An 86,488-nucleotide genomic window follows, 5' to 3' on the forward strand; every position below is an offset into this window, starting at 1 on the left:
TCGACGATCGACGGGACGCTCAGCGCGAAGATGGTGGCCGCGGCGCCGACCACCACACTGGTGGTGCGCTCGATGGTCAGCCTGCGCTTCGGTGCCACCGAGGAGGCCCGGAGTGGCTGGTACAGATCTTTGGTGAGCACCACCGCGGTGGAGTTGAGATACGAACTGGCGGTGGACATCACGACCGCCAGCAGGGCTGCGACGACCAGTCCGAGGATACCGATGGGCATTAGGTTCATCACCACGGTGGGCAGGGCCTCGTCGGTCTTGATGTCGGGGTAGAGGACCAGGGCGACCAGCCCGATGGTGGCGGCGGTGAAGTAGAAGCAGAACGAGAAGATCCCGGCCATGGTGTACCCGATCCGGGCGTGGCGGGAGTCGGGTGTGGCGAAGGTGCGTTGGGCGTACGGCGGCACCAGGGTCTCGCCGAGTAGCAGCGCCACGAACAGGGTGAGGAACTTCATCGCCGTGTAGTCGCCGAGCAGGGTCAGATGCGAGGCGGGCACCTGGTCGATCAGGGCGGCCGGTCCGCCGACCGCGTGCAGGCCGATGAGCAGCGCCACGGGTAGGAACACGCCGAGGAAGACGAACTGCAGCATGTCGGTCTGGATCACCGCCCAGGCGCCGCCGAACGAGGAATAGAGCACCACCACGCTCATGCCGATGATCACCGAGGGGACGGTCGGCACGTCCAGCGTGGCGTTGACCACGGTCCCGATCGCCAGGGCCTGGGCGCCCAGGATGCCTGAGCACAGTGCCAGCGACAGGGCGCCGGTGACCACCCGCGCGGGCTTGCCGTAGTGCTCGGCCATGACGTCACCCAAGGTGTGCGCGCCGCGATAATTTTTGAGTCTGGGGGCGATGAAGAGTCCGACCAACACCGTCTGCACCCCGAATGCGCAGAAGGCGAACATGTAGACGTAGCCGTCGCGCATGGTGGCCCCGGCCACCCCGATGGACGCGCCGCCGCCGAGAAATGCGGCGGCGAGGCTGCCGAAGAACACCGGCCAAACGATCCGGTTGCCCGCGACGGCGAAGTCGTCGGGATTCTTGACGCGTTTCATGGTCTGCACGCCGATGAGGACCAGCAGAGCGAAATAGCCGGCCAGCAGCGCCCAGTCGAGAGCGGTCATATGCACTCCTTGTCGAGGATCACCACATCGTAGGAACGGAACGTGATCGCCGTCACTAGGCATAAGGACTAGTATCTGCGCCTATTAGCGCTCCAAAATGGGCATCTTGCCTAACGCGATGGAGGTAAGGAAATGCTTGGACAGGCGCTGGCGCAGCAGATTGCCGACGAGATCACCGAGGTGATCGGGCACAACGTGTTGATCACCGACGCGGCAGGCGTGGTGATGGGAAGCGGCGACGCGTCCCGGGTCGGGCAGTTTCACGAGGCATCGGTGGAGGTGATCCGCCGCCGGCGCACCATCGTGCACACCGAGGAGGACGCACGTGAGCTGGTCGGCACGCTGCCCGGCGTCACGGTGCCGCTGACCATCGACGACGCAGTGGTCGGGACGGTGGGTCTGTCCGGGTCACCGGGGGAGGTGGAGCAGTTCGGGCTGGTCGTCAAACGCCAGACCGAGATCCTGTTGCAGGAGGCGGCCAAGATCGGATCCCGCATGACCCGCGAACGCAGCGTCACCGAACTTCTGCGCGAAATCTGCGAATGGCATCACGCCCGGGTGTCCGAGGCCCAGCTGATCCGCCGCGGCGCTGCACTGGGCTATGACTTGGCCACGCCGCGGCGAATCCTGTTGATCCACTGGGACAACTCGGACGCCGGGCGCGACGAGCCCGACCCGGTGCGGCTGCTCCGCCACGTCGAGTCGGTGTTCGGGGGCGCGGGCGATCTCGTCGCACCGCTGTCGCAAACCGTGATCGCGGTGGCCACCCCCCGAAGATGCGGACGGGCCGGGCGGTTTGGCGTTCGCGCGCGGCGCAGAATGCCTCGACGGTGCCCGCAAGCACCGTTTCGATGTCAGCATCGCGATCGGCTCCGGGGGGTCGGGCATCGCCGAACTCAACATGTCCGCCCGCGACGCCTTCGACGCCATGAAGTTGGGGCCGGTGGCGAACCCAGGGGAGCGGATCCACCAGATCGACCAGGTCAGGTTGCAGCAAGCGCTGTCGGTGGTGCCGATCGATTCCCGGACACGTCTCACCGAAGGACTGTTGGGACCCCTGCTGCACGACCGCGAATGGGCGACGCTGCGCCAGACGTTGATCGCGTGGGGAGACTGTGCGTTCAACACCACCCGGGCGGCCACCCACCTGCATGTGCATCGCAATACGTTGATCTACCGGCTGGATAAGATCGCTCGGATCATCGGTCGACCGCTCGACGAAACGGGGCTGGCAGTAGCGCTCTACGTCACCTGCGTGATGGACGAGCTGGGCAGGCATTCGGCCCACCGCTGACACCACTCACTCCTGGACGTCGGGGCCCATGGTCGGGGTGGGGAAGTGCGCGTAGGTGGCGCGGTTGCCGCCTTGGGCCTTCGACTGGTTCATCGCGGTGTCGGCCAGTGCCACCAGGGCATCGACGATCTGCGGGGTGGGCAGTTCGGTCAGCGGACGCAACTGGCTGCAGGCCGTGCCGATGCTGGCTGTGAGACGCATGGGCGTGGTGGTGAGGGCCATCCGGATCCGGTCGACCAGCGGTGAGGGATCGTTGGTCTTGAACACGTCGGCGATCAGGAATTGGCTGTCGGATACGTGGGCCAGCGGAACCTTGTGGCGCACGGTCTCGCGGATGGCCTGTGCCACCGCGACTCGGGCGTGCAACGTGCTGTGGCTCCCGTCCATGTCACTGAGCAGCGCCATGTCGTCGATCCCGACCGCCACCACCACCAGGTACTGGTCATCGTGACGGCTGTGCGACCCCAGCATCGTGGCGGTGTGCATGTCGAATGCCTCGCGGTTGAGCAGACCGGTCAGCGGGTCGATCTCGCTCGGATGCTGGACGCGATCGGGCTCGATCAACTCGACGGCCATCCGGCACAGCGCGGAGGTGCCAAGGATCACCAGGACCGCGACCAACGCGCCGGCGATCCCGAGCCAGGCGTCGATCAGCGCCACCCGATAGGCGAGGAAGCCCACCACGGCACCGGAGGCCAGCCAGGTCAGGTGTAGCACTCGGCGACTGTGCAGGAAGGCGGTGTAGGCCGTGATCAGGCTCAACGCGCTGGATCCCATGAGGCCGATGACCGGGTCCACCAGCAGGATGCAGGTCGCCGCGATACAGGCCGTACCGATGCACACGACGATCCAGGACTGGGTGCGGCTGGGCCACTGCCGCCGCCACCACCACTGCGCCAGGATCAGCCCGCCGATACTTACGCCCACGGCCACGTACTGGAGGCTGCCGTGAGGGCCTTTCGGACTGGTCAACACCAGCAGCGGGATGAGGCTCAACCCGACGATCGTGGCCCCGATCGTGCGTTGCATCCGGGTGCGCTTGCCCTGCGCAGCGAGCAGTGCCGTACGCGCATAGTAATTATCGAATGGACTCAACCAGCACCCCGGAGTAATCGACTTCGCCTACACCTTACGTAATCATGGTGGGCAGCGTTTTGCCGCCGGTTTGAGGCGCTGCCACGGACTTCGTCAATATTTGCTCGCGTACCGCACCTGTTAGCGTGAACCCCAGGTGTGCCGGGAAGTCTGGTCGGCGTTCGATGCACGCTGACCACAGGAGCCCGATGAGTAATCGCCGCCAACCCGCCAGCCGACGTCTGCTCGCGCGCGGGTCATGGCCGGAGTGGCAGCGGGTCTCCGATCTGCTGCGCACCGAGACGGTCGGCGGGGCGTTGCTGCTGGCGGCCGCGGGCGCCGCCCTGGTCTGGGCCAACTCCCCGTGGTCGAGCGGCTACCACCGGCTCTCGGAATTCGTCGTCGGCCCGCAGTCGCTGCATCTGAACCTGAGCCTGTCGGCCTGGGCCGCCGACGGACTGCTGGCGGTCTTCTTCTTCGTCGTGGGCGTTGAGCTCAAGCGGGAATTCGTCGCGGGGGATCTGCGTGATCCGGCCCGTGCCGCGCTGCCCATCGCGGCGGCCGTGGGTGGCATGGTGGTGCCTGCGGCGATCTTCGTCGGGATCAACTTCTTCTCGGGACATCCGGAGAACATCGGCGGGTGGGCGGTGCCGATCGCCACCGACATCGCTTTCGCGTTGGCGGTTCTGGCCGTGGTCTCCACCCACCTGCCTGCGGCGCTGCGCATTTTCCTGCTGACGCTGGCAGTGGTCGACGATCTGCTGGCAATCACGGTGATCGCCATCTTCTTCACCGATGACGTGGCGCTCGGGCCGTTGGCCGCCGCCCTGATCCCGATCGCGCTGTATGCGTTCGCTGTGCAGCGGGGCGTGCGCCAGTGGTGGATCCTGATGCCGCCGGCCGTCGTGGCCTGGGCGCTCGTACACGCCAGCGGGGTGCACGCCACCGTGGCCGGGGTGGTGCTCGGGTTCACCGTTCCGGTGCTGGGCCGCCACGCGTCGGCCAAGCACTTCGAACACCTTGTACGCCCGCTCTCGGCAGGATTTGCCGTGCCGGTGTTCGCGTTCTTCGCTGCGGGGGTGACGGTCGGCGGTTGGTCGGGCTTCGCCGACGCCCTGTCACACCCGGTGACGATCGGAGTGATCGCCGGCCTGGTGCTCGGCAAGCCCATCGGCGTGCTGGGGACGACGTATCTGTTGGCCCGCTTCACCCACGCGAGCCTCGACGAGGACCTGGCCTGGCGGGACGTGCTCGGCGTCGCGTTGCTGGCCGGGATCGGTTTCACGGTGTCGCTGCTCATCGGCGAGCTGGCCTTCGGGCACGCCACCGTCGCCGATGACGACGTGAAGATCGCGGTGGTCACCGGGTCGGTGGTGGCGGGCCTGCTGGCGTCGGTGGTTCTGGTGTCTCGTAATGCCGCATATCGCCGCATCAACCAGCTGGAAACCGTCGACGCCGACCATGACGGTGTGCCGGATGTCTATCAGCCTCGGCAGGACTGACCTCGGGTGCGTGCGTACACTGGCGGAATGCTTGAACAGGTCCGCGGTCCCGCTGATCTGCAGCACCTGTCACAGTCTCAGTTGACTGATTTGGCACAGGAAATCCGTCAGTTCCTGATCCACAAGGTCGCTGCAACCGGCGGACATCTTGGCCCCAATCTGGGTGTCGTCGAACTCACCTTGGCGCTGCATCGCGTGTTCGATTCGCCGCACGATCCGATCGTCTTCGACACCGGGCATCAGTCCTATGTCCACAAGATGCTGACCGGGCGTGCACAGGATTTCGACACCCTGCGGATGAAGGACGGTCTGTCGGGTTATCCGTCGCGCAGCGAGAGCGAGCATGACTGGGTGGAATCCAGCCACGCCAGCACGGCGCTGTCCTATGCCGACGGTCTGGCCAAGGCCTTCGAGTTGACCGGTCACCGGAACCGCCATGTGGTGGCGGTCGTCGGTGACGGCGCTCTCACCGGTGGCATGTGCTGGGAGGCGCTGAACAACATCGCCACGGGTGGTCGCCCGGTGGTCATCGTCGTCAACGACAACGGCCGCAGCTACGCGCCCACCATCGGCGGGTTCGCCGACCACCTCGCCGGCCTGCGGCTGCAGCCGGCTTATGAACGACTCCTGGAAGAGGGCCGCAAGGCCGTCCGCGGGCTGCCCGTCGTCGGCGAGTTCTGCTATCAGTGCATGCACAGCATCAAGGCCGGCATCAAGGATGCGGTCGCCCCGCAGGTGATGTTCACCGATCTGGGGATCAAGTACGTCGGTCCGATCGACGGCCATGACGAGCACGCCGTGGAGAATGCGCTGCGCCACGCCCGTGGCTTCAAGGCCCCGGTGATCGTGCACGTGGTGACCCGCAAGGGGATGGGCTACGCGCACGCTGAGAACGACGAAGCCGAGCTGATGCATCAATGCGGTGTCATCGATCCGGAGACGGGGCTGCCGACGAAGACCTCGGGTCCCGGTTGGACTTCGGTGTTCTCCGACGAACTGATCAAGATCGGCGCCAAACGACGTGATGTCGTGGCGATCACCGCGGCCATGCCCGGCTCCACGGGGCTGAGCGCTTTCCGGGATCGGTTCCCCGACAGGTTCTTTGACGTCGGCATCGCTGAGCAGCATGCGATGACCTCGGCGGCCGGGCTGGCCATGGGTGGCCTGCACCCGGTGGTCGCGATCTACTCCACGTTCCTCAACCGGGCGTTCGACCAGCTGATGATGGACGTCGCGCTGCACAAGTTGCCGGTCACGCTGGTGCTGGACCGGGCGGGTGTCACCGGCCCGGACGGGGCCAGCCACAACGGGGTCTGGGATCTGTCGGTCCTGGGTGTCGTCCCGGGCATCCGGGTCGCCGCCCCCCGTGACGGGGCGCGACTGCGCGAGGAACTCGGCGAGGCGCTGGCGGTCAACGACGGTCCGACGGCGCTCCGGTTCCCCAGAGGGGATGTGGGTGAAGACATTCCGGCGCTTCGGCGGCGCGGCGGTATCGATGTTCTGGCCGTCCCGGCCGAGGGGTTGACCGACGACGTGCTGTTGGTCGCGGTGGGCTCGTTCGCGTCGATGGCATTGGCGGTCGCCGAGCGACTGCGCAATCAGGGCATCGGTGTGACGGTGGTGGATCCACGCTGGGTGCTACCGGTTCCCGAAGCCCTCGGTGAGCTGGCCCGCGGGCACAAGCTGGTGGTCACTGTCGAGGACAACGGTGTGCACGGCGGCATCGGCTCATCGGTGTCGGCGGCGCTGCGCCATGCCGAGATCGACGTGCCATGCCGGGATCTCGGAGTGCCGCAGGTGTTCCAGGACCATGCCTCACGTGCCGAGGTGCTCGCCGCGGTCGGTCTGACCGACCAGCACATCGCCCGCCAGATCACCGGGTGGATCGCCGCGATCGGTGCGCCGGTGGGCGAGCGGGAAGTCAGCCACCAGGTCGACTAGCTCCTAGGCTGCGGACATGGACGCCGAACTGCAGAACTGGAAGGACGCCGGGCAGTTCTTCGACTACCTGGGCTTCGACATCTTCTACCGGGTCGAGGGAAGTGGACCGAATCTCCTTCTCATCCATGGGTATCCGTTCAACTCGTGGGACTGGTCGCTGATCTGGCCCACGTTGACGGAACGGTTCACCGTCATCGCGCCGGACATGATCGGGATGGGGTTCTCCGACAAGCCGGTCGCCTACGGGTACACGGTGCCCGACCACGCCGACATGCACGAGGCGCTGCTGGACCACCTCGGCGTCGGCAATACCCACATTCTGGCTCACGACCTGGGTGATTCGGTCGGCCAGGAACTGCTGGCCCGGCACGAGTTCGGCGACCGGTCCTACGGGGCACTGGACATCGAGTCCATCACCTGGCTCAACGGCGGGCTGTTCAACGAGGCCTACACGCCTCGGCTGCTTCAGAAGGCGATGTCGCGAACCCCGTTGGGGGACATCATGAGTCCGCTGCAGGGCAGCCGGTTCTCGCGCCGGATCGTGGAGCCCACCATCAGGGAAATGTTCGGGGTGAACACGAAGCCGTCGCAGGATCTGATGGAGAAGTTCCACCAGATCCTTGAGTACAACGACGGTAAGCGGGTCATCCACAAAGTCGGCCGGTTCGTCAACGACCGCTACACGTACCGCAATCGGTGGGTGCGGGCCATGCGGACGACCGATGTGTCGATGCGGCTGATCGACGGGCCGTCGGACCCGAACTCGGGGCGGCACATGGCCAAGCGCTACCTCGAGGTCATTCCCGACCCCGACGTGGTGATGCTCGCCGATGACATCGCGCACTGGCCGCAGATCGAGGATCCGCAGGGAGTCCTGACGCATTTCCTGGCCCACATCGACCGGGTGGGCGGATGAATCGTCGGAGGTTTAGTCGGTACTGAGTGCGACGGTCAGCACCGGTACCGTCAGTTCCCGTTGCCATAGTCGGACGTTGGCCTTGACGAGAAATTCCTCCACGGCGGTGGCCACATCGCCGACCGGATGCCAGTCCCAGCAGAGTCGGCGCACCACTTCCGGGGTGATGAGGTTCTCGGCGGGCACCGAGACCCGCTGCGACAGTTCGGCCAGACCGGCCCGGGCGGCTTCGAGGCGGGCCGCGGCTTCCGGTTTGCGCCGGGCCCACCGCGCCGCCGGGGGCGGGCCGTTCTGGGCCTCGTTGGCCTCGGGCAGGTCGGTGTTGTCCCGGGCCCGGGCCAGCGCGTCCAGCCAGACCTTCGCGCTCTTGCGCTGTTTGGAGCCGCCGAAGACCGGTAGTGCGATCAGTTCGTCGACCGTCTTGGGGTCGGTCGTGGCGGCGTTGATGATCGCGGCGTCGGGCAGGATCCGTCCGGGCGCGATGTCGCGGCCGCGGGCGATGGTGTCGCGGGTGGTCCACAACTCGCGGACGGCCGACAGTGCTTGCGGGTTGCGCACCTTGTGGATACCGGAGGTGCGCCGCCAGCGGTCACGACGGGTAGGTTGTGCGACATAGGTGCGCAGGAACTCGAATTCCTGTGCCGCCCAATCGGTTTTACCCTGCTCTTCGAGTACAGCGGCGATCGCGTCGCGCAGTTCCACCAGCACCTCGACGTCCAGGGCGGCGTAGTTGAGCCATTCTGGTGGCAGCGGACGCTTGGACCAGTCGGCTGCGCCGTGGCCCTTCATCAACTGCAGGCCGAGCAACCGCTGCACCATCGCGGCCAGGTTGACCCGTTCGAAACCGGCCAGCCGGCCGGCCAATTCGGTGTCGTACAGCTTGCCGGGGCGCAGGCCGATCTCGGCAAGGCACGGCAGGTCCTGGTCGGCGGCGTGCAACACCCATTCGTCCTGGGACAGGGCATCGGCCACTGGCGCCATGGCGTCGATGGGCGAGCCGCCGTGATTGACCGGGTCGATCAGTGCAGTGCCGGAGCCGGAGCGGCGGATCTGCACCAGGTACGCGCGGTTGGAGTAGCGGAAGCCCGATGCGCGTTCCGCATCGATCGCGAACGGACCGCTGCCTTTCGCCAGAGATGTTGCTGCAGATGATATTTCACCGGCGGTGATGCAGACCTCGGGCACCCCGTCGGCGGGGGAGAGCAGCGGGGTCGATTCGGCCTCTTCGGGCTCGGCAGCGTCTGGGTCTTCAGAGACTTGAGGGTCCTCGTCCATCATCTTATGCGCGCGTACGGGAACTCAGGTCGGTGACGCCGCTGGGCGGTAACCCGGCGGCGTGCTCGAGAACTTCGCAAAATGCCTCCACGTGCGGCCCCAACTCCAGATCGGTGGCGGTCCAGGAGGCCCGCAGCTCGAGCTGGTGTGCCCGTGGCGGGCCGGAGATGTCGCCGTAGCGCACCGAGGTGGTGGCGGTGACGGTGCCGCCCAGAGCGGTGACGTGCTCGGCACGCGACTCCAGGGCATCCACCAGCCAGCTCCAGGCCACCTCGGGCAGCAGCGGGTCGACGGCTTCGGTGGAGTCCAGGTCGGCCTGGATGTAGGCGACCAGCCGCATGGTGCCATCCCACGCCTCGGCTCCTTCGGGGTCGTGCAGCAGGATCAACCGCCCGAAGGCGTCACCCTCGGAACGCTCCGGCACAACCGTTGTCTCAGGGTGCCGAACCTCGGCGCCCAGCGCGTAGCTGTAGGGCGCCAGCCGCTGGGGCGGTCGTATCGGACCCAGCTCGATTTCCGGCCGTACGGTGGTGGCGCTCATCGCCGCCACCGCCGTCCGGAACTGGGCCGGTTCGGCAGAGGTCACGGCATTTGACGCTAGCTGATGGGGCCAGGACGGTACGCAGGCGCGCCGGAGTGAGGCAGTCACGAACCAGCAACGGCCCGCGTCAGGGGGCTCGTGGCACCATAGGAGCCGATGAGTACCCGCCGGGAGCTGCCCGAATCCCCCTATCTTGCCGCCGCCAGCGGCCGCACCCCGCACCGTGTGCCGGTGTGGTTCATGCGGCAGGCCGGCCGGTCGTTGCCGGAATATCGCGCGCTGCGCGCCCAGCACCGCATGCTGGAGGCCTGCTTCGACCCCGAACTGGTCTGCGAGATCACGCTGCAGCCGGTGCGCAGGCACGGCGTGGACGCCGCGATCCTGTTCTCAGACATCGTGGTGCCTTTGAAGGCCGCCGGGATCGGCCTGGACATCGTCCCCGACGTGGGCCCGGTGATCGAACAGCCGATCCGGACGCTGGCCGATGTCGACGGCATGAAACCGCTTGATCCGGTGCAGGTCGCGCCCGTCACCGAAGCGATATCGATGCTGGTGCGTGAGCTGGGCGAAGTGCCGCTGATCGGCTTCGCGGGCGCCCCGTTCACGCTGGCCTCTTACCTGGTCGAGGGCGGTCCGAGCCGTCACCACGAACGCACCAAGGCGATGATGCTGGGCGAGTCGGCCACCTGGCACGCCCTGATGACCGCGCTGACGGATCTGACCATCACGTTCCTGCAGGCCCAGGTCGACGCCGGGGTGGATGCCCTCCAGGTGTTCGACTCCTGGGCCGGGACGCTGTCGCTGGCCGACTACCGCACCTACGTGCTTCCGCACACCACCCGGGTGTTCGCCACGATGGCCGCGGCAGGCGTGCCGATGACGCACTTCGGCGTCGGCACCGCAGAACTGCTGGGTGCGATGTCGGAGGCGTTGGGTTCCGCGCCGGCCACCATGGTCGGAGTGGACTGGCGCACCTCGCTGGTGGATGCCGCGGCCCGGGTCAAGCCGGGCAGCGCCCTGCAGGGCAACCTGGATCCGGTGGTCTTGCTGGCCGGCTGGCCGGTGACCGAGGCAGCGGTACGCCGGGTGGTCGACGACGGCCGGGCCGCAGTGGCCGCGGGAGCTGCCGGTCACGTCTTCAACCTGGGCCACGGTGTGCTGCCGGCGACCGACCCCGGCATCATCACCGAGGCGGTGACCCTGGTGCACTCCCTGTGAGTGCTTCCTATTGTGTTGTCGGCGGCGGCATTTCAGGGCTCGTCGCAGCATATCGGTTGAGGCTCGCGGCCGGACCCCGAGCGCAGATCACGCTGCTCGATCCGGCTGACCGGCTCGGCGGCGTGCTGCGGACCGAACGGGTCGGCGGGCAGCCGTTCGATGTCGGTGCCGAGGCGTTCATCGTGCGCAGGCCCGAGATGCTCGACCTGCTCGACGAGCTGGGCCTGGCCGGCCGCCGGCTCAGCCCCACCGGCACCCGCCCGTTGATCTACAGCGGCGCGCGGCTGCATCAGTTGCCGCAGGGCACCGTGCAGGGCATTCCGGCGCAGGCGTCGTCGCTGCTCGGTCTCGTCGACGACGAGACCGTGGCTCGCATCCTCGACGAGCGCGCCCGGCCACTGAAGTGGACCCCCGGAGCCGATCCGTCGGTCGCCGAGCTGGTGGGCGACCGGTTCGGCCCGCAGGTGGTGACGCGGTCCGTCGACCCTCTGCTCACCGGCGTGTACGCCGGATCGTCGACCACGATCGGGGTGCGTTCGGCGGTGCCGTCGGTGGCCGCCGCGCTGGACCGCGGGGCCCGCAGCCTCACCGAGGCGGTGCGTGAGGCGCTGCCGCCGCCATCCAACGCGCCGGTGTTCGGTGCGGTCGACGGCGGTTACACCGTGCTGCTCGAGGAGCTGCGCCACCGGGCTGATGTGCGGTGGGCCCAGGTCGCCGCGGTGCGGGTGGATCGGCACGGGCGCGGCTGGTCGGTGCTCGACGACGAGGGCGTGAGCTGGTACGCCGACGGGGTGCTGCTGGCGGTTCCGGCGCCGCACCTGCCGTCGCTGATCGCGCACATCGCACCGCAGACGGCTGCCGCGGCCCGGCGCATCCGGGTGGCGTCGGCGGCGGTGGTGGCCCTGGCGCTGCCGGGCGGGACACCGCTGCCGCAGCAATCGGGTGTGCTCGTGGCCGCGGGGGAGCGTCTCAACGCCAAGGCGGTCACGATGTCGTCGCGCAAGTGGGGCCGGCGCGGGAACGTCGAGATGGTGCGGCTGTCCTTCGGCCGTTACGGCGATGAGATGGCCGTCAACACCGGCGATGACGACCTGCTGGCCTGGTCGGCACGCGATCTGAACATGCTGTTCGGTGTCACCGTGGATCCGGTGGACAGCCATGTGCACCGCTGGATCGACGCGATGCCGCAGTACGGTCCGGGCCACGGCGAGCTGGTCGCCGAATTGCGCGCCGGGTTGCCGCCGACCCTGGCGGTGGCCGGCGCGTACCTCGACGGGATCGGGGTGCCTGCATGTGTGGGGACCGCCACCCGGGCGGTCGCGGAACTGGTGCGCAGCGGCGTGGCACGATAGGCGCATGGCCAAGCTCGACTACGACGAACTCAACTCCACCCTCCGCTACCTGATGTTCTCGGTGTTCGCGGTGAGCCCCGGGGAGCTGGGTGAAGAACGCACCCAGGTGACCGACGAGGCGGCGGCGTTCTTCAAGACCCAGGAGGAGCGCGGAGTCGTCGTACGCGGCCTGTATGACGTGGCCGGCCTGCGGGCCGATGCCGACTTCATGGTCTGGACCCACGCCGAAACCATCGAGGCGCTGCAGGCGACCTATTCGGACTTCCGGCGCACCACCGCACTGGGCCGCATCAGCGACCCGGTGTGGAGCAGCGTGGCGCTGCACCGGCCGGCCGAGTTCAACAAGAGCCACGTCCCGGCATTCATCGCCGGTGAGGATCCGGGCGATTACATCTGCGTGTACCCGTTCGTACGGTCCTACGAGTGGTACCTGCTGCCCGAGGAGGAGCGTCGCCGCATGCTGTCCGAGCACGGTATGGCTGCCCGCGGCTACAAGGATGTGCGGGCCAACACGGTGCCGGCGTTCGCCCTCGGCGACTACGAGTGGATCCTCGCCTTCGAGGCTCCTGAACTCGATCGCATCGTCGATCTGATGCGCGATCTGCGGGCCACCGACGCCCGCCGCCACACCCGCGAGGAGACACCGTTCTTCACCGGCCCGCGGGTCAGCGTCGAGGATCTGGTCGCCAAGCTGCCGTAGTTCGCCGGTGCTGGTTCGTCGGCGTGATGTCGGCATGCGGGTTGACCTGGGCTTTCAGTCAGCGGGTCTACCCTCGCGGAGATGACTGCTCCGCAAGAATCTGATCACTTCGAAGAGATGTACCGCGACGAGCGGACGGCGCACGGACTGCCTGCCGCCACACCGTGGGACATCGGTGGACCACAGCCAGTCGTGCAGCAGCTCGTCGCGCTGGGCGCCGTCAAGGGTGAGGTGCTCGATCCCGGCACCGGGCCCGGACATCACGCCATCCACTACGCGTCAAAAGGTTTGTCGGCCACGGGTGTTGACGCGTCACCAGCCGCGATCGAGAGGGCGAAGCAGAACGCGCGCAAGGCCGGCGTGACGGTGGACTTCAAGGTGGCCGATGCGACCAAACTGGAGGGTCTGGAAGGCAGGTTCGACACCGTCGTCGACACCGCCTTCTACCACGTCTTCACCGGCGAACCCGAGCTGCAGAACTCGTACGTGCGGGCGTTGCACCGGGCCACCAAACCTGGTGCGCGGCTGTACATGTACGAATTCGGCGAGCACACCGTCAACGGCTTCAGGATGCCGCGTTCGATGTCTGCAGACGATTTCCGCGGGGTGCTTCCCGACGCCGGCTGGGAGATCACGTACCTCGGGACGACCACCTACCAGGGCAACGTCAGCCTCGAGGTCTTCGAGACGATGGCCGCTCGTAATCCTGACATGGCCGACGAGATGACCCCGCTGCTCGAGCGGTTGCGGGTGATCGAACCGTGGCTGGTCGACGGCCGGGTGCACATGCCGTTCTGGGAGGTGCACGCCACCCGGGTCGATTGAGGCCCGGCCTCACTCCGTCTTGGGCACCAGCTTCAGTGAGATGGAATTGATGCAGTACCGCTGATCGGTCGGGGTGGGGTAGCCCTCACCCTCGAAAACGTGTCCCAGGTGGCTGTGGCAGTTGGCGCACAGCACCTCGACGCGGCGCATGCCCAGCGAATCGTCCGACCGCAGGATCACCGCGGCCGAATCAGCCGGATCGAAGAATGACGGCCAGCCGCAATGGGATTCGAACTTCTCGGTGCTGCGGAACAACTCGGCGCCGCAGGCCCGGCATTCGTACACGCCCTCAGTCTTGGTGTCGGTGTATTCACCGACGAAAGGGCGCTCGGTACCCGCCCGGCGCAGCACCGCGAACTCCTCGGAGCTGAGCTTGGCGCGCCACTCGTCGTCGGTCAGTTGCACTTTGGGACCCTCGGTCGTCATATCCCCAAGTTACGTGCTGATCAGCGGCGCGCGCCAGGTACGGCGGATCTGTACAAGCGCCGATCGCTCAACCACGCCAGGCTGTTTTCAGACGGCCACTGAAGTGAGGGGCGAAAAATGACCAATCGGATACGCGTCGTGTGTGCGGGCGACAGCATCACCAGGGGACGGCTCAGCACCGACTATGTCGCGATGTTGAGGCGAAGCAAAGTGGGTGAGAGAGCGGAATTCGTCCGTCACGGGGTTAACGGGGATCTCGCGTACAACCTTTTGCAGCGTCTCGACAGGGTGGTCGCGGCTCAGCCGGATGTGGTGACGGTTCTCATCGGAACCAACGACGTGCGGGCCGCGATCTCGGCCGAAGCGGCTCGCCGGGCGGTACGGCGCAAGAACCTGCCGGTGCATCCCACCCTCGACACTTACCGCGACGACCTCGACATGATCGTGAGCCGCCTACGGGCGGAGACCCGCGCTGACATCGCGTTGCTGTCGTTGCCCGTGCTGGGCCAGGACCTGCGGGGTGCCCCGGCACGGGCCGCTGCCGAGTACAGCGTCGTGATCCGGACGACGGCCGCGGCGCACGGTGTCGGGTATCTGCCGGTGAACGAACGGCAGACCGAATACCTGGCGTGCCGCGAGTCCGATCCCAAGGTCGACTTCGATTCCGGTATGGGACTGGTGTACCGGTCTCTGGTGCGGCACTTCCTGCTCGGCGCATCCTATCGCCGGATCGGGGCGTCGCGCGGCTTGATCCTGACCACCGATCATGTCCATCAGAATCCGCGTGGGGTCTCGCTGATCGCCGATGCAATCGAGGAGCACGTGGACATGGTGGCCCCACTGCGACCGCGGTAGCCTGCGGTATGCGCGGCAGTTGGATCGCCAGACCGGGCGTGATGGCCGTGGCGGGGTCGTTCGACAAGATCGAGCACCATCACCATCCCGCGGTTCAGGTGGCAGTCGGGATCGACGGCCCATTGGGCTTGCTGTCCGGCGATGGCACCGGTGAGCGGTGCATGATCGCTGCGGTGGCCGGAGGCACCCGTCACGCACTGCGCCCCGAAGGGGCCAGCTCGGCATTCTCGGTCTACCTCAGCCCCGAAACTCCCACCGCGACAACGCTGAACACGTTGATTCGGGCGTGCGGAGCGCGCCCCGGACTGTGGGCCGTGGTCGATGCCGACATGCTGGCCGCGGCGGTGACGGCCGCGGTGCGCACCGAGGATCTGACTGGTGCGGCAGACATGCTGATCGAAGGACTGCTCAGCCGAGCCGGCTCTGCTACGGAGGTAGCTGTGCACCCGCAGGTGCGTCAGGCGATCGAACTCCTCAACGCCCGGATGCCGAGTCGCGCCGACCTCGGTTCGGTGGCCGGCGAGGTGGCCATTTCGCCGGACTATCTGGGCCGGTTGTTCCGTGAGCAGACCGGGACGTCGTTCGGCGCTACGGTGCGGTGGACACGGCTGTTGGCCGCGTTGGAGCACCTCGGCGCGGGTGCATCGATCACCGATGCGGCGCACATGGCGGGATTTGCCGACGGTGCGCACGCGACCCGGGTATGTCGCGAGTTGACCGGTATCGCGCCCAGGGACGTGGCTCGCGCGTTGAACTGACCGGACGGATCTGTCCAGAACACCGACGACAGGAGCTCCCATGCCGGCAATGTCACGGATCGAGCGCGCATTCTGCAAGACCGCGTTGTGGCGCGGAGGAACCGGGCAGGCCGTGCTCGGCAGCCTCCCGGTCGATCGGCTGGGTCATGACGTGCTCGAAATCGGCTCGGGCAGTGGTGATATCGCGGCCCGGCTCCGTCAATCGAACCCGGAGCTGGCAATCACCGCGACCGACTTCGACCCGGCCATGGTGCGCACCGCAGCCCGTCGGTTGGGGGTATTCAAAAACGTGACGGTGCGCGGGGCCGATGCCACGGACCTGCCGTTCGACGACGACTCGTTCGATTCGGTACTGAGCTGCCTGATGCTGCATCACATCGTGGACTGGGAGAAGGCGATCGCCGAGATCGCCCGGGTGCTGCGCCCCGGCGGTGTGTTCACCGGCTATGACCTGACCCGCACCCCGTTGGCGACCGCGATCCACCGGCTCGACCGGTCACCGTTCCGGCTGGTGAACCCCGATGAGCTCGACGAGGTCTGTGCGCGGCACGGCCTGGCCATGCAGACCCGGACCCGGCTGGCGGGTCAGGTCATGCAGTTCACGTCAGACTGATTCGGCTTCCTTGGGACGGCTCAGCCACGGCGGGTCGATGCCCTCGTCGAGCCTGCCGTCCTGCTTGGCGTCCAGGTAGCGGAAGTACAGCACGCAGAACACCACGATCAACATCAGCGACCAGCCGTAGGTGATCTTCATGTACTCCAGGAACCGACCGGTGGTCGGCCAGCGCCACAACAGCCAGCGGTCCATCGTCATGAACCCGTAGACCCCCAGCCATGCCGGCCAGTTGCGGATCACCGAGTTCGGCAGTACCACCGTCATCAGGAACGGGAACAGCATCATCGAGTAGTAGCCCTGGGCCAGTCCGAGCACCAGCCACGAGCTGATCAGCAGCACGCCTGACGAGGTCAGCATCCAGAACAGCTGGTCGCGTTCGCGGTAGTAGCGGTACAGCAGCCACAGGCTGACCACTGTCAGCACGACCGCGACCACGCGCAGCGCGATGATCAACCACATCGGCAGCCCGTAGTAGATGCCGTTGCCCAGGATCGAGGAGTTGAAGTAGTCGCGGGTCTCAAGGATGTAGGGCGCGGTGTTGCGTACGAAGCCCATCGGGTCCGCCGACAGCGGCCAGGCCACGGCGTTGAACACCAGGGGCACACCGACGGCGGTGATCATGGTTCGCCACTGACGGTTGAGCAACGGCAACAAGAGCAGAGGCGCCAGTGACGGTTTTACCACCAGCGTCAGGCCGATCGCCGCCCCGGCCAGCAGTTCGTTGCGGGTGCCGCCCTTGAGGAGGAACCAGAAGAACAATGCCTCGGCCAGCAGTAGGCAGCCGTTGATGTTGGTGAAGACCAGTGTGTTGGTGACTGATTCGGTGCAGAACATGGCCAGCAGCAGGGCTGGTAGTGCCACTGAGGTCAGTGAGAAATTGAACAGCCGTACCAATACACATGCGGCGATGATGACTGCCGCGGAATTGATCCCCACAAACCAGAAGCGCGAAGCGAACTCCGGCAGGAACCCGAACGGAGCCAGCAGCAGAGTGCCGCCCGGTGGGTACAGGTAGTGCGGGTCGACGAAGTTGAAATGTTCGTTGTAGATGGCCCAGTGCCGACGGAAATTCGACACCGCCCGGTACACCGGGCCGAAGTCGTCGGTGATGTAACCGTTGGTGGCCAGCACGTAGCTGCGATGGATGATCGACAGGATCGCGATCGGCCACAGCACCGAGCGCAGCACCGTGGCGGTGCTTGGCGCTGAGGTGCGGGGACGGAAGGAATTCAGAAGACCGACTATGACTGGATTCTTGGTCGGGAATTCTGCTTCGGCCACCAGCGAACCTTATACCGACGCCGATCGGGCCCCGCGTCAGGCGGGACAGTACGTGTCGGTCTCGGGCAGTTTGCCGCTCTCGAGGTAGCCCGTCAGCGGGGGGAGTGCGCACGGTGTGTAGATGCTGGCCCCGTGGCCGATGCCCTGCCACATCACCCGCCGGTTGTTGGCGCCGGCGTTGATGATGGTCGCGGCGACGGCGGCGACGCCCTCACTGCCGGTGATCGGGTCATTGCGCACTCCGAGCAGCAGCACCGGAATCTTGAGGTCCTGCGGGTCTTTTGGTGCGGTGCCGCTGGGCCAGTTGAGGCATTTGACGAGGTTCAGGGCCCCGACTGCGCCGAACTGCGGGTAGAGCTTGCCCCAGGCGACCACCAGTTCGCGGACCCGGTCCGGGGTGGGCCGGTTGAGTGCGTCGCTGCACGAGTTGACGAACTGACCGTCGGATTGGCGCAGATTGTCGGCTTGAGTGATGAGGCCCGAGATCGGGCCGGCGTCACCGGCGCGAGCCGCAGCCAGGGCGCCCGCCAGGTTGTTGGTGGCGGCCACCCGGTCACCTTGCGGGAAACCCATTCCAGTGGTGATCGCGTCGGCCAGAGTGGCCACCGAGGCCCCGCCGGGGCCGCGGCCGTCCCGGGCTTCGGTCAGCAGCGCGTCGACGGCCCCCTTGGGATCCGGCGCCAGCGGGCAGTTGGTGGCCACGCACTGCGCGGCGAACGCGTCCAGTGCGGCCTGCTGGCCCTTGACGCGTTGCTCGGCCGCGGACTCGGCACCGATTGCCAGCGGCAGCGGGGAGTCCAGGATCAACCGGGACACCTTGTTGGGGTGCGAGCCGGCGTAGGCCAATGCCACCTGGGCGCCGTTGCCTATGCCCAGCAGCGCAAGTGCGGGCACATCCCAGGTGCTGCGCAGCCGCTCCAGATCTTCGGCGGTGTGCGCGTTGTCGTAGGCCGAGTCGCCCGGGGCGATCGTGTCGGTGCAACTGGTGGTGGCGGTCATGGTGACCGCACCCAGGTTGGCCACCGGATCGTCGCCGGCCTGAAACTGTGTCTGGTCGAGCATTTCCTGACGGTCGTAGACGTCGCGGCAGTCCACCGCGCCGGACATTCCGATGCCGCGCCGGTCCACTGCGACGATGGGATGCGATTTGAGGATGTCGGTTCCCGAGCGCGCCAGCCACGTGGGCAGCTGCACCGAGGTGGGGATGTCGGATCCGGTGGTCATCACCAGCGGACCGGCATCGGGCGGGGTCTGCGTGGACCGGGCCCGCACCACGCCGATGCTGAGCGTGCCGGTGGCCCCGTTGATCGAGTCGAGGTCTGAGTCGTAGGTCGCGCAGTCCAGCGTGACGTCGGGTATCGGCTGGATGCCGGCGCCGTTGAACAACCGCGGGGTGCAGTCCCGCCACGACAGGTCGTTCTTGGGTGCTTCGATGCCCGGGGGACCTGGCGGCGCCGCCAAGGTGGTTTCGGGCTGTCCCTGCGGGTGGGCGCCGGAGTTGGTGGCATAGCGCGGATCTGCGGCCAGCAGGGGTGAGCATGCGGTGAGCAGTAAGGACAGAACGGGCGCGGCGACCGCCGACCTCCTCAGGGCTTTCACCAGCTGATGACGCATGCTGACCACAGTAGCGACACGTGCGGTGCCGATGCTCCTCGCGCAAGCGCTCGTCGGTGCCGATGCTCCTCGCGCAAGCGCTCGTCGGTGCCGATGCTCCTCGCGCAAGCGCTCGTCGGTGCCGATGCTCCTCGCGCAAGCGCTCGTCGGAACTACCCGCGGACGTAGCGGGTGTACAGGTAGCCCTCGTCGTCGGTGAGCAGGTGTGCAGGTCGCATCCGGGTGAGCGCCTGGCCCGGGCCCGTCGCGATGCGTCGCGCTACCCCGCCGACCAGGATCGGCGCCACGGTCAGGCACAACTCGTCGAGTAGCTCGTTTTCGATCAGCAGGCTCAGCAGCGACGGGCCGCCCTCGGTCAGCACCCGGAAGAGCTTGCGTTCGGCGAGGATTCGCAAGGCCACGGCCGGGTCGACGCGGGTGGGGTCCGCGCCGGAGGCGTCGAGCACCTCGGCGACCGCGCCCAGCCGGTGGCGCGCGTCGGCGACGGTCTTGGTGGCGGTGAGGATCAGCGGTGGCACCTCGGTGCGGGTGAAGAACTTTGCGTCGTGGTCGATCGCGGCCGAGGCGGTGACGACGGCGATCGGCGGCACTTCGGCCTGTCCGCGTCGTTGGCGTTCCTGCCGTTGTGCCACCGTCAACTGCACACCGGAGTAGTTCTCGATCCGCACGGTCGCGGCACCCATCAGGATGACGTCGGCGGCCTGGCGCATGAGATTGAACACAGCCCGATCGCCCGGACCGCCCAGCCCACCGGACTTGCCGTCCTCGGTGGCGCCGCCGTCGAGGCTGCTGATCATGTTGCCGCGTACCCAACATCGCTGCAGGTCATCCGGGTACGCGTAGTAGTTGACGAGCTGACCGTCGGCGATCTTGTCGACGTTTCCCAGCACGGTCAGGTTTGTCCCGGCGGTGTCATCGGACATGAACTGAATTGGAGCACGTCGTTACGCTGCCTGAATGCACGGGTCCAGCGGCGTCGCTCATCTCGCCGATCGTCATCCCACCGTCACGCCGGAGCGGTTGGTCGCACAGTTGATTCCGCCGCCGACGTTTGCCGACGTCAGCTACGACAGCTACCGCCCGGACCCGGCCGAACCATCTCAAGCTGCCGCGGTGGAATCCTGCCGTAGTTTCTGTGAGCAGGCCGCGGTTCGGCGGGCGGGAAAGAAGAAGCTGTTCGGCAAGCGCGAGGTGCTGCCCGGGGTCGGTCTGTATCTGGACGGCGGGTTCGGCGTCGGTAAGACCCACCTGCTGGCCTCCACGTATTACGCGCTGTCGGAGGGCGATGCCCCGACCGCGTTCGCCACCTTCGGCGAGCTGACTCAGCTGGCCGGGGTGTTCGGCTACAACGAGTGCATCGACCTGCTCTCCGGGTACTCGGTGGTGTGCATCGACGAGTTCGAGCTCGACGACCCGGGCAACACGACGCTGATCTCACGGTTGCTTTCAGCGTTGGTGGAGCGCGGTGTGTCGATCGCGGCCACCTCGAACACCCTGCCCGAGCAGCTGGGCGAGGGCCGGTTCGCCGCCCAGGACTTCCTGCGCGAGATCAACACGCTGGCCCAGATCTTCACCACGGTGCGGATCGAGGGTCCCGACTACCGGCATCGTGATCTGCCGCCGGCCCCTGAGCCGTTGTCCGACGAGGAGGTGGCGCAGCGGGCCGAGGGCGTCATCGGCGCGACCCTCGACGACTTCGACGTGCTGTGTGCGCATCTGGCGACCATGCATCCATCGCGCTATCACGCGTTGATCGACGGTGTCACCGAGGTTTTCATCACCGGGGTGCACCCGATCGAGGATCAGAGCGTGGCGCTGCGGTTGGTGGCGCTGACCGACCGGCTCTACGACGCGGGTGTCCCGGTGCTGGCGTCGGGGACCAAGTTGGACACCATTTTCAGCCCGGAGATGGTGGCCGGTGGTTTCCGGAAGAAGTACCTGCGGGCCACCTCGCGACTGCTGGCGTTGACCGCCGCCGCGCAGAAGACCGCGTAGACCGTCTAGGCCGGCGGGCTGACGGGACGCACCATCACGTAGTCGTTTTCCACCCCGGCGCCCAGCCGGAAGGTCTTGGTGCCGGCGATGACGAAACCGCTTTTGGCGTAGAACCGCTGGGCCCGTTGGTTGTCCTGGTTGACCCCGAGCCACACGCAGCGCGCGCCGGACTCGACCGCGGCGCCCAGGGCCGCGGTCATCAGTGCCCCGGCCGCACCACCGCCGTGGCGATGGGGCAACACGTAGATCTTGGACAGCTCGAGCGCGGGTCGTCGAGTCACCGCCCGCTGCACATCGGCGTCGTCGGGAACACCGTGAATCAGCATGGCGTAGCCGGTGATCGAGGTATCACGGGCCACCAGCACGATCCGGTTCGGATCGGTGAGGTACTCGCCGAGGCGTTCCTCGGAGAGCGTCTCGGCGATGAAGGCGGCGATGTTGTCCGGCGTCACCGACGGGGGGCAGGCCAGGGGAAAGGTGGCGGCAGCGACCGCCGCGAGTTCCGGAAGGTCAGCCGCCGCGGCACGGGCTATCTCCATGGCTCCTCGCGCGAGCGCTCGTCGGCCATCATGGCTCCTCGCGCGAGCGCTCGTCGGCCATTAGGGCTCCTCGCGCGAGCGCTCGTCGGCGATCAAGGCAGCGGCGAGCCCGGCTGCCAGATGTTCCACTGCCCCAGGTGCTCGCCGGTCTTGGTGTCGACCAGCACCACGTTGGTGACCAGTGCCCGGTAGACGTCCCAGTAGACGTCGCCGTTGACGGTGGCTCCCGGCGGTGCGTTGCGCAGCGCGGCTTCGAGTCGGTTGGGCGCATCGGTGTGCTTGGGCGCGTAGGCGTCGGCGTACGGGGTGACGCCGTTGAACGTGAACGCCAGCGCCATCGCGTACGGGTTGGGTGCCTGGATGGTGGTCACCGTGATCGGGACCCGCCACGGGCCGCCCTGGGCACGCCAGCGCGGCGAGCCGTTCCAGCCCCAGCCGGGCGGAACGTCACTGGCGAGCACGTCGTGCACGGTGACATCGGCGACGATGCCGTTGGCCGTCTCGACGCGCAGCGTCTGGCCGAGGTTGCCGATCGGCGTGCCTTCGGCCGAGGCTGCCGGGGGGGCCACCAGGGCGGCGACCGCCGTCAGCACGGCCGTGAACATGAGCGCAAACCAGCGAGGCATGCCAGGAATACTCGCACAAAGTGAAACGTGTTACAGCCGGATGGGGTCAGGACACCCAGGGACCGACGCCGCCGACTTTGTCGATCCGGATACGGGTGAGCCAACCGGGCGGTGCGTCCTTGGGCGGGAACGGAACGTCCGGGGCGGCCAGGGTCTGCGCCAGTTCTTTGAGGAGTTCCGGTGCGCCACCCTCGACGATGCGGGCGGTGCCGGCGATCGACAGGTAGGGGCGCATCGCTTCTCCCACCCGACCGGGATCGACGATCGTCAGGGCGACACGTGGATCCCGGCGGACATTGCGGATCTTTTTGTGCTCGGCCAGGTGCGCGGTGACGAGCTCGTCGCCGTCCGGGGTGGATTGCAGCGCCACCCAGACCAGGGTGACCTGAGGGCTTCCGTCCGGATTCAGGGTCACGAGCGTGGCGTCGGCACCTGCGCCGATGAGGTCGCGTGCGGCGTCGTTGAGTAACACGTCAGGTTCTACGGTTGTGTGGGCGGTTTCATTCCCGCTCAGTCCTCGGTGTTGTCCTGATTTGCGGGGGTGAACTGTGCCAAAGCGGCGGTCAGCTCGGACTCGAACCGGTCGGAGTCGGCGCCGAGCCGGTGTAGCGGGCCGTCTTCGCCTTCGGCCTCGGCCAGGGCGAGCAGGATGTGCTCGGTGCCGATGTAGTTGTGTCCCAGCCGCAGTGCTTGGCGGAAGGTCAGTTCCAGCGCCTTCTTGGCCCCCGCATTGAACGGGATCAGAGCCGGGACGGTCCCCGCGGGCGGGGGCAGTGTGATGGTGGCCTGGGCGGTTTCGGCGGTGATGCCCTGGTTCGCAAGGAGTTTGGCGGCCAGCCCGTCGGGTTCGGCGAACAATGCCAGCAGCAGGTGCTCGGGGGTGATCTCGGCGTTGCCGGCTCCGTGCGCGGTGTTCTGGGAGACCACGACGACGTTGCGCGCCCGTGGGGTGAACCGGCCGAATCCGGCGTTGGGGTCGAGGGTGGACGGGTCGAAACTGGGAACCTTTGGCACAAAGCGTTTCTGGGCGGCCTGCTTGGTGACGCCCATGGCCGTGCCGATGTCGGTCCAGGATGCGCCTGAGCGGCGGGCCTGGTCGACGAAATGTCCGATGAGGTGGTCGGCGATCTCGCCGAGGGCGTCGGCGGCGATCACGGCGTCGATCAACTGCTCGAGCGGTTCGGTATGAGCCTTCTTGATCGCACCGATGAGGTCGTCGAGGCGGACGGGGTTGGTGATGGTGACGGGTTTGCTCATGCGTCAACTGTAGGTTGACGATAGGTGATCGTCAACCGTGAGTTGACGCCGATTTCTCGGCGTCGCGGTGCTGAGGACGCCGGCCCGCGCGGATCGGGCAAGATAACGCCAGTGAATCTCGAAGATCGCGTACTCCAACTGCTGCGGCCCGTGCTGCGGCCGGTGATGCGCGTGTTGTCGTTGCGCACGATCGTCATCGTGGGTGCGTTGTCGGTGGTGGTCACCGTCATCACGCTCGGGACCTGGGTGTGGATCGGCGTCACCAACGATCAGTACAGCCAGCTGGACCGGCGCCTGGATTCACTGAGCAGCCTCGGTGATGTCAGCACGCTGCTCACCGCCACCAAACAGGGATCGGCGGACAAGGCCATGCCCGACGACGGCGGTCTGGTCCGTACCGCGCACATCGGCGGCGTCAGTGTCTCGGTTCCCAGCGACATCGTCCTGCCTCGGCTGGAGAACGGGTACACGAACACCACCATCGACGGGGTCGAGTACCGCGTGCGCACGTTCACGGCGGGCCCGGCGACCATCGCGCTCGGGGCGCCGCTGGCGGAGACACAGCGCCGGATCGATGAACTGCACCTGCGGGTGTTGTTGATCTGCGGCGGCGTCATCGGCAGCACCATCGTGGTGGGTTGGATGATCTCGCTGGTGATGATCACGCCGTTCCGCCTGCTGGCCCAGCAGGCCCGTGCCATCAACGCCCAGTCCAAACCCGATGAGGTGCAGGTGCGCGGTGTGCGTGAGGCCGTGGAGATCGCCGAGGCGGTCGAGGGCATGCTGGCGCGCATCGGCAACGAGCAGGAGCGCACCAAGGCCGCGCTCGAATCGGCTCGCGATTTCGCCGCGGTGGCTTCCCATGAACTACGGACCCCGCTCACTGCGATGCGCACCAATCTGGAAGTGCTGTCGACCCTGGACATGACTGACGACCAGCGCAAGGAGGTGATCGGGGACGTCATGCGCACACAGAGCCGCATCGAAGGCACCCTGACCGCCCTGGAGCGGTTGGCTCAGGGGGAGTTGACCACTGTCGAGGATTTCGTGCCGATGGATGTCACCGAGTTGCTCGACCGTGCGGCACACGACGCTCTGCGGACCTATCCGGGCTTGCGCGCCACGCTGATGCCGTCGCCGACGGTGTTGATGCTGGGCATGCCAGCGGGTCTGCGGCTGGTGATCGACAACGCCATCGCCAACGCCGTCAAGCATGGTGGTGCCACCGAAATCCGGCTCAGCGCAGTCAGTTCGGCCGATGACGTGCAGATCGTGGTCGACGACAACGGTTCCGGGGTGCCCGAGGCCGAGCGAGCCGAGGTGTTCGAGCGGTTCGCCCGCGGATCGACGGCGTCGCGGTCGGGATCCGGGCTGGGTCTGGCTCTGGTGGCGCAGCAAGCCGAATTGCACGGTGGCACAGCTGCTTTGACGGAGAGCCCGCTGGGGGGTGCGCGGCTGCTGCTGCAGCTGCCGTTGACCCGGCGGGTGGAGGACGCCCCCTTCTGAGTTCAGCGCTGTGCGCCGGCGACGTAGTCGGCACCGCCGATGTAGACGGTGTCGCCCGAGGTGACCGGTTCGAGCGCAGCGACGACGATCGCGCGGGCGAACTCCTCGACCGAGGGCAGCGCTCCGTGAAGCGTCCGGGCCGCCACCGCATCCGGGTCGCGACGGGCCAGCAGTCGCACGATGATCGTGCCGTCGATCATGTCGCCGGACACCACGACGAACGACACCCCGGCGTCGTCGAAACGGGACTGCTTCGCGCGCAGTGCGTCCTCGCCGGCGCGCTTGCTCGCGGCGATGGGCAGGTAGTCGGCGGGAACCGGCTGTTGTCCGTGGAAGTGGGCCTGGTGGCTGGTGACGAACACGATGCGGCCGCCCGGGCGCAGGAGTGGCAGCGCAAGCTCGGCCAGGCGTACCTGGGCATCGCGATTGATCCGCATCGGATAGCCCGCGTCGGCGCCGATTTCGAGACCGCCGGAAGCGTTGAGTACCAACATGTCCAGCCGGCCGAACGTATCCGCGACGTGTCGGATCAGCTCGGCCGTCGCCTCCGGATCGCTGAGGTCGGCACCCGCAACTGATCCCTGGCCGCCCGCTGCCGCGATGGCATCGACGATCGCGCTGGCCCGCTTGATTTTCTCGCGGTAGTTGACGATCACGTGCACGCCGGCCGCGCCGAGTTGGTGGGCCACCTCGGCGCCGATCCCACGTGCTGCGCCGGTGACGAGCGCGACCTTCATGACTGCCCTCCGTGCTTCTGATTTAGAACCAATATGATGGTTCTAAATGAGAAGCGCAAGTGGGCCCGAGTTTGTTCGCCGTGGTGATGATCCGGCGAATGCGCCGATGCTGGCGGTCATGGAGCTGCTGGGGCAGCGCTGGGTGCTCCGGGTGATCTGGGAGCTGGAGCCGGGGTCGCTGGGCTTCCTTGAACTGCGCCGACACATGGGCAATTGCTCGTCGAGCATGTTGTCGGAACGGCTGCAACAACTCGTGGCGGCCGGACTGGTCGTCAAGAACGAAACCGGGGCATGGGAACTCACAGTCGCCGGTGCCGGGTTGGGGGCGGCGCTGTCGGGTCTGTGGGACTGGGCGGAGTCCTGGAAGGCGGGGGAGGCTCAGCAGTCCTGAGCCGGGGACCTTTCCAGTAGTTCGTCGAGGAAGCCCGCCGCCTCCTGCCCGGCACGTTCCACATCGCCGGCCGCGATCGCGTCGACCAGATCGTCGTGGGGGAACATGCCGCCGGGGCCCGCGCTTGTCGTCGCGACGCTCGCGGTGATCGCCTCAAGGAGCCCGCGGTAGATCTCGACGAGCACCGGATTGTGCGACGCCCGCACGACGGCCAGGTGGAATTCGGTGTCGGACTGGGTGAACTGTGCGTGGTCGGTGGTGTCCGCATGCGCCAGGTGAGTGCGGAGTTCGGCGAGGTCCGCCTCGGTGCGCGCGACGGCGGCCAGGCGGGCTCCTTCCACCTCGAGGCAGCGCCGGACCTGCAGCACATCGCGCAGTTCGGACCCGCACAGTCGGCGCAGGGCTGCCGATACCTCGCTGGTGGCGCGCACGTAGGTGCCGTCGCCCTGGCGTACTTCGAAGATGCCGTTGTGTGCCAGGGCGCGGATCGCCTCGCGCACAGTGTTGCGCCCCACGCCGAGGGCTTCGACCAGCGCAGGCTCGGTGGGAATCCGGCTGTCGACCGGCCATTCGCCCGAGGTGACCAGCGTGCGCAGTTGCTCGATCACCTGGTCGACCAGGCCCGTGCGTCGCGTTGTGGCGAGCGGCACTCTAAAGTCCTTTCATCCAATCATGGGATGTATGGCATCATAGCCGGGTGAGTAGGACCCTGCGCAATAAAACCCTGAACAGCTACGAGCACGATCTGGAGCTCGAGCTCGATGGTGCCGTAGAGGTCCGCCCCGCACAGATGGCGGCGGGCGGCGCCCTGCTGGTCGTGGCGGTGATCCTGACCGCGCTGAACCTGCGCCCGGCGATCACCAGCATCGGACCGGTCCTCGGGGAGATGCGCGAGTCGCTCGGTGCCTCCGCTGTCTGGGCCGGGCTGCTGACCACCCTGCCCGGGCTGTGCTTCGCGGCAGCGGGGCTGACCGCGCCGTGGCTGGCCCGCCGGATCGGGTTGGGGCGGGCGATCTCGGTCGCCCTGGTGATTCTGAGCATCGGCCTGGTCGTCCGAGTGCTGGACGGGCCGTACGTGGTGGTCGGCGGAACGCTGGTGGCCACCGGCGGTATTGCGCTGGTCAACGTGCTCATCCCGGTCGTGATCAAGGGTTCATTCCCCGCTCAGGTAGGTCTGATGACCGGTGTCTACACCGCGGCCCTGCAGGGCGGCGGGGCCCTGGGATCTGCGGTCACCCCGCCGCTGGAACCCCTGCTCGGTGGCTGGCGGGGGGCATTGGGCTCCTGGGCCTTGGTGGCCATCGTCGCGCTGCTGTTCTGGCTGGTGGGCGCGAGGGGAATCAGCACGGCCCGCACTGAAGCAGCTTCGTCGGGAACGGCCGGCCGGTCGCTGCTGCGGAGCCCGTTGGCCTGGACGATCACGTTGTTCTTCGGCTGCCAGTCGTTCCTGGCCTATATCGTCATGGGCTGGCTGCCCGAGGTGTTCATCGACAGCGGGGTCAGCAAGACCGACGCCGGCCTGCTGCTCGGGTTGGTGTCCATCCTGGCCGTCCCGATCAGCCTGATCGTTCCGCCGCTGGCGGCCAAGCAGAAGAACCAGAGTGGCTGGATCGTGGGACTCGGCGTGGTCGGGATGATCGGCATGATCGGACTGCTTGTCAATCCTGGTGCGGCGCCGCTGCTGTGGAGCTTCTTCGTGGGCATCGGGATGAGCGTGTTCTCGTTGGCGCTCACGGTGATTGCGTTGCGCGCGCGCAACGCCGAGGACACCGCGCGGCTCTCCGGGATGGCGCAGGGCTTCGGCTACCTGCTGGCCGGTGTGGGTCCGTTCTCGTTCGGGCTGCTTCACGACATGACCGCGGGCTGGACGGCGCCGTTTGCCATGGTGCTCATCATCTATCTGGTGCAGATGGTGGCGGGTGCGCTGGCCGGCCGGAACCGATACGTCTGAGCCACAAGCTCGGTTTGTGATGCCACAACATTGGGGTGCCTACCGGTGATCGGCGGCAGCCACCAGCATTGGTGAGGTGACCACCTACGCAGCCGCCTACACAGCGGAGAGGCCGTTCCACACCGCCTTGCTGGCCGAATTGGACAGTGCGGGTTCGCTCTTCCGCCACATCACGCCGAACTGGTTCGCCTCGGTGATGGGGACCGGAATCGTCGCGACGGCCGCGGCCACCCTGCCGCTGCACCTGCCGGGACTACACGAATTCGCCACTGCGGTATGGATGCTCGCCGCCACTGTGCTGGTAATCCTGACCGCAGCGTTCGCCACGCACTGGATCCGGCATCGGGAACAGGCGAAAGCCTATGCCGCACATCAGGTGGTGGGACAGTTCTACGGCGCGCCGGCGATGGCGCTGCTCACGGTCGGAGCGGGCGCGTTGCTGCTCGGGCCCGGGGTCATCGGCCCGTCCGCGGCGCTGGCCCTCGACGTGGCGCTGTGGATCGTCGGCACGGCGCTGGGATTGGTTGTCAGCCTGTGGCTTCCGTTCGCGATGATCACCCGCGAGGATCACACCGATGTGGAGGCGGTGCCGGCCTGGATGATGCCGGTGGTTTCGCCCATGGTCTCGGCCTCCACTGGCGCCCTGCTGCTGTCGCACCTCGGGCCGGGGCAGGCGGGGATGACCTTGCTGGTGGCCTGTTACGCGATGTTCGGCTTGAGCCTGCTGGCCGGCCTGATCACCACCACCATGGTGTACTCGCGGCTCATGCACGGCGGCTTCAGCCAGGTGCAGGCGATTCCCACGGTGTGGATCGTGCTCGGCGTTGTCGGACAGTCGATCACCGCGGCCAATCTGCTGGCCTCCCATGCCGGGTCGGTACTGACCGATGCGGCCACAGTGTCGGCGCTGCATGCCTTCGGCATCGTGTACGGCCTGGTGATGGGCGGTTTCGGAGCGTTCGTGTTCTGCCTTGCGACGGCGCTCACGGTGCACGCCGCGCGGCGCGGATTGTCGTTCAGCCTGACCTGGTGGAGCTTCACCTTCCCGGTGGGCACCTGCGTGACGGGTGCGACCGCGCTGGGTGCCGCCACCGGTGCGGCGGCCATTTCCTGGCTGGCTGTCGCGCTGTACATGTTGCTGCTGGGTGCGTGGGCAACGGTGGGTGCCAACACCGCTCGTGGGTTGCGGTCCGGCCGGTTACTGGGCCGCTGACGTCAACGCGTCGAGGCGATGTGGCTGAGCAGGTCGCGCACCGCGCCGGCCGGCGGGGTGCGGCCTCCCGACCAGATGGCACGCAACTCGCGACGCAGATCCAGCCCGGCGATGGGCACCTCGCGCAGCCGGCCGAGCGTGAGGTCGTCATCGACGGCCAACCGGCTCATCACGGCCGGTCCGGCACCGGCCAGCACCGCGGCGCGCATCGCTGCCGCCGAGGACAATTCGATCGCGGGATCGGCCTGCCGGCTCGACGGGCCCAATGCGGAGCGCAGCGCGGAACTGAGCGCTTCCCTTGTGCCCGAACCGGTTTCTCGTGACACCAGCGCCGTGTCGTTGAGTTCGGCGGGACTGACCGGGGCCGATCGGCGGGCCCACTTGTGATCCGGGGGCACCACGGCGACCAGCTCGTCATGGGCGATCACCCGGCTGCGCAAACCGGCAGGCGTACCCGGGGATTCGATGAAGCCGAGGTCGGCCGAACCGTCGTGCACCGCGGCGATCACCTGGTCGCTGTTGGCGGCGGTGAGGATGACCTGTGGTGCCGTGGCGTTACGGCGCGCGGCATCGGCCTGTAGCGACACCAACCACCGCGGCATGAGTTGCTCGGCGATGGTCAGGCTGGCCGCGACGGTGATTCGGCTGTGGCTTTCGCTGCGCATCGCGGCCAACCCGGCGTCCACCCGCCCGGCGACGTCGAGCAATTGGTCGGCCCACTCGGCGACGACCGCACCGGCCGCGGTCAGCTGCGACCCACGGGGGCTGCGCTGCACCAGCCGCACTCCGGTCTGCGATTCGATCGAGGCCAGCCGCGCGGACACCGCCTGCTGAGTGAGACCCAGCTCACGCCCCGCGGCTCCGAGGCTGCCGGTACGTGCGATCGCCAGCAGCACTTCGAACGCTGCGAGCTCGGGCATCCGGGGGCTGAGCGGCATGCCCAGGATCGTAGGGCGTGGTCACAAATCGCGGTTGTGATTGCAGCGGTTGTGGCGCTGAACGGGACGTGGTGTAGCCTGACCGACGTGACTATCGGTGTGTGTGCCAGCTATTGGCGCTTTATCGAGGCTCCGGGCGGAGCCGATAAAGCGCAGCACTAAGCACGCATCCACCCGGAGCCCAGGCAGTGACCATCGGTCGCTGCCTTTCGTCATTACAGGGCGCCGGAACCTTTGCCAGGTGCCCACCACCAGGAAGGCATCTGAAGATGAACTTGGCGCAGATCGCCAACGCCCCCGCCACATCGGACCGTCGGGTCCGCAGTTTCAGCGCGATTCCCAGCCCGCACGATGTGCTGACCGAATTCCCGCTGGGGGAGCGCCGTGCGGAGCGGGTGGCCCGCGACCGAGATGAGATCGCCGACATCCTGGCCGGTCGTGACGACCGCCTGCTGGTCGTCGTCGGCCCGTGTTCGGTGCACGATCCCGCGGCCGCGCTGGAGTACGCCAGCCGTCTGGTCAAGGTGGCCGATGACCTGAAAGATCAGCTCAAGATCGTGATGCGGGTGTACTTCGAGAAGCCGCGCACCACCACCGGTTGGAAGGGTTTGATCAACGACCCCGGCATGGACGGCACTTACGATGTCGCGCGTGGCCTCCGGGTGGCCCGTCAGCTTCTGCTCGACATCATCGACATCGGCCTACCCGTCGGGTGTGAGTTCCTGGAACCGACCAGCCCGCAGTACATCGCCGATGCCGTGGCGTGGGGCGCGATCGGCGCCAGGACCACCGAGTCGCAGGTGCACCGCCAGCTGGCATCGGGGCTGTCGATGCCGGTCGGGTTCAAGAACGGCACCGACGGCAACATCCAGGTCGCGGTCGACGGTGTGAAAGCCGCTGCCGCCGAGCATGTCTTCTTCGGTATGGACGATATGGGCCGCGGCGCCGTGGTGAGCACCGCAGGCAATGAGGACTGCCACGTGATCCTGCGCGGCGGGACCGACGGACCGAACTACGGAGCCGACGCGGTGGCCGACGCCGCAGCCAAGCTGACCGGTGCCGGACTGCCCGCTCGTGTCGTGATCGATTGCAGCCACGCCAATTCCGGCAAGGACCATGTTCGCCAGGCGTCGGTGGCCGCGGAGGTGGCCCAGCTGGTTCGGGACGGGCTGCCGATCAGCGGTGTGATGCTGGAGAGCTTCCTGGTCGCCGGTGCGCAGGCGCCCGAGGCGCGCCCGCTCACCTACGGACAGTCGGTCACCGACAAGTGCATGGATTGGGAAGTAACCGATCTGGTGCTCCGGGAGCTCGCCCGCCCGAGCTAGGATCTCTCACGCTTACCCGGCCTCGCCGCCTCCAGCGGGAACCTTGCGCCACACCGAGATGTGCTTGGGTGACTGCGAACTGAACGGCGTCCCGTCCCAATCTGCGACTCGACGTTCGAGTACGAGGCCGGCAATGTGTGCCATCAGGTCGAGCTCCTACGTCGACGCTCAGGCGCGCAGCGCGGTGTATATCGAGATGGAGCCACTGATGGTCCGCACCACTTCCGCCTCGCGGACGTGTTCGAACCCAGCCTCGGTGATCAGTTGGGGCAGCACGCCATCGGCGTTGGGCTGGGTGTCGGCGAACCCATCGGCAAGTTGCACGCCCCGGAAGGCCAGTCGCATGAGGGTACTTCGCTGCCAGCCGTAGTCCGCCAGCACCAACCGCCCGCCAGGCCGCAACACGGTGAACATGGAAGCCAGTATCGCCCTCTTCATGGACATCGGGCACTGATGCAGTACCAGGCTGGACACTGCCGCCGTTGCCGAGCCGCGATCTACAACCTGGGTTAAGTTGTCGCCCACGGCGACTCGCCAGTCCAAATCGGCACCCGCAGCCTCGGCCTTGCGTCGCGCCTGCTCCAGCATCTGGAGATCCGGGTCCGTTCCGATGATGTGGGCCTGCGGCTGCACGCGGTGCAGCAACAGCGCCAGCGATCCGGTACCACAACCCACATCGACGATCACGTCGTCGGTCCGCGGTGCGATATGCATACCGACCAGACTGCGCCACAGGCGTTCTCGCATCAGTGCTGCCACTGAATCGTAGAAGCGGTTGGGTGCGAACCGTCCCATGGCGGGCGTGAAGGATTTTTGTGTCATATCGTCACCTGGGAACACCGCACCGGCTCGAAGGCCTTGGTGATTCCGAGTCCTTTCAGATCGATCGGCGGCACCGGGGTGAGCCTTGTCCTGTCGGGATCCACCCGAAGTGCCAGTGATTCGTCAACCAGGATCTGGTTGGGCTCGGCTGCCCCGGCCAGGCGGTTCGCGAGATTCACTGCGGGACCGAAATAGTCGCCGGCGTGGGTCACAGCCGGCCCGAAGGCGAGCCCCGTTCTCATGGGCGGCCGCGACCATTCGGTGTGGGCGCTGATCGCCTGTGCAGCGTCCAACAGTGCCGACGGGGAATCGGCAACATACATGACCGCGTCACCGATCAGTTTGACTGCCCGGGCGCCCGATTCGGTGATGGTGTCAAATGTGTGAGATTGGAAATCGGTGATGAGATCGACCAGTTGGTCTTGGCCGACCGTGGTGGTGAAATCTGTGAACCCGACCAGATCGGTGAATCCTACTGCCAGGTCAGGATTGTCGGCGCAGGCGCGGGATGGGCGTCGACGGAAGGTATCCAGGTGCCGCCGCAGTATGTAGGCGACCAGCCAGTCGAGGTTGGAATCGAGCGTCCCGCGCTGCGGTCCTATGCCGTGTCCGATGAGCTCGAACTCCCGGTGGAAGCCGATCTCCGCCTCGGCGATCTCCGCGAGAAGAAGACTGAAGGTACGTGCCTGTTGCACGATGAGCTTGACCGCCTTGGCTTGATCAGGTGGCGACAGGGCGGCCAGGCCCTGCGTCGCGAGCTTGAGCGCACACACATCGTCATCGGAGAATGCCGCGTCGGAGTCATCCACGTTGACGTGGCCGAGTGCGCGCCATAACTGGTCGGCGATGTGGTGTGGAACTCTGGCCAAATCGGCGACCGCGTGCCCGTTGTGCCGCGGAGTGTTGAGTGTCATGACATCGCTGCTCGCTGATCGGGGGCCTCATCGGTGCTGTCTTGATCGAAATGGCAAGCACCACTGGCGTGGAAGGGTTCGGCCAGCTGCTGCAGATAAGGAGCGGGGTAGTTCGGCTTGGCCGCCATTCCGAGATCGTCGGAGGTGAATTGGCGGTCACGGTCGAAGGAGTAGGTGCGGTACAGGTGATCCCAGATCAACGTGAACAGGCCGAAGTTCACGTCACCGATGCCAGCCCATTTCAGGTGGTGGAATCGATGCCCCTCATTAAGGGCGAGGACCGAGCGCAGCGGACCGACCCGGTAGTCGACATTGGCGTGCTGGAGCATCAACTGAACGGCGACGCAGACGGCCAGCGCAGAACCGACCTGCACGGTCATACCCATGATGACCAGTGGCAACACGCTGCCGATCATCTCGACTGTCTGGTGCAGGGGGTGCTTCATCAACCCGTTGAGCCCGTAGAACCGCTTGACGCTGTGGTGGACTGCGTGCAGGCGCCACAACCAACCGATCCGGTGGCTGGCCAGGTGGATGGTCGTGGTCCCGAAGTCGGCGATCACGATCGCGATGAGCAACTGGACGACGAACGGCAGCGAACTGGGCCACCACTGGTGAAACGGCGTGATAGCAGCGAGGATCGGGATAACTGCGACGCTGGAAAGAATGAGGGTTTCGTTGACGACTGCGTGGGCGGTATCGCGGTGGGCGTCGTCGTGGGAGGTGTTCCAGTCGGCGCGGTAGGGCAATATGCGTTCGGCGGCAAACGAACTGGCGACGCCGATGGCGATGATGCCCACCAGCCACAACTCTGACGCGCTACGGGAGGCGAGATATGCGGCGGCACCGTTGAGCCCGAGAAGCATGAACGGCACATAGCCGTAACGGATTAACTTGGTCATGGTTCCAGCATCGCCGGTGATGGCCATCGGGTACTTGTACGAATCCGTCGTGCTCGGCGGCGGTCTCGAGGGTCTACTTGCTGTCTGTTGCGGGATAGGCGGTGCGCACAGCATCACGATCCACCGGCTGCGCATGCTCGATCAGGTCACGGACGATAGTTCTGAACTTGTTGCACTACAGACGCTGCGGGGCAAGATCGCCACCATCTAATTGCCGCTTGGCTTGCGGTAGCGGCCGCTGGGATCGCGATCCAACTTGGGCGGGTCGGTGGGGTCGAGTTCGATGAGGACGTCGTCGCCCGTGTCGTGTGGCGCACTGAAGACGACTACGCGTGCCCCCGCCAGCGGAACCCGGGAGTGATGGGCGACCATGTTGGCCCTCACCACCCGGCGCCCGGTTGGGGCCTCGAAGGCGACGGTCACGGTGAACTGGGGATCGTCTGCGGTCCAGCGCTTCCGGAACTCCACGTTGCGCAGCTCGCCCGGTGAGCGCACACCGTGCCGGCGCAAGGCCGTGAACCGGTCTTGGCGTCGACGGGTGTAGCGCACGCCGCGCCACGCCGCAACGGTGGCCAGCGCCGCGCTGGTCGAGCACAGCACACTGACCAGCGCCAGCACCCCACCGGTGAAATCTCTGAACCAGACGGCGGCGCCGAGCAATCCGACTGCGACACCAGACAGTGCAGGTATCAGCGCGATCCAGTTGCCGGTCCTGCGTTGCCCGAACGTGTCGCGGGCCTCGTCGGCGACGATGCTCGCGAGGAAGGCGGGCAGGTAGGAACCCATGATCGCCGCAATGCCCAGCCAGGTCGACGGTTCGTGGGACGGCATGCTGTGAATCCAGAATGCTGCTCCGGCGGCGATCGGTATCGACAGCAGGAAGGTGAGCACGGCGAAGAATCGCAGTGTTTCCGATGGTTGGGTGACCGGCACGGTGATGCGGCCGTGCTTCTCGACGGTGGAGAAGCACGGGAGCGTGCTCTCCCACGTGGAGGACTCGGTGGTGTCACTGGCCACGCGGTGCTCCCTAACTTCCCGGAATCACCAGTATTGTCATGAGTTCGCGGGTGGCGCCACCTACGGCCGGCCGATCCCTTGGGTTCTCACGAATTACTCACCGCCTCAACACGGATCGGTTAGGTATCGCCCTGGCGGTCTGCGCCGAGCGGGGTGTCGGTGTCGACCCGCCAGCTTCCCGGCATCAACGGGACCGTCGCGCCGTTTCCGAAGGTGTCGTCAACCAACGAGGTCATGCCGGCCGGTCCGGCGACGGTGGCATCCGTTGCAGTGCCGGTGAATCCGAGGTTTCCGGCGCCGCTGTCGGAGGTGCTCGTGGTGACGGCTTGCTCGGGCGGCGGTGCGGCGACACCGTCGGCCGTCATGAACTCATAGCGGTAACCGCGGTCCTTGGCGGTTCCGCCGCGTCGCTTGCGGGCCTGCGACCGTCGTTTGTTGATCGCGGCGGCCGTCGCAGCGGCCGCGGCAGACGCCCCGACGGAGTCGGAAGCCTTCGCTGTGGCGCTGTATTTCGACGTCGAGCCGAATCCGAATCCTGAACCCCCGCCCGGCACCGCATAGAGGGCGTTCTCGGCCCCGGCCGGCATCGGAGCGGGAGTTGAGGGTGCAGGGGCCGCGGGCGCGGAGGCGGGTGCCGTCGTAGGGGCGGCGCCGGCAGCGACCGAGGCCGGTGCCGGGGAGCCGGGCAACGCGGCAGCCGCGGGCTGCTCGGCGCGCGGGGTGATCTCCTCGGCCGGCGCCTCGATCGGAATGTCGTAGGCATTCGCCATCCCGACGATCCCGAGCAGTCCGAGCATGGCAGGGGAGGCCGCCGCGACCGCAGCCGCGTACAGCGGGGTGCCCAGCACCGCGAAAGTTGCCGCGTACGCACCCAGGAAGAAGACATTGATATAGGTGCTGAACAACAAGGACGGATCGGCAATGATCTCACCGAGGACCTGCGGAATCTTCCAGGGCTCGAGAATGAATTCCCTGAGCTGGTCGTACATCCCGTAGAAGTGCTCAGATTGACCGGCCAGCCAGTTCCCGATCGGGTCGTTTGCCTTGATCCACTCGATGAACTCCTCGTACGAACTGATCACGTCGCTCAAGCTGAGGGAAGAGCCCGATTCGCCGGCCCGGGCCACAGCGGCAGACTGCATCATCGTGGCCGACCCGGCACCTGCTTCCCCAACCCCCGGCGTCAGCAGTACCGGTGCCGCCGTGGACGGCGGTGCGGTCGCCACCGCAACCTCGGTGGATGCCTGGTAGACCGTCATGGTGGTCGCCGCCTGGATCCACATCCGGACGTAGTCGGCCTCATTGACCGCGATGGGGACGGTGTTGATCCCGAAGAAGTTGGTGGCCACCAGCACACCGAGGGTCGTGCGGTTGGCCGCCAGTTCGGCCAGCGTCGGCATGGCCGCCAGGGCGGCGGTGTACGAGGCCGCCGCGGTCTCGATCTGGGCGGCCACCCGTGCGCTACTCGCGCTCGTGGCGCCCAGCCAGGCCAGGTAGGACAGGTGTGCCGCCGCGTACCGCTCGGCGCTGGGCCCCTCCCACGCCCCGGCCTGCACCGTGCCCATCAGAGTGGTCAGTTCGGTTGCAGCCGAGGAGTATTCGGTACTCAGCGAGGTCCATGCTCCCGCCGCCGCCAGCAGTGGCCCGGCGCCCGGACCACTGCTGAGCAGAGCTGAATGCACCTCGGGCGGCAGCGCCATCCACACCGGGGCGGTCATCGCTGACCACCGAAGACGGGCGAAGTGGCGTCGTTTGCCGACGCGAGGCTGGGGGTGCAGATGGTCATCGCGTTGTCCGGGATGCAGCGCGTGCAGGCGGCCCGGTTCTCCTCTCGATCGCTTTGCTCCCCCAGTGGCTAAGTATGGTTAGCATAAGCTAACTTTTGCCGATTTGGGGTATGAACTTCCTATGTATTTGGCGCAAACGTCAATTTGGGCGGGTGGGATCAGCGGCGGTAGTCGGCCAGGTTGGCAGTGAGTTCGTCGAACAGCGCCTGGTTCAGTGCGAAGGCCACCTTGACCTCGTCGACGACGCGGTCGATGTCGTCCTGATCGAGGTCGAGGCCGTCGAGTCGGGCCCGGTAAGCGTCCTTGTACGGCTTGGGACGCATCGGGAATTCGTAGAACGACAGGCCGGCGCCGTCCAGGTCGAAGGACCGGTCGAGCACCCGACCGATGGCCTGGCCGCCGGACAGGTCACCGAGGTAGCGGGTGTAGTGGTGAGCCAGAAGGGCTCCACCCCAGGCGGATTCGGCGATCCGGGTGCAATAGGCCCGGGCGGCAGGGGAGTCGACCTCGCGTGTGGAGTTCGGGGCCCAATGGTCGAGGTCGGCCTCGATGGTGGCCAACCGTTCGAGCATCGGGTCGTGGAACGCGCCGACGACCGGGTCGGTCCGTCGGGCCCTGACCGTGTCTTCCAACGTGCGATAGACCGCGCGTAGTCGCAGCAGGTAATCGACGTAGCCCTGGTCATTGACCCGTCCGCTGAGCAACTCCGACATGAACGACGACTGCTCGGCGGCCTCGTGCTCGCTTCGTGAGTCCTCGCGCATGGCGACGGACAGCGATCGGACGGTCTCGGGGGCAATGGCGCTCGGCATACTCTGACTCCAGGTGTTTTAACGACAGGTTGTCAACATCATGCCGACAATCTGTCAGGAAACCTAGCACCGGGTCGCGTGCCGTGGGGATCTACGTTTTTGCGGACAGTCCGCGCAGGACAAACTGCTCGATGGCTGCCACCGGAAGATGGCGTGGCGCCAGGCACGCATGGATCAGCGACATCGTGGCGGCCTCGTCGTCGACGTTGAACTGCCCGTCGGCCACACCCTGCGCGAGGATCTCGCGCAGCACGTTCTCCACCGCCACCACGTGATCGCGGATGGCCAGCATGGTCTCGTTCGACAAGGCGCCATAGAGCTGCATGCCCATGCCCATGTGGAATTCCTGCCCGGCTTCGAGCTGGTGCCGGATGTAAACCCTCAGTCGCCCAACGGGATCGTCCACCTCGGACAGGGCGTCGCGCAGCCCGTCGAGGTAGCGACTCGTCTCATGGGACGCGAATGCGATCACCACCGACTCTTTGTCCGGGAAGTGGTGATAGATCGCGGTCCGCCCGATGCCGGCCTCGGCCGCGAGCTTGGCCATCGTGATCGCGTCGAAGCTGTGCTCGGTCATCAGGGCGGCGAATGCCTCGAAGATGCGCTGCTGGATCTGCTCGCGGTGTTCTTCGACCGATGAGGCGCTGATCCTGGGCACGCTCGAGTCTAACGCCCGCCCTGCCTGCGAATTCTGTTAGTCCAGCCTTAGCCGGCAGGTGGAGAACCCGCCGTCCACTACAGTCTCGATACCCAACTGACTGAAGGGCGGTACTTCGTGGTGCGAGCCTTGCGGGACTTACCCATCCCGGCGCGCGTGACGTCCGCGGCACGCACCCTGCATCCGGTCGGATTGGCCGTCGCGCTGCTGTTCTTCGCCTGGTCGATGAGCCCGTCTCTGTTACCGCGCGCGTGGTATCTGCAGGGGGTCGCAACGGGTATCAGTGTCGGGATCGGATACGGGCTGGGGTGCGCGACGGCGTGGGTCGTGCGGCGTTGCGGCCTCCGTCCGCAATGGTCCTCGCGCACCCGGCGGATCGGGTGGTGGACGCTGGCCGGTGCTGCCGCCGTGGTTGTCCCGACGTTCCTGATGCTCGGGTCATGGTGGCAGCAGATCCTGCGCGACCTGATCGGCATGCCACGTGCCGAGCGGTCCTTCTACCTCCTGGTCTTCTTGATCGCGGTGGCCATCGCATTGGCGCTTGTCGCAATCGGGCGTGGATTACGCTGGGCCACCGCTCGTTTGACCGATATCGGCGGCCGGGTCGTGCCCGGCCCGGTGGCGCGGCTGGCCGCGGTGGTGATCGTGGTGGCCCTTGTGGTGATGGGGCTCGATGGTGCCTTGCACCGCGGCCTGCTGAGCATGGCCGAACGTTCGGCGAAGGTGGCCGACAAGAGCACGGCCGAGGGCGTGACCCAGCCGAGCGCACCCGAACGCTCCGGTTCGTCGGCGTCGGCGCAGGCGTGGGACACCCTCGGCGCCGAAGGTCGGAGTTTCGTGGCCGGTGGCCCGAGCGCCGAACAGATCTCGAAGATCACCGGCGCCGCGGCGCTCACCCCGATCCGGGTGTACGCCGGACGCACCTCCGCCGACAGTATCGAAGGCATCGCCGAGCAGGTGGTCGCCGAGCTGCGTCGCACCCACGCCTTCGAGCGCAAGGTGCTGGCCGTGGTGACCACCACCGGGCGGGGTTGGGTGAACCCGAACGTGGCGGCCGCCCTCGAATACGTCAACGGCGGGAACACTGCGATCGCATCGATGCAGTATTCGTTCCTGCCCAGCGCACTGTCCTTCATCGCCGACCGGGAGACTCCGCCATTGGCGGGGCAGGCATTGTTCGAAGCGGTGCACCGGGTTTGGGCAGAATTGCCGGAGGCCACGCGACCGAAGCTGGTGGTGTTCGGGGAGAGCCTGGGTTCCTTCGGCGGACAGTCGGCGTTTGCCTCCGGCGCGGATATCGTCGCCCGTACCGACGGCGCGCTGTTGGTCGGAACGCCGAACTTCGCCCAACCCTGGGGGAGGCTCACCGCCAATCGGGATCCCGGCTCGCTGGAACGTCTACCCGTGATCGAGGGAGGGCGCCACATCCGCTTCGCCTCCCGGACCTCCGATTTGAATCTCGCTGGGCCCTGGGGGTTTCCGCGCGTGGTGTTCTGGCAGCATGCCAGCGATCCGATCACGTGGTGGTCGTTCGATCTGCTGCTGCACCGTCCGGACTGGTTGCGGGAACCGCTGGGGCCCGATGTGGACCCGGGGATGCGCTGGCTGCCGTTGGTCACCTTCTGGCAGGTGACGCTCGACATGATCTTCTCCGCCGACGTGCCCTACGGTTACGGGCATGCGTTCGGCCCGGATGCCGCTGACCTGTGGGTCGACATCCTGGCGCCGCGGGGATGGGATCCCGCTTTGACCCAGCGGATCCAGGACGCGATTGCCGCGGGCTGAGCTGCCCGAGTCACCGAATACACGGCGGCCTTCGCATAGGCTGCGCGTTTGTGGGCGGACTGTTCGGGTGGGTCATCGGTGTGCTGTTGTTGTTCGGGCCGGTCTTGCTCGCGATCGGTGCCGTCGCGTGGCGCAACGAAGTGCTCGCCAAGCGGATCGGTGCGCATCAGGCTGAGCTCAAGTTCCTCTTGGGACAGGCTATGGAGGAGGCGGCGCGCGGACGCGCACTGGGTGCGGAGAAATCCTTCGTCGCGTGGCGCGTCGAATGGGCCCGAGACGGTGTCATGCGAGTGGAGAACACTGGGAGTGACAAGGCTCGCTCGGTCACCGCCAAGGCGTGGAACGCGTCTGGATCGGCCGAAAAGACCGTGAGTTCGGTCGAACCGGGCGCCTCGGTAAACCTGGGTGTTGTGCTGGCCGCCGCGGACGACACCGAGGTCGAGCTCACCTGGCGCACAGAGTTGGGCCGCTGGACGACCGAACGGTACGTGGCCAAACGCTGATCGGCTCAATCGCACCTTCGAGCGGATGACGGGATTCGAACCCGCGACCCTCACCTTGGCAAGGTGATGCGCTACCAACTGCGCTACATCCGCGCGCCACGAGCGAGATCGTCGCCCGTCGCGAAGCTGAACAGTAGTCGACCGAAGCGCACAGACACAAATCCATCGTTCTGATTTGCATTGTGGGGCAACATATACGGCGAGGCGGTCAGCTCGTAGGATTCCTGGATGCCGCTCAACGTCGATGAGACGTTCTCCGTGTTCAGGATCATTCGACCGCTGGGGTCGGGCGCGACGGGGGAGGTCTACCTCGCTCAGCATCCCCGGCGTCGTGGCCGAGATGCGCTGACGGTGCTGCCCGACGATTGGTCCACTGAGCCCGAGTACCGGGAGCGGTTTTGCCGTGAAGCTGATTTGGCTGCCACGTTGTGGCATCCCAGCATTGCCAGGGTCCATGGTCGCGGGGAACGCGACGGTCGGCTCTGGATGTCGACGGACTTCGTCGAGGGCACGGATCTCGCTGGTCTCCTGGAACAGCGGTACCCCAACGGACTACCGCGCGAACAGGTTTTCCGCATCATCATCGCGGTTGCCGGTGCGCTCGACTACGCACACAAGCACGGTTCGCTACATCGCGACGTCAGACCGGCCAACATCATCCTCACCGACGTCGGCGGTGATGCGGAGCCGCACGCCGTTCTGGTCGACCTGGGTATCGCCCGCAACATCGGCGCCGTGGACAGGCCCGGCTATGGCGCACCCGAACAACTGATGGGGGAGGACGTCGACGGCCGCGCAGACCAGTACGCCCTGGCCTGCACCGCCTACCACCTCTTGACCGGGATGCAGCTGTTCGCGCACGCCAATCCCGCTGTCGTGGTCAGTCGTCACGTCAACTCCAAACCGCCGGCGTTGGCCGAAATGCGGCCCGAGCTGGCCGACCTCGACCCGGTGCTGGCGAAAGCCCTCGCCAAGAACCCGGCAGACCGATTCATCAGCTGCGGTACTTTCGCGCACGCCCTGGCCGATGAAACCCCGTTACCCGCGCTGACTTTGGCGCAGGCACCGGCCGCGCCGGTGCACACGACCGGGTTTCGGTTACCCGACAAGCCAGGTTGGGTGCCCATAGCGGCGACCGCCGCCGTCTGCGTCATTGCCGGCGTCGGCATGTGGCAGCTGTGGCCATCCGCTGACGCCGCAGCGGGTGAGCAGCCGAGTCCACCGCCGAGCACAGCCGTTGCGAGCGCCACCAACGCCGCGGCCATCCCAGCGCCCAGCGGCCCGACCTTCGACGGCCTCTACCGCCTCGACTACGACAACCCCCACGCCACCCTCAACGGCAACCCCTGGCCCGCGGCCGGCAACCAAATCGCAAGCTACTGGTGGGCATTCCGATCGACCTGTAAGCCCTCGGGATGTGTTTCGACGTCTACGCGCATGGACAGCATCAACCATGCCGTGCCCTACCTCGAGGGTGGCGGCATGACGGCCGTGTTCCGCTTCCTCAACAATGCTTGGCAGGGTGATCCCGGGAAAGGCTCACTTCCGTGCGAGGCGCCGAACGCCGGGCAAGCACAGGCAACGGACACGGCATTGGCTTTGACGCCGCAGCCGGACGGCGGGCTGGCCGGCGCTCAAACCACCACCATCCAATCCAACGAGTGCGGGCTGCAAGGTGCGGTGATCACCGTGCCAGTTCTCGCCACGCGGCTCGAAGACGTCCCACCGGGTAACCCGGTCGCCGACCCTGCCGCGGTCGCTGAGCCGCTGACACCCGCTCCGCAATTGCCCCCGCCGGTACCGGTTGGCCCGCCGCCACTCGCGCCGCCTCCGCCACCGGTGTCGCCCGCCCCTCCAGTGGCGCCACCGCCGGCGATCGGCGCCATCATCCCCAACCCCGTTCCGCCCGCCGCTCCGCCCCTCCCACCGGCATAGTTGCCGACTCCGGTCGGCAACCGTATCTCAGCAGCTTCATTGAGAAGTGCCGCCCGGTAGCCACTTGCGCGACCTTCGACATCTGGACGGCGCAATGGCCGCGCAGACGCGAGACCGCGATCTTTCGTGCTCGTGCTCGTGATCGTCTTCCTGCGATGCGACTGTCACGTCATCAGCGCCGAGCGTCGAGGTGGGTTCGCGAGACGTGGAGTCTTTGTCGGTGATATGCGTCCACGCCCACCACGCTCCGAGGGCGGCGATGAGGGGAATGGAGACGAACCAGAACGACAACATGAATACCGGAGCCAGGTCCCACATCAGAAGGCCGACGTATTTGTTCGAGGACTGCGTCTCGACACCGCTACCGGGTGAGAGCGCCACGGCATAAACAACGATCACGGTCGCTACATAGATCACGAATGCTGTCCCGACAGTTGACCAGAACCATCGCCACGCTGACGGCTTATTGAATCGCATCGTCTTGTACCTACAGTGGGGATACCGCTCCGAAACGCATCGGTGTGCACCCGCCAGTCCTAGGGCGCGCGGTTGCGGCTTGTCGGCGGCGATTAGTCGATAGCTTCACATTCAGGCCCCGGGAGTGGGCTACTGCTCGGGATTGTCTTCTGGCAAGGTGACTTTCGGGTCAACGGGCAGTGCGACTTCGTCGACGCCTACGTGGGTATAGGCGACCAGGGCTGTGATGCCGGCGACGAGTGGAACGCTCAGCGGCCAGGCGATGACGAGGTACATCGGTCCCCATAGCGTCAGACTAAGCAGCGCCAGGCGCACATATTCACCGCCCGATACCGGTTCGCCCTCGTGGTTGACAATAAACCCGATGCAGACCGCGATACCAGTCAGTACGCAGCTCGCTAGCACCACAGCCACCAGTGACCGAAAAACGCGCCGCTTGGTCGGCTTGGAGAATGTGATCATCGTCCCTCACTTACATTGGGAATCAGGCCTTCTGAGGGATCAGTGAGCTTCGTGGTGTGCTGGTTGAACGGGTCCGGCGCGAACGGAATCGCGTTCTCTAGCTGCCACCGCCAGTCCGGGATATCGGGGCGCACGGGCGGGAGTGTGGCGTCGCCGATCCAGTGATGGCGCATCAGGCTGGTTGCCGGGCCAAGGTCACTGCCCGAGTTCGCTGGAGTCCATTGCAGCACCTCTGGCGGTATCCCTTCGCGATACTGGTACGTCTCCATGCTCGGGTAGATCGTTGTGTTACCGCCCAGGTTGACTGTGCCATTGTCTTGCGGGTCCAGAGTGATCCGACCGTTGACCGTCAAATCTAGCGCCACGCCTCCGGAAAATTCGTAGGCATCCCAGGTGTTGTAGTCGATCGTCATTCGTCCGTCAGGGGCTTCGACCACGTGGATCTGTGGTGGTGCGGTGTCGGCGCCGCCGCGTGCCCCGTCGACAGTGGTGGTGGGATTCTGCCGGATGGCGACAACACCGTTCTCGTAATCCACGAAAAGTGATACACGAGAGTGTTCGGGATCGATGGTGGCACTTGGGCCACGATTGTCCCCGAAATTCTTCGGAAGCAGCCTCAAGTCGACTAGGTCCTGCAAGTCCTTTGGCATATTTTGTACCTCGGCCGCGGGGATGAACCAGTTGCTGCGGACCACGCCTTTGCCCGGCTGTGGGGTGAATCGGCCCGCGACGATCTCGGCAGGTTTTCCATGGTTCTTCGGGTTGTAGCTGTGGGGGTCCAGGCCGGCGGCCATCCGCCAATCGTTGGCAGTGACCGGATCGCGACCGTAGATTTTCTTGAACGCTTCGATCTGATAGCGCGACCGCTCGTCGTTCTGGTTGATCGGGATGGTGGGCGGATTGCCCGGTTCATCGGTGCCGTCGAGCAGGTTGAGGCCGTGCGCCAGTTCGCGGTCGATCATTTCGGCAGAGGCTAAAAGCTGCTTGAGCGTCGTGGTGATGTAGTCGAGGTCGTCCTGGTTGACGTCATCAGTCAGCGGCGTCACCGTTCCGGTTTCGAGGTTGATATCGAACTTGCCGCGCGCCATTTCCTGCACGTTCTGCAGGAACGATTTGAGGCCGTCGATCTCATCGGCGGCCTTGGAGATGACCTTCGATGCCTCCTGGCGGGCAGCGACGTGGTTCGACAGATAGGTGCCGAGTTTGTCGAGGCTGTCGTTTGCAGCGTCTGCGGCCTGGCCGCTCCAGGTGCCGAGGATCGGGAGACCCCGGAGACCGTCCTTGACTCCGTCCATCGAACTGGAGCTGGTGTCTAGCGCTGTCGACACTTCCCGGACCTGTCCCGCATTCCACCGTTCGACGTCGGCGAGCGTCAGAGACATCAGAGGTTCTGGCGGATGCGGAGCAAGTCGACCGCTGCGTCCTGGTCGATGGTCTCGTACTTGTTGCCGATATGGCGGAACGCGTCACGATGATGGGTCAGTTCGCTGCTGATGTGATCGGCGACGGTCTGAAGATGGCTCAATTTGCCCTTGAGCACGTCACCCGATGATCCGACCCATCCCGAGCCGGCAGCTGCGATGTCGGCGTTTGCCGACTGCTGCGCCTGGGCGTGGTCGGCCTCGTGCATATCGAGGTGATCAGCGGACATGAACAGGTGCGTCGGATCGACTTTCAGCGACTGCGACATTGCTTCCCCCTCAGTAAGCAGTGTTAGCTAAGTGCTTAGGCTACCTGGCTGCGGGTACCACGCTTCCCGCGGATTCCCGATCAAACGCAAAAGACGCCCCAGAGGGCTCAAGCCGACGGATAGTCACGCACCGCAGACGGTTCGCGCAGGAGTGACTGTGAAGTTTCACGAACGAGCCGAAGCCACGGCAGCTTAGTGATTCAGGGGTTACGTACTCCTGCACGACGGAACCCGATGGCATCCTGGTCGTGACCGCGAAGATCCACGCTGGCGAATGGCGCGAGCGGTACAGCCCGACCGCACGGGAGTGGTACGAAGTGTTCACACCGAGTGCTGACGCCGAGCACTCCAGGCCCTGGCTGGCGTTCGGTCTCCACTCCTTTAGTCCGCCAAGGGACTAGCACCGCCGCGTGTCCCGGATGCGTGTGAGAAACGTGCGGTGCGTTGATGTTCGGCCGGGGAGAATTAGGGTCGGTTCACTTCGGTTCGCGATCTCGCTACGCGCTCGCCGCATCATCGCGACCGTTCGGTGGATGATCCCGGGTTGATTCCGCATCGTGCTCTGAAAGCTGTCGAGCAACCCACGTTCGATACCGAGCGACCTCTTCATCGAACTCCGTGTGGCGCTGGTTGAGCGGGCTTGAAGGCCCTGGCAATCCGGCTAGCTCACGCAGTATTGGCTGGAAGTCCGGGACGAGTCCCTTGTGGCAGGTGCCGCAGAGAGTAACGAGATTTTCTTCTGCTGTCGGACCGTCCATTCGCCGTGGAATGAGGTGATGGACATGCAATTCCAGATCGATGTGATCCTTTGCCCTGCGGCCGCATATCACGCACCGGTAGTTGTCGCGTTTGAGCACCCGCATGCGCAGGGTGCGGTTGGGGGCACGACGCTCGATCGCTTGGTCCGAGAAATGATCAGTCCCAAGGAAGCCAAATCCACCGACCTCTACGGCACCGTCGTGCATGCACTCGTAGGGACCGATCACGTCTGGCAGGTGAGCCTCGGCGTATCCCTTTTCGACCAGTGCGTGTCCGCCCTGTCGGAGGAAGAGGGCAAAGGCTAGATCGTCATGTATGACGATCCAGTCCTGCTTCTGGTCCGTCCATAACCATATGAACCAGCTTGCATCGACGAGGCTGGCTTCCCGAATTTCCCAGCGAGGGTTTCGCTTGGACCAACCGACAAAGTGCGTGTGTTTTCCCCAGAAGGGGTTTCCCCGACGATCCGCTCCCAGCCTGAGAGCAAAGTACTTCTCGTCAGGACGATTGGTTTTCAGATCTCGAACCCACACAACATCATCAGCTTCTCCAAGCGACCCGTCCTTCATATGGGCCAGTGTTCCACTGAGCGCCGACACAGTTGATCAGCTACGTGCACTGCTGCTGCTAATTCGACACGCAGAAACCGACCAAAGCGGAGCTACTTCGACTGAGGTAGTTCGACAAACTGGGGTTGCGGAAGTACTGCATCTGATCGCCCCCTTCCGTTGTTCTCCAAATACCTCAGGTTTGTCCCTCGGAGAATGCAGGTCAGCTGCCGCGTTCCGCGATTCAGGTTGTCGACGCACTGCCCGGGAAAGCGAAGTCGCTTAGGTCCGGTTTTCGGTTGGGTTGGATCGCGTAGCGGAACTCGACGATATCCTCGCGATTGAGGGGTCCCTGGCGCTGGTAGAGCTTGTCGATGTAGACGAGCGCCCAGAACCCTTTGTGGTTGTGAAGCACAAAGGCATCTCCGACGTTGGCGTAGACGACCCGGTTACTGGTCTCGAACTGAGACACGTCCGCCAGCAGTTCGGTATGTTCCCGCATTTTGTTGAAGGCGGCTACGTGGGCGATGTCGGCAGGATCGCGATATATGCGGAGACCGCTGAGGCCGAGCCAGTCGATGTCCAGGGTGAATTGCGAATCGCCTGACCCGATCTTGTAGTGCCCGCTGTTTTGTGAACACACAAATTCGACGTCGCCGTGAAACGCAGGGTTGTGCCAGCGGCTCGGCGAGTTCCTGATGGCAAGCGTCGCTTCGACGGAGGTGCGTCCCTCAAATGGATTGGTACCGAGTGGCGGTACGGCGTCGACGGGCACACCGTGGATATTGCGCAGGAGGCGTTCGTACGCGGACTCCTCGATGCTGTCGTTGCGGAAGTCTTCCCAGAGCTGGCCGCTGAGGAATGCTGGCAGTTCGGCCTGTGGGTTGTTTCTGAGTATGGGGATGATCGCGTTGGACGCGTTGGTACCCATTTGGCTGTACAACCGGGATGAGAGCATTTGCGCCTCGACGCCGGCGCCGCCGCTGCGGTCGTCACATTTGCGGGTGTAGTTTTCGGATACCACGGCGATTACGCGGTAGTCGTCGCTGGCAGCGCGTTCCATGAAGAGCGAAAGGTTGCCGCCCAGGGTGACGTCCCATCTGTCGAGGCAGACGTCAACCCCGTTCCCGCGCAGTCTGGTGGCGAGCTTCAAAACCCAGTCCGCATGCTCCTCGTCGTCGTGCGAATAGGACATGAACACGCGAGGCGCAACGGAGGTCACGCAGCCTATTCTGCGGCATAGCCGTCGGGCGCTTGAGAGATCCCCCGAGGTCTCGTCATGACCCCATGCACGCGAATTCGCGTGCATGGGCGACCTGCACATTCTCTATGAGGTACGTGTCCAGAGTTGCGTCCATCATGAACGTGACCTGGCGTAACGTGTCGGTGCCTTCCGATACCGTGCTGCGGCATGACTGACAACGACGTCCTGAATGCCGAATACCGCGCGTTCGTGCGACAACTCCATGAGCAGACCATCGCGATTGTTGCCGAGGCCGATCGCTATTGGAACCGGGAGCTGTTTCGCGAGGTAGCCATGTTCACGGCTGGTGTATTCGACCGCGAATACGACGAAGCCCAGCAGAAAGAGGTCTGGGACCGTGCCATGGAGCTCCAGGACCGATTGCAGAACGACATCCAGCCGAAGCTAAACATCCTGGCGTTTGGGCATCCCGATCCTGATGTGCGGCGTGCGGCCGACATCTTCAGCCGGCGGCTGCAGGGAGTGGTTTTCTATCACGACGTCATCCATGCGCGACGTCGTGAGGGTGAACATGCGACGACAGCAATCCAGTTGGCGCACCGGGGATTGACAGAACTTCGGCGGGCTGCCTATCACGCACCGTTCCAAGTTGAACGTCCTCAACCTGAGTACGACGGGAATTCGGTGCACGAGCCGATGGCGAGTCAGCTGACTGACGTTCCGCCCGAGGAGTGGTGAACCGGGGCAGTTGCAGGGCGCATTTACCTCCCGGCCCTGAGCTGGGACAATGAAGTGACTCCGACCGAAGGGCGGGTGTGATGCGGTACTTCACCGATGGCGCCGGCCACATTGCCCGGGTGCATACCGATGCGCCCTTCGGGCCGGAATTCTCAGAGGCGAAGGCTGCAGACCTACAACGCCAAGCGTGACCGCTGGGTCGACGCACCTGGGCTGACCACAGAGCTGCGATTCACCGGCATCTAGGATCCGTCGGAATGATGTTCAAAGGTGCAGGTCAGGGGGGCAGGGTTACGCTTTCGTGCGTGAAGTACTGGATGGAGCAGTTTGGGCAAGGTGCCTTGCTGATTCGTGCTGCCTCCGACCCGCTGGAGAACTTTGACCTCGTTCCGCAGATCTGGGACTGGGATCGGCGGCAGTGGGTCGATGACGACGATGTCGTGGACGAGATGCAGTGGGATCCGAACATCCGGTCGGTGTCGGAGGATCAGGTCCTGGCCGTGCTCGGGGAACGCGTACGGTGATCGACGACGAGTTGTCTCCGCGGTCGGTGCCTCTCACTTATGAGGGGCTGGTAGCCCGCAAGCGGGATGCGGAGCGGTTGCTGGGCGTCAAGCTGCCGGTGTCGAACTACGAGCAGCGACTACGGGACTCAGCCCAGTAGGTGGCCGAAGCCTTGGTCTCGTAGCGAGTACTCCGTCATCGGCGCTGGCGGATGGGTGGCGAGCCAGTCACAGATGCCGGTCTCCTGGTCGGCTGCACTGGCGTCATCCAGGTGAAGGTGCCTCAGGATCGCACGTACGGGTCGAGAGTGGACCAGCGATGAAGGCCTACCCTGGCGCGCGTGCCGCAGGAGAACACTCGTCGGGATGAGTATGCGTCGCCGTGCTCGCTATGACCGGGTGTCGGACCTCGCCGATAGCCTTTGCGATCGAATAGCGTTGCGGCGATCTGCAACAACACGGTTGGCGATCCTGACGTGATCACCAATCGCAGTGACCTAGGGTGAACGCAACGGACTTCGAGGTGATGCATGGCTGACCGATCGGCGATCGAATGGACCGAAGCCACCTGGAACCCCGTCACCGGCTGTGACCGCGTTTCCGCGGGCTGCGACCACTGTTACGCCATGACGTTGGCAAAACGGTTGAAGGCCATGGGATCCGCAAAGTATCAGAATGACGGTGACCCGCGCACGTCGGGACCGGGCTTCGGCGTCACCGTCCATCCGCAAGCACTCGATGAGCCGCGCCGCTGGCGCCAACCGCGCGTTGTATTCGTGAACTCGATGTCGGACCTGTTCCACGCGCGCGTGCCGATCGGCTTTATCCGGGACGTTTTCGACGTGTGCCGCGACACGCCTCAGCACACCTATCAGGTGCTGACCAAGCGCAGCTTGCGGCTGCGCCGACTCGGCGAAAGTCTCGACTGGCCAAGCAATCTGTGGATGGGCGTGTCGGTCGAAAACTCGGATGCGTTGCCGCGCGTCGACCATCTTCGCGACGTTCCCGCGGCCGTCCGATTCTTGTCGTGTGAGCCACTGATAGGACCTCTCGACGGACTCAACCTCGACGGGATTCACTGGGTAATCGCCGGGGGCGAGTCCGGCGTGAATCATCGCCCGCTCGATGGCGAATGGGTACGCGGCATCCGGGACGACTGCCGAGACGCAGGAGTCGCGTTCTTCTTCAAGCAGTGGGGCGGGCGGACTCCAAAGGCTGAAGGCCGGGAACTAGACGGACGGTTGTGGGACGAGATGCCATTACGCGCCGCTATCTGAGCGGCGGGAACGTGATCTTGACGCGATCGGGGAAGGTTCCCGCCCGCGATTGACCCTCGCACGAGATTCTTCCGGCCGCTTGGAGCGGTATTAGGCCATGTCTGCGCATCATGCTTGGTGGATAGTCGGTACTGACGAGGACAAAGTTCTTGATATCGGGTGCGCTGACGGTGGTCCCTGCAAACCTGCGCATGATCAGGTCTTGCAGATTCTGCGCGTGAAACGTGCTCGGGTCGAACAACGTATCTAAATCGGCAGTGAGGTCGGAGAACATTCGGCCGTTGTCGGCATCGACCTTCCACATGGCTTCCTTCATGAGTTCCAGACCCCTCACATGACGGGTGCCGTAAAAGAGGAAGTAGCTGGTTCGGTTCTTGGCGTTGACCATTTCGAAGTCCAACACGTACGGGAAGTTGCAGACATCACGGATCTGTCGCGCGTAGAGGTCGCGCAGGAACTCCTTTCGTCCCGATCCGAGTGGGGCTTGCTCGAATTCGGTCGTACCAAAAAGTTCGGTTAAAGAGTGACGGGTGCCCTCGAAGGTCGTCCAGCGCTGAATTGCGTTGTAAGAGAACAGAACAAACAACTCACAACCAGGGTCTTGGAGAAGGTCGCGCAACGTCGCGAGAGGCAGACCAGTCCATCCGAACGGGTCAACAAAGGCAAAGATCGGAGCCAGTCGGCGTCCGGCCTCTTTGGACATCGTGATCAGATGCTGAGCGGTGTCGTCGAAACTGCCGCATGACACGTTGGGCTCTGCAATGTGCGCAGGCCACTTGCCGCCGCGAGAGTCTTTCTCGACGGCCAAAACTCGGGTGAGCTGGTCCGTGCGTGCTTCATTGTCATCGTTGAACAGAAAAAGGAACTGCTTGCCGGACATGTTCTTGCCGTAAGTGTGATCGAGCAGCGTCCTGAGCGCGATGAGGGGGGACCCCGGCTCCCCGTCTTCGTAGGTGCCTGGGCCACAATAGCCGTCAAGGTAGATGACTTTTTGGTGGTAGCTGGTCATGATCGGAAACCAGCCGCCGAGGTAGCGCCGGAGCAACTCATGCTTCGCGAGGGTGTGCGGTTCCGCTGCCCACACCGTGTCGTAGTTATCGCCCGCCACCAACCAACCCCCGACTCCTCGAATGTCCGCTGCGATCGTAATTGGCGACGTCGACGAGGTCGCGCATCACGCGCCCAGAACCGGGCAAATCGCTTTAGTACACAGTCTTGAGATGTCGGATTCGAAGTATCCTAATTCGGTGCTCGGAGAGTGCCTATGACACCCGAAGTCTGGAAGCCGGTGGTTGTCGGCTGGGACAGTCTCTACGAAGTGTCTTCGCATGGGCGGCTTCGGTCGTTAGACCGAGTGGTCTCAGGACGAGCAGGTTCTCAAAACATTCGCCGAGGGAAGATCCTGAAGCCCAAGCGGCACCGCACCGGGCACGAATCGTATGGACTATCGAGGGAAGGTAATTCGACCTTCCGGTTTATTCACGCACTGGTGCTGGAAGCGTTTGTAGAGCCACGCCCCGCTGGCTTCTTGGGTTGCCATAACGATGGCGACCCGTCCAACAACCGGATTGAGAACCTGCGCTGGGACACTCCACAGAGTAATTCGTTGGACGCTGTCAAGCATGGGACGCAGCGATCTCAGAAAGGCCCGCGCGAATTTGAGTACGAGTACGAGAGCATTGCGGGCGAGGAGTGGCGCCCGGTCGTAGGCTACGAGAGCCTATACGAGGTGTCCTCCCACGGCCGCGTGAGGATCCTGGGCCGAATTGTCAACGGCAGGGGCGGTTCACGTTATTTTCGCCGCGGTCATCTCAAGAGCCTTGCCATCAGTTCGTATGGATACCAGACAGTCCATTTGGCAAAGGACGGCCAGAAGGCATCGCCGCCCGTCCACACCATCGTGCTGGAAGCGTTTGTCGGTCCGCGCCCTGACGGAATGGTGGGTTGCCATAACGATGGCGACCCGTCCAACAATCGGTTCGACAACCTCCGTTGGGACACTCCGGAAAACAACGCTCGCGACACCGTAGTGCATGGCACTCATCCGATGTCCAGTAAGACCCATTGCAAGCACGGCCATGAGTTCACCGTCGAGAACGTGATGATTAATCGCAACGGCCACCGTGCATGCCGTGCATGTTCCGCCGCAGCGGTGCTCCGCCGCCGACCGCTATCCCCCCGCGGCCACATGAGGGATAGAACTCACTGTCCGCGCGGGCATGAGTACACGCCGGACAACACGATAATCGACGTGTCTGGATCAAAGCGGTCACGTTCGTGCAGGACATGCCGGAATGACCGCAAACGTCAAAAGACTGCCGTAAGCCGTCAAGCTATCACTCCCCGGCCGTGCGAACAGTGCGGGAAATTGATGGAAGCAAAGCGTTCCGACGCTCGCACCTGCAGCCACGCCTGCCGCGCGGCCGCCCGTCGCGAGCGCCTCGCGTCAGGCAAATGAAAGCGATCTTTGACGGGTCGAGGACACGGCCGATGCGATGCTTCGCGCCTCGCCGCGGTCTGGAAACCGGAAGTTCTAATCTGGCCCTATGAAGCTTGAGCAGGTGCGGATCCGCGCCGCCTACCACGAGGCAGGGCACGCCGTGGCATCGATGCGGCGCGGCGGATACGTGACATACATCAATCTGACGGACCCGGCGAAGCACTTGCAGGAGACCTCCACTGACGATCAAGCCGCCGACCAGGCGTTCAAAGTCTGGGCAGGTCCCTGGACTCGGGCGCGGTGGGAGGCCAACCCGACGACGCAACGAGTAGTGGAGATCTTCCAGACGCAGAGTTTCTTCGACTGGAAATTCTATGAGAAGCGCTTCGGTAACGATGTCGACGCGTGGGTGGATGCGGCGGAAGATGCTCTTAAGTCGGGGCTACCCATGCCCGCGGACCCGCCATCGGTTACGCCGCCTTGCCCTGGCTGGGCGTCGGAGCTTGAACAAGCCTGGCCCGAAATAGAGGAGCTAGCCAAGAAATTGATTCGCCGCAAACAACGCATCGAGCTGAGCAACGGTCGGATCCTCTCGAAGGACGGCCTGCACAACCAGTGGGCGGACTTCGACCACCCGAAGATCGTCGACGACTCCAGCCTGCCCGCCGTCAGGTGAACCGGGCAAACGCGCCGGGTTGCTAGGGCCACCGCTCATTCGATGGTGCCGGGCGCCGATGCACGGTAAGCCTCTCAAGCACGCGCCCAGCCTCGAAGATGCTCCGGAGTATTGGGCACACACTCTCGGACAAGTCTGCGAAAGCGGCTTTGAACAGGTAAAACTCTGGTGCGCGATACTGGGATTGAACCAGTGACCTCTTCCGTGTCAGGGAAGCGCTCTCCCGCTGAGCTAATCGCGCGGGTTGAAACTCTTTCTTGGAGGTGGAGACGGGAATCGAACCCGTGTGCACGGCTTTGCAGGCCGTTGCCTCACCACTCGGCCACTCCACCACTGGGGTTTTGATGCCACAAATCGCACCTTCGAGCGGATGACGGGATTCGAACCCGCGACCCTCACCTTGGCAAGGTGATGCGCTACCAACTGCGCTACATCCGCGCGCCACGAGCGAGATCGTCGCCCGTCGCGATGCAGAACATTAGTCCACCGATGCGCGCAGACACAAATCCCCATTACGAGCGGGCAACGCGCGGCCAAAGACGGTGTTTCAGAAAAGGTGATAGGCCGTGCGCGAGAGGGTGAATCCGCGACGGGTTTTGGTGTCGAGACATGTGATGCCCGTCCCGGCGCTCTCGCAGCGGAGCGTCCCGGCGGTGACCGAGTCCCGGTACCCCAGTTGGACACCCGCACTCGGCGTGGTGCCGCCGGCGCAGACGAATTGCGCGGGCCGGCCCGGGCTGAGGGTGATCCCGTGGCCGTAGTCGACCGCACAACTGGCCGGTCGCAGTGGTGGGGCCCAGTTACGTTCGGCGATGTCGCAGCGCGCAGTCGTGGCGTCGAGCTGGCACCGCACGTTGCCCGAGGGTGAGCTGAAGCCGGTCGGCCCCGTGACCTGCCGGTTCACCAGGTCTGCGACGCTCTGGATGTTCGGCGTTACGGCCGAGCCTCGATCTGTCATGGGGGCCGGGGTGCTGTGGCAGCCTGAAAATAGTGCACTAGCAGCAAAAACCGCGCCGCCGACGCCTCGCCAGCGGACCCGCAGGTGAACCATGACGGGTGACCATACGCCCACGTCGGCGTGCATATTTGGCAAATCAAACAAGTCAATCGGGCGGATACCGATTCGGGCCGGACCGCGGATGCGTGCTAGTGTTCGACGTCGTTCCCACGGTCTCGTAGCTCAGTGGGAGAGCGTCCGCCTCACACGCGGAAGGTCGCTGGTTCGAACCCAGCCGGGACCACCATTACCTCAGGCGGCTTCGGAGAAATCCGGGGCCGTTTTTTCGTGGCCGAACACACACGCCGGCGTGACGGAGTGTTGTCCGTCCGATTCGGTAGGGTCCTCCGACGTGACTCAGAGCGTGACCGTCGGAACCATCAAATCCGTAACTGCCCGTCTGGCCGAGGAACTCGCCGTGCGCGAAGGGCAGGTCGTCGCCACGGTGGCCCTGCTGGACGAGGGCGCGACAGTGCCGTTCATCGCCCGGTACCGCAAGGAGGTCACCGGCAGCCTCGACGACGGCCAGCTGCGCACCCTGGAGGAGCGCCTGGGTTACCTGCGCGAGCTCGACCAGCGTCGTGAAGCCGTCCTGGCCTCCATCGAGGAGCAGGGCAAGCTCACCGATGAATTGAGGGCTGCGCTCATAATGGCCGACACCAAGGCCCGGGTCGAGGACATCTACCTGCCCTACAAGCCCAAACGGCGCACCAAGGCCCAGATCGCGAAGGAAGCCGGCCTGGAGCCGCTGGCGGAGCGGCTGCTGGCCGATCCGACGCTGGTGCCCGACGAGGTTGCCGGCGAGTTTCTCAACGACGACATCGCCGACGCGTCGGCGGCGCTCGAAGGTGCCCGCCACATCATCATCGAGCGGGCCTCCGAGGACGCCGAGCTGGTCGGCGCGACCCGCGAGAAATTCTGGGCCGATGGCTCACTGCGTACCGGCCCGTGGTCCGAGGAGGCAGCGAAAAGCCCCGCCGCACAGAAATTCCGGGACTACTTCGAGTTCTCCGAGCCGCTGGAGAACATGCCGTCGCACCGGGTGCTCGCCGTGCTGCGCGGCGAGAAGGAACAGGCGCTGTCCCTGAACTTCGACGGCGGCGAGGACGACCTGTACCAGGCGATGATCGCGCAATCGCTCGGCATCGACATGGCCGCAAAGTCCCCGGCCACCCCGTGGTTGACCACCACCGTGCGGCTGGCCTGGCGCGCCAAGCTGATGATCTCGGCTGCTGTGGACGCCCGCATCCGGCTGCGTCAGCGCGCCGAAGAGGAGGCGGTGGCGGTATTCGCCCGCAACCTCAAGGACCTGCTGCTGGCCGCACCGGCCGGCACCCGCGCAACTCTGGGTCTGGACCCGGGATTCCGCACCGGGGTCAAGGTCGCCGTCGTCGACGCCACCGGCAAGGTCGTGGACACGTGCGCGATCTTCCCGCACCAGCCGCAGAAGCAGTGGGACCAGTCGAAAGCCGTCCTGGCGGCCCTGATCGCCCGGCACAACGTCGATCTGATCGCCGTCGGCAACGGAACCGCCTCACGCGAGACTGATGCCCTGGCCAGTGAGCTGATCGCCGACATCCGGTCGGCCGGGGCGAAAGCGCCGGTGACGGCCATGGTCAGCGAGGCCGGTGCCTCGGTGTACTCGGCGTCGGAATATGCGGCTCGGGAGATGCCCAACCTCGACGTGACGCTGCGCGGCGCGGTCTCGATCGCCCGTCGCCTGCAGGACCCGCTGGCCGAGCTGGTCAAGATCGACCCGAAGTCGATCGGGGTGGGGCAGTACCAGCACGACGTGACGCCGGGCTCGCTGGCGCGCAGCCTCAATGCCGTCGTCGAAGACGCGGTGAACGCGGTGGGTGTGGATCTCAACACCGCTTCGGTGCCGCTGCTGGCCCGGGTGTCCGGGGTTACCGAATCCTTGGCCGAGGCCATCGTGGCGCACCGCGAGAGCGCCGGCGCCTTCCGCAGCCGCAAGGCGCTGCTGGATGTTCCGCGCCTGGGCCCCAAGGCCTTCGAACAGTGCGCGGGCTTCCTGCGGATCCGCGACGGTGAGGACCCGCTGGACGCCTCCGGGGTGCACCCCGAGTCCTACCCCGTGGTGCGACGCATCCTGGATCGCTCAGGCGTGACGCTGGCCGAGCTGATCGGTGACGAGCGCACCTTGCGCGGGCTCAAGCCCGCCGACTTCGCCGATGAACGGTTCGGCGTTCCGACCGTGACCGACATCCTGGCCGAGCTGGAGAAGCCGGGACGCGACCCACGGCCCGCCTTCTCCACGGCCACCTTTGCCGCCGGTGTCGAGAAGGTCGGCGACCTCAAGCCCGGCATGGTGCTGGAGGGCGTGGTGACCAATGTCGCGGCCTTCGGCGCCTTTGTGGACGTGGGTGTACACCAGGACGGTCTCGTGCACGTCTCGGCGATGGCCGACCGGTTCATCTCCGACCCGCACGAGGTGGTGAAGTCCGGACAGGTGGTCAAGGTCAAGGTCGTCGACGTCGACGTGGAGCGACAGCGCATCGGCCTGACCCTGAGGCTCAACGACACTCCGCAGCAGGGCAAGCGGCCCGACCGGGGCGGCCAGGGCGGCCCGAACCGTCGCGACGGTGGCGGCAACCCGGGTGGTGGGGGCAACCAGGGCCGCGGCGGGGACCGGCGAAACCAGAACCGCGGCAACAACTCCGGTCGCCGCGAGTCGAATCAGCCGACGGGCTCGATGGCTGATGCGCTGCGCAACGCAGGTTTCGGAAAGTAGCGGCTACGAGGTTTGCTCCGGGGCCTGATCGGCCTCGGAGTGGTGACGGCGCCAGGACCGGTAGCCGCGGTGGGCTGCGAACGCCCCGGCGATCGCCGTCACGCACCACACCCCGATCGCCGTATAGGCCAGCGGGGCCGAGAGATCGCCGATCGACGCGCCAAGGGCGGTGTAGACGAACGCGCGCGGCACCGAGCCGATGAACGCCCCGGCCGCCATCTGCCACAAGGGCACACCGAACGCGCCGAAGGCGTACGACGCCAGTGCGTCGGATAGTCCGGGCACGAAACGCTGCCCGACCACCGCCCACAGGCCGCCCCGCTGGATCTGGTGGTCCAGTCGGTCGGCCCGTTGCGCCCCGAGCAGGGCCCGGGCACTGTCCCGTCCGGCGCGCCGGCCGATCAGGCTGGCCACCACGGCCGTGCCCACCGTCGCGCCCAAGGTCACGAAGGTGCCCAGCACCGGCCCGAACAGCACACCGCTGCCCGCGGCCAGGATCGGACCGGGCACGAACAGCGCGCCGAGGCAGGCCGACACCACGACATAGGCCAGCGGCGCGGCGGGTCCTGTCGAGGCGACGAGGGCCCGGATGTCGTCGACATCGATGACGCGGGCGATGGCCACCAGATAGAACAGGCCGAAGAGAAACACCGCGAAGGCGAGGAGCCGCAGTATGTGCGGTCGCCGGTTGATGGCGGGGGGATTGTCGTCGTCAGTCATCGCGCACACGATTGTTCCGCATCGTGCGTCACCCCGACGCCGCGTCGATCACCCCGTCGAGAATCTCGCGTGACGTCGACAAGTCCCGGATCGCCTGCTCGAGCCGGTGGCGTTCGGCGGAAAGCTCGCTGAGCAGGCGGGGTGTGGCCTGCGGGGCAGGTCCGCCGTCGGCATCGCGCATACAGGGCAGCAGCGACGAGATGGTGCGGCTGTGCAGCCCGGCGGCAAAGAGCTCCTGGATGCGGATCACCCGGTCGACGGCCTTCTCCGGATACTCGCGTTGCCCGCCCGGGGTGCGGTCGGACACCAACAGGCCCTGCTCTTCGTAATAGCGCAGCGACCGTTGGCTGACCCCGGTGCGGCGTGCGAGTTCGCCTATACGCATATGCCAGTTATACCGACGCGACTTGACCCTGACATCGGTGTCAGCTCGTACCGTTCGTCATGACCACGTTGCAACCGCCTTTCACCTACAGCCCGATCATCGAACGTGCACCCATCAGCTGGCCCGGCGGCGCACGCGTCGCGGTCTACATCGGACTCAACGTCGAACACTTCCTCGCCGACCGGCCCTCGACGAGTATCTGGCCCGGTACCGCGGAGCTGACCCCCGATGCGCTCAATTACGGCTGGCGGGATTACGGGGCCCGGGTGGGGATCTGGCGCACGATCGACGCCTTCGACAGGCACGGCATCCGTCCCAGCGTGCTGCTGAATTCGGCTGTCATCGAGCATCATCCGCAGATCGTGGCCGCCGGCGTGGAACGGAACTGGACGTGGCTGGCGCACGGGCAGACCAACTCGATTCTGCACACCGGGCTGGCCGTCGGCGAGGAGCGTCGGATTCTCGCCACGATCGCCGCCGATATCGCCGATGCGACGGGCAGGCGCCCGCGCGGCTGGATGGGGCCGGGCCTGACCGAAACCGCTCACACTCCGGAATTGTTGGCTGAACTCGGTTTTCACTATGTCCTTGACTGGACCAACGATGACCAGCCCTACCCGCTGACAGTCCCAGGCATGTTCAGCGTGCCGTACTCGGTGGAACTCAACGATCTTCTGATCTTCGGAAAAGGCTTCACCGGGCCAGAGTTCGTGCAAATGGTGATCGATCAGTACGAGCAGCTGCACGCGGACTCTGCTACCAGTGGCCGGGTGATGGCATTGGCGCTGCACCCCTTCGTGATCGGGCAACCCTTCCGGCACAAGTACCTCGAGCAGGTTCTGGAGTACCTAGCCGCGCAACCTGACGCGTGGTTGACGACCAGCGATGAGATCGCGGCAATCCGCCGGAATGATTGCGAACGCGTCGTTCTTCATCCTGTTGACGGCCGCCGGTAACGATACGACCCGCAACGCGATCAGTCATGGCATGGTGGCGCTGAGCCGTTATCCCGACGAACGTGCCACATGGTGGAACGACTTCGACGAGGTATCGCCGACGGCAGTGGAAGAGATCGTGCACGGCGTCAAACACCTGCGCGCCGCGTGGACCTCGGCTGCCTAGAGCGACGCGACTGGAATGTCGTGGAGGCGCGGCGGAATCGTGGCGGCCCCGAGTTTCTTGAGTGCGGCGGCCGCGTCGAGTGAACGCACCGGACGTCCCACCCGGGCATGGTCAGCGGTGACCCGCTGGATCAGCTCGTTGACAGGTGCGCGCAGACCGTGCAGGCGGGCCTGAAACACGATTTCGCCGTTGAACCAGTCGGTTTCGACCTGAGTGTGGCCTCGGGCCACGCTCTGCCAGGTGGAGCTCAAGTAGTCACCGTTGACCCGGCCTTGCAGCAGATCCCCGCGGCGTCGTGCATCCTGTTCGGCGGTGACCAAGGGAATCCCGGCGGCCGTGAGCACATGTTCGGCCTCCGTGTGGGCGCGGGCGACCAATTCGTTGGCGTCGGGTCCCGGACGGTACACCGCGATCACCCCGTTACCGAGATTGGCGATCAGCTTGCGGTGTTTCCACGCCACGATGTCATCGCGCACCAGCGAATGGAATCCGGCCTCGCGCAGCGTGGCCGCGGTCTGTTCGGCCAGCCTGTCCTGGCCGGTGGGGTAGCGGCCGAGATCGAGGATCCCCGCCACCGGATGGCTCTGTTGGATGACCACGCCGGGTTCGAGGTGAGCGGCCGGGAGCATCACCGTGACGCCGTACACGTTGGCGAACATCCGGAGGGCGGCAGCCTCGTTGGTGACACCGTTCTGAGCGATGAACACCGGTGTGTCCGACCGTGCGTGCGCGCTGAGATCGGCTAGAGCCGAGGCAGTTTGGTGGCTCTTGACCGCCAGTATCACCACCGGGTCAGCCGACCAGTCGACCTCGCCGGCGCCTGCCGCGGTCGGCAGTGCCACGGTGTCGGTCCCGGTCTGTGTCACCAGGGTGAGGCCGCGGGAGCGGATTGCGTCGAGGTGTTCGCCGCGGGCGACGGCAGTAACGTCGAACCCGGCCAGCCGCAGTCGGGCGGCAATCACACCGCCGATCGCGCCGACTCCGTACACCACGAACGGTCGGGTGAAAGTTCTCGCCATCGCAGGTCGCCTCGATTCTTCGGTGTTGAGGACACGATCGCGGCGTATCACGATGCGACGCCGAGTGGCTCGGAGGACTGCGTGGGCAGTGCCTCATCTGCGATCGTCCGCAACGTACGCAGGATGAGCGCGAGGTTCGGATCGCGCTGCCTGCCGGCGCGGACGACGGCACTGATGGCGCGACCGCCGAGGGCGAGGTCTCCGACGATCAGACCTTCCAGGTTGCCCGGCACCGACAACCGGGGCACGATGGCCGACGCTACCTCGGTGGCCGCCAGCTCGCAGATGTTCTGCGCGCCGATCAGCCGGTGCTTGACCTGCGGGGTGAAACCGGCGCTCTCGCAGGCATGTACGGCGGCGGTTCCCAGACCGGAATTCTGCGGTCCGGTCACCCAGAACCCTTCGGCCAGGGCGGACAGGCCCTGTTTGCGGATCCTCAGATGTGACTCTGTGGGGGCCAACAGCACCAGCGGTTCGAACAACAACGGCGTGGTGGTCAGGCCGCCTGTCGGGTCTGGGCCGAGGAAGTCGTACTGGCACGTGATCGCGACATCGACCTCGCCCTGGCGCAGCAGCCGCAGCGCGGCAGCGCTCGTATCCTGCTGGACCTGCACGCGAAGATCCGGTGCTTCGCTGCTGAGGCGATGCATCAGGGGAACGGCCAGCGTGGGAATCCCCATGTTGAACGTGGCGATGGCGACCTGCCCGGCCACCCGGTCCCGGGTTTCGGCCACTGCGCTCATGGCCTCGTCGACGGCGACCAGGACGCGACGGACGTGCTCGGCGAGCACCTGACCGCTGCGGGTCAGCCCAAGGGTGCGCCCGTCGCGACGGAACAGTACTGCTCCGGCTTCCTCTTCCAGCACGCGAAGCTGTTGGGAAACTGCAGAACTCGTGATGTTGCGATGCGCGGCCACCGCGGTGACCGATCCGAGGTCGGCCAGATCCGCCAGCAGCATCATCCGACGTAGGTCCAGCAACGCCCACCCCCTGGGAGGTGACGGGGCACGCCGTCGACGCGCGTGAGTTCGGCGCGGAGGCAAGTGGTGAAGTCCGTCGGATTCACGGTCGCCAGAATGACAGAACTGTCGGGCGAGCGCAGCGAAATGATACTCGGTGTTGTGCCAGCACTCCGCTCTGAACAGGGCTTTTCGGCGTGCAGCGTCAGGAATCACCGAAATTGTAATTCTCGTGTCATCCAGGCTTCACGCGAGATTAAGGCGCGCTGAAGGGTTCCGGTAGCAAAAGACTGTTGTTCGTCGCCCTCGGCGCACCGACTCTGGCCACAGCAGTCCGACACCGAGTCAAGACAAGGGAGCCCGCGCATGACCGACATCACCGAAAAACTCAGGGAAAACAGCACTCTCACCGACACCGGTCTGGACGTCGTGCCCGTCGCCGGGTACATCGGCGCCGAGATCCGCGGGGTCGACCTGCGCGGCGAGCTGGAGAGCAGCGTCGTCGAGGAGATCCGCAGTGCGCTGCACACCTACAAGGTGATCTTCTTCCGCGATCAGGAGATCGGGCATGCCGAACAGGTCGCGTTCGCGCGGAAGTTCGGCAAGGTGACCCCGGCCCATCCTCATGAGGAGGAAGCGCCCGACGGGTTCCCTGAGATCCTGCCGATCGACAGCCGGCGCTACGAGCGTCATCTGGGCCGCAAGCGCACCTCGTACGACAGCAGCTGGCATACCGACGTCACCGCACTGGTGAACCCGCCCGCGGCCTCGATTCTGCGCGCACACATCCTGCCGCCCTACGGCGGTGACACCGCGTGGACCAACCTCGTTGCGGCGTATGAGAACCTGCCCAAGGATCTGCGGGACTTTGCCGACAAGCTCGACATCAGGCACCAGTTCAATGCGCGCGCGGTGGCCGGCAGCCAGCGGGACCGGAAGGTGCGTGAGGCGAACTTGGTGACCTATCATCCCGCGGTCCGCGTGCACCCGGTCACGGGGGAGCGCGCACTGTTCGTCAGTCCCGGCTTCACCCGTGGTACCCGCGAGATCCGGGGTTACTCACCGACGCAGAGTGAGGCGATCCTGAAGCTGCTGTGGGATGAGGCGACGCGCACCGAGTACACGGTCCGGTTCCGCTGGGCGCCGGGCAGCATCGCGTTCTGGGACAACCGGGCCACCGCACACCTGGCGATCGCCGATGCCGGCCACCTCGACTACGACCGCGTGCTCTACCGCGTCACCCTCGAAGGAGATGTGCCCCAGGGTGTCGACGGCCGCACGTCCGACTCGGTCTCCGGCGACGCCTTCTACGGTTCCTGATCAAGCACGACCACAACTAGAAAGCAGGCAAGTATGACAGTGACTCAACCGGGGATCGAGCAGCGCCGCCTGGGCACCGGCGGCCCGGACGTCTCGGCAATCGGACTGGGGTTCATGAGTTTTCGGACCTCCGCCGGAGCCGAGGACGAAAAGCAGGCGACGGAACTGGTGGCCGAGGCGATCGATCTGGGCATCACCCTGTTCGACACCGCGGACGTATACGGCCCGGAGTTCAGTGAGATCCTGCTCGGCAAGGCGATCAAGGGCCGCCGCGACGCCCTGACCATCGCCACCAAGTTCGGCAACGCGCTGGACCGCGACACCAACCCCGATGCCCGGGCTCTGGACGGAAGACCCGAATACGTCCGTACCGCGATCGAAGGTTCGCTGCGCCGTCTTGGAGTGGACCACATCGACCTGTACTACCAGCACCGCGTCGATCCCGAGGTGCCGATCGAGGACACCGTGGGTGCGCTCGCAGAGCTGGTCGAGGCCGGAACGGTCCGCCACATCGGCCTGTCCGAACCCGGCCCGCAGACGCTGCGACGCGCCCACGCGGTCCACCCGATCGCCGCGATCCAGAACGAATGGTCGCTGTTCACCAGGGATATCGAGGCCGATACCGTGCCGGTCGCCCGTGAACTGGGTATCGGGATCGTGCCGTACTCGCCGTTGGGACGCGGCTGGCTGACCGGCCGCGTGCGCAGTGCGCAGGATGTCAAGGGGGTGCAGAGCCGACATCCGCGTTTCGGTGCCGACGCGTTCGACCACAACCGGGCCCTGGCCGGCACCGTGACTGAGATCGCGGCTGAGATCGGTGTTCAACCCAGCCAGGTCGCGCTGGCCTGGGTGCTCTCGCGTGGGCAGGATGTGGTGCCGATCCCGGGGACCCGGCACCTCGAGTACCTGCGGGAGAACGTCGGTGCGCTCCCGGTGACACTTGGGGACGAACAGCTGAGCCGGCTGGAGGCCATCGCCGACCAGGTGGCGGGCCACCGGTCGATCAGGCCGGAGCACCTAGGTGTGGAGGCTCCAGTGGCGGTGGTTTCGTGACCGTCATCGCCCGTTACGGCGACATTGACGCGGCGCTGGCGGTGCACAGCGAGACGCTGGCACTGCAACTGGCGCACCGGTCGGTGCGGAAGTTCACCGCCCAGTCGGTGACCGATGAGCAACTTTCGGCGCTGGTCGCCGCCGCCCAGTCGGCGGCGACCAGCTCGAATCTCCAGCCGTGGAGCGTGATCGCCATCCGCGATCCGCAGCGCAAGACCCGGCTGGCTGCACTGGCCAACAATCAGCAGTTCATCAACGAGGCACCGCTGTTCCTGGTTTGGGTGGCTGATCTGGGGCGGGCGCGTCGGTTGGCGCAACGGTCCGGGGTCGCGCTGGATGGTGCGGATTATCTGGAGACCACGATCATCGGATTTGTCGACACCGCACTGGCCGCGCAGAATGCGGTGGTGGCCGCCGAATCATTGGGGCTGGGCACGGTTTTCGTCGGAGCCATCCGCAACCACCCCGAAGAGGTGGCAGCCGAGCTAGGACTGCCGCCACACGCCGTCGCGACGTTCGGCCTCGCTGTCGGCACCCCGGACCCGACGGAAAACGCCGGAATCAAACCGCGGTTGCCCCGGGATGCGGTGCTGCACCGCGAGCAGTATGACGCGCAGGCGGCGGATTCGCATCTGCCTGCCTATGACGATCGCCTGGCGGTGTACAACAATCGCTACGGTCTGTCGGGCAGCTGGAGTGAGCGGGTGCTGAGCCGGTTGGCGGGCCCGCATTCGTTGTCCGGGCGACACCGGCTGCGTGAGCAACTGGACCGCCTGGGCCTGCCTTCGCGCTGAGGGTTTGTCACGCCAGCGTGGCTCTCGGCCGCGGGAGCCACGCTGGCGTGACAAGCAGGAGCAGGCGCTAGAAGAATCCCGAATCAGGCAGCGTCGCTCCGTTGACTGCGGCATCGCCGAGCACCCGTGCCTTGTAGATGGTCGGGTTGTGGGAGAACAGGGTACGTAGATTGCGCCAGTGCCGGTCCAGATGCGATGCCGACCGCACCGACGAGGCGCCGCCGGCATCGAAGACCCGTGAGGCGGCCCGCAGGGCGGGCTGTTCGATGGCCACTTTGACCCGGGCGGCGGCCACTGCGCCCTGATCCTCCAGACGGGCGTCGATCCCGCTGATTCGGGCGGTATCGAGGGCCGGGGCCAACTCGGTCGCCGCCCGCAGCACCAACGCCTCAGCCGCGTAGGCCACCGCGTCGATCTCGCCGACGATCTCCAGTAGCTGTGGGTCGGACGAGGGGGTGTCGGTGGTGGCGAAGGTGTAGGTGCGGTGACGATCACGTACCAGCGTGGCCGCCTCGGCGGTCAGGGTCCGCAGGATTCCGGCCGCGATCGCGTGCAGGTACAGCTGCACCAACGCGCCGCGGGCCCGGTCCACGCCCACCTTCGTACCGACCGCCAGCACCTCGTCATCGTGTACCGCGACGTTCTCGAATATGGTTGTCCCACTGCCGGTATGACGCTGTCCGATGCCGTCCCAGTCGTCGGCGTGGATGATGCCGGCCCGGTCGGCCGGCACCACCGCGGCGACCGGCGTCCCGTCTTCGTTCTCGGCGGTGGCACGCACGTAATCGGAGAACTGGGCGCCCGTGCTGTAGAACTTGCGGCCGTTCAGTCGGAGCCCGTCGGCAGAGCGCACCAGCTTCGTGTCATAGGCCTGGCCGCCCACCCGGGCACTGGTCAGCTCAGAGCTCACCCCGCCGATGAGGTGACCTTGGGCCACCACCGACAGCCACCGGTCCTTGACCGGGCTACCCGGGAGGCGTTGCAGTTCCTCGACTGTCGCGTAGTGCACCCGCAGGATGTGGGTCAGGTCGGGGTCGGCCTGGGCCAACCTGATCACCAGTTCGAAGAACTCGGGCACGGTGAACTCACCGCCGCCGAGTTCGCCCGCCAGTCGTGCCGCGCCCAGCCGATGCTCACGCACCAGGGTCAGACCGTGCCCGGGTGGTTCCTGTCCGCCTTCGTCGAGGCGCCTGCGGTAGTCGGTGGCGATCGCGTCCAACACCCCCTGTAGCTGTTGTCCTCGTGGAACGGCACGCGCCGTCAGTACCGAGTCGGTGCTCATCGGTGTCAATCCTTTCCGGTGGTTGCGGCCGAGGTGTCGTCGATCCAGGCGTTGTAAAACCAGGGCACCGAGTTGGCCGCGTTTGTGAATCCCCGCACCCGTGGGGCGACGGCGAAAATCTGGGTGTCTTCGAGCAGCGGGATGGAGTACGCATTGTCGATGACGTAGTTGTTGTACTCCTCAAGCACTTTCAGTCGCTGGGCCGGGTCGGTGGCTTCGATCTGCGCATGCAGCAAGCGGTCGATCGCGGGGTTCGCGCCGTCGAGGGCGTACAGATCGCCGCCCTTGCTGTCATAGTTCTGCCACAGCCGCACCGGGTCGGCGGTGGGCCAGCCGTTGCGCCGCAGGCCCACCGAATCCTCGACGCTGGCGGTGGGATAGTTGGCGAAGTCTGTCTGGCGGATGACCAGCCTGATGCCGAGGCGTCGCAACTGCCGCTGGATCAGTTCGTACATCGGTTTGGCGGTGTGGTCGTAGACGTCCACATAGATCTTCACGGCCAACTCCTGGCCGTCCTTGACCCGGTAGCCGTCGGGGTTGACGTGGGTCCATCCGGAGGTTTCCAGCCGCCGTGCCGCCTCGTCCGGGTCGAAGCGGACGGCGTCGCTGCGGTCGGTGTAGCCGGGGAAGTTCTCGGTGACGATGTTGTGGGCGGGCTTCCAGTTGTCGGTGTAAAGGGTGTGCAGGATCTCGTTGCGGTCGATTCCGAAGCCGATCGCCTTGCGCACGTTGATATCCCGCATAAACGGAGCGGTCTGCCGGACGTCGAGCGTGTTGGCAAGGCCGGGGGTGCGCAGCCCGCGCACGTCGAAGCCTTCCCGCGACAGCAGGCGCTCATCCGGGGGCTGGGAGTAGCGGATGGCGTCGGCCTGCCCGGCCCGCAGCGCCCCCACCCGGACACTGTCCTCGGTCACCGGGATGACGGTGACAGTGTCCAGATACGCCTCACCCTGGTGCGGTGCGGTCGCCGGCGCCCAGTTGTAGCCCCGGCGTTTGGACAGCACGATCTGCTTGTCCGGGATCTCCGAGGTGGCGACGAACGGCCCGGACCCGATCAGGTTGGTGACGACAGACTGCTGTTCCTTACTGGCGTCGATCGTGGCGTCGGCGACCAGACCGGAGGTGTTCAACGACAGCACCGCGATGAACGGCGCGTACGGCTTGCGGAGCGTGACGCGAACCGTGCGGCGCGCGGGGTCGGCCGTGATCGAGTCGACCTCCGGGAAATAGGTGTTGCGCGTGATGCCTTTGGCTTTGTCTCCGTTGGCTTCCCATTCCAGGTTGCGGCGTACCGACTCGGCGTCGACCGGTTGGCCGTTGCTGTAGCTGGCTCCGTCGCGGATGGTGAATTCGTAGATGCGCTTGGACGGGTCGACGGTCCACTTCTGTGCGATCCACGGCACGAAATCGAAGGTCTTGGGGTCCTGGTAGACCAGGCGGTCCAGCATCTGGTCCTTGAGCAGGCTGTTCTGCCAGTAGCTGACCTGGATCTGCAGAGAGGCCGGTGCCTCGGCGTCCAGGTAGGTCAGGTCGCCACCCCGGGCGCCGGGAGACCCGATGTGCGTGTGTTCGGTGGCGCTGCAAGCGCTCACGCCTCCGGTGCCGACCAGCACTGTGGCCAGCAGGGTGACCGCGTGCCGGATCATCACGCCGCACGCGCCGGTACGCCGGGGACCGCGTCGAGCAGGCGACGGGTGTACGCCGCCGAGGGCGCGACGAAAACGTCCGCTGTGGCGCCGGTTTCGACCAGTCGGCCGTGTTCGAGCACGCTCACATGGTCGGCGATCTGGCGGACCAGGCTGAGGTCGTGGGAGATGAACAGGTAGGTCAGTGCCAGTTCCTGTTGCAGGTCGATCAGCAGGTCCACCACCTGTGCCTGCACGTGGACGTCCAGCGCGGAGGTCGGCTCGTCGAGCACCAGGATCGCCGGATGCAGCACCAGGGCGCGGGCCAACCCCACCCGCTGGCGTTGCCCGCCGGAGATCTCTCGCGGCTTGCGGTCGGCCAGGCCGGCAGACAGCCCGACGCGGTTGAGTACCTCGGTAACCTCATGGCGGCGCTGAGCTGGGGAGCCGATGCGGTTGATCCGCAACGGCTCGGCGATCGCCTCGCCGATGGTGATCCGTGGATCGAGGGCGGCGAGTGGATTCTGGTGTACCAACTGCAGTATCCGGGCCTGCGCGCGCTGCTGTGCGGCGCGCAGCGGAGATTGCGCGGTCCGCACGGCTCCGTTGACCTGTACCTCGCCCGAGTCGAAGTCGGTGAGTCCCGCCAGCACTCTCGCCGCAGTGGTCTTGCCCGAGCCGGATTCGCCCACCAGGGCATGGATCGACCCGGGACGGACATCGAACGATACGGCGTCGAGTGCACGGGTCTCGCCATAGCGCTTCACCAGCCGGTCCACCCGCAGGATCGGTTCGGCGGCCGTGGCCGCCGTTGGCAGGTGTGCGTACTTGTCCGGCGACAGCGCCGGTGCCGCGGCGATCAGCTGGCGGGTGTACTCGTCCTTCGGTGCGGCGAGCACGCCTGCGGTGGAGCCGGTTTCGCGCACCTCGCCGTCGCGCAACACCACCACGGTGTCGCTGTGCTGCTCGGCCAGCGCGAGGTCATGGGTGATGAACAGGACGCCGAGTCCGTGCTCGACGCGCAACTCGTCGAGCAGCTCGAGGATTCGCCGCTGCACGGTGACATCGAGTGCGGAGGTGGGCTCGTCGGCGATCAGCAGCCGGGGTTCGCCGGCAATGGCGATCGCGATGAGCACGCGCTGCAGCTGCCCGCCGGAGAGCTGATGAGGGTAGTCGCCGGCCCGGCGGCCCGCCTCGGCGATACCGACGTGCTCGAGCAGCTCGATGGCCCGCCGGCGGGCACCGGCTCGATCGGCGATCCGGTGCACCCGCAGCACTTCGGCGATCTGGTCGCCGACCGGTTTGAGGGGATCCAGTGAGCCCAGCGGGTCCTGTGGGACGAAACCGATGGTGCTGCCGCGAAGCTCGCGCCACCGTCGTTGCGGCAGCTGCGTGACCACGCGACCCTCGACGAGGATGTCTCCCGCGGTGACCCGGCCGTTGGTGGGCAGCAGGCCCTGCGCTGCGCGCGCGATGGTGGACTTGCCCGATCCGGACTGACCGACAAGGGCCACCGCCTCGCCGGCTCCGACATCGAACGAGGCCTCGCGGACCACCTCGCCGCGGTCGGACCCGGCGTCACGGGAGCCCAGCGCATACTCGATGGTCAGACCGGAAAGCGACAGCAGTGCAGGGGAGTTCATTTTCAGCCGACCTTCTCTCGGATGATGTGGGCGAGCCGCGACAGGCTCATCACGGTGAACACGATCGCCAGTGCCGGGAAGAACACCAGGCCCGGTGCGGAGTTGATGTAGTTGCGTCCCTCGGAGATCAGCAGTCCCCATTCGGGTTCGGGCGGCTGTGCTCCATAGCCCAGGAAGCTCAGCGACGCGATCGCCAGGATCGCGGCGCCGAACTGCAGGGCCGCCAAGGCCAGCACGGCGGAGTAGGAATTCGGCAGGATGTGCCGGAACAGCAGGGTGAGATGGCCGGCGCCCAAGTGTGCACTGGCTTCCACGAAAGGCAGGTTCCGCACCGCCAGCACCTCGGATCGGGCCAGCCGGGCGAACACGGCGATGGACGAGATACCCACTGCGATCGCGGCATTCACCGTGCCGAAGCCGAGGGCCACGATGATGGTTATCGACAGCAGCAGCGTCGGGATCGACAGCAGCACATCGATGATCCGGCCGACGACGCTGTCGGTGATCCGGCCGAAGTAGGCCGCCAGCAGCCCGAGAATCGTTCCCACCAGCAGTCCGATCACCACGGCGATGAACGACCCGGCGATGGTGGTGCCGGTGCCGGCGATCACCCGGCTGAGCAGGTCGCGGCCGATGTAGTCCGTGCCGAACGGGTGCGCGAGGCTCGGACCGGCGAGCGGAAGATTCGGATTCTCCTGCAGCGGATCGTAGGGTGCGATGGCCGATGGCGCGACGATCATTGCGGCGACCAGCAGCAACAACAACATCGGTGGGACGTCCCAAGGATTGATTCTGACCCGGTGGGCCAGCCTGGGAACAGGTATCGCAGACAGTCTGTCGGTCAGGATCATGCGGGCACCAGCGCGCCTCTCGGAGTGGTAGATCTCTCGATGCGTGGGTCGATCAGGGGGTAGATGACATCCACCACGAGATTGACCAGGACAAACGTGACCGACACGGTGATGACCACCGCCTGGATGATCGGTGTGTCCTGGTTGCGGACTGCCGTCTCGGTGAGATAGCCGATCCCGGTGCGGTTGAAGATCGTTTCGGTGATCACTGATCCGGCCAGCAGTTCACCGACCGCGATGGCCACGATCGTGACGGTGGGAATCGAGCCATTCTTGACCAGATGGCCGAAGATGATTCGCCCGTCGTCAAGCCCTTTGGCTCGCAGCACTTCCACGTACGGCTGGGCGGCCGCATTGCTGAGTCCTTGGATCAACACCTGGGCGATCGGCGCGGCCACCGGCAGTGCCAGTGGCAGCGCGGCCAGGACCGTCGACCGCAACCCCTCGTCGCGTACGGCCGATACCCATCCGAGGCTGAACGACAACCATTGCAGTGCCACGAGTCCGGTGACGAACACGGGAATGGACAGGAAAGCCGGCGGCAGTATCCGCGCGAACTCGCGGACCGGTGACCATGGTGCGAACACCGCGGCAAGAGCGACGACGAAGCCGAGCAGTGCGGCCAGGATGAACGCCACACCGGCCAATGCCAGCGTCGAGGGCAGTGCGTGCGCCATCAGTCGCGCTACGGATTGCCCGCTGTTGAGCGAGTATCCGAGATCCCCGGTGAACAACCGCTGTACCGATACGCCGAACTGCACGATCGCCGGTTCGCTGAGCCGGTAATAATCGCGCAGGACCTGCGCATCCTGATCGGAGATCGGGTTCTCCGGATTGGAGATCTGCGTCTCGATCGGATCGCCCGGCAGCACGTTGAGAACGAAAAACACTGCAGTGTAAGCCAATACGATCACGATGATCGACTGGCCGATCCGCCGCAGGGTGAAGTTCAACACCGCTCGAACGCTAAGGGGGCGCCGCGGGTGCAGCAATCATTCGCAGCTTTAGGAACTTTAAGCCGACAGTTCAGTTCAGCTTAACTGTTGCCTCCGTGGGCAATTGGAGTATCCGTGATCCCAACCGTTGTCCTGGGCGGGATGTTGGAACACGGTGGTGCGCATGGGGTTACCACTCACCGTTGGAGTTGAGGTGACCGGCGACGGTCTCGAAGCCGGCATCGCGGGCCTGGCCGGGCGGCTGGAGGCGGCCGGGGTGTCGTACTGGGTGATCGGTGCCGAGCGCGGTGAGGCCACCGGTCTCACGACCGAAGGCCTCGACCCGTCGCTGGTCGCCACCGTCGCGGCGCGGCACACCAGCCGTCTGGGGCTGGTTGTCGCGGCCGCGGCGCATCGGGATCACCCGTACAACCTGGCCCGCAGGCTGGTTTCGGTGGATCACGCCGCACACGGCCGGGTCGGCTGGCTGGCGCTGGACTTCGACCACAGCATCGCGCTCAACGCATCCACCGACACCTGGACCGGTGCCGACCTCGGCGCGGCGCACACCGACGACGCCATCGTCGCGGTGCGGACACTGTGGCGAACCTGGCCCCTGGGCTCGGTGGTGGGGGATCTGGATAACGGAGTGTTCTCCGATGTGTCGAGAATCCGTCGGGCCGACGTGCACAACACGTATGACATCGCCGGCCCGCTCAACGTGCCCGGATCGGTGCAGGGCGATCTTCCGGTGTGGCGGCAGGCCGGATGCGATGGCGACACCGGCGCAGGCGCCGCCGATTACCTGATCGTCGAGGACGGTGACCCGATCCCGGCAGCCGCCAGGGCCGTGGTGCGGCTGAGATCAGCCGATTCGATCGAGGCCGCGCTCGAGCGGATCGCCGGTCACCCCGAGGTATCGGGAGTGCTGCTGAGGATCGACCCGTCCGATTTGGACCAGGTACTACACGAGGTCCTGCCAGCTGTCCGCAAGCGGGAACTGTTGAGCAACAGGGGGACCGGGACATTGCGTGAACAGTTGGGTGTCCCCGCGCCCGCGGAGCCCGACCTGACCGGCAATCCGACGGTGTTCGAGACCGTACCCAACCCGGGAGGACGACTGTGACTCAATCAGGCCAACTGATCCTGAACGTGAACGTGCTCAATCTCGGTATCCACACCGGCGCGTGGCGGCGGACCAGCGAACCGGCGACCGCATTCGCCGACCCCGGTTACTACGTGCGGATGGCGAAGCTTGCCGAGCGCGGAAAGCTGGACGCGCTGTTTTTGGCCGACGGGCCGGCGTTGCGCGAGCATCCCGCGCTACGTCCGTCGCAGGCACTGGAGCCGAGCGTCATCCTGGCATCGGTGGCCGCCGAGACAGAACACCTGGGCCTGATCGGGACGTTGTCGTCCACATTCAACGATCCCGTCGAGCTGGCACATCGGCTGCTCACCCTCGACCAACTTTCCGGTGGTCGCCTGGCCTGGAACGTCGTCACGACGTACTCGGTGCCCGCCGGTGCCAACTTCGGTGTCGCCGACTACCCGGACCGACACGTCAGGTACCGGCGGGCCGCCGAATTCGTCGACGTGGTCCGTGCGCTGTGGCGCGACGCCGCCGACCCCAGCGGCCGCGGAATCGACCACCAGGGAGAGGCTTTCACCGTGGTTGGCGCATTGCCGCAGGGACCGTCGCCGCAGGGGTATCCACTTTTGGTGCAGGCTGGTGGATCACCGCAGGGGCGTGAACTCGCCGGTCGTGTCGCCGATGCGGTGTTCAGCGCCGAGCTCGACCTGGGTGCCGGAATCGACCACTACCGCTACGTGAAGGACGTTGCGGTGGCCTACGGTCGCCGGCGTAGCGACGTCAAGATCCTGCCCGGGCTGATCACCACGATCGGCAGCACCGAGGCCGAGGCCGAGCGCCGGTTCTCCGACCAGAACGGCCTGCTGCCGCCCGGCCACGACCTGGAGCGGCTGTCTCAGGCGCTCGGAGAGGATCTTTCTGACCATCCGCTGGATGGACCGGTGCCGGCACACTTACTCGGCGACGTCGACGATCCGGCGAAATTCGGTGCCTCCCTGGGGTTCCGGGAATCGGTGGTGCGCTTGATCGAAAGCCGTGACCTCACGCTGCGGCAGGCCGTCCGTGAGTTCAGCGGGGCCGGCCACCGGGTGATTGTCGGATCGCCGGTCGATGTCGCCGACACCATCGAACGGTGGTTCCTGGCCGGCGCCGCGGACGGGTTCAACCTGATGCCCGACGTGTTTCCCGATGGCCTGGAGATCTTCGTCGACGAGGTGGTGCCACTGCTGCAGGAGCGCGGACTGTTCCGTACCGAGTACGCCGAGTCGACCTTGCGTGAGAGGTTCACGGGACAGCCACATCCAGTCGGTGCGCTGAGCCTCGTACCGGGGAGGTTGGCGTAACGCCGTAGGTTGGTAGCCGTGGATACCCCGATCGCTGTCGTCACCGGGGCGAGCCGCGGCGCAGGCCGTGGGATTGCCGCGGCCCTGCTCGCCTCCGGCTGGCGGGTTTACGTCACTGGGCGCACGGTGACCGATCCAGGGAAGGGCGGCATCGCGGTACAGCTCGACCACTCCGACGACGCGGCCGTGGGTGCGCTGTTCGAGCGGATCGGCGAGCAGGAGGGCCGGCTGGACCTCCTGGTCAACAACGCCGCGGCGATCCACGACGATCTGGTCAACCCGAAGCCTTTCTGGGAGAAGCCGATCGAGCTGGCCGAGGTACTGGATGTGGGGTTGCGCTCGGCCTACGTGGCATCCTGGCACGCGGCACCGCTGCTGCTGGCTGGTGAGCGTGGCCTGATCGCGTTCACCTCGTCACCCGGCTCGGTCTGTTACATGCACGGCCCGGCGTACGGCGCGCAGAAGGCAGGCATAGACAAGCTGGCCGCCGACATGGCCGTCGACTTCGCCGACACCGGGGTGTCGACGGTGTCGATCTGGATGGGCATCCTGCTCACCGAGAAACTGAAATCCGCGTTCACCGGGCACCCCGATGCCCTCGCCAAGACCGCCGAACATGCCGAAACCCCGGAGTTCACCGGCTATCTCATCGATGCGCTGTACCGCGACCCGGAGCTGCAGCAGCTGTCCGGGCACACCGTGATCGGTGCCGAACTCGCGACCCGCTACGGGATCACCGACGAGTGCGGCCGGGTCCCGCCGTCACACCGGGACCTACTGGGTGCGCCACGGGAACCCAGCGCCGTGGTGTTGCGCTGACCTGGAGTTTGATTCATTTCGAACACAACCCGCGTCAAGCCTCTACCGTTGGTGCTTGGCTGATGTCGAGACGTGAGATCGAGGTGGAGCGGGTGGAGATTCGCCAGTGACAGCATTGTGGGACTACGTCACCGCCCACCACGCACAGCTGCTTTTCGACTCCTATCAGCATGTCAGCGCCGTGGTGCAGAGTGTGCTGATCGCAGCGCTGATCGGCGTGACCGTCGGAGTGCTCACCTACCGCAATCCGCTGGCGGCCAGCCTGGCGACGACCACCTCCAGCGTCATCCTCACCGTTCCGGCTTTCGCCCTGCTGGGTCTGTTGATCCCGTTGTTCGGCCTCGGGGTTGCCACCAGCATCTCCGCGCTGGTCCTGTACTCGCTGCTGCCGATCATCCGCAACACCATCGTCGGACTGAACGCCGTGGACCCGGCCCTGATCGATGCCGCGCGGGGAATCGGCATGGGACGGCTCGCGACACTGGGCCGGGTGGAACTGCGGCTGGTGTGGCCGTCGATCCTGTCCGCCATCCGGATCAGCACTCAGATGTCGATGGGTGTGCTGGCCATCGCCGCCTACGTCAAAGGGCCGGGCCTGGGCAACCTGATCTTTTCCGGGTTGGCCCGCGTCGGCAGCCCCACCGCCCTCCCGATGGCACTGACCGGAACTCTGTTGATCGTCATCCTCGCGCTCGTCCTCGACGCGCTGCTCGTCCTGATCGGACGGCTCACCACATCGAAAGGCATTCGATGACCACCGCAGTTACCGGCGCACGCATCGTGCTCGACCATGTGTCGAAGGTGTATCCGGGGGCCGACCAGCCTGCCGTCGACGACGCGTCGTTGGACATCCCGGCCGGCGAGGTGGTGGTGTTCGTCGGCCCGTCGGGATGCGGAAAGACCACCATGATGCGGATGATCAACCGGCTCAGCGAACCCAGCTCCGGTCGCATCATGATCGGCGACCAGGATGCGCTGTCGATCAAGCCGACCCAACTGCGCCGGTCGATCGGATACTCCATCCAGCAGGCCGGGCTGTTCCCGCACATGACCATCCGGCAGAACGTCGGCCTGGTGCCTGGGCTGCTGCGCTGGGACCGCAAGCGGATCAACGAGCGGGTCGACGAGCTGCTCGACATGGTCGGGCTGGCGCCGGGGGAGTACGCCGACCGCTTCCCCCGTCAGCTGTCTGGTGGACAGCAACAGCGGGTGGGAGTGGCACGTGCACTCGCCGCCGACCCACCGGTGCTGTTGATGGACGAACCGTTCGGGGCTGTTGATCCCATCACCCGCAGCGCGCTGCAGGATGAATTACTGCGGCTACAGACCGAATTGCACAAGACCATCGTATTCGTCACTCACGATTTCGGTGAGGCCGTCAAACTCGGCGACCGCATCGCGGTGCTCGGGCAGCGGTCGAAGGTGCTCCAATACGACACGCCCCAAACGATTCTGGCCAGCCCCGCCGACGACACCGTCGCCGGTTTCGTGGGTTCGGGGGCTTCGCTGCGTCAACTCGGGTTGCAACGGGTCAAGGACGTTCAGTTACAGGAGCATGTGGCTGTGCGGGCCGACGACACCGTGGAGTACGTGCGGAACCAGTTGGCCGCCGGCGAATTCGACTGGGCAGTGGTGCTCGACGATCTGGACCGACCGGTCAGCTGGGTGCGGGCCGGCAAGCTGACCGACGCACACACACTCGCCGACGTGGTCGAGCCGCTCGACGTGGTCAGCACGCAGTCCACCCTCGAAGATGCACTGGAAGCCATTCTCGCCGAACAACATGCCTCGGCAGTCGTCACCGGGGCAGGGAACCGGTACGCCGGCGTGGTCACCCTGGACACCCTGATCGACACCATCACCAGGTTGCGGTCGCAGGCAAACGAAGAGAACCGCTCTTCGTGACCACCACCACCGAACGTTCCGCCGCGACCACAGGCCGTGCCGAACGGCTGCGGCTGCTGTTCCAGCCGGCGCTGGTGCTGGTGGTGGGTGCCGTGGTGGTGTTCTGGGCATTCAACCGGGATCTGACCGACACGCAGAAGGAGAACATCAACCCGGGCAATGTGGCGTCGTTGATCTGGCAGCACCTCTTGATCACCTTCACGGTCACCGCCATCGTGCTCGCGGTCGGAGTACCGCTCGGTGTGCTGGTCACCCGGCCCGGCGCAAAATTGTTGCGGCCCTTGTTCATCGGCGTGGCCAACATCGGTCAGGCCGCACCGGCGATCGGTCTGCTGGTGCTGCTGTTCCTGTGGACGGCCGACACCGGTTTCTGGATCGGTGTGCTGCCGATCGCGTTGTACTCGCTGCTCCCGGTGTTGGCCAGCACGATCCTTGGCATCGATCAGGTGAACAAGGCACTGATCGACGCCGGTCGCGGTCAGGGGATGTCGCGAGAGTCCATTTTGCTGCGGGTCGAACTGCCACTGGCCGTGCCCTACATTCTGGCTGGGCTGCGAACCTCGCTCGTGCTCGCGGTGGGTACCGCGACGTTGTCGTTCCTCGTCAATGCGGGTGGCCTGGGGATCCTCATCGACACCGGTTACAAACTGCAGGACAACGTGACCTTGATCCTGGGCAGCGTGCTCGCGGTGTGCCTGGCGCTGCTGGTCGACTGGCTCGGCGGGCTGGCCGAGTACTTTCTCAACCCCAAGGGCCTTCGATGAGGTGGGCACCGCGCGTGCTGGCGGCAGTGGTGTGCGTACTGGTACTGGCCAGCTGCGGCCTTGGCTCCGGCGGCACGGTTCCGTTGCAGGTAGGGCCGGGGTCGATCACACCCCACCCCGCGTTGGAAGGCGTGAAGATCACCGTCGGGTCCAAGGAGTACACCGAGCAGGTCATCATGGGTTACATCCTGGAATACACGCTGGCCGCCGCGGGCGCCGACGTGCGCGATCTGACCGGCATCGTCGGTTCACGCAGTACCAGGGAGGCACAGCTTTCCGGGCAGATCGACGTGGCCTACGAGTTCACCGGCAACGCCTGGATCAACTATCTCAGGCATGAGAAGCCGATACCCGACAGTCGGGCGCAATTCGACGCGGTCCGCGACGAGGACCTGGCCCGCAACGACATGGTCTGGCTACCGCCGGGACCGATGGACGACACGTATGCGCTCGCGGCGAGCAAGCGTGTGGTCGAAAAGACCGGCGTGCGTACGTTGTCCGAGTACGCCGAACTGGTCCGGACCAACCCGGCGGCGGCGAAAACCTGTGTGGACACCGAATTCCGGGCCCGGCAGGACGGCTTTCCGGGGATGGCGGCCGCCTACGGTTTCGACCCGGCCCGGGCGCAGACGCCGATCCTTCAAGTCGGGATTATCTACCAGGCCACCGCGGACGGCACGCAGTGCGATTTCGGCGAGGTGTTCACCACCGACGGCCGCATCGCCGCACTGGGTCTCGAGGTACTCATCGACGACAAGCAGTTCTTCGCGCACTACAACCCGTCTGTCACGATGAAACGCGAGTTCTACGAGGCGCATCCGCAGATCGCCGAGGTCACCGCGCCGGTGACCGCAGCGCTCACCAACGACGTCATCATCGAACTCAACAAACAGGTCGACGTGGACGGTCGGGATCCGAGTGTCGTCGCGCGCGACTGGATGGTGGACCGAGGTTTCATCACCGCCCGTTAGATGCCGGTGAGATAGCGGCGCGTCACCACCCGCTGGAGCAGGCGCGTCACCGGTCCGCCCAACCGGCTCCACCACGTGGCCGGCCGGGAGAAGGCGGCCACCTCGGCGTGCACCGTGTCGGTCGCCGGGTCGTAGCGAACCGAGAACAACTCCTCACCCGACTCGGGATGCCCGGCCAGGGTGCCGTAGGCGAAGCCCCGCCGGTCTGGTTCGTCGAGCACATAGACCACCCGGCACGGTGCGGGCACCGGACCAAGCCGGACCAGCAACTCGGTGCCCACCGCGGCGGCGTCGGTGGTGGCCTGCACCCGCAGGCCCGCGCCGCGCTGCATGCCCCAGCGCAACACCTCCGCGCCGGCCCGCTCGAAGCGGTCGCGGCCGGTGCCGATGATCGCCGACGCCCGGATGTGGCGGTAGCCCGCGGGCAGCTCGCCGGCGGTGGCGCCCACCTCCGGATAGGTCAATGACAGCTGCGCCAGCTCGTGCAGTTTCACGTCACCACCATGGCACCAATACGGTGGTTTCGTGGCCCCAGAAATCGACACCGCCAGCGCGCACCCCGGCGGAGGGTTCAATCCGCCCGATCCCACCGATCGCGGCGGCCCGGATTACGGCCGGTTCATCGAGGCGGTGCGCACCCTGCAGGACCACGCCCGAAGCGTCGACGCTCCGGACGAGGTCATCACCGAGGCCGCCGACCTGATCGAGAAGGTGTCGGTGCTGCTCGCACCCTACGAAGCCGACGAATGGAATTCCCCGTCCGGTCGGCGCATGGACCTGCCCAACCGTGGCAACGTCAACAACGTGCCGGTGCATCTGGAGCGCACTGTCGACAACCGGATCGCCGGGACGGCCCGATTCCGGCGCTTTCACCTCGGCCGCAACGGCGCGGCGCACGGCGGCTCACTGGCGTTGCTGTTCGATTCACTGCTCGGCTACACCGCGGCCAAACTGACCGGCAGTATGTATCAGCGCACCGCATATCTGCATGTCAACTACCGCAGGATCGTCCCGATCGAGAAGGACCTCCAGGTGGATGCCGGCATCACCCGAATCGAGGGACGCAAGATCTTCGTCGAGGGGCGGCTGCTCGATGGTCAGGATGTGCTCACCGACGCCGAGGCGTTGTTCGTCCGGCTGAAGCCGGGACAGCCATGAGCGTCGCCGAAAACCTGGCCGAGGCCAAGCGGCGCTGGACGGCGTGGCGGGACCGGCTGCGTGCACGTCCGGCCGTCGAGTTCACCTACCGGATCGCGGTCGGTGTCGTCGGCACGCTCGTGCTGGCGGTCGGCATCGTGGCGATCCCGTACCCGGGTCCTGGTTGGGCCATCGTGTTTCTCGGCTTGGCGATCCTGGCCAGCGAATTCGACTTCGCGAAGCGGGCGCTGCGCTACGTCCGGGCCCGCTACGACGCCGTGATGGCGTGGTTCGATCGCCAGCACATCGCGGTCAAGGGGATCAGCGCGGCGTTCACCGGACTGTTCGTGGTGGGCACGCTGTGGCTGTTCGGTGTCGTCGGCTGGAGCGCCGGACTGGTCGGACTGGAGCAGCAGTGGCTCAAGAGCCCTATCGGGCTGGGGTCCTGATCAGGCCCACCGATAGCATGACAGCGTTCGCACTAGCCCTCGCATGGTAGGAGACTCCCCGATGAGCGCCGCCCCCAGCCCAGCCCCCGCTGCCCCGATCCGGGTCGCGGCCGGGACTACCGCCGGCGCGGCGGTGCGCGAGGCGGATCTGCCCAGTCGTGGGACCCCGGATGCGATCGTGGTGGTGCGTGACGGCGAGGGGCGCCTGCGTGATCTTTCTTGGACCCCGGACACCGATGTCGAGGTGACGCCGGTGGCCGCCAACACCGATGACGGCCGCAGCGTGATCCGGCATTCGTGCGCCCATGTGCTGGCTCAGGCCGTACAGGACCTCTTCCCGCAGGCCAAGTTGGGTATCGGGCCGCCGATCATCGACGGTTTCTACTACGACTTCGACGTCGCCGAGCCGTTCACGCCCGAGGACCTGGACAAGCTCGAGAAGCGGATGCAGAAGATCGTCAAGGACGGTCAGCTGTTCGCCCGCCGGGTGTACGAATCCAAGGATCAGGCCCGCGAGGAACTGGCCAACGAGCCCTACAAGCTCGAGCTGGTCGACGACAAGTCCGGCGACCCGGATGTGATGGAGGTGGGCGGCGACGAGCTCACCGCCTACGACAACCTCAACGCCCGCACCAAGGAGCGGGTCTGGGGTGATCTGTGCCGTGGCCCGCACATCCCGACCACCAAGTACATCCCGGCGTTCAAACTGACTCGCAGCAGCGCCGCGTACTGGCGCGGCGACCAGAACAACGCCAGCCTGCAGCGCGTCTACGGCACCGCCTGGGAGTCGCAGGAGGCCCTCGACCGTCACCTGGAGCTCATCGAGGAGGCGCAGCGCCGCGACCACCGCAAGCTCGGTGTCGAACTGGACCTGTTCAGTTTCCCCGACGAGCTCGGCTCCGGTCTGCCGGTGTTCCATCCCAAGGGCGGTGTGATCCGTAAGGAGCTGGAGGACTACTCGCGGCGCAAGCATTCCGAAGCCGGCTACGAGTTCGTCAACACCCCGCACATCACCAAGGAACACCTCTACATCACGTCGGGCCACCTGGAGTGGTACGCCGACGGCATGTACCCACCGATGCACATCGACGCGGAGTACAACGACGACGGCACGGTGCGCAAGCCCGGGCAGGACTATTACCTCAAGCCGATGAACTGCCCCATGCACCATCTGATCTACCGGGCGCGGGGCCGCTCGTACCGCGAACTTCCGTTGCGGCTCTTCGAATTCGGGTCGGTGTACCGGTACGAGAAGTCCGGCGTGGTGCACGGGCTGACCCGGGTGCGCGGCATGACGCAGGATGACGCGCACATCTACACCACGCGTGAGCAGATGCGCGACGAGCTGATCTCGCTGCTGCAGTTCGTGCTCGACCTGCTCTCGGACTACGGCCTGGACGACTACTACCTGGAGCTGTCCACCAAGGATCCCGACAAGTACGTGGGCTCCGACGAGATGTGGGACGAGGCCACCGAGACCCTGCGCTCGGTGGCCGAGGCCTCGGGCCTGGACCTGGTGCCCGATCCGGGCGGCGCGGCGTTCTACGGCCCCAAGATCTCGGTTCAGGTCAAGGACGCGCTGGGTCGCAACTGGCAGATGTCGACCATCCAGCTGGATTTCAACATGCCCGACAGATTCGAGCTCGAGTACACCGCCGCCGACGGCAGCCGGCAGCGTCCGGTGCTGATCCACCGGGCCCTGTTCGGCTCGATCGAACGGTTCTTCGGGGTGCTCACCGAGCACTACGCGGGCGCGTTCCCGGCCTGGCTGGCGCCGGTGCAGGTGGTCGGTATCCCGGTCGCCGATGCCCACCTGGACTACCTGTATGACGTTGCCGCCCAGCTGAAGTCGCGCGGTGTGCGGGTCGAGGTCGACAGCAGCGACGACCGGATGGCGAAGAAGATCGTCAACCACACCAACCAGAAGATTCCGTTCATGCTGCTGGCCGGCGGCAAGGACCTTGAAGCCGGCGCCGTCAGCTTCCGGTTCGGTGACCGCACCCAGATCAACGGTGTACCTCGCGACGAGGCCGTGGACGCGATCGTGAAATGGATCGCCGACCGCAACAATGCGGTGCCGACGGCCGATCTGGTCAAAGTAGGAACCAGCCAGTGACCGACGAAAAGCGGTCGATCGTCGACCATGGCGTGGGTGAACCCGACCACCTGCAGCGGTTGTGGACCCCGCACCGGATGAGCTACATCGTCAATGCGGTGAAGGGGGCCGGCTCCGAGGATTCTGCCGGGTCGGCCTCATCCTCCCAGCCGTTCACCGACATCCCCGAGATGTCCGACGAGGACGGGCTCATGGTGGCCCGCGGCGAACTGGTGTACGCGGTGCTCAACCTCTACCCGTACAACCCGGGCCACCTCATGGTGGTGCCGTACCGGCGGGTGTCGGAACTGGAGGACCTCACGGAGGCCGAGAGCGCTGAGCTGATGGCGTTCACGCAGAAGGCGATCCGCGTCATGAAGGCCGTCTCGCGCCCCCACGGATTCAACGTCGGACTGAACCTGGGCATCTCGGCCGGGGGATCGCTGGCCGAGCACCTCCACATGCACGTGGTGCCGCGCTGGGGTGGCGACGCGAACTTCATCACGATCATCGGCGGCGCCAAGGTCATTCCGCAGCTGCTGAGCGAGACCCGGGAGCTGCTCGCCACGGAATGGGCCCGCCAGCCGTGAGCAATCTGTTCCTGATGAGCCGGGCGGCCTACGCCAAGCTGTCGCGGCCGGTGGCCAAGGCGGCGTTGCGCGCGGGCCTCACCCCCGACATCGTCACGATCGTCGGCACCGCCGGGTCGGTCACCGCCGCGCTGACCCTGTTTCCGATGGGCCAGTTGTGGTGGGGCGCTTTCGCGGTGTTCGTCTTCGTCCTCGCGGACATGCTCGACGGGGCGATGGCCCGCGAACGCGGCGGCGGCACCCGGTTCGGCGCCGTGCTGGACGCGACGTGTGACCGGATAGCCGACGGCGCGGTGTTCGCCGGCCTGCTGTGGTGGGCGGCATTCGGCCTCCGCAGCGCGACACTGGTGGTGGCGATCCTCATCTGCCTGGTCACCTCACAGGTGATCTCCTACATCAAGGCGCGAGCCGAGGCCAGCGGACTGCGCGGTGACGGCGGGATCATCGAGCGCCCGGAGCGGCTGGTGATCGTGCTGGTCGGTGCCGGGCTGTCGGGTGTGCCGATCCTGCATGTGCCGTGGCTGCTGCACGTCGCCGCCTGGCTGCTGGCCGTGGCCAGCGTCATCACCGTGGCGCAGCGGCTGCACTCGGTGCGCACTTCGGCGGGTGCCATGGACCCGCTGCAACCACTGCAGTCCTCAGAGCCCGAGGGCGGCGACACAACGGATCCGGGAGCCTCGTGAACATTCCGCTGTCCGGGCAGGTGACCGATCTGGGTTATGCCGCAGGTTGGCAGCTGGTCCGCGCGATGCCGGAGATCGTGGCGCGCAACGTGTTCGACGCGGGCGCCCTCTACGCCTCCCGTGGTGGTGGTCCGAAGCAGCTGCGCAAGAACCTGGCGCGGGTGATCGGGGTGCCCCCGGCCGAGGTGCCGGAGGAGCTGATGCGTGCTGCACTGGCCTCCTACGCCCGGTACTGGCGGGAGGCGTTCCGGTTGCCGTCGATGGACCTGACCGCTGTGGCCAAGCGACTCGACGAGGTGTTCGTCGGCGCGGACAAGCTGCGGGCCGACAAGGAGGCCGGTCTGGGTGGCGTGCTGGCGCTGCCCCACAGCGGCAACTGGGACATGGCCGGGGTGTGGCTGGCCCAGCAGTTCGGACCGTTCGCCACCGTCGCCGAACGGCTCAAACCCGAGTCGCTGTACCGGCGCTTCATCGATTACCGGGAGAGCCTCGGATTCGAGGTCTTCCCGCTCTCCGGTGGGGAGCGTCCGCCGTTCGAGGTGCTTTCGGAACGGTTGCGGGACAACATGTTCGTCTGCCTGATGGCCGATCGGGACCTCACCCGCAGCGGTGTGGAGGTCGAGTTCTTCGGCGAGCCCACCCGGATGCCCGCCGGGCCGGCCAAGTTGGCGATCGAAACCGGCGCGCCGCTGCATCCGGCGCATGTCCACTACGACGGGGACGATTGTGTGGTCGAGATTTTCGACGCGATCGACACCTCCTCGGGGAACGTCTCCATGGTGATCCAGCAGTTGGCCAACCAGTTCGAGGAGAACATCGCGGCGCATCCCGCCGACTGGCACATGCTGCAGCCGCAGTGGCTGGCCGATCTGTCCGACGAACGTCGTGCCCGACTGGGTACCACCTGATGAGCGCTTGCGCGAAGAGGCGACGGAGCTAGCCATGCGTATCGGGATGGTCTGCCCGTACTCGTTCGATGTGCCGGGCGGTGTGCAATCCCATGTGCTGCAACTGGCCGAGGTGATGCGCGCCGGCGGACACTACGTCAGCGTCCTTGCGCCGTCGTCGCCGCATGTGAAGCTGCCCGACTACGTGGTGTCGGGCGGCAAGGCCGTCCCGATCCCGTACAACGGTTCGGTAGCCCGCCTGCGGTTCGGACCGGCCACCCACCGCAGGGTCAAGAAGTGGATTGCCGAGGGCGACTTCGACGTACTGCACCTGCACGAGCCCAATGCACCCAGCCTGTCCATGCTGGCACTACAGGCCGCCGAGGGGCCGATCGTGGCGACCTTTCACACCTCGACGACAAAATCGTTGACGCTCAGCGTGTTTCAGGGGATCCTGCGCCCGTTCCACGAGAAGATCGTCGGCCGCATCGCGGTGTCGGACCTGGCCCGCCGTTGGCAGATGGAGGCGCTCGGCTCGGACGCGGTCGAGATCCCCAACGGTGTCGATGTGCCGTCGTTCGCGAATGCGCCTCGGCTGGAGGGGTATCCGCGGCCCGGCCGCAGCGTGCTGTTCCTCGGGCGCTTCGACGAACCCCGAAAGGGCATGCCGGTGCTGCTGGGTGCCCTGCCGAAACTGGTCCGGCGGTTCGCCGACATCGAGATCCTGGTCGTGGGCCGCGGTGACGAGGACACGTTGCGTGAGGAGGCCGGTGAGCTCGCCGGGCACCTGCATTTCCTGGGGCAGGTCGACGACGACGCGAAGGCCGCGGCCATGCGCAGCGCCGATGTCTACTGCGCGCCCAACCTCGGCGGCGAGAGTTTCGGCATCGTGTTGGTCGAGGCGATGGCGGCCCGCACAGCCGTGGTGGCCAGTGAACTGGACGCCTTCGCCCGCGTTCTCGATCAGGGCGAGGCCGGTCGCCTGGTCCCGGTCGGCGATGCCGACGCCCTGGCCGACGCGCTGATCGAGGTCCTCGGTGATGATGCGCTGCGCGAGCGGTACATCGAGGCGGCCACCGACAGGGTTGCGCGGTACGACTGGTCGGTGGTGGCCGGCCAGATCATGCGGGTGTACGAGACTGTGGCAAGCCCCGGGGTGAAAGTGCAGGTGGGCGACTAATCATGTCGACCTGGATAGTGATCGCGGCGCTGGCCTTGCTGGTGGTCCTGCTGCTCGTCGGAGGATGGGCGTATCAGACCGCCAACCGGCTCGACCGGCTCCACGTGCGCTACGACCTCTCATGGCAGGCGCTGGACGGCGTACTGGCCCGCCGGGCGGTCGTGGCCCGTGCTGTCGCCGTCGATGCCTACGCCGGCGCTCCCGAGGGCAAACGTCTGGCGAAGCTGGCGGATGCCGCCGAGCGGGCCCCGCGTACGGCGCGTGAGGCCGCCGAGAACGATCTGTCGGCCGCACTGGCCGTGGTCGACCCGGCCGAGCTGCCGGTGGCGCTGGTCGCCGAACTCGCCGATGCCGAAGCCCGGGTGCTGCTGGCCCGGCGCTTCCACAACGACGCCGTCCGCGACACCTTGGCGTTGCGGGAGCGCCCGATGGTGCGCGCGCTTCGACTCGGTGGAACCGCCGCGTTGCCAACCTATTTCGAGATCGTGGAGAGTCCCGACGCCCAGGCTGCGCCCAATGTGGGGGTGAACCCGGTGAGCCGTCGGACCTCCGCACGTGTGGTGCTGCTCGACGAGACCGGCGCGGTGTTGCTGCTGCACGGCAGCGACCCTGCTCTCGACGACCCGGACAAACCGGCGCCGCGGTGGTGGTTCACCGTCGGCGGCGCTGTCCGTCCCGACGAGGACATGGCGGCCGCGGCGGTGCGTGAGCTGGCCGAGGAGACCGGGTTGCAGGCGAAGCCGGCCGAGCTGGTCGGGCCGGTGTGGCGGCGCGAGGCCGTCATCGACTTCAACGCCTCGGTGATCCGCAGTGAGGAGTACTTCTTCATCCTCCGGACCACCCGGTTCGAACCGTCGGCGACGGGGCGCACGACGCTGGAACGGCACTACATTCACGGGCACCGCTGGTGCGATGCAAGAATGATCGCCGAGTTGGTTGCCGGCGGGGAGGCCGTGTATCCGCTTCAACTGGGTGAGCTGCTGGCTCAGGCCAATGAACTGGCCGAGCAGCCCGCAGCGACGCTGGCGAATACGCAGGGATCTGCGAATCGCGAGCTGCAAGCCATCCGGTGATGCGGATTTAATGGATTTGGCGGCTCTACTAGACTGAATCAGTAGGACTTTGGAGGAGATTGCAGTGGATACCGCGGCGCAGAACGGTTCGAGCAACCAGACCGGTACCGCGCGGGTGAAGCGTGGGATGGCTGAGATGCTCAAGGGCGGCGTGATCATGGACGTTGTCACCGCCGAGCAGGCCAAGATTGCCGAAGGTGCGGGAGCCGTCGCCGTGATGGCGCTGGAGCGCGTTCCTGCTGATATCCGTGCCCAGGGCGGGGTGTCGCGGATGAGCGATCCGGACATGATCGAGGGCATCATCTCCGCGGTCACGATCCCGGTGATGGCCAAGGCG

88 protein-coding genes, 5 tRNA genes and 3 pseudogenes (1 of these 96 running past the window's edge) are annotated in these 86,488 nt (G+C 66.0%); 51 read left to right on the forward strand and 45 right to left on the reverse strand.

From position 1 onward, the window contains the following. On the reverse strand, positions 1–1,133 hold the 5' portion of the coding sequence (locus HBE63_RS08375; protein WP_166904338.1) for a sodium:solute symporter. Its footprint begins 292 nt before the window's first position; only the first 1,133 of its 1,425 coding nucleotides appear in the window; the start codon lies at positions 1,131–1,133; its stop codon lies beyond the left edge, outside the window. 84 nt (positions 1,134–1,217) lie between these two features. After that, positions 1,218–1,397, reverse strand: coding sequence for a hypothetical protein (locus HBE63_RS31315; protein ID WP_243858564.1), 180 nt, complete (start codon positions 1,395–1,397; stop codon positions 1,218–1,220). Between HBE63_RS31315 and HBE63_RS31320 the strand changes: the two are divergent. After that, positions 1,329–1,901 (forward strand): annotated as a pseudogene (locus HBE63_RS31320) (sugar diacid recognition domain-containing protein); the annotation flags it as partial. The gene HBE63_RS31315 and the pseudogene HBE63_RS31320 overlap by 69 nt on opposite strands. Before the next feature lie 28 nt (positions 1,902–1,929). Then, the gene (locus HBE63_RS31325; RefSeq protein ID WP_243858565.1) at positions 1,930–2,427 is read left to right on the forward strand and encodes a CdaR family transcriptional regulator; all 498 of its coding nucleotides are present in this window, start codon (positions 1,930–1,932) and stop codon (positions 2,425–2,427) included. A 6-nt stretch (positions 2,428–2,433) separates the two neighbouring features. Here the strand turns inward: HBE63_RS31325 and HBE63_RS08385 are convergent, their stop codons facing one another. Further along, positions 2,434–3,522, reverse strand: coding sequence for a GGDEF domain-containing protein (locus HBE63_RS08385; protein ID WP_166904339.1), 1,089 nt, complete (start codon positions 3,520–3,522; stop codon positions 2,434–2,436). Positions 3,523–3,710: 188 nt separating this feature from the next. On the opposite strand from HBE63_RS08385, the gene nhaA reads away from it, so the two are divergent. Genes nhaA through HBE63_RS08400 form a run of 3 tightly spaced genes read left to right on the forward strand, consistent with a single transcriptional unit; the run spans position 3,711 to position 7,860 of the window. After that, a complete protein-coding gene (nhaA, locus tag HBE63_RS08390) occupies positions 3,711–5,003 on the forward strand; it encodes a Na+/H+ antiporter NhaA (RefSeq protein ID WP_166904340.1) in 1,293 nt (430 codons plus the stop codon). A gap of 27 nt (positions 5,004–5,030) precedes the next feature. Next, positions 5,031–6,944 carry a 1-deoxy-D-xylulose-5-phosphate synthase gene (gene dxs, locus HBE63_RS08395; RefSeq protein WP_166904341.1) on the forward strand — a complete coding sequence of 638 codons (1,914 nt, stop codon included), beginning with the start codon at positions 5,031–5,033 and terminating at the stop codon, positions 6,942–6,944. A gap of 16 nt (positions 6,945–6,960) precedes the next feature. Next, positions 6,961–7,860, forward strand: a complete 900-nt coding sequence (locus HBE63_RS08400; protein WP_166904342.1) for an alpha/beta fold hydrolase — start codon at positions 6,961–6,963, stop codon at positions 7,858–7,860. 12 nt (positions 7,861–7,872) lie between these two features. Here HBE63_RS08400 and HBE63_RS08405 read toward each other — a convergent pair whose 3' ends face one another. Together HBE63_RS08405 and HBE63_RS08410 are read right to left on the reverse strand one after the other, a co-directional pair. Continuing rightward, positions 7,873–9,135 carry a ribonuclease D gene (locus tag HBE63_RS08405; RefSeq protein ID WP_166904343.1) on the reverse strand — a complete coding sequence of 421 codons (1,263 nt, stop codon included), beginning with the start codon at positions 9,133–9,135 and terminating at the stop codon, positions 7,873–7,875. Between the two features lie 4 nt (positions 9,136–9,139). Next, a complete protein-coding gene (locus HBE63_RS08410; protein WP_243858701.1) occupies positions 9,140–9,676 on the reverse strand; it encodes a DUF3000 domain-containing protein in 537 nt (178 codons plus the stop codon). A 156-nt stretch (positions 9,677–9,832) separates the two neighbouring features. Here HBE63_RS08410 and hemE point away from each other — a divergent pair, with 156 nt between their 5' ends. The 4 genes from hemE (at position 9,833) to HBE63_RS08430 (ending at position 13,771) form a co-directional block, all read left to right on the forward strand. After that, on the forward strand, positions 9,833–10,894 hold the full coding sequence (hemE, locus tag HBE63_RS08415) for a uroporphyrinogen decarboxylase (protein WP_166904345.1): 1,062 nt from the start codon (positions 9,833–9,835) through the stop codon (positions 10,892–10,894). Then, a complete protein-coding gene (locus HBE63_RS08420) occupies positions 10,891–12,246 on the forward strand; it encodes a protoporphyrinogen oxidase (RefSeq protein WP_166904346.1) in 1,356 nt (451 codons plus the stop codon). Before hemE ends, HBE63_RS08420 begins: the two co-directional genes overlap by 4 nt. Before the next feature lie 4 nt (positions 12,247–12,250). Then, complete coding sequence (hemQ, locus tag HBE63_RS08425; RefSeq protein ID WP_166904347.1) at positions 12,251–12,946, forward strand: hydrogen peroxide-dependent heme synthase; 696 nt, start codon at positions 12,251–12,253, stop codon at positions 12,944–12,946. Between the two features lie 81 nt (positions 12,947–13,027). Beyond that, positions 13,028–13,771, forward strand: a complete 744-nt coding sequence (locus tag HBE63_RS08430; RefSeq protein ID WP_208301329.1) for a class I SAM-dependent methyltransferase — start codon at positions 13,028–13,030, stop codon at positions 13,769–13,771. A gap of 9 nt (positions 13,772–13,780) precedes the next feature. Here the strand turns inward: HBE63_RS08430 and msrB are convergent, their stop codons facing one another. Next, a complete protein-coding gene (msrB, locus tag HBE63_RS08435) occupies positions 13,781–14,197 on the reverse strand; it encodes a peptide-methionine (R)-S-oxide reductase MsrB (protein ID WP_166904348.1) in 417 nt (138 codons plus the stop codon). A 117-nt stretch (positions 14,198–14,314) separates the two neighbouring features. On the opposite strand from msrB, the gene HBE63_RS08440 reads away from it, so the two are divergent. The 3 genes from HBE63_RS08440 to HBE63_RS08450 are packed head-to-tail and all read left to right on the forward strand — an operon-like array spanning position 14,315 to position 16,423. Then, positions 14,315–15,052: a GDSL-type esterase/lipase family protein gene (locus HBE63_RS08440; RefSeq protein WP_166904349.1), complete on the forward strand. Its 738-nt coding sequence runs from the start codon at positions 14,315–14,317 to the stop codon at positions 15,050–15,052. A gap of 8 nt (positions 15,053–15,060) precedes the next feature. Next, the gene (locus HBE63_RS08445; RefSeq protein WP_166904350.1) at positions 15,061–15,810 is read left to right on the forward strand and encodes an AraC family transcriptional regulator; all 750 of its coding nucleotides are present in this window, start codon (positions 15,061–15,063) and stop codon (positions 15,808–15,810) included. Between the two features lie 40 nt (positions 15,811–15,850). Next, on the forward strand, positions 15,851–16,423 hold the full coding sequence (locus HBE63_RS08450; protein ID WP_166904351.1) for a class I SAM-dependent methyltransferase: 573 nt from the start codon (positions 15,851–15,853) through the stop codon (positions 16,421–16,423). On the opposite strand, the gene aftC is transcribed toward HBE63_RS08450, so the two are convergent. The 3 genes from aftC to HBE63_RS08465 all read right to left on the reverse strand — a co-directional run bounded on the left by aftC (position 16,415) and on the right by HBE63_RS08465 (position 20,244). Further along, positions 16,415–17,707 (reverse strand): arabinofuranan 3-O-arabinosyltransferase, encoded by a 1,293-nt coding sequence (gene aftC / locus HBE63_RS08455; protein WP_166904352.1) that lies wholly within the window; start codon positions 17,705–17,707, stop codon positions 16,415–16,417. The genes HBE63_RS08450 and aftC overlap by 9 nt on opposite strands. Positions 17,708–17,743: 36 nt before the next feature. After that, the gene (locus tag HBE63_RS08460; RefSeq protein WP_166904353.1) at positions 17,744–19,321 is read right to left on the reverse strand and encodes an alpha/beta hydrolase; all 1,578 of its coding nucleotides are present in this window, start codon (positions 19,319–19,321) and stop codon (positions 17,744–17,746) included. Between the two features lie 152 nt (positions 19,322–19,473). Then, positions 19,474–20,244: a pyrimidine reductase family protein gene (locus HBE63_RS08465; protein WP_166904354.1), complete on the reverse strand. Its 771-nt coding sequence runs from the start codon at positions 20,242–20,244 to the stop codon at positions 19,474–19,476. Positions 20,245–20,278: 34 nt separating this feature from the next. Here HBE63_RS08465 and zapE point away from each other — a divergent pair, with 34 nt between their 5' ends. Continuing rightward, positions 20,279–21,316, forward strand: coding sequence for a cell division protein ZapE (zapE, locus tag HBE63_RS08470; RefSeq protein WP_166904355.1), 1,038 nt, complete (start codon positions 20,279–20,281; stop codon positions 21,314–21,316). A gap of 5 nt (positions 21,317–21,321) precedes the next feature. Here the strand turns inward: zapE and HBE63_RS08475 are convergent, their stop codons facing one another. The 4 genes from HBE63_RS08475 to HBE63_RS08490 form a co-directional block, all read right to left on the reverse strand. Continuing rightward, positions 21,322–21,855: an N-acetyltransferase gene (locus HBE63_RS08475; protein WP_166904356.1), complete on the reverse strand. Its 534-nt coding sequence runs from the start codon at positions 21,853–21,855 to the stop codon at positions 21,322–21,324. Between the two features lie 92 nt (positions 21,856–21,947). Next, a complete protein-coding gene (locus tag HBE63_RS08480; protein WP_166904357.1) occupies positions 21,948–22,481 on the reverse strand; it encodes a hypothetical protein in 534 nt (177 codons plus the stop codon). 46 nt (positions 22,482–22,527) lie between these two features. Next, positions 22,528–22,953 (reverse strand): PPOX class F420-dependent oxidoreductase, encoded by a 426-nt coding sequence (locus tag HBE63_RS08485; protein ID WP_166904358.1) that lies wholly within the window; start codon positions 22,951–22,953, stop codon positions 22,528–22,530. Between the two features lie 38 nt (positions 22,954–22,991). After that, on the reverse strand, positions 22,992–23,738 hold the full coding sequence (locus HBE63_RS08490) for a Clp protease N-terminal domain-containing protein (RefSeq protein ID WP_166904359.1): 747 nt from the start codon (positions 23,736–23,738) through the stop codon (positions 22,992–22,994). A 165-nt stretch (positions 23,739–23,903) separates the two neighbouring features. On the opposite strand from HBE63_RS08490, the gene HBE63_RS08495 reads away from it, so the two are divergent. Next, positions 23,904–25,244, forward strand: a complete 1,341-nt coding sequence (locus tag HBE63_RS08495; protein ID WP_166909548.1) for a sensor histidine kinase KdpD — start codon at positions 23,904–23,906, stop codon at positions 25,242–25,244. A 2-nt stretch (positions 25,245–25,246) separates the two neighbouring features. Here HBE63_RS08495 and HBE63_RS08500 read toward each other — a convergent pair whose 3' ends face one another. Next, a complete protein-coding gene (locus tag HBE63_RS08500; RefSeq protein WP_166904360.1) occupies positions 25,247–25,981 on the reverse strand; it encodes an SDR family oxidoreductase in 735 nt (244 codons plus the stop codon). Positions 25,982–26,027: 46 nt separating this feature from the next. Here HBE63_RS08500 and HBE63_RS08505 point away from each other — a divergent pair, with 46 nt between their 5' ends. Beyond that, positions 26,028–26,372: a helix-turn-helix domain-containing protein gene (locus HBE63_RS08505; RefSeq protein WP_166904361.1), complete on the forward strand. Its 345-nt coding sequence runs from the start codon at positions 26,028–26,030 to the stop codon at positions 26,370–26,372. Here the strand turns inward: HBE63_RS08505 and HBE63_RS08510 are convergent. Beyond that, the gene (locus tag HBE63_RS08510) at positions 26,360–27,022 is read right to left on the reverse strand and encodes a FadR/GntR family transcriptional regulator (protein ID WP_166904362.1); all 663 of its coding nucleotides are present in this window, start codon (positions 27,020–27,022) and stop codon (positions 26,360–26,362) included. The two genes, HBE63_RS08505 and HBE63_RS08510, sit on opposite strands and share 13 nt — an antisense overlap. A gap of 47 nt (positions 27,023–27,069) precedes the next feature. On the opposite strand from HBE63_RS08510, the gene HBE63_RS08515 reads away from it, so the two are divergent. Then, on the forward strand, positions 27,070–28,323 hold the full coding sequence (locus tag HBE63_RS08515; protein WP_243858566.1) for an MFS transporter: 1,254 nt from the start codon (positions 27,070–27,072) through the stop codon (positions 28,321–28,323). 76 nt (positions 28,324–28,399) lie between these two features. After that, positions 28,400–29,536 (forward strand): TDT family transporter, encoded by a 1,137-nt coding sequence (locus tag HBE63_RS08520; RefSeq protein WP_243858568.1) that lies wholly within the window; start codon positions 28,400–28,402, stop codon positions 29,534–29,536. A 2-nt stretch (positions 29,537–29,538) separates the two neighbouring features. Here the strand turns inward: HBE63_RS08520 and HBE63_RS08525 are convergent, their stop codons facing one another. Next, on the reverse strand, positions 29,539–30,474 hold the full coding sequence (locus HBE63_RS08525; protein WP_166904363.1) for a LysR family transcriptional regulator: 936 nt from the start codon (positions 30,472–30,474) through the stop codon (positions 29,539–29,541). 269 nt (positions 30,475–30,743) lie between these two features. On the opposite strand from HBE63_RS08525, the gene HBE63_RS08530 reads away from it, so the two are divergent. Continuing rightward, positions 30,744–31,799, forward strand: coding sequence for a 3-deoxy-7-phosphoheptulonate synthase (locus tag HBE63_RS08530; RefSeq protein WP_166904364.1), 1,056 nt, complete (start codon positions 30,744–30,746; stop codon positions 31,797–31,799). 168 nt (positions 31,800–31,967) lie between these two features. Here HBE63_RS08530 and HBE63_RS08535 read toward each other — a convergent pair whose 3' ends face one another. From HBE63_RS08535 to HBE63_RS08545, 3 genes are read right to left on the reverse strand one after another with little or no spacing between them, the layout of a single operon-like run. After that, complete coding sequence (locus HBE63_RS08535; RefSeq protein ID WP_166904365.1) at positions 31,968–32,621, reverse strand: class I SAM-dependent methyltransferase; 654 nt, start codon at positions 32,619–32,621, stop codon at positions 31,968–31,970. After that, positions 32,618–33,535: an adenylate/guanylate cyclase domain-containing protein gene (locus HBE63_RS08540; protein WP_166904366.1), complete on the reverse strand. Its 918-nt coding sequence runs from the start codon at positions 33,533–33,535 to the stop codon at positions 32,618–32,620. Before HBE63_RS08540 ends, HBE63_RS08535 begins: the two co-directional genes overlap by 4 nt. Next, positions 33,532–34,437 (reverse strand): sterol desaturase family protein, encoded by a 906-nt coding sequence (locus tag HBE63_RS08545; RefSeq protein ID WP_166904367.1) that lies wholly within the window; start codon positions 34,435–34,437, stop codon positions 33,532–33,534. Before HBE63_RS08545 ends, HBE63_RS08540 begins: the two co-directional genes overlap by 4 nt. 19 nt (positions 34,438–34,456) lie before the next feature. On the opposite strand from HBE63_RS08545, the gene HBE63_RS08550 reads away from it, so the two are divergent. Then, entirely contained in the window at positions 34,457–34,648 is a 192-nt protein-coding gene (locus HBE63_RS08550) for a hypothetical protein (protein ID WP_166904368.1), read from the forward strand. Here the strand turns inward: HBE63_RS08550 and HBE63_RS08555 are convergent. From HBE63_RS08555 to HBE63_RS08570, 4 genes are all read right to left on the reverse strand, one after another. Further along, entirely contained in the window at positions 34,645–35,454 is an 810-nt protein-coding gene (locus HBE63_RS08555) for a hypothetical protein (protein WP_166904369.1), read from the reverse strand. The two genes, HBE63_RS08550 and HBE63_RS08555, sit on opposite strands and share 4 nt — an antisense overlap. Positions 35,455–35,573: 119 nt before the next feature. Continuing rightward, complete coding sequence (locus HBE63_RS08560; RefSeq protein WP_166904370.1) at positions 35,574–37,172, reverse strand: PPE family protein; 1,599 nt, start codon at positions 37,170–37,172, stop codon at positions 35,574–35,576. 227 nt (positions 37,173–37,399) lie between these two features. Further along, the gene (locus HBE63_RS08565) at positions 37,400–38,053 is read right to left on the reverse strand and encodes a heme oxygenase (biliverdin-producing) (protein WP_166904371.1); all 654 of its coding nucleotides are present in this window, start codon (positions 38,051–38,053) and stop codon (positions 37,400–37,402) included. A 91-nt stretch (positions 38,054–38,144) separates the two neighbouring features. Continuing rightward, entirely contained in the window at positions 38,145–38,711 is a 567-nt protein-coding gene (locus tag HBE63_RS08570) for a TetR/AcrR family transcriptional regulator (RefSeq protein ID WP_166904372.1), read from the reverse strand. 129 nt (positions 38,712–38,840) lie between these two features. Between HBE63_RS08570 and HBE63_RS08575 the strand changes: the two genes are divergently transcribed. Together HBE63_RS08575 and HBE63_RS08580 are read left to right on the forward strand one after the other, a co-directional pair. Further along, positions 38,841–40,496 carry an alpha/beta-hydrolase family protein gene (locus HBE63_RS08575; RefSeq protein ID WP_243858570.1) on the forward strand — a complete coding sequence of 552 codons (1,656 nt, stop codon included), beginning with the start codon at positions 38,841–38,843 and terminating at the stop codon, positions 40,494–40,496. Between the two features lie 50 nt (positions 40,497–40,546). Continuing rightward, on the forward strand, positions 40,547–40,999 hold the full coding sequence (locus HBE63_RS08580) for a hypothetical protein (protein ID WP_166904373.1): 453 nt from the start codon (positions 40,547–40,549) through the stop codon (positions 40,997–40,999). Positions 41,000–41,019: 20 nt separating this feature from the next. Here the strand turns inward: HBE63_RS08580 and HBE63_RS08585 are convergent. After that, positions 41,020–41,092, reverse strand: a tRNA-Gly gene (locus HBE63_RS08585). A 135-nt stretch (positions 41,093–41,227) separates the two neighbouring features. Here HBE63_RS08585 and HBE63_RS08590 point away from each other — a divergent pair. After that, the gene (locus tag HBE63_RS08590; protein ID WP_166904374.1) at positions 41,228–42,934 is read left to right on the forward strand and encodes a serine/threonine-protein kinase; all 1,707 of its coding nucleotides are present in this window, start codon (positions 41,228–41,230) and stop codon (positions 42,932–42,934) included. Positions 42,935–42,970: 36 nt separating this feature from the next. Here the strand turns inward: HBE63_RS08590 and HBE63_RS08595 are convergent, their stop codons facing one another. The 6 genes from HBE63_RS08595 to HBE63_RS08620 all read right to left on the reverse strand — a co-directional run bounded on the left by HBE63_RS08595 (position 42,971) and on the right by HBE63_RS08620 (position 48,092). Next, positions 42,971–43,411: a hypothetical protein gene (locus HBE63_RS08595; RefSeq protein ID WP_166904375.1), complete on the reverse strand. Its 441-nt coding sequence runs from the start codon at positions 43,409–43,411 to the stop codon at positions 42,971–42,973. 129 nt (positions 43,412–43,540) lie between these two features. Further along, entirely contained in the window at positions 43,541–43,873 is a 333-nt protein-coding gene (locus tag HBE63_RS08600; RefSeq protein ID WP_166904376.1) for a hypothetical protein, read from the reverse strand. Then, entirely contained in the window at positions 43,870–45,255 is a 1,386-nt protein-coding gene (locus HBE63_RS08605) for a WXG100 family type VII secretion target (RefSeq protein ID WP_166904377.1), read from the reverse strand. The genes HBE63_RS08600 and HBE63_RS08605 overlap by 4 nt, the downstream gene beginning before the upstream one ends. Further along, positions 45,255–45,563: a WXG100 family type VII secretion target gene (locus HBE63_RS08610; protein WP_166904378.1), complete on the reverse strand. Its 309-nt coding sequence runs from the start codon at positions 45,561–45,563 to the stop codon at positions 45,255–45,257. The genes HBE63_RS08605 and HBE63_RS08610 overlap by 1 nt, the downstream gene beginning before the upstream one ends. A 497-nt stretch (positions 45,564–46,060) precedes the next feature. Continuing rightward, positions 46,061–46,891 (reverse strand): HNH endonuclease, encoded by an 831-nt coding sequence (locus tag HBE63_RS31330; RefSeq protein ID WP_243858571.1) that lies wholly within the window; start codon positions 46,889–46,891, stop codon positions 46,061–46,063. Between the two features lie 223 nt (positions 46,892–47,114). Then, entirely contained in the window at positions 47,115–48,092 is a 978-nt protein-coding gene (locus HBE63_RS08620; RefSeq protein WP_166904379.1) for a toll/interleukin-1 receptor domain-containing protein, read from the reverse strand. A 189-nt stretch (positions 48,093–48,281) separates the two neighbouring features. Between HBE63_RS08620 and HBE63_RS08625 the strand changes: the two genes are divergently transcribed. The 4 genes from HBE63_RS08625 (at position 48,282) to HBE63_RS08640 (ending at position 50,592) form a co-directional block, all read left to right on the forward strand. Then, positions 48,282–48,812 carry a hypothetical protein gene (locus HBE63_RS08625; RefSeq protein ID WP_166904380.1) on the forward strand — a complete coding sequence of 177 codons (531 nt, stop codon included), beginning with the start codon at positions 48,282–48,284 and terminating at the stop codon, positions 48,810–48,812. Between the two features lie 305 nt (positions 48,813–49,117). Then, on the forward strand, positions 49,118–49,336 hold the full coding sequence (locus HBE63_RS08630; RefSeq protein WP_166904381.1) for a hypothetical protein: 219 nt from the start codon (positions 49,118–49,120) through the stop codon (positions 49,334–49,336). Beyond that, on the forward strand, positions 49,333–49,476 hold the full coding sequence (locus HBE63_RS08635) for a hypothetical protein (RefSeq protein ID WP_166904382.1): 144 nt from the start codon (positions 49,333–49,335) through the stop codon (positions 49,474–49,476). Before HBE63_RS08630 ends, HBE63_RS08635 begins: the two co-directional genes overlap by 4 nt. Positions 49,477–49,845: 369 nt before the next feature. After that, a complete protein-coding gene (locus HBE63_RS08640) occupies positions 49,846–50,592 on the forward strand; it encodes a DUF5131 family protein (RefSeq protein WP_166904383.1) in 747 nt (248 codons plus the stop codon). Here HBE63_RS08640 and HBE63_RS08645 read toward each other — a convergent pair. Continuing rightward, positions 50,585–51,700 carry a three-Cys-motif partner protein TcmP gene (locus HBE63_RS08645; protein WP_166904384.1) on the reverse strand — a complete coding sequence of 372 codons (1,116 nt, stop codon included), beginning with the start codon at positions 51,698–51,700 and terminating at the stop codon, positions 50,585–50,587. The two genes, HBE63_RS08640 and HBE63_RS08645, sit on opposite strands and share 8 nt — an antisense overlap. A gap of 156 nt (positions 51,701–51,856) precedes the next feature. On the opposite strand from HBE63_RS08645, the gene HBE63_RS31875 reads away from it, so the two are divergent. Both HBE63_RS31875 and HBE63_RS08655 read left to right on the forward strand, forming a co-directional pair. After that, the gene (locus HBE63_RS31875) at positions 51,857–53,050 is read left to right on the forward strand and encodes an NUMOD4 domain-containing protein (RefSeq protein ID WP_166904385.1); all 1,194 of its coding nucleotides are present in this window, start codon (positions 51,857–51,859) and stop codon (positions 53,048–53,050) included. A gap of 88 nt (positions 53,051–53,138) precedes the next feature. Further along, positions 53,139–53,708 (forward strand): hypothetical protein, encoded by a 570-nt coding sequence (locus HBE63_RS08655; RefSeq protein ID WP_166904386.1) that lies wholly within the window; start codon positions 53,139–53,141, stop codon positions 53,706–53,708. A gap of 166 nt (positions 53,709–53,874) precedes the next feature. On the opposite strand, the gene HBE63_RS08660 is transcribed toward HBE63_RS08655, so the two are convergent. The 4 genes from HBE63_RS08660 to HBE63_RS08675 all read right to left on the reverse strand — a co-directional run bounded on the left by HBE63_RS08660 (position 53,875) and on the right by HBE63_RS08675 (position 54,666). After that, positions 53,875–53,949 (reverse strand) — tRNA-Val (locus HBE63_RS08660). Between the two features lie 17 nt (positions 53,950–53,966). Further along, positions 53,967–54,040 (reverse strand) — tRNA-Cys (locus HBE63_RS08665). A 33-nt stretch (positions 54,041–54,073) separates the two neighbouring features. Beyond that, positions 54,074–54,146 (reverse strand) — tRNA-Gly (locus tag HBE63_RS08670). A gap of 109 nt (positions 54,147–54,255) precedes the next feature. Then, entirely contained in the window at positions 54,256–54,666 is a 411-nt protein-coding gene (locus tag HBE63_RS08675) for a hypothetical protein (protein ID WP_166904387.1), read from the reverse strand. Positions 54,667–54,877: 211 nt separating this feature from the next. Here HBE63_RS08675 and HBE63_RS08680 point away from each other — a divergent pair. Together HBE63_RS08680 and HBE63_RS08685 are read left to right on the forward strand one after the other, a co-directional pair. After that, positions 54,878–54,952 (forward strand) — tRNA-Val (locus HBE63_RS08680). Between the two features lie 105 nt (positions 54,953–55,057). Next, positions 55,058–57,457 (forward strand): Tex family protein, encoded by a 2,400-nt coding sequence (locus HBE63_RS08685; RefSeq protein ID WP_166904388.1) that lies wholly within the window; start codon positions 55,058–55,060, stop codon positions 57,455–57,457. Between the two features lie 3 nt (positions 57,458–57,460). On the opposite strand, the gene HBE63_RS08690 is transcribed toward HBE63_RS08685, so the two are convergent. Continuing rightward, a complete protein-coding gene (locus HBE63_RS08690) occupies positions 57,461–58,177 on the reverse strand; it encodes a TVP38/TMEM64 family protein (RefSeq protein ID WP_166904389.1) in 717 nt (238 codons plus the stop codon). 28 nt (positions 58,178–58,205) lie between these two features. After that, a complete protein-coding gene (locus tag HBE63_RS08695; protein ID WP_166904390.1) occupies positions 58,206–58,562 on the reverse strand; it encodes a MerR family transcriptional regulator in 357 nt (118 codons plus the stop codon). A gap of 59 nt (positions 58,563–58,621) precedes the next feature. Between HBE63_RS08695 and HBE63_RS08700 the strand changes: the two genes are divergently transcribed. Together HBE63_RS08700 and HBE63_RS08705 are read left to right on the forward strand one after the other, a co-directional pair. Next, on the forward strand, positions 58,622–59,518 hold the full coding sequence (locus HBE63_RS08700; RefSeq protein WP_166904391.1) for a polysaccharide deacetylase family protein: 897 nt from the start codon (positions 58,622–58,624) through the stop codon (positions 59,516–59,518). Continuing rightward, positions 59,484–59,639: pseudogene (locus tag HBE63_RS08705) on the forward strand (cytochrome P450); the annotation flags it as partial. The gene HBE63_RS08700 and the pseudogene HBE63_RS08705, both read left to right, overlap by 35 nt. Positions 59,640–59,680: 41 nt before the next feature. Here the strand turns inward: HBE63_RS08705 and HBE63_RS08710 are convergent. Beyond that, positions 59,681–60,703, reverse strand: coding sequence for a ketopantoate reductase family protein (locus HBE63_RS08710; protein ID WP_166904392.1), 1,023 nt, complete (start codon positions 60,701–60,703; stop codon positions 59,681–59,683). Positions 60,704–60,750: 47 nt separating this feature from the next. After that, on the reverse strand, positions 60,751–61,683 hold the full coding sequence (locus HBE63_RS08715) for a LysR family transcriptional regulator (protein WP_166904393.1): 933 nt from the start codon (positions 61,681–61,683) through the stop codon (positions 60,751–60,753). 345 nt (positions 61,684–62,028) lie between these two features. On the opposite strand from HBE63_RS08715, the gene HBE63_RS08720 reads away from it, so the two are divergent. Genes HBE63_RS08720 through HBE63_RS08730 form a run of 3 tightly spaced genes read left to right on the forward strand, consistent with a single transcriptional unit; the run spans position 62,029 to position 64,829 of the window. Next, positions 62,029–62,982 carry a TauD/TfdA family dioxygenase gene (locus HBE63_RS08720; protein ID WP_166904394.1) on the forward strand — a complete coding sequence of 318 codons (954 nt, stop codon included), beginning with the start codon at positions 62,029–62,031 and terminating at the stop codon, positions 62,980–62,982. 33 nt (positions 62,983–63,015) lie between these two features. After that, positions 63,016–64,035 (forward strand): aldo/keto reductase, encoded by a 1,020-nt coding sequence (locus HBE63_RS08725; RefSeq protein ID WP_166904395.1) that lies wholly within the window; start codon positions 63,016–63,018, stop codon positions 64,033–64,035. Further along, positions 64,032–64,829, forward strand: a complete 798-nt coding sequence (locus tag HBE63_RS08730) for an NADPH-dependent oxidoreductase (RefSeq protein ID WP_166904396.1) — start codon at positions 64,032–64,034, stop codon at positions 64,827–64,829. The genes HBE63_RS08725 and HBE63_RS08730 overlap by 4 nt, the downstream gene beginning before the upstream one ends. Before the next feature lie 67 nt (positions 64,830–64,896). On the opposite strand, the gene HBE63_RS08735 is transcribed toward HBE63_RS08730, so the two are convergent. The 5 genes from HBE63_RS08735 to HBE63_RS08755 form a co-directional block, all read right to left on the reverse strand. Continuing rightward, entirely contained in the window at positions 64,897–66,111 is a 1,215-nt protein-coding gene (locus HBE63_RS08735; protein ID WP_166904397.1) for an acyl-CoA dehydrogenase, read from the reverse strand. Between the two features lie 5 nt (positions 66,112–66,116). Then, positions 66,117–67,757, reverse strand: a complete 1,641-nt coding sequence (locus HBE63_RS08740) for an ABC transporter substrate-binding protein (protein WP_166909557.1) — start codon at positions 67,755–67,757, stop codon at positions 66,117–66,119. After that, positions 67,757–69,379: an ABC transporter ATP-binding protein gene (locus tag HBE63_RS08745; protein ID WP_166904398.1), complete on the reverse strand. Its 1,623-nt coding sequence runs from the start codon at positions 69,377–69,379 to the stop codon at positions 67,757–67,759. The genes HBE63_RS08740 and HBE63_RS08745 overlap by 1 nt, the downstream gene beginning before the upstream one ends. A 2-nt stretch (positions 69,380–69,381) precedes the next feature. Beyond that, positions 69,382–70,146, reverse strand: a complete 765-nt coding sequence (locus tag HBE63_RS08750) for an ABC transporter permease (RefSeq protein ID WP_243858573.1) — start codon at positions 70,144–70,146, stop codon at positions 69,382–69,384. 80 nt (positions 70,147–70,226) lie between these two features. Beyond that, positions 70,227–71,186 (reverse strand): ABC transporter permease, encoded by a 960-nt coding sequence (locus HBE63_RS08755; protein ID WP_243858574.1) that lies wholly within the window; start codon positions 71,184–71,186, stop codon positions 70,227–70,229. Between the two features lie 163 nt (positions 71,187–71,349). Between HBE63_RS08755 and HBE63_RS08760 the strand changes: the two genes are divergently transcribed. From HBE63_RS08760 to HBE63_RS08790, 7 genes are all read left to right on the forward strand, one after another. Next, complete coding sequence (locus HBE63_RS08760; RefSeq protein WP_166904400.1) at positions 71,350–72,291, forward strand: LLM class flavin-dependent oxidoreductase; 942 nt, start codon at positions 71,350–71,352, stop codon at positions 72,289–72,291. A gap of 32 nt (positions 72,292–72,323) precedes the next feature. Then, entirely contained in the window at positions 72,324–73,598 is a 1,275-nt protein-coding gene (locus tag HBE63_RS08765) for an NtaA/DmoA family FMN-dependent monooxygenase (RefSeq protein WP_166909561.1), read from the forward strand. Positions 73,599–73,616: 18 nt separating this feature from the next. After that, positions 73,617–74,417 carry an SDR family NAD(P)-dependent oxidoreductase gene (locus tag HBE63_RS08770; protein ID WP_166904401.1) on the forward strand — a complete coding sequence of 267 codons (801 nt, stop codon included), beginning with the start codon at positions 73,617–73,619 and terminating at the stop codon, positions 74,415–74,417. A 106-nt stretch (positions 74,418–74,523) separates the two neighbouring features. Beyond that, positions 74,524–75,171 (forward strand): ABC transporter permease, encoded by a 648-nt coding sequence (locus tag HBE63_RS08775; RefSeq protein ID WP_166904402.1) that lies wholly within the window; start codon positions 74,524–74,526, stop codon positions 75,169–75,171. Next, positions 75,168–76,322, forward strand: a complete 1,155-nt coding sequence (locus HBE63_RS08780; protein WP_166904403.1) for an ATP-binding cassette domain-containing protein — start codon at positions 75,168–75,170, stop codon at positions 76,320–76,322. Before HBE63_RS08775 ends, HBE63_RS08780 begins: the two co-directional genes overlap by 4 nt. Further along, the gene (locus HBE63_RS08785) at positions 76,319–77,086 is read left to right on the forward strand and encodes an ABC transporter permease (RefSeq protein ID WP_166904404.1); all 768 of its coding nucleotides are present in this window, start codon (positions 76,319–76,321) and stop codon (positions 77,084–77,086) included. The genes HBE63_RS08780 and HBE63_RS08785 overlap by 4 nt, the downstream gene beginning before the upstream one ends. Continuing rightward, a complete protein-coding gene (locus HBE63_RS08790; RefSeq protein WP_166904405.1) occupies positions 77,083–78,057 on the forward strand; it encodes a glycine betaine ABC transporter substrate-binding protein in 975 nt (324 codons plus the stop codon). Before HBE63_RS08785 ends, HBE63_RS08790 begins: the two co-directional genes overlap by 4 nt. Here the strand turns inward: HBE63_RS08790 and HBE63_RS08795 are convergent. After that, the gene (locus HBE63_RS08795; protein WP_166904406.1) at positions 78,054–78,551 is read right to left on the reverse strand and encodes a DUF1990 domain-containing protein; all 498 of its coding nucleotides are present in this window, start codon (positions 78,549–78,551) and stop codon (positions 78,054–78,056) included. The two genes, HBE63_RS08790 and HBE63_RS08795, sit on opposite strands and share 4 nt — an antisense overlap. 31 nt (positions 78,552–78,582) lie before the next feature. Here HBE63_RS08795 and HBE63_RS08800 point away from each other — a divergent pair, with 31 nt between their 5' ends. The 9 genes and pseudogenes from HBE63_RS08800 to HBE63_RS31335 all read left to right on the forward strand — a co-directional run. After that, positions 78,583–79,215 (forward strand): PaaI family thioesterase, encoded by a 633-nt coding sequence (locus HBE63_RS08800; protein ID WP_166904407.1) that lies wholly within the window; start codon positions 78,583–78,585, stop codon positions 79,213–79,215. Further along, positions 79,212–79,643 carry a TIGR02611 family protein gene (locus HBE63_RS08805; protein ID WP_166904408.1) on the forward strand — a complete coding sequence of 144 codons (432 nt, stop codon included), beginning with the start codon at positions 79,212–79,214 and terminating at the stop codon, positions 79,641–79,643. Before HBE63_RS08800 ends, HBE63_RS08805 begins: the two co-directional genes overlap by 4 nt. 61 nt (positions 79,644–79,704) lie before the next feature. Then, positions 79,705–81,759, forward strand: a complete 2,055-nt coding sequence (thrS, locus tag HBE63_RS08810; protein WP_166904409.1) for a threonine--tRNA ligase — start codon at positions 79,705–79,707, stop codon at positions 81,757–81,759. Next, on the forward strand, positions 81,756–82,328 hold the full coding sequence (locus HBE63_RS08815; protein WP_166904410.1) for an HIT domain-containing protein: 573 nt from the start codon (positions 81,756–81,758) through the stop codon (positions 82,326–82,328). Before thrS ends, HBE63_RS08815 begins: the two co-directional genes overlap by 4 nt. Next, entirely contained in the window at positions 82,325–83,011 is a 687-nt protein-coding gene (gene pgsA / locus HBE63_RS08820) for a phosphatidylinositol phosphate synthase (protein ID WP_166904411.1), read from the forward strand. The genes HBE63_RS08815 and pgsA overlap by 4 nt, the downstream gene beginning before the upstream one ends. Next, a complete protein-coding gene (locus HBE63_RS08825) occupies positions 83,008–83,919 on the forward strand; it encodes a phosphatidylinositol mannoside acyltransferase (RefSeq protein WP_166904412.1) in 912 nt (303 codons plus the stop codon). The genes pgsA and HBE63_RS08825 overlap by 4 nt, the downstream gene beginning before the upstream one ends. A 34-nt stretch (positions 83,920–83,953) precedes the next feature. Then, positions 83,954–85,078 (forward strand): glycosyltransferase family 4 protein, encoded by a 1,125-nt coding sequence (locus tag HBE63_RS08830; protein ID WP_166904413.1) that lies wholly within the window; start codon positions 83,954–83,956, stop codon positions 85,076–85,078. 2 nt (positions 85,079–85,080) lie between these two features. Then, a complete protein-coding gene (locus tag HBE63_RS08835) occupies positions 85,081–86,151 on the forward strand; it encodes an NUDIX domain-containing protein (RefSeq protein WP_166904414.1) in 1,071 nt (356 codons plus the stop codon). Between the two features lie 127 nt (positions 86,152–86,278). Beyond that, positions 86,279–86,488 (forward strand): annotated as a pseudogene (locus HBE63_RS31335) (pyridoxal 5'-phosphate synthase lyase subunit PdxS); the annotation flags it as partial.

The sequence above is a fragment of the Mycobacterium sp. DL440 genome (assembly GCF_011745145.1).
Classification (GTDB): Bacteria; Actinomycetota; Actinomycetes; order Mycobacteriales; family Mycobacteriaceae; genus Mycobacterium.

Bases quoted from the DNA above. Each gene is read 5' to 3' on its own strand.
- nhaA (WP_166904340.1), top strand. From the start codon at position 3,711: ATGAGTAATCGCCGCCAACCCGCCAGCCGACGTCTGCTCGCGCGCGGG.
- dxs (WP_166904341.1), top strand. From the start codon at position 5,031: ATGCTTGAACAGGTCCGCGGTCCCGCTGATCTGCAGCACCTGTCACAG.
- HBE63_RS08400 (WP_166904342.1), top strand. From the start codon at position 6,961: ATGGACGCCGAACTGCAGAACTGGAAGGACGCCGGGCAGTTCTTCGAC.
- HBE63_RS08405 (WP_166904343.1), bottom strand. From the start codon at position 9,135: ATGGACGAGGACCCTCAAGTCTCTGAAGACCCAGACGCTGCCGAGCCC.
- HBE63_RS08410 (WP_243858701.1), bottom strand. From the start codon at position 9,676: ATGAGCGCCACCACCGTACGGCCGGAAATCGAGCTGGGTCCGATACGA.
- hemE (WP_166904345.1), top strand. From the start codon at position 9,833: ATGAGTACCCGCCGGGAGCTGCCCGAATCCCCCTATCTTGCCGCCGCC.
- hemQ (WP_166904347.1), top strand. From the start codon at position 12,251: ATGGCCAAGCTCGACTACGACGAACTCAACTCCACCCTCCGCTACCTG.
- HBE63_RS08430 (WP_208301329.1), top strand. From the start codon at position 13,028: ATGACTGCTCCGCAAGAATCTGATCACTTCGAAGAGATGTACCGCGAC.
- msrB (WP_166904348.1), bottom strand. From the start codon at position 14,197: ATGACGACCGAGGGTCCCAAAGTGCAACTGACCGACGACGAGTGGCGC.
- HBE63_RS08440 (WP_166904349.1), top strand. From the start codon at position 14,315: ATGACCAATCGGATACGCGTCGTGTGTGCGGGCGACAGCATCACCAGG.
- HBE63_RS08445 (WP_166904350.1), top strand. From the start codon at position 15,061: ATGCGCGGCAGTTGGATCGCCAGACCGGGCGTGATGGCCGTGGCGGGG.
- HBE63_RS08450 (WP_166904351.1), top strand. From the start codon at position 15,851: ATGCCGGCAATGTCACGGATCGAGCGCGCATTCTGCAAGACCGCGTTG.
- HBE63_RS08460 (WP_166904353.1), bottom strand. From the start codon at position 19,321: ATGCGTCATCAGCTGGTGAAAGCCCTGAGGAGGTCGGCGGTCGCCGCG.
- HBE63_RS08465 (WP_166904354.1), bottom strand. From the start codon at position 20,244: ATGTCCGATGACACCGCCGGGACAAACCTGACCGTGCTGGGAAACGTC.
- zapE (WP_166904355.1), top strand. From the start codon at position 20,279: ATGCACGGGTCCAGCGGCGTCGCTCATCTCGCCGATCGTCATCCCACC.
- HBE63_RS08475 (WP_166904356.1), bottom strand. From the start codon at position 21,855: ATGGAGATAGCCCGTGCCGCGGCGGCTGACCTTCCGGAACTCGCGGCG.
- HBE63_RS08480 (WP_166904357.1), bottom strand. From the start codon at position 22,481: ATGCCTCGCTGGTTTGCGCTCATGTTCACGGCCGTGCTGACGGCGGTC.
- HBE63_RS08490 (WP_166904359.1), bottom strand. From the start codon at position 23,738: ATGAGCAAACCCGTCACCATCACCAACCCCGTCCGCCTCGACGACCTC.
- HBE63_RS08495 (WP_166909548.1), top strand. From the start codon at position 23,904: ATGCGCGTGTTGTCGTTGCGCACGATCGTCATCGTGGGTGCGTTGTCG.
- HBE63_RS08500 (WP_166904360.1), bottom strand. From the start codon at position 25,981: ATGAAGGTCGCGCTCGTCACCGGCGCAGCACGTGGGATCGGCGCCGAG.
- HBE63_RS08505 (WP_166904361.1), top strand. From the start codon at position 26,028: ATGAGAAGCGCAAGTGGGCCCGAGTTTGTTCGCCGTGGTGATGATCCG.
- HBE63_RS08525 (WP_166904363.1), bottom strand. From the start codon at position 30,474: ATGCCGCTCAGCCCCCGGATGCCCGAGCTCGCAGCGTTCGAAGTGCTG.
- HBE63_RS08530 (WP_166904364.1), top strand. From the start codon at position 30,744: ATGAACTTGGCGCAGATCGCCAACGCCCCCGCCACATCGGACCGTCGG.
- HBE63_RS08535 (WP_166904365.1), bottom strand. From the start codon at position 32,621: ATGACACAAAAATCCTTCACGCCCGCCATGGGACGGTTCGCACCCAAC.
- HBE63_RS08540 (WP_166904366.1), bottom strand. From the start codon at position 33,535: ATGACACTCAACACTCCGCGGCACAACGGGCACGCGGTCGCCGATTTG.
- HBE63_RS08545 (WP_166904367.1), bottom strand. From the start codon at position 34,437: ATGACCAAGTTAATCCGTTACGGCTATGTGCCGTTCATGCTTCTCGGG.
- HBE63_RS08550 (WP_166904368.1), top strand. From the start codon at position 34,457: ATGGCCATCGGGTACTTGTACGAATCCGTCGTGCTCGGCGGCGGTCTC.
- HBE63_RS08560 (WP_166904370.1), bottom strand. From the start codon at position 37,172: ATGACCGCCCCGGTGTGGATGGCGCTGCCGCCCGAGGTGCATTCAGCT.
- HBE63_RS08565 (WP_166904371.1), bottom strand. From the start codon at position 38,053: ATGCCGAGCGCCATTGCCCCCGAGACCGTCCGATCGCTGTCCGTCGCC.
- HBE63_RS08590 (WP_166904374.1), top strand. From the start codon at position 41,228: ATGCCGCTCAACGTCGATGAGACGTTCTCCGTGTTCAGGATCATTCGA.
- HBE63_RS08595 (WP_166904375.1), bottom strand. From the start codon at position 43,411: ATGCGATTCAATAAGCCGTCAGCGTGGCGATGGTTCTGGTCAACTGTC.
- HBE63_RS08600 (WP_166904376.1), bottom strand. From the start codon at position 43,873: ATGATCACATTCTCCAAGCCGACCAAGCGGCGCGTTTTTCGGTCACTG.
- HBE63_RS08605 (WP_166904377.1), bottom strand. From the start codon at position 45,255: ATGTCTCTGACGCTCGCCGACGTCGAACGGTGGAATGCGGGACAGGTC.
- HBE63_RS08610 (WP_166904378.1), bottom strand. From the start codon at position 45,563: ATGTCGCAGTCGCTGAAAGTCGATCCGACGCACCTGTTCATGTCCGCT.
- HBE63_RS31330 (WP_243858571.1), bottom strand. From the start codon at position 46,891: ATGAAGGACGGGTCGCTTGGAGAAGCTGATGATGTTGTGTGGGTTCGA.
- HBE63_RS08625 (WP_166904380.1), top strand. From the start codon at position 48,282: ATGACTGACAACGACGTCCTGAATGCCGAATACCGCGCGTTCGTGCGA.
- HBE63_RS08640 (WP_166904383.1), top strand. From the start codon at position 49,846: ATGGCTGACCGATCGGCGATCGAATGGACCGAAGCCACCTGGAACCCC.
- HBE63_RS31875 (WP_166904385.1), top strand. From the start codon at position 51,857: ATGACACCCGAAGTCTGGAAGCCGGTGGTTGTCGGCTGGGACAGTCTC.
- HBE63_RS08655 (WP_166904386.1), top strand. From the start codon at position 53,139: ATGAAGCTTGAGCAGGTGCGGATCCGCGCCGCCTACCACGAGGCAGGG.
- HBE63_RS08675 (WP_166904387.1), bottom strand. From the start codon at position 54,666: ATGACAGATCGAGGCTCGGCCGTAACGCCGAACATCCAGAGCGTCGCA.
- HBE63_RS08690 (WP_166904389.1), bottom strand. From the start codon at position 58,177: ATGACTGACGACGACAATCCCCCCGCCATCAACCGGCGACCGCACATA.
- HBE63_RS08695 (WP_166904390.1), bottom strand. From the start codon at position 58,562: ATGCGTATAGGCGAACTCGCACGCCGCACCGGGGTCAGCCAACGGTCG.
- HBE63_RS08700 (WP_166904391.1), top strand. From the start codon at position 58,622: ATGACCACGTTGCAACCGCCTTTCACCTACAGCCCGATCATCGAACGT.
- HBE63_RS08710 (WP_166904392.1), bottom strand. From the start codon at position 60,703: ATGGCGAGAACTTTCACCCGACCGTTCGTGGTGTACGGAGTCGGCGCG.
- HBE63_RS08720 (WP_166904394.1), top strand. From the start codon at position 62,029: ATGACCGACATCACCGAAAAACTCAGGGAAAACAGCACTCTCACCGAC.
- HBE63_RS08725 (WP_166904395.1), top strand. From the start codon at position 63,016: ATGACAGTGACTCAACCGGGGATCGAGCAGCGCCGCCTGGGCACCGGC.
- HBE63_RS08735 (WP_166904397.1), bottom strand. From the start codon at position 66,111: ATGAGCACCGACTCGGTACTGACGGCGCGTGCCGTTCCACGAGGACAA.
- HBE63_RS08740 (WP_166909557.1), bottom strand. From the start codon at position 67,757: ATGATCCGGCACGCGGTCACCCTGCTGGCCACAGTGCTGGTCGGCACC.
- HBE63_RS08745 (WP_166904398.1), bottom strand. From the start codon at position 69,379: ATGAACTCCCCTGCACTGCTGTCGCTTTCCGGTCTGACCATCGAGTAT.
- HBE63_RS08750 (WP_243858573.1), bottom strand. From the start codon at position 70,146: ATGTTGTTGTTGCTGCTGGTCGCCGCAATGATCGTCGCGCCATCGGCC.
- HBE63_RS08760 (WP_166904400.1), top strand. From the start codon at position 71,350: ATGGGGTTACCACTCACCGTTGGAGTTGAGGTGACCGGCGACGGTCTC.
- HBE63_RS08780 (WP_166904403.1), top strand. From the start codon at position 75,168: ATGACCACCGCAGTTACCGGCGCACGCATCGTGCTCGACCATGTGTCG.
- HBE63_RS08790 (WP_166904405.1), top strand. From the start codon at position 77,083: ATGAGGTGGGCACCGCGCGTGCTGGCGGCAGTGGTGTGCGTACTGGTA.
- HBE63_RS08805 (WP_166904408.1), top strand. From the start codon at position 79,212: ATGAGCGTCGCCGAAAACCTGGCCGAGGCCAAGCGGCGCTGGACGGCG.
- thrS (WP_166904409.1), top strand. From the start codon at position 79,705: ATGAGCGCCGCCCCCAGCCCAGCCCCCGCTGCCCCGATCCGGGTCGCG.
- HBE63_RS08830 (WP_166904413.1), top strand. From the start codon at position 83,954: ATGCGTATCGGGATGGTCTGCCCGTACTCGTTCGATGTGCCGGGCGGT.
- HBE63_RS08835 (WP_166904414.1), top strand. From the start codon at position 85,081: ATGTCGACCTGGATAGTGATCGCGGCGCTGGCCTTGCTGGTGGTCCTG.